The sequence below is a fragment of the Rhizobium sp. GCM10022189 genome, assembly GCF_042656325.1.
GTDB lineage: Bacteria > Pseudomonadota > Alphaproteobacteria > Rhizobiales > Rhizobiaceae > Rhizobium.
In genome coordinates, this window is the sequence record NZ_JBHSOR010000002.1 from 113,251 (window position 1) to 225,457 (window position 112,207).

Annotated in this window: 107 protein-coding genes, 3 tRNA genes, 1 pseudogene and 1 riboswitch (2 of these 112 running past the window's edge); of the genes and pseudogenes, 56 read left to right on the forward strand and 55 right to left on the reverse strand. The window is 62.6% G+C overall.

The annotated features are described in order from the left end of the window. The 5 genes from sufD to ACFPWW_RS00775 form a co-directional block, all read left to right on the forward strand. Positions 1–1,187, forward strand: the 3' portion of a protein-coding gene (sufD, locus tag ACFPWW_RS00755; RefSeq protein WP_112756424.1) for a Fe-S cluster assembly protein SufD. 88 nt of this gene lie to the left of the window's left edge; the window shows 1,187 of its 1,275 coding nt (coding positions 89–1,275); the start codon falls outside the window, past its left edge; the stop codon is at positions 1,185–1,187. Positions 1,188–1,199: 12 nt separating this feature from the next. Further along, a complete protein-coding gene (locus ACFPWW_RS00760; RefSeq protein ID WP_377309899.1) occupies positions 1,200–2,441 on the forward strand; it encodes a cysteine desulfurase in 1,242 nt (413 codons plus the stop codon). Between the two features lie 10 nt (positions 2,442–2,451). Continuing rightward, on the forward strand, positions 2,452–2,826 hold the full coding sequence (locus tag ACFPWW_RS00765) for an SUF system Fe-S cluster assembly protein (protein WP_112567668.1): 375 nt from the start codon (positions 2,452–2,454) through the stop codon (positions 2,824–2,826). Positions 2,827–2,902: 76 nt separating this feature from the next. Beyond that, the gene (sufA, locus tag ACFPWW_RS00770; RefSeq protein WP_377309902.1) at positions 2,903–3,298 is read left to right on the forward strand and encodes a Fe-S cluster assembly scaffold SufA; all 396 of its coding nucleotides are present in this window, start codon (positions 2,903–2,905) and stop codon (positions 3,296–3,298) included. A gap of 105 nt (positions 3,299–3,403) precedes the next feature. After that, positions 3,404–4,024: a LysE family translocator gene (locus tag ACFPWW_RS00775; protein WP_377309903.1), complete on the forward strand. Its 621-nt coding sequence runs from the start codon at positions 3,404–3,406 to the stop codon at positions 4,022–4,024. A gap of 13 nt (positions 4,025–4,037) precedes the next feature. Here the strand turns inward: ACFPWW_RS00775 and ACFPWW_RS00780 are convergent, their stop codons facing one another. Further along, a complete protein-coding gene (locus ACFPWW_RS00780) occupies positions 4,038–4,343 on the reverse strand; it encodes a flagellar basal body protein (RefSeq protein ID WP_377309905.1) in 306 nt (101 codons plus the stop codon). A 122-nt stretch (positions 4,344–4,465) separates the two neighbouring features. After that, positions 4,466–5,050 carry a TetR/AcrR family transcriptional regulator gene (locus ACFPWW_RS00785; protein ID WP_112756432.1) on the reverse strand — a complete coding sequence of 195 codons (585 nt, stop codon included), beginning with the start codon at positions 5,048–5,050 and terminating at the stop codon, positions 4,466–4,468. A 135-nt stretch (positions 5,051–5,185) separates the two neighbouring features. Between ACFPWW_RS00785 and ACFPWW_RS00790 the strand changes: the two genes are divergently transcribed. After that, complete coding sequence (locus ACFPWW_RS00790; RefSeq protein ID WP_112705301.1) at positions 5,186–6,154, forward strand: SDR family NAD(P)-dependent oxidoreductase; 969 nt, start codon at positions 5,186–5,188, stop codon at positions 6,152–6,154. Between the two features lie 49 nt (positions 6,155–6,203). On the opposite strand, the gene ACFPWW_RS00795 is transcribed toward ACFPWW_RS00790, so the two are convergent. The 5 genes from ACFPWW_RS00795 to gcvT all read right to left on the reverse strand — a co-directional run bounded on the left by ACFPWW_RS00795 (position 6,204) and on the right by gcvT (position 11,386). Beyond that, positions 6,204–6,279, reverse strand: a tRNA-Thr gene (locus ACFPWW_RS00795). Positions 6,280–6,567: 288 nt separating this feature from the next. Next, positions 6,568–6,813 (reverse strand): DUF982 domain-containing protein, encoded by a 246-nt coding sequence (locus ACFPWW_RS00800; protein ID WP_377310402.1) that lies wholly within the window; start codon positions 6,811–6,813, stop codon positions 6,568–6,570. A 186-nt stretch (positions 6,814–6,999) separates the two neighbouring features. Next, complete coding sequence (gene gcvP, locus ACFPWW_RS00805) at positions 7,000–9,864, reverse strand: aminomethyl-transferring glycine dehydrogenase (protein WP_377309908.1); 2,865 nt, start codon at positions 9,862–9,864, stop codon at positions 7,000–7,002. After that, entirely contained in the window at positions 9,864–10,226 is a 363-nt protein-coding gene (gene gcvH / locus ACFPWW_RS00810) for a glycine cleavage system protein GcvH (protein ID WP_112567686.1), read from the reverse strand. Before gcvH ends, gcvP begins: the two co-directional genes overlap by 1 nt. Before the next feature lie 23 nt (positions 10,227–10,249). Continuing rightward, positions 10,250–11,386, reverse strand: coding sequence for a glycine cleavage system aminomethyltransferase GcvT (gene gcvT / locus ACFPWW_RS00815; protein ID WP_377309910.1), 1,137 nt, complete (start codon positions 11,384–11,386; stop codon positions 10,250–10,252). Between the two features lie 155 nt (positions 11,387–11,541). After that, positions 11,542–11,632, reverse strand: a riboswitch (glycine riboswitch). 324 nt (positions 11,633–11,956) lie between these two features. Between gcvT and ACFPWW_RS00820 the strand changes: the two are divergent. Then, positions 11,957–12,403: pseudogene (locus ACFPWW_RS00820) on the forward strand (copper chaperone PCu(A)C); the annotation flags it as partial. A 64-nt stretch (positions 12,404–12,467) separates the two neighbouring features. Here the strand turns inward: ACFPWW_RS00820 and ACFPWW_RS00825 are convergent. Beyond that, the gene (locus ACFPWW_RS00825) at positions 12,468–12,731 is read right to left on the reverse strand and encodes a hypothetical protein (protein WP_112567692.1); all 264 of its coding nucleotides are present in this window, start codon (positions 12,729–12,731) and stop codon (positions 12,468–12,470) included. A gap of 121 nt (positions 12,732–12,852) precedes the next feature. Here ACFPWW_RS00825 and crcB point away from each other — a divergent pair, with 121 nt between their 5' ends. The 7 genes from crcB to ACFPWW_RS00860 all read left to right on the forward strand — a co-directional run bounded on the left by crcB (position 12,853) and on the right by ACFPWW_RS00860 (position 18,432). Continuing rightward, positions 12,853–13,230, forward strand: coding sequence for a fluoride efflux transporter CrcB (gene crcB, locus ACFPWW_RS00830; protein WP_377309912.1), 378 nt, complete (start codon positions 12,853–12,855; stop codon positions 13,228–13,230). Between the two features lie 97 nt (positions 13,231–13,327). Beyond that, the gene (locus ACFPWW_RS00835; protein WP_112568259.1) at positions 13,328–14,326 is read left to right on the forward strand and encodes an RluA family pseudouridine synthase; all 999 of its coding nucleotides are present in this window, start codon (positions 13,328–13,330) and stop codon (positions 14,324–14,326) included. Next, a complete protein-coding gene (locus ACFPWW_RS00840) occupies positions 14,323–14,970 on the forward strand; it encodes an HAD-IA family hydrolase (RefSeq protein WP_377309914.1) in 648 nt (215 codons plus the stop codon). The genes ACFPWW_RS00835 and ACFPWW_RS00840 overlap by 4 nt, the downstream gene beginning before the upstream one ends. A gap of 9 nt (positions 14,971–14,979) precedes the next feature. After that, complete coding sequence (locus ACFPWW_RS00845) at positions 14,980–15,765, forward strand: ATP12 family chaperone protein (protein WP_112567706.1); 786 nt, start codon at positions 14,980–14,982, stop codon at positions 15,763–15,765. A gap of 68 nt (positions 15,766–15,833) precedes the next feature. Further along, positions 15,834–16,286 (forward strand): hypothetical protein, encoded by a 453-nt coding sequence (locus tag ACFPWW_RS00850; RefSeq protein WP_112567708.1) that lies wholly within the window; start codon positions 15,834–15,836, stop codon positions 16,284–16,286. An 89-nt stretch (positions 16,287–16,375) separates the two neighbouring features. Then, positions 16,376–17,908, forward strand: a complete 1,533-nt coding sequence (locus ACFPWW_RS00855) for an acyl-CoA carboxylase subunit beta (RefSeq protein WP_112757699.1) — start codon at positions 16,376–16,378, stop codon at positions 17,906–17,908. Positions 17,909–18,036: 128 nt separating this feature from the next. Next, entirely contained in the window at positions 18,037–18,432 is a 396-nt protein-coding gene (locus ACFPWW_RS00860) for a DoxX family protein (protein ID WP_112567712.1), read from the forward strand. Between the two features lie 61 nt (positions 18,433–18,493). On the opposite strand, the gene sugE is transcribed toward ACFPWW_RS00860, so the two are convergent. The 9 genes from sugE to lipB form a co-directional block, all read right to left on the reverse strand. Further along, on the reverse strand, positions 18,494–18,808 hold the full coding sequence (gene sugE / locus ACFPWW_RS00865; RefSeq protein WP_112567714.1) for a quaternary ammonium compound efflux SMR transporter SugE: 315 nt from the start codon (positions 18,806–18,808) through the stop codon (positions 18,494–18,496). Positions 18,809–18,981: 173 nt separating this feature from the next. Continuing rightward, positions 18,982–19,425, reverse strand: coding sequence for a YaiI/YqxD family protein (locus ACFPWW_RS00870; protein WP_377309918.1), 444 nt, complete (start codon positions 19,423–19,425; stop codon positions 18,982–18,984). Positions 19,426–19,434: 9 nt separating this feature from the next. Then, entirely contained in the window at positions 19,435–19,908 is a 474-nt protein-coding gene (locus tag ACFPWW_RS00875) for a GNAT family N-acetyltransferase (RefSeq protein ID WP_377309919.1), read from the reverse strand. Between the two features lie 100 nt (positions 19,909–20,008). Then, complete coding sequence (locus ACFPWW_RS00880; protein ID WP_112756449.1) at positions 20,009–20,380, reverse strand: hypothetical protein; 372 nt, start codon at positions 20,378–20,380, stop codon at positions 20,009–20,011. 6 nt (positions 20,381–20,386) lie between these two features. Further along, positions 20,387–21,514, reverse strand: a complete 1,128-nt coding sequence (locus tag ACFPWW_RS00885; RefSeq protein WP_112756451.1) for an S-(hydroxymethyl)glutathione dehydrogenase/class III alcohol dehydrogenase — start codon at positions 21,512–21,514, stop codon at positions 20,387–20,389. A gap of 131 nt (positions 21,515–21,645) precedes the next feature. Continuing rightward, on the reverse strand, positions 21,646–23,655 hold the full coding sequence (locus ACFPWW_RS00890; RefSeq protein ID WP_112705313.1) for an acetyl-CoA carboxylase biotin carboxylase subunit: 2,010 nt from the start codon (positions 23,653–23,655) through the stop codon (positions 21,646–21,648). Between the two features lie 100 nt (positions 23,656–23,755). Then, positions 23,756–24,460 (reverse strand): hypothetical protein, encoded by a 705-nt coding sequence (locus ACFPWW_RS00895; protein ID WP_112705314.1) that lies wholly within the window; start codon positions 24,458–24,460, stop codon positions 23,756–23,758. 97 nt (positions 24,461–24,557) lie between these two features. Next, positions 24,558–25,484: a DMT family transporter gene (locus tag ACFPWW_RS00900; protein ID WP_112567729.1), complete on the reverse strand. Its 927-nt coding sequence runs from the start codon at positions 25,482–25,484 to the stop codon at positions 24,558–24,560. A gap of 63 nt (positions 25,485–25,547) precedes the next feature. Next, positions 25,548–26,273 carry a lipoyl(octanoyl) transferase LipB gene (gene lipB / locus ACFPWW_RS00905; RefSeq protein WP_377309922.1) on the reverse strand — a complete coding sequence of 242 codons (726 nt, stop codon included), beginning with the start codon at positions 26,271–26,273 and terminating at the stop codon, positions 25,548–25,550. Between the two features lie 224 nt (positions 26,274–26,497). On the opposite strand from lipB, the gene ACFPWW_RS00910 reads away from it, so the two are divergent. After that, entirely contained in the window at positions 26,498–26,827 is a 330-nt protein-coding gene (locus ACFPWW_RS00910) for a lipoprotein (protein ID WP_112567733.1), read from the forward strand. 89 nt (positions 26,828–26,916) lie between these two features. Here the strand turns inward: ACFPWW_RS00910 and ACFPWW_RS00915 are convergent, their stop codons facing one another. The 6 genes from ACFPWW_RS00915 to ACFPWW_RS00940 all read right to left on the reverse strand — a co-directional run bounded on the left by ACFPWW_RS00915 (position 26,917) and on the right by ACFPWW_RS00940 (position 30,643). Continuing rightward, positions 26,917–28,080 carry a glutathionylspermidine synthase family protein gene (locus tag ACFPWW_RS00915; RefSeq protein ID WP_377309924.1) on the reverse strand — a complete coding sequence of 388 codons (1,164 nt, stop codon included), beginning with the start codon at positions 28,078–28,080 and terminating at the stop codon, positions 26,917–26,919. 9 nt (positions 28,081–28,089) lie between these two features. Then, positions 28,090–28,662, reverse strand: a complete 573-nt coding sequence (locus ACFPWW_RS00920) for a DUF1190 domain-containing protein (protein WP_377309926.1) — start codon at positions 28,660–28,662, stop codon at positions 28,090–28,092. A 427-nt stretch (positions 28,663–29,089) separates the two neighbouring features. Continuing rightward, a tRNA-Leu gene (locus tag ACFPWW_RS00925) sits at positions 29,090–29,174 on the reverse strand. Between the two features lie 174 nt (positions 29,175–29,348). After that, positions 29,349–29,723 carry a hypothetical protein gene (locus ACFPWW_RS00930; RefSeq protein ID WP_112567739.1) on the reverse strand — a complete coding sequence of 125 codons (375 nt, stop codon included), beginning with the start codon at positions 29,721–29,723 and terminating at the stop codon, positions 29,349–29,351. Between the two features lie 220 nt (positions 29,724–29,943). Beyond that, complete coding sequence (locus ACFPWW_RS00935; protein WP_377309928.1) at positions 29,944–30,141, reverse strand: hypothetical protein; 198 nt, start codon at positions 30,139–30,141, stop codon at positions 29,944–29,946. Positions 30,142–30,151: 10 nt separating this feature from the next. Further along, positions 30,152–30,643 carry a peptide deformylase gene (locus ACFPWW_RS00940; protein ID WP_112705318.1) on the reverse strand — a complete coding sequence of 164 codons (492 nt, stop codon included), beginning with the start codon at positions 30,641–30,643 and terminating at the stop codon, positions 30,152–30,154. Between the two features lie 243 nt (positions 30,644–30,886). Between ACFPWW_RS00940 and mgtE the strand changes: the two genes are divergently transcribed. Beyond that, positions 30,887–32,302 carry a magnesium transporter gene (gene mgtE / locus ACFPWW_RS00945; RefSeq protein WP_112567743.1) on the forward strand — a complete coding sequence of 472 codons (1,416 nt, stop codon included), beginning with the start codon at positions 30,887–30,889 and terminating at the stop codon, positions 32,300–32,302. 64 nt (positions 32,303–32,366) lie between these two features. Next, entirely contained in the window at positions 32,367–32,759 is a 393-nt protein-coding gene (locus ACFPWW_RS00950; RefSeq protein ID WP_007826104.1) for a MerR family transcriptional regulator, read from the forward strand. Here ACFPWW_RS00950 and ACFPWW_RS00955 read toward each other — a convergent pair whose 3' ends face one another. Then, complete coding sequence (locus tag ACFPWW_RS00955) at positions 32,760–33,791, reverse strand: heparan-alpha-glucosaminide N-acetyltransferase (protein ID WP_377309931.1); 1,032 nt, start codon at positions 33,789–33,791, stop codon at positions 32,760–32,762. Further along, positions 33,792–34,559 (reverse strand): DUF599 domain-containing protein, encoded by a 768-nt coding sequence (locus tag ACFPWW_RS00960; RefSeq protein WP_112568261.1) that lies wholly within the window; start codon positions 34,557–34,559, stop codon positions 33,792–33,794. It abuts the gene before it with no gap. A 212-nt stretch (positions 34,560–34,771) separates the two neighbouring features. On the opposite strand from ACFPWW_RS00960, the gene ACFPWW_RS00965 reads away from it, so the two are divergent. Both ACFPWW_RS00965 and ACFPWW_RS00970 read left to right on the forward strand, forming a co-directional pair. Next, on the forward strand, positions 34,772–36,178 hold the full coding sequence (locus ACFPWW_RS00965) for an L-serine ammonia-lyase (protein ID WP_112705321.1): 1,407 nt from the start codon (positions 34,772–34,774) through the stop codon (positions 36,176–36,178). Between the two features lie 119 nt (positions 36,179–36,297). Then, the gene (locus tag ACFPWW_RS00970) at positions 36,298–36,735 is read left to right on the forward strand and encodes a DUF1489 family protein (RefSeq protein WP_112567749.1); all 438 of its coding nucleotides are present in this window, start codon (positions 36,298–36,300) and stop codon (positions 36,733–36,735) included. A 37-nt stretch (positions 36,736–36,772) separates the two neighbouring features. On the opposite strand, the gene ACFPWW_RS00975 is transcribed toward ACFPWW_RS00970, so the two are convergent. The 7 genes from ACFPWW_RS00975 to ACFPWW_RS01005 form a co-directional block, all read right to left on the reverse strand. Next, entirely contained in the window at positions 36,773–37,048 is a 276-nt protein-coding gene (locus ACFPWW_RS00975) for a hypothetical protein (protein ID WP_112567751.1), read from the reverse strand. Between the two features lie 112 nt (positions 37,049–37,160). Then, the gene (locus ACFPWW_RS00980) at positions 37,161–38,744 is read right to left on the reverse strand and encodes a serine hydrolase (RefSeq protein ID WP_377309935.1); all 1,584 of its coding nucleotides are present in this window, start codon (positions 38,742–38,744) and stop codon (positions 37,161–37,163) included. A 119-nt stretch (positions 38,745–38,863) separates the two neighbouring features. Next, the gene (locus ACFPWW_RS00985) at positions 38,864–39,610 is read right to left on the reverse strand and encodes a hypothetical protein (protein ID WP_377309937.1); all 747 of its coding nucleotides are present in this window, start codon (positions 39,608–39,610) and stop codon (positions 38,864–38,866) included. Positions 39,611–39,826: 216 nt separating this feature from the next. Next, positions 39,827–40,432: a transglutaminase-like cysteine peptidase gene (locus ACFPWW_RS00990; protein WP_377309939.1), complete on the reverse strand. Its 606-nt coding sequence runs from the start codon at positions 40,430–40,432 to the stop codon at positions 39,827–39,829. Positions 40,433–40,815: 383 nt separating this feature from the next. Continuing rightward, positions 40,816–41,775 carry a prolyl aminopeptidase gene (pip, locus tag ACFPWW_RS00995; RefSeq protein WP_377309941.1) on the reverse strand — a complete coding sequence of 320 codons (960 nt, stop codon included), beginning with the start codon at positions 41,773–41,775 and terminating at the stop codon, positions 40,816–40,818. 108 nt (positions 41,776–41,883) lie between these two features. Continuing rightward, positions 41,884–42,495, reverse strand: coding sequence for a PilZ domain-containing protein (locus ACFPWW_RS01000; RefSeq protein WP_112567761.1), 612 nt, complete (start codon positions 42,493–42,495; stop codon positions 41,884–41,886). 123 nt (positions 42,496–42,618) lie between these two features. After that, positions 42,619–43,236 carry a PAS domain-containing protein gene (locus ACFPWW_RS01005; protein WP_112567763.1) on the reverse strand — a complete coding sequence of 206 codons (618 nt, stop codon included), beginning with the start codon at positions 43,234–43,236 and terminating at the stop codon, positions 42,619–42,621. A gap of 293 nt (positions 43,237–43,529) precedes the next feature. Here ACFPWW_RS01005 and ACFPWW_RS01010 point away from each other — a divergent pair, with 293 nt between their 5' ends. Both ACFPWW_RS01010 and ACFPWW_RS01015 read left to right on the forward strand, forming a co-directional pair. Then, the gene (locus tag ACFPWW_RS01010) at positions 43,530–44,309 is read left to right on the forward strand and encodes a rhomboid family intramembrane serine protease (protein WP_112567765.1); all 780 of its coding nucleotides are present in this window, start codon (positions 43,530–43,532) and stop codon (positions 44,307–44,309) included. A 99-nt stretch (positions 44,310–44,408) separates the two neighbouring features. Next, on the forward strand, positions 44,409–44,843 hold the full coding sequence (locus tag ACFPWW_RS01015) for a CBS domain-containing protein (protein ID WP_112567767.1): 435 nt from the start codon (positions 44,409–44,411) through the stop codon (positions 44,841–44,843). A gap of 412 nt (positions 44,844–45,255) precedes the next feature. On the opposite strand, the gene ACFPWW_RS01020 is transcribed toward ACFPWW_RS01015, so the two are convergent. The 3 genes from ACFPWW_RS01020 to folE form a co-directional block, all read right to left on the reverse strand. Continuing rightward, positions 45,256–46,224, reverse strand: a complete 969-nt coding sequence (locus tag ACFPWW_RS01020; RefSeq protein WP_377309945.1) for a patatin-like phospholipase family protein — start codon at positions 46,222–46,224, stop codon at positions 45,256–45,258. Positions 46,225–46,353: 129 nt separating this feature from the next. Beyond that, on the reverse strand, positions 46,354–46,806 hold the full coding sequence (hisI, locus tag ACFPWW_RS01025; protein ID WP_112567771.1) for a phosphoribosyl-AMP cyclohydrolase: 453 nt from the start codon (positions 46,804–46,806) through the stop codon (positions 46,354–46,356). Positions 46,807–46,831: 25 nt separating this feature from the next. Continuing rightward, a complete protein-coding gene (folE, locus tag ACFPWW_RS01030; protein WP_112567773.1) occupies positions 46,832–47,446 on the reverse strand; it encodes a GTP cyclohydrolase I FolE in 615 nt (204 codons plus the stop codon). Between the two features lie 307 nt (positions 47,447–47,753). Between folE and ACFPWW_RS01035 the strand changes: the two genes are divergently transcribed. The 6 genes from ACFPWW_RS01035 to ACFPWW_RS01060 all read left to right on the forward strand — a co-directional run bounded on the left by ACFPWW_RS01035 (position 47,754) and on the right by ACFPWW_RS01060 (position 54,971). Continuing rightward, complete coding sequence (locus tag ACFPWW_RS01035) at positions 47,754–48,200, forward strand: iron-sulfur cluster assembly scaffold protein (RefSeq protein ID WP_377309946.1); 447 nt, start codon at positions 47,754–47,756, stop codon at positions 48,198–48,200. Between the two features lie 3 nt (positions 48,201–48,203). Continuing rightward, positions 48,204–48,605: a membrane protein insertion efficiency factor YidD gene (yidD, locus tag ACFPWW_RS01040; RefSeq protein ID WP_377309947.1), complete on the forward strand. Its 402-nt coding sequence runs from the start codon at positions 48,204–48,206 to the stop codon at positions 48,603–48,605. 1 nt (position 48,606) lies between these two features. Continuing rightward, positions 48,607–49,134, forward strand: coding sequence for a DUF1697 domain-containing protein (locus ACFPWW_RS01045; RefSeq protein WP_112567779.1), 528 nt, complete (start codon positions 48,607–48,609; stop codon positions 49,132–49,134). Between the two features lie 52 nt (positions 49,135–49,186). Continuing rightward, positions 49,187–51,850 (forward strand): SEL1-like repeat protein, encoded by a 2,664-nt coding sequence (locus tag ACFPWW_RS01050; protein ID WP_377309949.1) that lies wholly within the window; start codon positions 49,187–49,189, stop codon positions 51,848–51,850. Positions 51,851–52,001: 151 nt separating this feature from the next. Then, positions 52,002–54,008, forward strand: a complete 2,007-nt coding sequence (thrS, locus tag ACFPWW_RS01055) for a threonine--tRNA ligase (RefSeq protein ID WP_112757750.1) — start codon at positions 52,002–52,004, stop codon at positions 54,006–54,008. A 123-nt stretch (positions 54,009–54,131) separates the two neighbouring features. After that, on the forward strand, positions 54,132–54,971 hold the full coding sequence (locus tag ACFPWW_RS01060; protein ID WP_112567785.1) for a lysophospholipid acyltransferase family protein: 840 nt from the start codon (positions 54,132–54,134) through the stop codon (positions 54,969–54,971). A gap of 29 nt (positions 54,972–55,000) precedes the next feature. On the opposite strand, the gene ACFPWW_RS01065 is transcribed toward ACFPWW_RS01060, so the two are convergent. Beyond that, positions 55,001–56,110: a hypothetical protein gene (locus ACFPWW_RS01065; RefSeq protein ID WP_112567787.1), complete on the reverse strand. Its 1,110-nt coding sequence runs from the start codon at positions 56,108–56,110 to the stop codon at positions 55,001–55,003. Between the two features lie 113 nt (positions 56,111–56,223). Between ACFPWW_RS01065 and ACFPWW_RS01070 the strand changes: the two genes are divergently transcribed. The 3 genes from ACFPWW_RS01070 to ACFPWW_RS01080 all read left to right on the forward strand — a co-directional run bounded on the left by ACFPWW_RS01070 (position 56,224) and on the right by ACFPWW_RS01080 (position 58,655). Then, entirely contained in the window at positions 56,224–56,808 is a 585-nt protein-coding gene (locus ACFPWW_RS01070; RefSeq protein ID WP_112567789.1) for a nitroreductase family protein, read from the forward strand. After that, positions 56,808–57,410, forward strand: a complete 603-nt coding sequence (locus ACFPWW_RS01075) for a flavin reductase family protein (protein WP_112567791.1) — start codon at positions 56,808–56,810, stop codon at positions 57,408–57,410. The genes ACFPWW_RS01070 and ACFPWW_RS01075 overlap by 1 nt, the downstream gene beginning before the upstream one ends. 114 nt (positions 57,411–57,524) lie before the next feature. After that, positions 57,525–58,655: a DUF2336 domain-containing protein gene (locus tag ACFPWW_RS01080; RefSeq protein WP_113412361.1), complete on the forward strand. Its 1,131-nt coding sequence runs from the start codon at positions 57,525–57,527 to the stop codon at positions 58,653–58,655. Here ACFPWW_RS01080 and ACFPWW_RS01085 read toward each other — a convergent pair. Next, on the reverse strand, positions 58,652–59,059 hold the full coding sequence (locus tag ACFPWW_RS01085) for a hypothetical protein (protein WP_112567793.1): 408 nt from the start codon (positions 59,057–59,059) through the stop codon (positions 58,652–58,654). The two genes, ACFPWW_RS01080 and ACFPWW_RS01085, sit on opposite strands and share 4 nt — an antisense overlap. A gap of 128 nt (positions 59,060–59,187) precedes the next feature. Here ACFPWW_RS01085 and ACFPWW_RS01090 point away from each other — a divergent pair, with 128 nt between their 5' ends. Then, positions 59,188–59,646 carry a GNAT family N-acetyltransferase gene (locus ACFPWW_RS01090; RefSeq protein ID WP_112757760.1) on the forward strand — a complete coding sequence of 153 codons (459 nt, stop codon included), beginning with the start codon at positions 59,188–59,190 and terminating at the stop codon, positions 59,644–59,646. On the opposite strand, the gene ACFPWW_RS01095 is transcribed toward ACFPWW_RS01090, so the two are convergent. The 3 genes from ACFPWW_RS01095 to parE all read right to left on the reverse strand — a co-directional run bounded on the left by ACFPWW_RS01095 (position 59,647) and on the right by parE (position 64,299). Then, entirely contained in the window at positions 59,647–60,837 is a 1,191-nt protein-coding gene (locus ACFPWW_RS01095) for an AI-2E family transporter (RefSeq protein WP_112567797.1), read from the reverse strand. It abuts the gene before it with no gap. Positions 60,838–60,953: 116 nt separating this feature from the next. Then, positions 60,954–62,090, reverse strand: a complete 1,137-nt coding sequence (locus ACFPWW_RS01100) for an esterase-like activity of phytase family protein (protein WP_377309955.1) — start codon at positions 62,088–62,090, stop codon at positions 60,954–60,956. A gap of 142 nt (positions 62,091–62,232) precedes the next feature. Next, positions 62,233–64,299 carry a DNA topoisomerase IV subunit B gene (gene parE, locus ACFPWW_RS01105; RefSeq protein ID WP_377309956.1) on the reverse strand — a complete coding sequence of 689 codons (2,067 nt, stop codon included), beginning with the start codon at positions 64,297–64,299 and terminating at the stop codon, positions 62,233–62,235. Between the two features lie 204 nt (positions 64,300–64,503). Here parE and ACFPWW_RS01110 point away from each other — a divergent pair, with 204 nt between their 5' ends. The 4 genes from ACFPWW_RS01110 to ACFPWW_RS01125 all read left to right on the forward strand — a co-directional run bounded on the left by ACFPWW_RS01110 (position 64,504) and on the right by ACFPWW_RS01125 (position 68,710). After that, complete coding sequence (locus ACFPWW_RS01110) at positions 64,504–65,388, forward strand: alpha/beta hydrolase (RefSeq protein ID WP_112757766.1); 885 nt, start codon at positions 64,504–64,506, stop codon at positions 65,386–65,388. A 127-nt stretch (positions 65,389–65,515) separates the two neighbouring features. After that, complete coding sequence (gene tpiA, locus ACFPWW_RS01115; protein WP_112757768.1) at positions 65,516–66,286, forward strand: triose-phosphate isomerase; 771 nt, start codon at positions 65,516–65,518, stop codon at positions 66,284–66,286. A 108-nt stretch (positions 66,287–66,394) separates the two neighbouring features. Next, positions 66,395–66,940, forward strand: coding sequence for a preprotein translocase subunit SecG (gene secG, locus ACFPWW_RS01120; protein ID WP_112757769.1), 546 nt, complete (start codon positions 66,395–66,397; stop codon positions 66,938–66,940). Positions 66,941–67,081: 141 nt separating this feature from the next. Then, a complete protein-coding gene (locus ACFPWW_RS01125; protein WP_112705560.1) occupies positions 67,082–68,710 on the forward strand; it encodes a CTP synthase in 1,629 nt (542 codons plus the stop codon). Between the two features lie 48 nt (positions 68,711–68,758). On the opposite strand, the gene ACFPWW_RS01130 is transcribed toward ACFPWW_RS01125, so the two are convergent. Then, positions 68,759–69,847 carry a citrate synthase/methylcitrate synthase gene (locus tag ACFPWW_RS01130; protein ID WP_377309958.1) on the reverse strand — a complete coding sequence of 363 codons (1,089 nt, stop codon included), beginning with the start codon at positions 69,845–69,847 and terminating at the stop codon, positions 68,759–68,761. Positions 69,848–69,931: 84 nt separating this feature from the next. On the opposite strand from ACFPWW_RS01130, the gene ACFPWW_RS01135 reads away from it, so the two are divergent. The 4 genes from ACFPWW_RS01135 (at position 69,932) to ACFPWW_RS01150 (ending at position 75,608) form a co-directional block, all read left to right on the forward strand. Then, the gene (locus ACFPWW_RS01135) at positions 69,932–71,077 is read left to right on the forward strand and encodes a citrate/2-methylcitrate synthase (protein WP_377309959.1); all 1,146 of its coding nucleotides are present in this window, start codon (positions 69,932–69,934) and stop codon (positions 71,075–71,077) included. Positions 71,078–71,229: 152 nt separating this feature from the next. Beyond that, entirely contained in the window at positions 71,230–71,748 is a 519-nt protein-coding gene (locus ACFPWW_RS01140) for a FecR domain-containing protein (protein WP_377310406.1), read from the forward strand. A gap of 6 nt (positions 71,749–71,754) precedes the next feature. Beyond that, positions 71,755–73,611 carry a CHASE2 domain-containing protein gene (locus tag ACFPWW_RS01145; RefSeq protein WP_112757997.1) on the forward strand — a complete coding sequence of 619 codons (1,857 nt, stop codon included), beginning with the start codon at positions 71,755–71,757 and terminating at the stop codon, positions 73,609–73,611. A gap of 98 nt (positions 73,612–73,709) precedes the next feature. Then, a complete protein-coding gene (locus tag ACFPWW_RS01150; RefSeq protein ID WP_112757761.1) occupies positions 73,710–75,608 on the forward strand; it encodes a DEAD/DEAH box helicase in 1,899 nt (632 codons plus the stop codon). 127 nt (positions 75,609–75,735) lie between these two features. On the opposite strand, the gene ACFPWW_RS01155 is transcribed toward ACFPWW_RS01150, so the two are convergent. Next, positions 75,736–76,518, reverse strand: a complete 783-nt coding sequence (locus tag ACFPWW_RS01155) for an alpha/beta fold hydrolase (RefSeq protein WP_377310407.1) — start codon at positions 76,516–76,518, stop codon at positions 75,736–75,738. 164 nt (positions 76,519–76,682) lie between these two features. Between ACFPWW_RS01155 and ACFPWW_RS01160 the strand changes: the two genes are divergently transcribed. The 3 genes from ACFPWW_RS01160 to ACFPWW_RS01170 all read left to right on the forward strand — a co-directional run bounded on the left by ACFPWW_RS01160 (position 76,683) and on the right by ACFPWW_RS01170 (position 79,128). Next, positions 76,683–77,345, forward strand: a complete 663-nt coding sequence (locus ACFPWW_RS01160; RefSeq protein WP_377309961.1) for a class I SAM-dependent methyltransferase — start codon at positions 76,683–76,685, stop codon at positions 77,343–77,345. Positions 77,346–77,437: 92 nt separating this feature from the next. Then, positions 77,438–77,890: a MarR family winged helix-turn-helix transcriptional regulator gene (locus ACFPWW_RS01165; RefSeq protein ID WP_377309963.1), complete on the forward strand. Its 453-nt coding sequence runs from the start codon at positions 77,438–77,440 to the stop codon at positions 77,888–77,890. Next, positions 77,887–79,128, forward strand: coding sequence for a multidrug effflux MFS transporter (locus ACFPWW_RS01170; RefSeq protein WP_377309964.1), 1,242 nt, complete (start codon positions 77,887–77,889; stop codon positions 79,126–79,128). The genes ACFPWW_RS01165 and ACFPWW_RS01170 overlap by 4 nt, the downstream gene beginning before the upstream one ends. On the opposite strand, the gene glp is transcribed toward ACFPWW_RS01170, so the two are convergent. The 5 genes from glp to ACFPWW_RS01195 are packed head-to-tail and all read right to left on the reverse strand — an operon-like array spanning position 79,097 to position 84,560. Further along, entirely contained in the window at positions 79,097–80,320 is a 1,224-nt protein-coding gene (gene glp, locus ACFPWW_RS01175) for a gephyrin-like molybdotransferase Glp (RefSeq protein ID WP_377309965.1), read from the reverse strand. The genes ACFPWW_RS01170 and glp overlap by 32 nt on opposite strands. Continuing rightward, a complete protein-coding gene (gene moaC / locus ACFPWW_RS01180) occupies positions 80,317–80,814 on the reverse strand; it encodes a cyclic pyranopterin monophosphate synthase MoaC (RefSeq protein WP_112567825.1) in 498 nt (165 codons plus the stop codon). Before moaC ends, glp begins: the two co-directional genes overlap by 4 nt. A gap of 1 nt (position 80,815) precedes the next feature. After that, a complete protein-coding gene (gene trpC / locus ACFPWW_RS01185; RefSeq protein WP_112758005.1) occupies positions 80,816–81,628 on the reverse strand; it encodes an indole-3-glycerol phosphate synthase TrpC in 813 nt (270 codons plus the stop codon). A 9-nt stretch (positions 81,629–81,637) separates the two neighbouring features. Continuing rightward, positions 81,638–82,654, reverse strand: coding sequence for an anthranilate phosphoribosyltransferase (gene trpD / locus ACFPWW_RS01190; RefSeq protein WP_377309967.1), 1,017 nt, complete (start codon positions 82,652–82,654; stop codon positions 81,638–81,640). A 13-nt stretch (positions 82,655–82,667) separates the two neighbouring features. Continuing rightward, on the reverse strand, positions 82,668–84,560 hold the full coding sequence (locus tag ACFPWW_RS01195) for a SurA N-terminal domain-containing protein (protein ID WP_377309969.1): 1,893 nt from the start codon (positions 84,558–84,560) through the stop codon (positions 82,668–82,670). A gap of 217 nt (positions 84,561–84,777) precedes the next feature. On the opposite strand from ACFPWW_RS01195, the gene ACFPWW_RS01200 reads away from it, so the two are divergent. Next, positions 84,778–85,059 carry a hypothetical protein gene (locus tag ACFPWW_RS01200; protein WP_112568271.1) on the forward strand — a complete coding sequence of 94 codons (282 nt, stop codon included), beginning with the start codon at positions 84,778–84,780 and terminating at the stop codon, positions 85,057–85,059. 66 nt (positions 85,060–85,125) lie between these two features. Here ACFPWW_RS01200 and ACFPWW_RS01205 read toward each other — a convergent pair whose 3' ends face one another. Continuing rightward, a complete protein-coding gene (locus ACFPWW_RS01205; RefSeq protein ID WP_112567833.1) occupies positions 85,126–85,380 on the reverse strand; it encodes a GlsB/YeaQ/YmgE family stress response membrane protein in 255 nt (84 codons plus the stop codon). A 360-nt stretch (positions 85,381–85,740) separates the two neighbouring features. On the opposite strand from ACFPWW_RS01205, the gene ACFPWW_RS01210 reads away from it, so the two are divergent. After that, positions 85,741–87,426, forward strand: a complete 1,686-nt coding sequence (locus ACFPWW_RS01210) for a flagellin (RefSeq protein ID WP_377309972.1) — start codon at positions 85,741–85,743, stop codon at positions 87,424–87,426. An 82-nt stretch (positions 87,427–87,508) separates the two neighbouring features. Here ACFPWW_RS01210 and ACFPWW_RS01215 read toward each other — a convergent pair whose 3' ends face one another. The 3 genes from ACFPWW_RS01215 to ACFPWW_RS01225 all read right to left on the reverse strand — a co-directional run bounded on the left by ACFPWW_RS01215 (position 87,509) and on the right by ACFPWW_RS01225 (position 90,128). Beyond that, positions 87,509–88,621 carry an NAD(P)/FAD-dependent oxidoreductase gene (locus ACFPWW_RS01215; protein WP_377309974.1) on the reverse strand — a complete coding sequence of 371 codons (1,113 nt, stop codon included), beginning with the start codon at positions 88,619–88,621 and terminating at the stop codon, positions 87,509–87,511. A gap of 225 nt (positions 88,622–88,846) precedes the next feature. Further along, positions 88,847–88,936: transfer RNA gene (locus ACFPWW_RS01220), tRNA-Ser, on the reverse strand. Positions 88,937–89,147: 211 nt separating this feature from the next. Continuing rightward, positions 89,148–90,128, reverse strand: coding sequence for a flagellin (locus tag ACFPWW_RS01225; protein WP_112706196.1), 981 nt, complete (start codon positions 90,126–90,128; stop codon positions 89,148–89,150). A gap of 428 nt (positions 90,129–90,556) precedes the next feature. Between ACFPWW_RS01225 and ACFPWW_RS01230 the strand changes: the two genes are divergently transcribed. The 4 genes from ACFPWW_RS01230 (at position 90,557) to ACFPWW_RS01245 (ending at position 94,784) form a co-directional block, all read left to right on the forward strand. Beyond that, positions 90,557–91,687: a septal ring lytic transglycosylase RlpA family protein gene (locus ACFPWW_RS01230; protein WP_377309976.1), complete on the forward strand. Its 1,131-nt coding sequence runs from the start codon at positions 90,557–90,559 to the stop codon at positions 91,685–91,687. A gap of 82 nt (positions 91,688–91,769) precedes the next feature. Beyond that, the gene (locus ACFPWW_RS01235; RefSeq protein WP_112567845.1) at positions 91,770–92,963 is read left to right on the forward strand and encodes a D-alanyl-D-alanine carboxypeptidase family protein; all 1,194 of its coding nucleotides are present in this window, start codon (positions 91,770–91,772) and stop codon (positions 92,961–92,963) included. A gap of 125 nt (positions 92,964–93,088) precedes the next feature. Then, positions 93,089–93,766 carry a dTMP kinase gene (gene tmk, locus ACFPWW_RS01240; protein ID WP_112758013.1) on the forward strand — a complete coding sequence of 226 codons (678 nt, stop codon included), beginning with the start codon at positions 93,089–93,091 and terminating at the stop codon, positions 93,764–93,766. Continuing rightward, entirely contained in the window at positions 93,759–94,784 is a 1,026-nt protein-coding gene (locus tag ACFPWW_RS01245; RefSeq protein WP_112758015.1) for a DNA polymerase III subunit delta', read from the forward strand. Before tmk ends, ACFPWW_RS01245 begins: the two co-directional genes overlap by 8 nt. Before the next feature lie 36 nt (positions 94,785–94,820). Here ACFPWW_RS01245 and ACFPWW_RS01250 read toward each other — a convergent pair whose 3' ends face one another. Then, entirely contained in the window at positions 94,821–95,609 is a 789-nt protein-coding gene (locus ACFPWW_RS01250) for a sulfite exporter TauE/SafE family protein (protein ID WP_377309979.1), read from the reverse strand. A gap of 234 nt (positions 95,610–95,843) precedes the next feature. Between ACFPWW_RS01250 and metG the strand changes: the two genes are divergently transcribed. Genes metG through ACFPWW_RS01265 form a run of 3 tightly spaced genes read left to right on the forward strand, consistent with a single transcriptional unit; the run spans position 95,844 to position 99,001 of the window. Beyond that, positions 95,844–97,397 carry a methionine--tRNA ligase gene (gene metG, locus ACFPWW_RS01255; protein WP_112706192.1) on the forward strand — a complete coding sequence of 518 codons (1,554 nt, stop codon included), beginning with the start codon at positions 95,844–95,846 and terminating at the stop codon, positions 97,395–97,397. A gap of 4 nt (positions 97,398–97,401) precedes the next feature. Then, positions 97,402–98,184 (forward strand): TatD family hydrolase, encoded by a 783-nt coding sequence (locus ACFPWW_RS01260; RefSeq protein ID WP_112754478.1) that lies wholly within the window; start codon positions 97,402–97,404, stop codon positions 98,182–98,184. A 4-nt stretch (positions 98,185–98,188) separates the two neighbouring features. Next, complete coding sequence (locus ACFPWW_RS01265) at positions 98,189–99,001, forward strand: MBL fold metallo-hydrolase (protein WP_112706190.1); 813 nt, start codon at positions 98,189–98,191, stop codon at positions 98,999–99,001. On the opposite strand, the gene ACFPWW_RS01270 is transcribed toward ACFPWW_RS01265, so the two are convergent. Then, positions 98,998–99,609 (reverse strand): TerC family protein, encoded by a 612-nt coding sequence (locus ACFPWW_RS01270; RefSeq protein WP_112567859.1) that lies wholly within the window; start codon positions 99,607–99,609, stop codon positions 98,998–99,000. The genes ACFPWW_RS01265 and ACFPWW_RS01270 overlap by 4 nt on opposite strands. A gap of 188 nt (positions 99,610–99,797) precedes the next feature. On the opposite strand from ACFPWW_RS01270, the gene ACFPWW_RS01275 reads away from it, so the two are divergent. The 4 genes from ACFPWW_RS01275 to fdhA all read left to right on the forward strand — a co-directional run bounded on the left by ACFPWW_RS01275 (position 99,798) and on the right by fdhA (position 107,535). Continuing rightward, the gene (locus tag ACFPWW_RS01275; protein ID WP_112706189.1) at positions 99,798–100,466 is read left to right on the forward strand and encodes a DUF2161 domain-containing phosphodiesterase; all 669 of its coding nucleotides are present in this window, start codon (positions 99,798–99,800) and stop codon (positions 100,464–100,466) included. A 361-nt stretch (positions 100,467–100,827) separates the two neighbouring features. After that, positions 100,828–102,435: a winged helix-turn-helix domain-containing protein gene (locus ACFPWW_RS01280; protein WP_377309981.1), complete on the forward strand. Its 1,608-nt coding sequence runs from the start codon at positions 100,828–100,830 to the stop codon at positions 102,433–102,435. Between the two features lie 781 nt (positions 102,436–103,216). Continuing rightward, positions 103,217–106,066 carry a M16 family metallopeptidase gene (locus tag ACFPWW_RS01285; RefSeq protein ID WP_377309983.1) on the forward strand — a complete coding sequence of 950 codons (2,850 nt, stop codon included), beginning with the start codon at positions 103,217–103,219 and terminating at the stop codon, positions 106,064–106,066. A gap of 278 nt (positions 106,067–106,344) precedes the next feature. After that, positions 106,345–107,535: a formaldehyde dehydrogenase, glutathione-independent gene (fdhA, locus tag ACFPWW_RS01290; protein ID WP_113414503.1), complete on the forward strand. Its 1,191-nt coding sequence runs from the start codon at positions 106,345–106,347 to the stop codon at positions 107,533–107,535. Positions 107,536–107,595: 60 nt separating this feature from the next. Here fdhA and ACFPWW_RS01295 read toward each other — a convergent pair whose 3' ends face one another. Together ACFPWW_RS01295 and ACFPWW_RS01300 are read right to left on the reverse strand one after the other, a co-directional pair. Further along, complete coding sequence (locus tag ACFPWW_RS01295; protein ID WP_377309984.1) at positions 107,596–108,894, reverse strand: HlyD family type I secretion periplasmic adaptor subunit; 1,299 nt, start codon at positions 108,892–108,894, stop codon at positions 107,596–107,598. Beyond that, positions 108,891–110,594, reverse strand: coding sequence for a type I secretion system permease/ATPase (locus tag ACFPWW_RS01300; protein WP_377310408.1), 1,704 nt, complete (start codon positions 110,592–110,594; stop codon positions 108,891–108,893). Before ACFPWW_RS01300 ends, ACFPWW_RS01295 begins: the two co-directional genes overlap by 4 nt. A 258-nt stretch (positions 110,595–110,852) precedes the next feature. On the opposite strand from ACFPWW_RS01300, the gene ACFPWW_RS01305 reads away from it, so the two are divergent. Then, positions 110,853–112,207, forward strand: partial view of a calcium-binding protein gene (locus tag ACFPWW_RS01305; protein ID WP_377309985.1) — the 5' portion only. It continues 994 nt past the right edge of the window; only the first 1,355 of its 2,349 coding nucleotides appear in the window; it begins with the start codon at positions 110,853–110,855; its stop codon lies off the right edge, out of view.

Consider the following 112,207-nt stretch of genomic DNA (forward strand, 5'->3'; position numbering starts at 1 on the left):
ATGGCGCGGTGACTGCGCTGCGCGACCGGCTGCTCGACGACCTGAAGAAGCAGGGGCTGCCGACGCGCCGCATCGAAGCCTGGCACTATACGGACCTGAAAAACCTGCTGCGCAACGTTCCGGTCCAGGCAGGCGATGCCGGCTCGGAAGCGCTGGAGCCGCTGATCGACGGTTCGCCGGTTCTTGCGGTGATCCAGGGCAGGCCTGTTCACAAGGCAACCGCCGGCGATCTTATGGTCTCGGCCTATTCGGAAAAGCTGACCGACGGTTCGGCGATCGCGGGTCTCGACGCGCTCGGCCGCGACGATGCGGTCGGCCGCATCAACGGCAGCTTCGTCAAGGACGGCTATGCGGTCGAGGTGCCCGACGGCACCGAGCTTGAAGAGCCGCTGGAAATCCAGTTCGTCCATGCCGGCGGCGATATTCACAGCCGGCTGCCGGTTGCCTTCGGCGCCAATGTGAAGGGTGTCGTCATCGAGCGTCACCAGTCGGTGACGGACAATGCCGCGCTCGTGTCGCATGTCAGTGACATCACGGTCGGGCAGGGCACGGAACTGACCTGGATCATCCTGCAGCAGCAGGGCGGCGAGGATACGCATCTCGGCCAGATCCGTGTCGATCTCGGCGCCGATGCCAAGCTCAAGCTCTTCGTCATCAATGCCGGCGGCAAGCTGGTGCGCCAGGAACTGAACATCAAGGTGACGGGCGAGGGCGCCGATCTGACGCTGCGCGGCATCAACCTGCTCGGCGGCGAAACGCATACCGACGTGACGATGGTTCTCGGCCATAACGTGCCGCATACCGGCTCCACCGAGGTCATCCGCAACGTCGTCTTCGACCGCGCCAAGGGCGTGTTCCAGGGCATGATCCGGGTTGCGCCCGATGCCCAGAAGACCGATGCCAAGATGGCCTGCAACACGCTGCTGATGTCCGACGACGCCGAATTCTCGGTCAAGCCCGAGCTCGAAATCTTCGCCGACGACGTGCAGTGCGGCCATGGTGCGACGGTTGCCGATATCGACGACAACCATCTCTATTACCTGATGGCCCGCGGCATCCCGGAAAACAAGGCGCGCGCCATGCTGGTCAACGCCTTCGTGGCCGAGATCGTCGAGGAACTGGAAGACGAAGCCCTGGTCGAGGCGCTGGAAGGCGTCATTTCGGCCTGGCTGGAAAAGCACGCCTGATCGGACAGCGCCATGGACAAGATCGTGCCGGCAACCGCCTATGATGTCGAAGCCATCCGCAGGGATTTCCCGATCCTTGCGGAGAAGGTGCATGGCAAGCCGCTGGTCTATCTGGACAACGGCGCTTCGGCCCAGAAGCCGCAGGCGGTGATCGACGCGATCGCCCATGCCTACAGTCACGAATATGCCAATGTGCATCGCGGCCTGCACTACCTTTCCAATGCGGCGACGGAAGCCTATGAAGCGGCGCGCGAAAAGGTTCGCCGCTTCCTGAATGCGCCTTCGGTAAACGATATCGTCTTCACCAAGAACTCGACGGAGGCGATCAACACGGTCGCCTACGGCTGGGGCATGCCCAAGATCGGCGAGGGCGACGAGATCGTGCTGACGATCATGGAGCACCATTCCAATATCGTGCCCTGGCATTTCATCCGCGAGAGGCAGGGCGCCAAGCTCGTCTGGGTGCCTGTCGACGACGAGGGCGCCTTCCATATCGAGGAATTCGAGAAGAGCCTGACCGACAGGACCAAGCTCGTCGCCATCACCCATATGTCGAACGCGCTCGGCACGATCGTGCCGGTCAAGGAAGTCTGCCGTATTGCCCATGAGCGCGGGATTCCGGTGCTGATCGACGGCTCGCAGGGTGCGGTGCACCTGCCGGTCGACGTGCAGGATATCGATTGCGACTGGTATGTCATGACCGGCCACAAGCTCTACGGCCCGTCGGGCATCGGCGTGCTCTACGGCAAGAAGGACCGGCTGAAGGAGATGCGGCCGTTCCAGGGCGGCGGCGAGATGATCTTCGAGGTGAGCGAGGATATCGTCACCTACAACGATCCGCCGCACCGTTTCGAAGCCGGCACGCCGCCGATCGTGCAGGCGATCGGGCTCGGTTATGCGCTCGACTATATGGACAGGATCGGCCGCGAGAATATCGCAGCCCACGAGGCTGACCTGACGGCCTATGCGGAAGAGCGGCTGAAGTCCGTCAATTCGCTGCGCGTCTTCGGCAACGCACCCGGCAAGGGCGCCATCTTCTCCTTCGAGCTGGCAGGCATCCATGCCCATGACGTCTCGATGGTGATCGACCGCCGTGGCGTCGCCGTCCGCGCCGGCACGCATTGCGCCATGCCGCTCTTGAAACGCTTCGGCGTGACCTCCACATGCCGTGCATCCTTCGGCATGTACAATACCCGTGCGGAAGTGGATGCGCTGGCCGAGGCGCTCGACCATGCGCGCAAGTTCTTTGCTTGAGGAAGAAGCCATGAGCCTGGATGAAGAGAAGATCGACGTGCGCGAGGGCATCGTGCATTCCAGCATTCCCGAAGAGGAGCTGGCGCGGCTCAGCGATGACGTGATCGGCGCTCTCAAGACCGTCTACGACCCGGAGATTCCGGCCGACATTTTCGAGCTCGGCCTCGTCTACAAGATCGACATCGAAGACGACCGCATGGTGAAGATCGTCATGACGCTGACGGCTCCGGGTTGCCCGGTCGCGGGCGAAATGCCGGGCTGGGTGGAAAATGCCGTCGGCGCCGTCGAAGGCGTTTCGGGCGTCGAGGTGGAAATGACCTTCGATCCGCCGTGGACGCCGGACCGGATGTCCGAAGAGGCACAGGTCGCCGTCGGCTGGTATTGATCCGTTTACGGACGGAGACTACATTCTGTCATGAAGCGCCGGATCTTGACCCCGGTCGTGGAAGGAGTTCTGGCCCATGGGCTTTGCAGTGATGAGCATGACGGCAGCCGCCGCAGAGCGCGTGAAGGCGATCGTCGAAAATGGCGGGCCGGATGCCAAGGGCATTCGCGTCGGCATCAAGAAGGGCGGCTGTGCCGGGATGGAATATACCATCGACATGGTGACGGAGCCCAATGCCAAGGACGACCTGATCGAGCGCGATGGCGCCAGGGTCTGGATCGAGCCTTCGGCCGTTCTCTATCTGCTCGGCACCGAACTCGGCTTTGAAACCACGACCCTGCGTTCCGGCTTCACCTTCACCAACCCGAACCAGACGTCGGCCTGCGGCTGCGGCGAATCGGTCGAGCTGAAGCCCGCCGATCTTGCAGCACTTGCCGCGCGCGGCGATGCCGTGGTTGCGGCCCAGCATTGACGATTTTCGTTGAATTTGCCTGATGGCCGCCATAATTGGCGGCCTTTTGATTTTGACGAGCCTGTCCGACAGCAGACAAGCGACCAAGAAGAAGAAAAGCGGACAATGCTCTTCCTGTTCCTGAAAGGCGCCCTGTTGGGTGTCATCATCACCGCGCCGCTCGGGCCGATCGGAACGCTCTGCATCAACAGAAGCATCGAGAAGGGGTTCTGGTACGGTTTTTCCGGCGGGCTCGGAACCGCGCTGGGGGATGCGAGCTATGCGGTGGTCGCGGTGGCGGGGCTTGCCGTCTTCTCCGAAACGATGTCGATGGCCACAATTCCGCTGGCGCTCGGCGGCGGGCTGATGCTGCTCTGGCTCGGCTGGCGGGGACTGAAGAACAGGGGGAAAATCAAGGTGGCGAAGATCGATGCGGCCGACTTCCTGCATACGACCCTTTCGACCTTTCTGCTGACGATCTCCAATCCGGCGACGATCCTTTCTTTCGGGGCGCTGTTTGCCGGGCTCGGCCTGACGGAGGAAACGCGCCGGTTCAGCTCGACCGTCATCGTGTCGGGCGTTTTCCTGGGATCGCTCGCCTGGTGGTTTTGCCTGAGCGGTGCCGTCAGCCTTGCCAGAGACCGGCTCTCTAGCGATTTCACGGCCAAGGTCGGCCGAGCGACGAGCTACATGCTGATCGCCTTCGGCGCCATCGCGCTGGGATCGGTGGCTTATTCCGTCGTGTGACGCGTCAGCCGCATCAATCGCGTTTGATGCTCATCAGCACGTCCCAGAGATCGGCGCCGGTCTCGAAGACGGCGGCATTCGCCTTGTAGCTCTGTTCGGTCTCGACGAGGTCGGTCAGCTCGGTGGCAAAATCCACGCCCTGGTCCGTCGCGGTCACGGTTGCCTGGACGCCTGCGGGTTCGACGGACTGGAAGCTGGTGTTCAGCCGGCCATAACCCGGCGTGCTCGCATTGGCGACATTGTTGGCGATCGCGCCTGCGCGCGTCGATTGCGCCAGCATTCCCGAAAGCGCCGTATGCGTGATAGCAGAAATGCCCATCGACCGTTTCCCTGTTTGCGGACACAAGTGTTTTACCGGCAAGGGCTTAGGGAATGCTGAACGGTTTCGGTTAGCGAAAGGCGAGGGGATTTGCGCCTGATGTGCCGGAATGGCACGGGGCCTCAGCGGTTTGCGCTCATTCCCGCAATCAGGATGTCGATCAGCTGCCGCGCCGCAACCCGCCAGGCGGGGCCGCAGCTGATGCTCGCGCCGCCGGCCAGCGCCCGCAGAAGGTCGAGCGGGTCCATCGTCAGGCGGATCTCGCCGGCTGCCGTGGCGCGGTCGATCAGCAGGTTGACGGCATCGGTGATCGGCACGACGGAATCGGCATAGAGTTCGGACGTGCCGCCGACCAGCGAATCCAGCAGTTCGGACATGCCGTGTTTCGTCACGACATAATCGACGAACTGCACCAGCCACAGGCGAAGCGCTTCGACGGGGGGGTGCAGTTCGGACAAGCTTTTGGCGGCAGCGGCAAGCTGCGCCGTCTCGTTGCGATAGACGGCGGCAACCAGCGCGTCGCGCGTCGGAAAGTGGCGGTAGAGCGTGCCGATGCCGACGCCTGCGGCGCGGGCAATTTCCTCGAGGCTGGCACCGGAACCCTTGTCGGCAAACACGGTCTTTGCCGCTTCCAGCAGCAGAAGACGATTGCGTTCGGCATCCGCGCGCGGCTTTCGCGCGGTGGGTCCGTCATTTTTTCCGGCCATTTTCGAGAAGTCCCCTTGATAAGCGGAGGCACCCTCCGTATTTATCTGGAGGCATCCTCCTTTTATTCCACTAGAGGCCGGCGGGCAATGGCCCACCAGCCCGGAGCGGTGCGTCCATGATCATAGGAGATAATCATGAGTGGACCTTTTGGCGCGACATCGACCACCGACGAGGTACTCGCCGGCATCGACCTCAAAGGCAAGCGCGTTCTGGTGACGGGTGTTTCGGCCGGCCTCGGCGTCGAGACCGCGCGCGTGCTTGCAGCCCACGGAGCGCAGGTCGTGGGTGCGGCCCGCGACCTCGCGAAGGCGAGAGCGGCAACGGAGGTCGTGCGCGCCGACGCGGCCAATGGCGGCAGCCTGGAGCTTGTCGAGCTCGATCTCGCCTCTCTGGCGAGCGTGCGGGCCTGCGCCGATGCGCTTGTGGCCGACGGCCGCCCCTTCGATGTCGTCATTGCCAATGCCGGCGTGATGGCGGCCCCCTTCGGCCGTACCGCCGACGGTTTCGAAACGCAGTTCGGCACCAACCATCTCGGCCATTTCGTGCTGGTCAACCGCGTCGCGCCGCTCATCAGATCGGGCGGCCGCATCGTGATCGTCGCATCCTCGGGCCACCGCATGGCGCCCTTCAGCCTCGACGACCTGAATTTCGAGAACAGGACCTACGAACCCTGGGCGGCCTATGCCCAGTCGAAGACCGCAAACATTCTTTTCGCAGTGGAACTCGACCGGCGCCTTGGCGCGCGCGGCATTCGTGCAACGGCGCTGCATCCCGGCGGCATCCACACCGAACTCGGCCGTCATCTCGACCCCGGCATGATCGAAGGCATGCTGGCGCAGATCAACGCGGCCCTTGCCGCCGAGGGCAAGCCACCCTTCGCATGGAAGACGATCCCGCAGGGGGCGGCTACCTCCGTCTGGGCAGGTTTCGTTGCCGAGCCGGACGTGGTCGGCGGCAGATATTGCGAGAATTGCCACGTCTCCGAAGTGACGGATGCGGAGATCAGCCCGGTTTCCGAAGGCGTCCGCTCCTACGCACTCGATCCCGAGACGGCGAGGGCCTTGTGGGCCAGGAGCGAGGAGATGGTCGGCGAGCGCTTCTGAGCCGCAGACGGGTGCGCTTCGATGCCAGAGAGCAGGGGGACCGGGAAACTGGTGCCCCTGCCGAGGAATCGAACCTGGATCGGCTGCAAACTGGACAGCTGCTCTTGCGTTGAGCTACGAGGGGCGTGGCCCCTCCATGCCAGAAATGACGCCTGCAGGCGAGCGGAGGCTGGAGAGACGGTTAGCGGGTAAGGTTAACCCGCCGCAGGGGGCATATGCAGGAGAAGGGCGCCCGGTACAGGGGCAGGCAACCCTTCTCCCGGCTGGTCTTGCAGCGTCCAGCACGAACCTCTACGCAGAGAACCGAAAACGGTTCACTCGCGCCGATCAAAGTCCAGAAAAAGTCCGCCGGCTTGCTCTCGTCTTCAGGCAGGGACGGCCGCGCATCGTCCGTTTCCGCAGCGTGCCGCCGCTCAGGCCTTGATATCCAGTCCTGCTTCGATTGCGGCGGCGATGAATGCCTTGCGCGCGTCCTCGCCGGTGCGCTTGCCCTTGATGACATCGGCGCAGACCAGCAGCGCCTGGTCGAGTGCCGCACCGTCCTCCGTCGGCCAGTCCTCGATCATCGCCCAGGAGGCGGCCTGGGTCGTATCGATGCTCATATATTTGCCGGGCTCTTCGAGGGCGATGAGCACAGGCTTCGACCAGGGCGCCTGCATTCTGGCTTCGCTTTGATCCTGGGGCATGGGTGTCACCTTCCTTCGTGCATTCTATCGAAACTAGGAAAGCCCCTCCCGTGATGGAAGGGGCCTTTGTTTGCCAAGCCCTTTGCTTTGGTTCAGGGCGTTCGTCGCTGCAATCGGCTTACCGGGTCGATTGCCCGGGCTCCGCCCGATCGCTCCTCGCTATTCGGCAGCCTCGGCGTAAGCCTCGACCGGCGGGCAGGTGCAGATCAGGTTGCGGTCGCCATAGACGTTGTCGACGCGGTTGACCGGCGACCAGTACTTGTCCACGCGGAAGGCGCCGGGCGGGAAGCAGGCCTGTTCGCGCGAATAGGGGCGATCCCATTCGCCGACGAGGTCTTCGACCGTATGCGGGGCGTTCTTCAGCGGGTTGTTCAGCTTGTCCGAACGGCCTTCCTCGATGTCGCGGGCTTCCTGACGGATCGCCAGCATCGCTTCGCAGAAACGGTCGAGTTCGGCCTTGGTCTCGGACTCGGTCGGCTCGATCATCAGCGTGCCGGCAACCGGCCAGCTCATGGTCGGCGCGTGGAAGCCGCAGTCGATCAGGCGTTTGGCGACGTCATCGACGGTGACGCCGGCGCTGTCGACCAGCGGGCGCGTGTCGATGATGCATTCATGCGCCACACGGCCGGCGGCCGACTTGTAGAGCACGTCGTAGGCGCCCTTCAGGCGAGCGGCGATGTAGTTGGCGTTGAGGATCGCAACCTTGGTTGCCTGCGTCAGGCCTTCGCCGCCCATCATCAGGCAGTAGCTCCAGGAGATCGGCAGGATGGATGCCGAACCGAAGGCCGCTGCCGAAACCGCGCCCGAACGGCCGTCCGTTTCCAGGTGGCCGGGCAGGTAAGGGGCCAGATGCGACTTGACGCCGATCGGACCCATGCCGGGGCCGCCGCCGCCATGCGGAATGCAGAAGGTCTTGTGCAGGTTGAGGTGCGACACGTCCGAACCGATATCGCCAGGGCGGGCGAGGCCGACCATGGCGTTCATGTTGGCGCCGTCGAGATAGACCTGGCCGCCGTGCTTGTGCACGAGATCGCAGATTTCCTTGACGGTTTCTTCGAAGACGCCGTGCGTGGACGGATAGGTAATCATGCAGCAGGAGAGGTTTGCCGCATGCTCTTCCGCCTTGGCGCGGAAATCGTCCATGTCGATGTCGCCGTTTTCCTTCGCCTTGACCGGAACCACCTTCATGCCGACCATCTGGGCCGAGGCCGGGTTGGTGCCGTGCGCGGAAGTCGGAATGAGGCAGACGTCGCGATGACCCTGGCCGCTGGCAATATGATAATTGCGGATGGTCAGAAGGCCGGCATATTCGCCCTGCGCGCCGGAATTCGGCTGCATGGAGAAGGCGTCGTAGCCGGTGACGGCGCAGAGCTTTTCCGTCAGGTCATCGATCATTTCGCGATAGCCGAGCGCCTGGTCTGCCGGCACGAAAGGATGGATGTCGGAAAATTCCGGCCAGGTGATCGGCAGCATTTCGGCCGTGGCGTTCAGCTTCATCGTGCAGGAGCCGAGCGGGATCATGGCGCGGTCGAGCGCCAGATCGCGGTCGGAGAGCCGGCGGATGTAGCGGGTCATTTCGCTTTCGGCACGGTTCATGTGGAAGATCGGATGCGTCAGGTATTCGCTGGTGCGCAGGAGATCCTTGGGCAGGCGATAGGAGGGCTCGAAATCGGCGATCTGGAAATTGCCGCCGAAGGCGCGCCAGACGGCTTCCAGCGTTGCCGGGCGGGTGCGCTCGTCGAGCGACATGCCGATCTTCGTCTGGCCGACCTTGCGCAGGTTGACGCCTTCGGCGACGGCTGCGCGCAGGATGAGGCCCTGCATGTGGCCGACATCGACGGTGATCGTGTCGAAGAAGGTTTCGGGCTCGACCGTGTAGCCGAGCTTTTCCAGGCCCTTGGCCATCAGCACGGCCTTCTGGTGGACCTGCTGGGCGATCGCCTTGATGCCCTTGGGGCCGTGGAAGACGGCATACATGGAGGCCATGACGGCGAGCAGGACCTGCGCGGTGCAGATGTTCGACGTCGCCTTTTCGCGGCGGATATGCTGTTCGCGCGTCTGCAGCGACAGGCGATAGGCGCGGTTGCCGCGGGCATCGACGGACACGCCGACAAGACGGCCGGGCATGGAGCGCTTGATGGCATCCTTGACCGCCATATAGGCGGCATGCGGGCCGCCGTAGCCGACGGGGACGCCAAAACGCTGCGAGGAACCGATGGCGATATCCGCACCCATTTCACCCGGCGACTTCAGAAGCGTCAGCGACAGGATATCGGCGGCGACGACGGCGATCGCGCCCGTCTGGTGCAGGCGGGAGATCAGGCCGGTGAAATCGCGCACATGGCCGTGCGTGCCCGGATACTGGAAGATCGCGCCGAAGACATCGACCGGATCGAGATCGGTGAAGGGGTTGCCGACGACAACAGACCAGCCGAGCGGTTCGGCGCGGGTCTTGATCAGCTCGATCGTCTGCGGATGGCAATCGGCATCGACGAAGAAGGCCTTGGCCTTCGACTTCGAAACGCGCTCGGCCATGGCCATGCCTTCGGCAGCGGCCGTTGCTTCGTCGAGCAGCGAGGCATTGGCGACGTCGAGGCCGGTCAGGTCGCAGATCATCGTCTGGTAGTTCAGCAGCGCTTCGAGGCGGCCTTGAGAGATTTCCGGCTGGTAGGGCGTGTAGGCCGTGTACCAGGCCGGGTTTTCCAGGATGTTGCGCTGGATGACCGGCGGCGTGATCGTGCCGTAATAGCCCTGGCCGATCAGCGAGGTCAGAACCTTGTTCTTGTTGGCGGTTTCGCGCAGCTTGTCGAGCGCCTCGCGCTCCGTCATCGGCGCGCCCCAGGCGAGCGGCGCCTTCTGGCGGATGGCCGGCGGCACGGTCGCGTCGATCAGCGCATCAAGGCTCTTGTAGCCGATGACACCGAGCATATCCGACATTTCAGACGGCGAGGGGCCGATATGACGACGGTTTGCGAAGTCATAGGGCTGATAGTCGGTAAACTGGAATTCGGTAGGCGTCGTCATTACGCGGTCAGCTCCTTGTAGGCCGCCTCGTCGAGCAGGCCGTCGACATCGCCGAGGTTCTTGAGCTTGAGCTTGAAGAACCAGCCGGCCCCTTGAGGGTCGGAATTGACGAGCGAGGGATCGGCGACGATGGCCGGATTGACTTCGACGATCTCGCCATCGAGCGGGCAGTAGACTTCCGAGGCGGCCTTGACGGATTCGACGGTCGCCGCATCGTCGTTCTTGGAGAAGGTGGCGCCGACTTCCGGCAGTTCCACGAAAACGAGGTCGCCGAGCTGCTCGACAGCGTAGGTGGTGATGCCGACGGTCGCGACATCGCCTTCGAGCTTCAGCCATTCATGTTCCTGGGTAAATTTCAGCATGGAAAAATCCTCTCGCAATAGGGTCAGCGTTTGTAGGTCGGCGTGATGAAGGGAAGGGTGGCCACGGTGACGGGCAGGAACTTGCCGCGGACTTCGGCATAGATCTGCGTGCCCGGGGCGGCATAGGCGACCGGCACATAGCCCATGGCGACGGGACCTTCGACCGAAGGGCCGAAACCGCCCGAAGTGACTTCGCCGATCTCGGTCTTGCCCTCGGCATCGGCATAGAGCCTGGAATGGCCGCGCACCGGCGCCTTGCCTTCCGGCTTCAGGCCGACGCGCTTGCGGGAAACGCCGTTGTCCAGTTCACCGAGGATGCGCTCGGCACCGGGGAAACCGCCGGCGCGGGCGCCGCCGGTGCGGCGAGCCTTCTGCATGCCCCATTCGATGGCGGCTTCGACAGGCGAAGTCGTCGTGTCGATATCGTTGCCATAGAGGCAGAGGCCGGCTTCGAGGCGCAGCGAATCGCGGGCGCCGAGGCCGATCGGCTCGACATCGGGGTGCTCAAGCAACCGGTTGGTGACATCGACGGCCTTGTCGGCGGGAATGGAGATTTCGAAACCGTCCTCGCCGGAATAGCCCGAGCGCGAGACGAGACAGGAAACGTCGTGCAGGCGGCAGTGGCGCACGTCCATGAATTTCATGGCGGCGACATCGGCCCAGAGTTCGGCAAGCGCTTCGACGGCGCGCGGGCCTTGCAGGGCGATCAGGGCGCGGTCGAGAACGGTGATCTCGCAGGTATCGGAAATATGCTTCTGCAGGTGCGCGACATCCTCATCCTTGCAGGCGGCGTTGACGACGACGAAAAGATGGTTGTCGAGATGGGTAATCATCAGGTCGTCGAGGATGCCGCCGTTCTCGTCCGTGAAGAAACCGTAGCGCTGGCGTCCTTCGGCGAGGCCGAGAATATCGACGGGTACGAGGCTTTCGAGGGCGAGTGCCGCATCCTCATACTTGCCGGACTTCGCCTTGATGATGAGCTGGCCCATATGGGAGACATCGAAAAGGCCGGCGGCAGCGCGGGTCTGCAGGTGTTCCTTCAGGACGCCGGCCGGATATTGCACCGGCATGTCATAGCCTGCGAAGGGCACCATGCGGGCGCCGAGCGACAGATGCAGCGCGTGAAGCGGGGTTTTCTTGAGGGCAGCAGTATCGTCCAAAAGACGCCTCCGGGGTTTGCGCCGGAAATTCCGGGCGCGGGCTCAAAACTGAAGGCGCGGCTGCGCCTTGTCTCCTTGAGCCCCCTCTGTCCCTGTGCCTGAGATTGTTATCCCTTCGGCGGACGTTTCGAGAACGCCTCTCTCCAGAGTTCCGTCTGCCCCTTGTGGTCCTTTTGCCTGAGAGTTTCCGGGGCGGTTGCTCCTTCGGCACCGGCATCGCAGCCGGCTTCTCCCAACAAGGTTGCGGCAATTATCCGGGGGTGGCAGGCCTTGGCAAGCAAAATGTCGGTGTCGCACAAATTTTTGTCGCGGCTCCGGAAGAGCGGCCGGCGGACGCGGCAATTGGGCCTTTGCCTTCGCGGGCGAAATTGGCTATCGCGGGTCAGGGACGCGCCATTCGGCATGTCCTTCGCCAACCGCCTTTGCTCCAACGCAAACCTGCCGCGGCAGAATGCTGTAATCTCATCGGGAAAGGCTTCACGAGCAAGGAGATATTGAATGAAGATCAGGACGTTCGGTTTTGCCGCCCTTCTGTGTTCCGCTGCGTTTGCCGGATCGGCGATCGCCCAGGACCATCAGACCATGCAGGGCATGAAGATGGGCTCCATGACCATGCCTGCCGGCGGCGAGGTGGTCGGGGTCGGCGATCTCGAAATCTCCGGCGGCTTTGCCAAGGCGATGCTGCCCGGCCAACCCGTCGGCGGCGGCTTCCTGACGGTGAAGAACAAGGGCTCGATCGACGACCGCCTGGTATCGGTCACGTCGCCCAATGCCGGCGAGGTGCAGCTTCACGAGATGGCCATGACGGACAATGTCATGAAGATGCGCGAGCTGAAGGACGGTATTGCGGTTCCCGCCGGCCAGACCGTGACACTTGCGCCCGGCGGCCTGCACCTGATGTTCCAGAAGGTGAAAACGCCCTTCAAACAGGGCGACAAAGTGCCGGTCACGCTGAGCTTCGAAAAGGCCGGCAAGGTCGATCTGGTGCTGAACGTGCTGTCGGCGCAGGGAAAATAGGTCCTGAACAACAAAAGCCCGCGATCGCGTCGCGGGCTCCGCTCCTCCCGGCCATCCCTAAATCTCAGACATCCTCGTAGGACTGCAGCGCCTGCTGCAACCCGGCCTGCGGCTGACGGAAACCCTTGGTCATCAGATCGAGCGCGACTTCGGTGTTCTGGATGACGTTGGTGGTTTCTTCCGGGTTGCCGCTGCTCTGGTTGAGCTGGCGTTCGGCAATCTTGCGCGCCTCGCGTGCGGCCGTGCCCGTCGCCACGCGCTGCGGGATTCGCAGGGTTTCGAAGGCGAGGGCGGCTGTGCTCGCCGATATGGTAACAAGCTGTGTCATGCGCCTGTCATACCCGCGGGATCTTCGCGTTCAGCTTAACAAAATCACTCGCATTTTACCGATTGGTAAGAATTCCACAGATTCGATTGGAAAAAGGGCAGAATCGCAATAGACCGGAGCCATGTTCCAAGCTCTGCTCGTCGCGGTCGGCGGCGCAATCGGTTCGCTTCTGAGATATTATGTCGGCCTGGGCTCCGTGCGGCTCATGGGGCCGAGTTTCCCGTGGGGAACGCTCACCGTCAACGTCGTCGGCTGTTTCGTCATCGGCGTATTTGCCGAGATGATTGCGCGCCGCTTCGACGCGTCGACGGAACTGCGGCTCCTGCTGATCACCGGCTTTCTCGGCGGCTTCACCACCTTTTCCGCCTTCTCGCTGGATGCGATCACGCTGTTCGAGCGCGGCGAGGTCCTTGCCGGCGGCATCTATATCGCGGCGAGCGTCGGGCTCTCGATGCTGGCCGTCATCGCGGGCCTCGGGCTGATGCGCGCTCTGATCTGATTTCGATTCCGATTTCCGTTTTCTGAAAAATGCTCTAAAGGCAGCGGCAAGAGACGCGCCGCCTTTGATCGCGCCGCATATTTTCCGAAAGAACTCCATGGCAGGCATAGAACACATCAAGGTGGAGCCCGACGAAGCGGGCATGCGGCTCGACCGCTGGTTCAAGATCCACTATCCGGGCCTCGGCTTCGGCCAGCTGCAGAAGCTTCTCCGCTCCGGCCAGGTCCGTGTGGACGGCGGACGGGTGAAGACCGATGCGCGCGTGCAGCCCGGCCAGATGGTGCGCGTGCCGCCGCTCGAGGTCGACGCCAAGGTCAAGTCCGGCCCGATCGCCGGCAAGGACCTGAAACATTCCGGCGATGCCGAGCTTCTGGCGCGCATGGTGCTGCACGAGGACGACAAGGTGATCGTGCTCAACAAGCCGGCCGGCCTTGCCGTGCAGGGCGGCTCGGGTGTCGCGCGCCATATCGACAAGATGCTGGAAGCATGGACGAACCAGAAGGGCGAGAAGCCGCGCCTCGTCCACCGCCTCGACCGCGACACCTCCGGCGTGCTCGTCATTGCCCGCACGCGCGGTGCGGCGCAGAAGCTGACCGCGGCCTTTCGCGAGCGCGACACCAAGAAGACCTACTGGTCGCTGGTCAAGGGCGTGCCGCGCAAGCGCGAGGACAAGATCTCGACCTGGCTCGTCAAGGAGCCGACGATCGACGGCGACCGGATGCGCATTGCCAAACACGGCGAGGAGGGGGCCGATCATGCCGTATCCTATTACCGCATCATCGAGACGGCGGCCCAGCGCCTCGCCTGGCTGGAGATGGAACCCTATACGGGGCGCACGCACCAGCTTCGTGTCCATGCGCTGCATATCGGCCATCCGATCATCGGCGATCCCAAATATTTCGACGAGGACCCGAACTGGGATTTTCCCGGCGGAATCCAGAAGCGGCTGCATCTGCACGCCCGCCATATCGATATTCCGCACCCTTCGGGCGGGCGCCTGCGGGTGACCGCGCCTCTGCCGCCGCATATGGTGCAGAGCTGGAACCTGCTCGGTTTCGACGAGAACTCAGCCCCGATCCTGGATGACGAAGAATGAAGCTCGCGCTTTTTGATTGTGACGGCACGCTGGTCGACAGCGCCGGGCTGATCCACGAAACCATGCGCCGCACGTTCGAAAAATTCGGCAAGCCGGAGCCACGTTTCGAAGACACCAAGGCGATCATCGGCCTGTCGCTCGATATCGCCATCGCCCGCATGCAGGGCCGGCCGCATGTCAAGCAGCAGGACATCGACATGACGGCGCATTACAAATCGCTGTTTTCGGTCGTGCGCCAGGACCTCGATTACCGGGAGCCGCTCTTTCCCGGCATCCGCGAGATGATCGATGCCGCCAGCCGGCGCGAGGACCTGCTGATCGGCGCGGTGACAGGCAAATCCCGGCGCGGGCTCAAGCTGGTCATGGATACGCACGGCTTCGACTTCATCGTGGCGCGCACCGCCGACGACTGCCCTTCCAAGCCGCATCCGGCCATGGTCAGCGAATGCTGTGACGAAACCGGCATGAATGCCGCCGACACCATTGTCATCGGCGATGCCATTTACGATATGCAGATGGCAAAGGCTGCCGGCGCCAAGGCGATCGGCGTTGCCTGGGGCTATGCCAGCGTGGATGAACTGATCGCCAACGGCGCCGATGCGATCGCCTATCATCCTGACGAGATCCTGCGCCATTTTTCCTGAGGTGAGCCCATGCGCGACCTGCTGAACGACCTTTCCGAAGGCCTGAGCCATCCCGATCCGATCCGCCGCGCGCAGATCCAGATGAAGAAGCCGCTGCCGAAGCGCTTCTATCAGACCGTGTCGGTCGAGCCGGTCGAGGAGGGCTTTGCCATCACGCTTGACGGCAAGGCCGTGCGCACGCCGGCCCGGCAGGTTCTGGCGCTGCCGAACGAGGCGCTGGCGAAGCTTGTGGCCGCCGAATGGGAGGCGCAGGCCGAGGTGATCGACCCGTCGCTGATGCCGGTGACGCGCCTCGTCAACACGGCGATCGACGGCGTCGCCACCGACACGCAGGCCGTGTTCGAAGATATCCTGCGCTTTTCGTCGAGCGATCTGCTCTGCTACCGCGCCGACGGCCCGGAAAAGCTGGTCGAACGGCAGACGGAGCGCTGGGACCCGGTGCTCGACTGGGCTGCCGCCGATCTCGGCGCGCGCTTCATTCTCGTCGAAGGCGTGATGCATCACGAACAGCCGCGCGAGGCGATCGCCGCCTTCGGCTCGGCGCTGCGCCGGCATGACGGCGCGCTCGCGCTTGCCGCTCTCCACACGGTGACAACGCTCACCGGTTCGGCACTGCTGGCGCTCGCCATTGCCGAGGGCCGGATTACGCCGGAAGAGGGCTGGGCGCTTGCCCATCTCGACGAGGACTGGACCATCGAACATTGGGGAAGCGACGAGGAAGCCGAACAGCGCCGCGCCAAGCGCCATGAGGACTTTAAGGCCGCGACCGATGTTTTTTTCACGCTAAGGGCCTGAATCATATTGCCTTGACCGGCTTTATGACGAAATCTGCGACTCCGGACGGGGATTTGCAGGAATTTGGAATGACGTGGTTGAGGTCGAGGTTCTGCCTGATGGCGCTTGTGTGCGTGGCGCTGACGGCCTGTGTAAGCCTCATGCCGAAGAAGCAGGAAAAACCTATCTATGACGTGCGCAGCGCGGTCGTGCTCTCCAGCACGACCATGTCGGCGGAGCTGCTCTCCGGCATCAGCGACCGCGTCAACGCCGCCATCCGCGCGACGGTCCGCACCACCGAATTGCCGCGCGTCGTCCTGACGATCCGCATCGTTTCGGTCCAGAAGGGGCTCGGCTTCCAAAAGGACCGCAACGTCGCCAAGGTCAGCATCGATGCCGCGTCCGTGGAGGATGGATCGGTCATTGCCGTGACCTCCTTTGAAGTCACCAGCCTCACCGCCGATCCTTATCTGGCTGACGATATCCTTGCAGAAGATATAGCAGCGCGCGTACGCTCCGCCTTCGCACTCAGCGGGCGTTAGTTCCTGAGCAATACCGGACGCAAGACCGCTGCACGCATCTGCCGGGATTGCTCCAGCCATGAAGCCGCCGACAGCGGCGAGGGGAGATCATGAAGGATATTCTGGAAGAGCTCGAACGCCGCCGTGGTATTGCCCGTCTCGGCGGCGGGCAGGCACGCATCGACGCGCAGCACCAGCGCGGCAAGCTGACGGCGCGCGAACGCATCGATCTCTTCCTCGACGAAGGTTCCTTCGAGGAGTTCGATATGTTCGTCGAGCACCGCTCCACCGATTTCGGCATGGACAAGAGCCGCATTGCCGGCGACGGCGTGGTGACGGGCTGGGGCACGGTCAACGGCCGCACGGTCTTCGTCTTCGCCAAGGATTTCACCGTTTTCGGCGGCTCGCTTTCGGAGGCCCATGCCGAGAAGATCATCAAGGTGCAGGATATGGCGCTGAAGAACCGCGCGCCTGTTATCGGCATCTACGATGCGGGCGGCGCGCGCATCCAGGAAGGGGTGGCCGCCCTCGGCGGTTATGCCGAGGTCTTCCAGCGCAATGTGCTGGCATCCGGCGTCATTCCGCAAATTTCCGTCATCATGGGACCCTGCGCCGGCGGCGACGTCTATTCGCCTGCCATGACCGACTTCATCTTCATGGTGCGCGACACGTCCTACATGTTCGTCACCGGCCCCGATGTGGTCAAGACCGTCACCAACGAGACCGTGACCTCGGAGGAACTCGGCGGCGCAACGGTGCATACGACGCGCTCCTCGATTGCCGACGGCGCCTATGACAACGATGTCGATACGCTCAGCCAAGTGCGCCGGCTCATCGATTTCCTGCCGCAGTCCAACACTTCGCCGGTGCCGGAGATCGAATGTTACCAGTCGGTGACAGACGCCGACAGTTCGCTGGACACGCTGATCCCGGCCAATGCCAACAAGCCCTACGACATCAAGGAACTGATCCAGAAGGTGGCGGACGAGGGGGATTTCTTCGAGATCCAGGCAAGCTTTGCCAAGAACATCGTCTGCGGTTTCGGGCGCATCGAGGGATCGACGGTCGGATTCGTCGCCAACCAGCCGATGGTGCTGGCCGGCGTGCTCGACAGCGACGCGTCGCGGAAAGCTGCGCGTTTCGTGCGCTTCTGCGACTGCTTCAATATTCCGATCGTCACGTTCGTCGACGTGCCGGGCTTCCTGCCGGGCACGGCGCAGGAATATGGCGGGCTTATCAAGCATGGCGCCAAGCTGCTGTTTGCCTATGCCGAGGCGACGGTGCCGAAGCTGACGGTGATCACCCGCAAGGCCTTCGGCGGCGCATATGACGTGATGGCCTCGAAACACCTGCGCGGCGACCTCAACTATGCCTGGCCGACGGCGCAGATCGCGGTCATGGGCGCCAAGGGCGCCGTCGAGATCATCTTCCGCAAGGACATCGCCGATCCCGAAAAGATCGCCGCTCATACGAAAATGTACGAGGATCGCTTCCTGTCGCCCTTCGTGGCGGCCGAACGCGGCTATGTCGACGAGGTGATCATGCCGCATTCGACGCGGCGGCGGCTGGCGCGGGGTCTCAAGATGCTGAGGAACAAGGATCTCAGCAATCCCTGGAAGAAGCATGACAACATTCCGCTATGATCGAATAAGGGAGCCTCTTCAGGTGTTTACCCACTGTCGAAGTTGTGAACGCCTGTCAGCAAACCGTGTCTTCAATCCCTGTTAGGGACGCGGTAACGCTCGGCAGCACACCATTAAGGAGAGTCTTTATGTCAACTTTCGAGCGTCTGTCTGCCTACCGCCCCTATGGTCTGGCCGCTCTCAGAATCATGACCGCGCTTCTGTTCATCGAGCACGGCATGATGAAGCTTTTCGGCTTTCCGGCCGCCCAGGGCGACGGTCCGCTGTCCACGCTGTTCCTCATTGCCGGATTGCTGGAGCTTGTCGGCGGCATCCTGATATTGATCGGTTTCGCCACGCGGCCGGTCGCCTTCCTGCTGTCGGGCGAAATGGCGATCGCCTATTTCATGGCGCATATGCCGCACAGCTTCTTCCCGGCCCTCAACCAGGGCGATGCGGCAATCCTGTTCTGCTTCGTCTTCCTCTACCTGTTCTTTGCCGGCGCCGGTGCGTGGTCGGTCGATAACAGAAACGCGGCAGCCTGACAGATGAGGCTGCGGGCGGTTGAGCGCCCGCAGCCTGCTTTCCATTTCCGATATTTCCTTATCAGGCCGTCAATTTGAGGCCGGCAATGCCGGCGCCGATCAGCGCGATGCAGATCAGGCGGGAAGCCTGCGCCGCATCGCCCAGAAGCCAGATGCCGAGCAGGACGGTGCCGACGGTGCCGATACCGGTCCAGATCGCGTAGGCCGTGCCGATCGGCAGGGTTTTGACGGCAAGTCCGAGCAATATGACGCTCACCACCATGGAAATGACCGTGAGGATCGTCGGGACGGGACGGGTGAAGCCATCGGTATATTTCAGACCGATCGCCCAACCGCATTCAAAAAGGCCAGCGAGAAAAAGCAGAAACCAGGCCATCATACTCTCCTTGTCAAGAGCGAGGCCGTCCCCGCGACTTTTGCGACCGGGGCAAGCCCGAGCGCCGCAGTCGTCTGCGTCGCATGTGATATGGACGAGGGAACGGCTCACTTCAAGCTAGGAATTGGCATAGCTGCCATGCCACCCGATTTCCGCCTGGTTGCGCACTTGGCTCAGACGTTCTTCGCCCTGCGGCAAAGACGGTCGAAGGTTTCGAGGAAACGCGAGCGATCCTTGGGGCTGAAGGCAGCGTTGTAGCCCTTGCTCTCGCCGGTTTCGCGCAGGTGCGCGCCGAGATCGCGCATGGCGCTTGCCATGCCGATATTGGTTTCGTCGAAGACGCGGCCTGTCGGGCCGGTGACGAAGGAACCCTTGGCAACGCAGCGGACCGCCAGCGGCACATCGGCAGTGACGACGACATCACCTCGACCGGCATTGTCGGCGATCCAGTTGTCGGCGGCGTCGAAAGCGTTGGAGACGATGACGTTGCGGACCATCGGATCGCGGGACGGGCGCAGGCCGGAATTGGCGACGAAAGTCACTTCCAAACCGAGACGTTCGGCCACTTTCAGGATTTCGGGTTTGACCGGGCAGGCATCGGCATCGACATAGATCATGGCGAGACCTCACGCCGGCCGAGTGGCCAGCTGACGGACCATATCGATATGGGGAATGCCGTCTTCCAGATATTCCTCGGAAGTCTTGACGAAACCGAAGGATTCGTAGAACCCGCGCAGATGTGCCTGCGCGGACAAGGCAACGGGATTTTCCGGAAAGAGCTTTTCGCAGGCGGCGACCGATTCTTTCATCAAGGCATCGCCGAGCCGCTTGCCCCTGTGGGCAGGGGAGACGACGACGCGGCCGATCTTTGCCGGATGATCTCCGCCGTACGGCTTCAGAATCCGCGTCGAGCCCAGCAGTTCGCCGCCGTCCATGAGCCGCAGGTGCAGGGCGTCGATATCCTTGCCGTCCAGTTCCGGATAGGGGCAGTTCTGCTCAACGACGAACACATCGACGCGCATTCTCAGGAGATCGTAGAGCTCCCGCGCGGAGAGCTCGTCAAGCCCCTTGAGATCGACCGTATAGCTAAGTGGAACCATCAATACAAAACCGCGCTACGGATATTTTTGCCGGAATACATAAGCTCGAAGCCTTGGTTGTTTCTTGGAACGGGTGGCTGGCAGTGCTCGACAAGACAAGTCAGTGGATGCCGCCGTTCGGTAAAGGAGAACCTTCCTCCATATGCTCGTCACCACGCAGATATTGATGAAAATTTAGGCCGTAAGCAAATGGCTGGTCTCTTGGGGGCTCCTGCGGATCGGTCGAGTACAGATAGATGCGGCCAGTGGCGTTGAACCCGACGTGCCGTCCTATCTTGACGGCCATATCCGTAGCTTCGTCTCCATCCGCGGCCCAGGCGTGCATCGAAAAGAAGGCAGCCGCGCCTTCCGTGGTCTCAAAATCCGGATTGGCCTCAGCGATCTCCCCGTCGGCAATCACCGTGAAGTGACGGAAAGCCGTTTTCAGCTTTCCGTACCTCAGTTTCAACTTCCAGTTTTTCAGCAGATTCATGAGCGATCAGTAGAGCACGACGCTGCGGATGCTCTTGCCGGAATGCATGAGCTCGAAGCCTTCGTTGATCTTTTCGAGCGGCATGGTGTGGGTGATCATCGGATCGATCTGGATCTTGCCCTCCATGTACCAGTCGACGATCTTCGGCACGTCGGTGCGGCCGCGCGCACCGCCGAAGGCCGTGCCCATCCAGGTGCGGCCGGTGACGAGCTGGAAGGGACGGGTGGAGATTTCCTGGCCGGCGCCGGCAACGCCGATGATGACCGACTTGCCCCAGCCGCGGTGGCTGGCTTCCAGCGCCTGGCGCATGACCTTGGTATTGCCGGTGCAGTCGAAGGTGTAATCGGCGCCGCCGATCTGGTCGGCACCGCGCTTGGTCATGTTGACGAGATAGGGCACGATATCGGCGCCCACTTCGGATGGGTTGACAAAATGCGTCATGCCGAAGCGTTCGCCCCAGGCCTTCTTGTCGTTGTTGAGATCGACGCCGATAATCATGTCGGCGCCGGCAAGCTTCAGGCCCTGGATGACGTTGAGGCCGATGCCGCCGAGGCCGAAGACGATGGCCGTGGCGCCCATCTCCACCTTGGCGGTGTTGATGACGGCGCCGATGCCGGTCGTCACCCCGCAGCCGATATAGCAGATCTTGTCGAAGGGCGCGTCCGGATTGACCTTGGCGACGGCGATCTCGGGAAGAACCGTGTAATTGGCGAAGGTCGAGCAGCCCATATAGTGGTGGATCTTGTCCTTGCCGATCGAAAAGCGCGAGGTGCCGTCCGGCATCAGGCCCTGGCCCTGGGTCGCGCGGATCGCGGTGCAGAGATTGGTCTTGCGCGACAGGCAGGAGGGGCATTCGCGGCACTCCGGCGTATAGAGCGGAATGACGTGATCGCCCTTCTTCACCGAGGTGACGCCGGGGCCGACATCGACGACGATGCCCGCGCCCTCATGGCCGAGAATGGCCGGGAAGAGGCCCTCCGGATCGGCGCCGGAAAGGGTGAAATCGTCGGTGTGGCAGATGCCCGTCGCCTTGACCTCGACCAGCACTTCGCCGGCCTTCGGCCCTTCCAGCTGAACGGTCATGACCTCAAGCGGTTTTCCTGCCTGAACGGCAACGGCGGCGCGAACATCCATGGTCGATCTCCTCGTGATTTGCGTGGTGGATTCTTGCACGCCGCAAGAGGATGGCTCAAGCGGAAAAAGCCGTGTGCGTTTCCTGAGATCAGCTTCGCCGCCTCGGGCATTTCCTGAAAATCGGCTTCGCCTCAGGCGAATTCCATGATGACGGCATCGACCGCCAGGCTTTCGCCGGGCGCGGCCTTGATCTTGCCCACGACGAGATCGCGCTCGGCACGCAGCACGTTTTCCATCTTCATGGCTTCGACGACGGCCAGCGTTTCGCCTGCCTTGATCTCCTGGCCCTCCGAGACGGCAATGGAGACGACGAGGCCCGGCATGGGGCAGAGCAGCAGCTTGGACGTATCGGGCGGCAGCTTGACGGGCATCAGGCGGTCAAGCTCGGCATGGCGGGGCGTAAAGACCCGCGCCTTGACCGACAGGCCCTGCCAGTCGATGCGCAACCCGTTCAGGATCGGGCGGATCTGCGCCGTCACCGGTCGGCTGGCGATCCTGCCGTGCCAGACCGGATCGCCCGGTCTCCAGTCGGTGACAACGGTTTCGGTACGGCCGCCGACTTCCATTTCCATCTCGAAGGGAATGGTCACGAGGCCATCGACCAGTTTCACCGGCACGTAACTGCCGCCGAGCTTGACGACCCATTCCTCCCGCAGCGGGCCGCTTGCCTGGCGCAGGCGATCGGCGAAACCCTCGCGGCGGGCAGAATCGATCAGGCTGGCGGAGAGCGCGATGGCCGCAAGCGCCGCTTCTTCCGAAGCGTCGGGCGCCATCGGCGCGAATCCATCGGGATATTCCTCCGCTATGAAGCCGGTGGAGAGGCGCCCTTCGCGCCAGCGCGGATGTTTCATCAGCGCTGCGAGGAAGGGAACGTTGTGCTCGATGCCGTCGACCACGAAAGCGTCGAGCGCCTGGCCCATGGCTTCGACCGCCTGCAGGCGGCTCGGCGCCCAGGTGCAGAGCTTGGCGATCATCGGGTCGTAATACATGGAGATTTCGGCGCCCTCGAAGACGCCGGTATCGTTGCGGATGACCACATCGCCGGTGCGGCCTTCGGCCGGCGGGCGGTAGCGCGTCAGCCGGCCGATCGAGGGCAGGAAGTTGCGGTAGGGATCTTCCGCATAGAGGCGGCTTTCGATCGCCCAGCCGTTCAGCCTTATATCCTTCTGCGCGAAAGCCAGCTTTTCGCCGGCGGCGACGCGGATCATCTGCTCGACGAGATCGATGCCGGTCACGAGTTCCGTCACCGGATGCTCGACCTGAAGGCGGGTGTTCATTTCGAGGAAATAGAAATTGCGGTCGCGGTCGACGATGAATTCCACAGTGCCGGCGCTCTGGTAATCAACGGCCCTGGCGAGCGCCACCGACTGCGCGCCCATGGCGGCGCGGGTCTTCTCGTCGAGGAAGGGCGAGGGCGCTTCCTCGGCGACCTTCTGGTTGCGGCGCTGGATGGAGCATTCGCGCTCGCCGAGATAGACGACGTTGCCATGCGCATCGGCCAGAACCTGGATTTCGATATGGCGCGGATCGACCACGTATTTTTCGATGAAGACGCGGTCGTCGCCGAAGGAGCTTTTGGCCTCCGAGCGGGCGCGGTCGAAACCGTCGCGCACTTCCGCTTGCGTCCAGGCAATGCGCATGCCCTTGCCGCCGCCGCCGGCCGACGCCTTGATCATCACGGGATAGCCGATCTCGGCAGCGATCCTTTCGGCATGGGCGGCGTCCTCGATCACGCCGAGATAGCCGGGAACGGTCGAAACCTTGGCGGCATTGGCAAATTTCTTCGATTCGATCTTGTCGCCCATCGCCATGATGGCTTTCGGCTTGGGACCGATGAAGACGATGCCTTCCTTTTCCAGCGCTTCGCAGAAGGAGGCGCGTTCGGACAGGAAACCGTATCCGGGGTGGACGGCTTCGGCACCGGTCGCCTTGCAGGCGGCGATGATCCTGTCGGCCACGAGGTAACTTTCGGCGGCAGGCGCCGGACCGATATGAACGGCCTCGTCGGCCATTTCGACATGCAGGGCATCCCGATCCGCATCCGAATAGACCGCAACGGTGGCAATGCCCATGCGGCGCGCGGTCTTGATCACGCGGCAGGCGATCTCGCCGCGGTTGGCGATCAGGATTTTCTTGAACATCGAGACTCCACCCAGGAAATGCGTTCCGGAGTTTTACGCATAAAAAGCCGGAACGCACAATTGGGCTGAAGAATCAGAGGCAGTCTGAAGATTCGGCAGGTCAGGCAACTGCGGCGGCGACGACAGGCTCTTCATCGATGATCCGCAGCCAGCGGCTTCGCCTCGGCTGGGTATAATCCCTGAGTTCCACCGCGGCCATGATCTCGCCCCAGCGCTGATGGTTGGCGCCGGGCTGGGCCACGGCGTCGATGCGCTGCAGGACGCCGTATTCGACCGGCGAGACGCCGATGACGCCGCCTTCGCTGACGCTGCGCAGAATCCGCATGACGTAATCCACGTCCTGGCGCGTGATGCTCTTGCGGTCGGCGGCGCGGGTCAGCCTGTAGCCGCCGATATCTTCGGCGAGCGCCAGGCGCAGCTGGTCGAGCGCAAGCGCGCGCAGCTCATCGGGCACATGGGCGGAAAGTTCCATGACGTGCAGGATGAGCTCGAGTTCGAGCGCGGAATTCACCACGCCGTCGGTCGTGAACATGCGCATGATCCATGCGACGTTGATCTCGTCCAGCGAGCCCTGCGGATAGGTGTAGTCGACGATGAAGCCTGCCAGCTGCTCGATGAAGAACGTATTCCACTCGGAGCATTTTTCGGGGCAGGAATTATTGAGCGCCAGCATCACCACGACATGATCGGATGTCCGGATTCCCTCCGGAAAGGTGTGTTTGCGCAGAAGTATGATGTCTTCGGCCGTCAGCCGATGCTTCCCGGCGATGACACATGCCGGAAAAGCGAGACGAAACTCACTCATGTTTTATCTCCAGACTTCATCATGAAGCCGGAAATGGTTCTATCGGTCCCGAATTGAAGATCCCTCAAGAAGGAAAGTTAACCGCCGATTTGGCGTTTCATGCGGATTTTAATGATCGCGCCTGCAAACGCTCGCGCCAGATGATGAAAAGGCCCGATGCAACGATGATGGCGATGCCGATCCATTTGGAAACATTCGGAAAATCGCCGAAGAGGGCATAACCGAGCACGGTTGCCGAAATGATCTCGAAATACTGGAAGGGTGCCAGGAGCGAGAGCGGCGCAAGACGGAAAGCCTTAACGACCAGCATGTGCGCATAGCCCGATATCGTGCCGAGAATCAGGAGGAGCACGAGGCCGAGCCAGGAGGCGGGCAGGGAGGGCGTGAAGTCGGCATTGCCGAGGCCGTTTCCGACAAACATTGCGCCCGCCATGAAGATCGTGCCGCCAATGCCGGCCATGGTCTGCATCGTCAGCGGCGAATCGGCCTCGCCGATGGCGCGGTTGAGGAAGAGATAGAGCGAGAAGAGGAAGGCGCAGAAGACCGGCAGCAGCGCCTTCAGGCCGAAGATCTCGTAACTCGGCTGGATGACGATCATGGCGCCGCCAAAACCGACGACGATCGCCAGCCAGCGCCGCCAGCCGACCTTGTCGCCCAGGAAGAGCGCCGAGAGCGCCGTCAGCATGAAGGGCTCGACGAAATAGATGGCGAAGACATCGGCAAGCGGCATGTATTTGACGGCGACGAAGAAGAGCAGGCTGGCTGCGCCATGCAGCGCGCCGCGCAACAGGTTCATCCACGGGCGCCTGGCCGACAGCGCCTGCCTGCCGAACATGGCAAGGAGGATCGGCAGGGTGCAGACGAGCTGGAAGAAGAAGCGGTAGAACGTGACCTGTCCCGGCGACATGGCCTCGAAGGTCGCCATATATTTGGCGATCGCGTCCATCGTCGGCAGGATGGCCATGGCGCCGGCCATGATGGCCATGCCCTGGAGCGGATTCTGTGCGGAAGGAGATTCGGACATGGCGGCTGCTTCTTGCGGGTGGTGTCATCAACCACAGGAAGGCAGTCCGATCAAGGCCGGCAATCAGGGACAGTGCAGCATATCCTTGACGGTCTCGCCGAAGACCTCTTCGAAGGCGGCACGCAGGCGGATATCGGCATCGGCCATCGTCACCAGCAGGCCGAGATCGACAAGGCTGGTGACGCCATAGGCCGAGATGCCGCAGGGCACGATGCCGTTGAAATGATCGAGATCGGGATCGACGTTCAGCGACAGGCCGTGAAACGTGACCCATTTGCGCAGGCGTATGCCGAGGGCGGCAATCTTGTCTTCCGCCATGGTGCCGTCCGGCAGAAGCGGCCGCTCGGGCCGGCGGACCCAGACGCCGACACGATCCTCGCGGCGTTCGCCGCGCACGTTCATCGAACCGAGCGCGCGGATGATGACCTCTTCGAGCGCGGCCACGAAGGCGCGCACATCCTGCCGGCGCCGCTTCAGATCGAGCATGACATAGGCCACACGCTGGCCGGGGCCGTGATAGGTATATTCGCCGCCGCGGCCGGTGGCGAAAACAGGAAAACGATCGGGCTGGACGAGATCCTTGGCATCGGCGCTGGTGCCGGCCGTATAGAGCGGCGGATGTTCCAGCAGCCAGACAAGCTCGTCGCCGCCCTCGGAAATCGCCGCGACTTCGCGCTCCATCGTCTCCACCGCTTCCGGATAGGGAACGAGCCCGTCGGAGATACGCCAGCGCACGGGGCGCGAACCGGCTTTCGGGAGCATGGAGAAATCGAGATCGGTGCGTAGCATGGCAGTCCCTGGCGCTATCCGCAAAAAGGTGAGGGCGGTCGCGGGCCCTATATGGACTTCGGCGGCGCGCGATTCAATCGCTCTTTGCGGCTCAGCCTGCGTCGTGGCCGGGACGCCGGCCGCACGCATTGCGCCAGGTGCTGGGGATAAGTCGGGCCGCTTCTGGAAAGAGCTGCAATCATGTGGATATTGTCGGCGCGCAAATCATCTTATTGGGGTAATTCATGAAACGCATATTTTCCTCCGCGCTGCTCGTCGCGCTCCTGTCCGGCTGTGCGATGACGCTTCCTCTCAAGGGACAGACCGAGAGCGGCGACGAGAAATTTACGGGCAAGGCAACAGGTTATGCCGATGGCGCCGGGACACTGGAACTGACGAGTACCAAAGGCCTCAAGTGCAACGGCAACTTCGTCTACGTGACGCACCGTAACGGCGAAGGCACTTTCACCTGCAGCAACGGCCAGAGCGGCTCGTTCACCTTCGTCTCGACGGGCGTGCGCGGCACGGGTTCGGGCTCGATCGGCAGCCGCAAATTCACCTTCACGTTCGGCTGATCGCACACCGCGACGGCCTGGCGCCGATCAGGCATCAGGCGCGGCGATCCGGTCTGCCGCGCCTTTTCGACATCCTTCGATGCCGTATCTCAGTCCATGATGAAATGCGGGACGAAGCGGGAGAGGTTCTGGGTGATCGGCGACTTGTCCTCGCGGATGCAGATGCCGCAGGCTTCGCCGGCGACGACCCAGGAACCGACCACGGCATAATCGTCGCCGAATTGCGGAAGCAGGCAGGCTTCCTGCACGATATAGCCCTCCGCGCCATAATCTCCGTCCACCGCGACCGTCACTCCTCCCGATGTCAGCGTAACGTTGGCGCCCTCGCGCGACAGGAGCGGTTTTCGGACCGCGTTTTCGAGGCGCAGCGCCTGCGGGTCGTCGGCGAAATAGGCGGGCAGAAGGTTCGGGTGGTTCGGCGCCATCTCCCAGAGAACGGGCAGCAGGCCCTTGTTCGACAGCGTCATTTTCCACAGCGGTTCGTGGATCTTGGTGCCGGTGGAGAGCAGGTGCTGGCCGAAATCCTCGTGGACCATGAATTCCAGAGGGTAAAGCTTGAAGAGATCCTCCATGCGCCGATCCTCGAGATCGGTGAACCAGCTCTCGGCATCGACGCCGATCTCCTCCATATCGAGCAGCACGACTTCGAAGCCTGCCTGGAACGCCACATCGGCAAGATATTTCGTCGTCAGGTAGTCTTCCTCATTGTCGGTGACACAGCCGAAATGGAAGACGCCGCTATCGCTCGAATTCTTGAAATACCGGAAAGCGTCGATCAGCTTCTCGTGGATCGAATTGAACTGATCGGCACCGGCATCGAGCCGGCCTGATCGCTTCATGTCCTGGAGCCATTCCCATTGGACGACCGCGCTTTCGAAAAACGACGTCGGCGTGTCGGCATTGAATTCGAACAGCTTTGCCGGACTCCTGCCGTCGTAGCGCAGGTCGAAGCGGCCGTAGATATCGCGCTCGGACCATTTCCAGGAACGCCGGATTGCCTCATGGAACTCGGCCGGGATCGCCATGCGCGTCATCAGGGCGGGATCGGCGCAGATGCGGTCCACCGCCCCGTAGCAGAGCTGCAGGATCTCGTTGGTCGGGTCTTCGAGATCGTCCTCGATCTGAGCGAGCGTGAATTGATAGGCGTTGCGCTCGTCCCAATAGAGTTCGCCATACATGTGGTGGAATGTGAAATCCAGCGCTTCGAGCTTCGGGATCCAGTCCGGCCTTTCGCCTGTCGCGATACGCTTCATCTTGAGCCCTCAGGACGCGGAAGAGTGACGCGTGCCGAAACCGGAGCGGGCAAGCGTGGTCGTACGGACATCGGGACTGAAGCGGGCTCCATCGGAATAAGTCATCTTGAAGCCGCCGACCTTATTGGTGACCAACTGGCCGGCAGCGTTCACGAAGCCCGAGGCATGACTGCTTTCATAAAGTGCCGATGCCGGTACCGCCGGATAATAAACGCCATTGGCGCTCGTTTCGGGCTGGCCGATGAGATAGCCTGATTGATAGGGGCTGTAGTGCCCTCCGCCGGCAACATGTACCGAACTTGTCACCTCACAATGGCCGTTGCCGAATTCCTCCTCGCAATCCTCGCGATTCTGATAGGAAGGTGCATTTTTCAGATGTTCGGCGCGGGCAGTCTCGAAGCTGTTCTTGCAGTCGTCAGGACCGAACTTGCCGTCCTCGAGGCACTCGTCGAGCGTCCTATAGGCCGCCGTCTCGGTCTCGCCCATGGAATTGACTGCGAGATAGATCCCGAAAACAAACGTTCCAAGAATGGCGAGCTTCACGCCTCCTTTGGTATATCGGTAGCGATCTTCCGGTGTCATGCGGTCCCCAAATCGTTCGATGCCATGCGCTTGCGCAGGCAGAGCGAGAAAGCGCCAAGCGGAAATATCCGGCTTGCGTTCAAATACGTCAAAAGGCTGGATTGGTTGCGAGCGGGTCTATCCCGCACGATAACCGGTTTCGGCGGCCGATCGTCCGTCTGGCGTCTCGTCAAAAATTGCCGGTCGAAATCGTCTTCATGAAATGAACATCCCTGAAACCTTAACCGTTCCAGTTATGTTCTCAATTCCAGATAGAAGTCAAGCGATAGATTGCGCACCAGAATTGCAGTCGATGCCGCCAGGGTTTGCTCTGCTATCGAGGAGAAGGGATATCGTCGGAAAGAGCCTTGCTCTCCGGCAGCGAGATCCGAACGAGAGAACTAAACCTTTGTCCAAAAAAGAAAAAACCCGCCGAAGCGGGTTTCTTTGGTGCGGTCGAGAAGACTCGAACTTCCACGGGTTGCCCCACAGCGACCTCAACGCTGCGCGTCTACCAATTCCGCCACGACCGCATCGTGGTAGGGCCGATTTGCGTCGGCGAGGCAGCATGTAGCAAAAGCATCTGACGGACACAAGCACGATGTGACAGTTTTTTTTAAAAGCTTGTCCGGGATGTGGATTACGCCGCACGAGACATTGAAATTACAAGAGAAAAGGGCCGGAAACCGGCCCTTTTCCAGATCCTGTCAGTGCATTTCGCGGCAGGCTTCGGTGCGGCTGGCACCGCTGTCGGCGCCTTTCTGGCGCCAGCCCTTCGGGCCGACCATGCTGTGGCAATCCGGAAGCGGCTTGATGCTGGCGGTCGCCGTATTGTCGACCTTCGCAGGCTTTGCCATCGCTACCGGCGCAAAGCCGTCGCTATCGTTCGTATAGTCGCTGGAATAGGCCGGAGGCGTCACGTGCGTCGGATAATGGACCGGCTTTGCCGGTGCGACCGGGGTCTGGTAGAGGCCGTCGCTGTCGTTGGAATAGTCGTCGTTGTACTTCGTCTGCTGTGCGAAGGCCGCACTGGCGAGGCCGACGGCAAACAGGGTGGCGGCAGCGGCGAATTTGATGCGCATGGGGCTATTCTCCTCAATCTGTTGTTGAATTCAACAACGTAAAACCAACCCTCGGCAAGACCAAGTCCGCTCCCCAATTTTGGCAATTTTGTGAGAAAAGTGACAGCAGCGTTGCGGCGTTTTGTCCAAATGAAATCACATATTTGTCAATGATTTTTGACGGGCGCGTTACCTTAGCCGGCACAGTTAATCGACTGAGATGTCAGGGCTTTCACCCACATTACAATGCTGCAATCTTTAATTGATTAACTATTTGTAACTTTAGAGACGTCGAAACCGGAAAACCATCCGTTTCCGGGTTTTGAAATGTGGCGATTTCGTGTCTTTTCGCCTCAATCCTCTGAGCGATGCGGGCATCGACGCCGGTCGCCTGCAGGTGGTTGCGCATGTGATGCACACTATCGGTTCGGCCGCTCATGGCCTGGCCTTCAGCTTTTCGTCTTTTCCCACTTTCTGACCAACCGCTCACGCTTCAGCCGCGACAGGCGCTGCAGCCAGAAAATGCCGTCGAGCTGATCGACCTCGTGCTGGATGCAGACGGCGAGGAAGCCTGACGCCTCTTCCTCGTGGCGATTGCCCTGAAGATCCTGATAGCGAAAACGGATCGCCTTCGGGCGCGTGATCTCGTCGGTAGCGCCCGGCATGGAGACGCTGCCTTCCATATGGACCATCGTCTCGTCGGAAAACCACGATATTTCCGGATTGGCGTAGATGCGCACGTCACCCTTGTCGAGTTCCAGCACGGTCAGGCGCTGGAAGACGCCGATATGGGCCGCGGTGATGCCGACGCCGGGGGCTGCGCGCATGGTCTGCAGCAGGTCGTCCGCCAGTTCGGACAGGGCCGAATCGAACGAGTTCACGGGTGCGCAGACCGTTTTGAGACCGGGATGCGGATAGCGGAGAATCGGGCGGATCGGCACGGCTGGGCTTCCCTTCGACAAATGGCAGCGGAAACTATAACCGTCCACCGGCATTGTCATCAGAAAGCACGGGTTTGCGCTTTACGGCAGAAATGCTTTCGGCTAGCAGGGCGGTCAAGGATTCCGGCTTTGGCGAGGGCAGGGCGGAATTCGCTTATCCGCTTGTTGACAATGCGTTTTCAGCCAACATTTTCGAATGCGGCTCGATAGTCTTTGAAATCAGATAGAGATGCGAGGGCGGCAATGACGACGACCGATACCGAAGACCGCATTCGCAAACGTCCGACGGACGAAGACGTCGATATCTATAACGAAGACGGCAATGTGCGCAGCGATTTCCTGGCGCGGCTGGGTGCGGCCATTGCCGATCGCGACACGTTGTTTCTGCGCCAGAACGTCGCGCGCCTGCACGAATCGGAAATAGGCGACCTGCTGGAATCGATCCAGCCGGATCAGCGACTTGCGCTGGTGCACCTGCTTGGCGACGATTTCGACATGACGGCGCTGACCGAGGTGGACGAGACGATCCGCCGCGAGATCGTCGACCAGCTGCCGAACGAGCAGATTGCCGCGGCCATCGGCGAGCTGGATTCGGACGACGCCGTCTACATTCTCGAGGATCTCGACCAGGAGGACCGGGAAGAGATCCTGGCGCAGCTGCCCTTTACGGAGCGGGTGCGCCTTCGCCGCGCCCTCGATTATCCGGAAAGCTCGGCCGGGCGCCGCATGCAGACGGAATTCGTCGCCGTGCCGCCCTTCTGGACCGTGGGGCAGACGATCGACTACATGCGCGAGGAAGAGGATCTGCCTTACTCCTTCTCGCAGATTTTCGTCATCGACCCGACCTTCAAGCTGCTCGGCGCCGTCGATCTCGACCAGATCCTGCGCACCAAGCGGCAGACGAAGATCGAAGCCATCATGCGGGAAACGAACCACCCGATTCCGGCCGAGATGGACCAGGAAGAGGCGGCCCAGCTCTTCGAACAATACGACCTTCTCTCGGCGGCCGTCGTGGACGAGAACGAACGGCTCGTCGGCGTGCTCACCATCGACGACGTGGTGGACGTGATCCACGAAGAGGCGGACGAGGACATCAAGCGCCTCGGCGGCGTCGGCGACGAAGAACTGTCCGACAACGTGATCTCGACCGTGCGCTCGCGCTTCCTGTGGCTGCTCATCAATCTCGGCACGGCAATGCTGTCGGCCAGCGTCATCGGCCTGTTCGACGGCTCGATCGAGAAGATGATCGCGCTTGCCGTGCTGATGCCGATCGTCGCCTCCATGGGCGGCAATGCCGGCACGCAGACGATGACGGTGACGGTGCGCGCGCTGGCGACCCGCGATCTCGACATCTACAATGCCGGCCGCATCATCCGAAGGGAGGCGGGGGTCGGCATCCTGAACGGCATCCTCTTTGCCATTCTTCTCGGCGTGATCGCCGGCACCTGGTTCCACAACTACCAGCTTGGCGCCGTCATCGGCGCGGCGATGATCATCAACCTGATGGCGGCAGCGCTTGCCGGCATCCTTCTGCCGCTGCTGCTCGACAAGATGGGAGCGGACCCGGCCATCGCCTCGTCCGTCTTCGTCACGACGGTGACGGACTGCACCGGCTTCTTCGCCTTCCTCGGCATCGCGACATGGTGGTTCGGCATCTGAACCGTGGCCGAAATTGACTATTACGTAAAAGTCAATAATATGTCAGGTCGATGACGGGGATGAGATGCTAGTGAACAAATACTATACCATAACGGAGCTGACGCGCGAATTCGGAGTGTCGACGCGCACGCTTCGCTTCTATGAAGACGAGGGTTTGATCCATCCGGAACGGCGCGGACGCACGCGGCTTTTCCGCCCGGCCGACCGGCGGCTCATTCAGGAAATCCTGCGCGGCCGGCGCATCGGCTTCACCATTGCCGAAATCCGCGAGATCATTCAGGTCTACAAGGAGCCGCCGGGCGAGCTCGGCCAGCTCAAGCTCCTGATGAAGCGCGTCGATGAAAAACGCGAGGACCTGCGCCAGAAGCGCAAGGATATCGACGAAACGATCACCGAACTCGACAATATCGAGGAGGCCTGCCTCGGCCGCCTCGCCGAAATCGGCGTCACCACCTGATTATTGCTGGGGCTGGGGCTGCGGTTCGGACTGCGGCGCCGGCCCGGGCTCTATCTGAGCGCTGCAGAGGCTGGCAAGCGCCATGATCCGCTCGTCGTCGGCCTTGACCGCACCTGTCTGGAACGGCGCAAAGAGCTGCTGCGCCTGCAGCTGGTCGAGCGTGCACTGGCAGAAGCTGCGGCAGAGCGCTTCGCCCTGTTCGACCGTGCAGGAGGCGTTGCACTGGCGCAGATAGGTCGCAGCCGGATCGGGCTTTGGCGGCGCGATGACGAAGGTCAGGCCATAGGCGATGGCGATCAGCACCGGCTGGTGGACGAGGTAGAAGGCGAGGCTGTGGCGGCCGAGACGCGCAAGCCATGTGCCGCCCGTGCCCAGGGACGCCAGCCGCTGCGGCAGGTTCGTGCGCAAAGCGAGACGCGTGAGGCTCATGCCGAGGAAGAGGGCGGTCGCCCAGGGAAAGAGCGGCACATAATCGTTCGACCGGTCGGGCATGGCGGCAAAACCGAGCCAGGCGAAATATTTCGGATCGAGCAGATGTGAATCCAGCACGCCGGGCATGACGAACGTATCGGCGATCCAGGCGACGAACAGCGCAAGCGTGACAAGCAGCGTCACGGGCAAGGGCAGACGCAGGAAGATGATGCCGATCAGGCTCAGAACCGCGATGCAGTGCAGGATGCCGAAATAGATCCACTGGCCGGGCACGAAATAGGCCGTTGCAGCCGATATCAGCAGGGCGGCGCCCGCAATCATGGCGAAGCGCTTCCAGAAGGAAGGCCAGCGGATTTCCGGCCGGCCTGACAGCACAAGGCTGACACCGACGATGAAAAGGAAGGTGGTGGCGATTGCGCGGGCGTAGATCTTCAGCCAGCCGGTCTCGGCCGTTCCGGGCGCAAGGTAGCCCATGAATTCCAGATCCCAGCTGAAATGGTAGGTGGCCATGGCAATGAGGGCCGCGCCGCGGGCCGTATCCACAAGGCCTATCCGCGGCGGTCTTGCCTCAGCCGCCGCTTCCGTTGCCGGCACCGTCATTCACAATCCCCCGGACAGTTCGTCACCGTCGGTCGCTGACGGCTTGCTGGGCACAACAGGAGAAAGATGGAGATTTGGTGGCGGGTTCGCGTCCATGATGGCAAGGCGCGCTTCCGAAAAGAACTGCCGGCGGGCGAGGACGAAAACGACGATGGATGTCGTGCCCATGAAAACATAGGGATTGATGAACCAGCCGAGATAGCCGATCGACAGGAAAATCGCTCGCAGGCCCTCGTTGAAATGGCCGCCGGCGATGACGTTCATGCGGATGACACGCTCTGCCGCCCGCTCGGCGGCAATGATGTCCTTCTCCGAATCGTGCACCATCGGAATGCCGCCGAAGAGAATGGTGCAATAGTTGAAGAGCCGGTAGGACCAGCCGAACTTGAAGAAGGCATAGCCGAACAGGGCGGCAAGTCCGCCGACCTTCATTTCAAAGGCGGCGTGGCCGCTGTGGAAGACGAAGGGCAGGTCGGCGAAGACCGCATCCACCTTCTCGGTGGCGCCGAGCAGGGCAAAGCAGCTGCCGATCGCGAAAATGGAGGTCGAGGCGAAAAAGGCCGTGCCGTTCTGCAGGCCGGCCATGATCTGGGTGTCGATCATCTTCAAATCGCGGCGCAGGGAATTATATATCCATTCACGCCTTCGCTCCGCCATGGCATGGGTCAGGCTCGTGCGCCCGAAGAAGGTCTGGCCGTGCAGCAGCCAGGAATAGCCCATCCAGATAAGGATAAAGAAGGCAAGCGCGATATAATCCGCGGTCGTCATCATCAGCGAGTCAGTTCCCGTATAAACGCGGCCACTCTACAGATGCATTCGAATGCTGCAATGACCGGCAAGATGAGAATCGCTAGCAAGATGGGCTGCGACACACTACTGTCCCGGCCGATGTCGCACCGGTTCAAGGCGATGTCGGTCCGCCGCGCGGATGCCGAACCGGGCTCGCATAATCTGCATCGTGAATTTTGGAAGGCGCCTTCATGTTTCTGTCGGTATTCGATGTGTTCAAGATCGGTGTCGGGCCGTCGAGCTCGCATACGATGGGGCCGATGACGGCAGCCAACCGGTTCCTTGATCTCATCCTGTCCAACGAATGGCCGCGTCCTTCCGTCGGCGCGCAGGTTGCCGCCATCAAGGTCAGCCTGCACGGTTCGCTCGCCCATACCGGGATCGGCCACGGAACGGGCAGGGCGGTCATCCTCGGCCTGATGGGCGAGGCGCCCGACGCGGTCGATCCGGATCGCATGGACGCGATCATCGACGGCGTGGAAAAGAGCGGCCGGATCACGCCGGAGGGACATCCGCCCTACCAGTTCCAGCCGAAGACCGACCTGGTCTTCGACAAGAAGCAGCCGCTGCCGGGCCATGCCAACGGCATGAGCTTTTCCGCCTACGACAAGGACGGACGGCTGCTCGTCAAGCGCATCTATTATTCGGTCGGCGGCGGTTTCGTCGTCACCGATACGGAGCTGGAGCAGATGCGGGCGCGCAAGAAGGCGGCGCAGGGCAATTACAAGGTGCCCTATCCCTTCGCCACCGCCAGGCAGATGCTGGAAATGGCCGAACGGTCCGGCCTGTCGATCGCGCAGATGAAGCGCGCCAACGAGGAAAGCCAGCGCAGCCGCGAAGAACTGGATGCCGGTCTCGACCGTATCTGGGAAGCCATGCGCGCCTGTATCGAGCGCGGGCTGAAGGTCGAGGGCGTCATGCCCGGCGGCCTCAACGTGAAGCGCCGCGCCAAGCATATTCACGACAAGCTGCAGGAAGAGTGGCGCAGCAACCGTTCCAACCCGCTGCTCGCCAACGACTGGCTGAGCGTCTATGCGATGGCGGTCAACGAGGAGAACGCGGCCGGCGGGCGTGTGGTAACGGCGCCGACCAACGGCGCGGCGGGCGTCATTCCGGCGACGATCCGCTATTACGAGCATTTCCACGAGGACTGGGACCGGAAGGGCATCCACGACTATCTGCTGACGGCAGCGGCGATCGGCGGCATCATCAAGCACAATGCCTCGATATCAGGTGCGGAAGTGGGCTGTCAGGGCGAGGTCGGTTCGGCCGCCGCCATGGCAGCCGCCGGCCTCGCAGCCGTCATGGGCGGCACGCCGGCCCAGATCGAGAATGCGGCGGAAATCGCGCTCGAACATCATCTCGGCATGACCTGCGATCCTGTCGCCGGCCTTGTGCAGGTTCCCTGCATCGAGCGCAATGCGCTGGGCGCCGTGAAGGCGGTCACGGCCGCATCGCTCGCGGTCAAGGGCGACGGCCAGCATTTCGTGCCGCTCGATGCCTGTATCGAGACGATGCGCCAGACCGGCTACGACATGAGCGAGAAATACAAGGAAACCTCGACCGGCGGGCTCGCCGTCAACGTCGTCGAATGCTGATCTCGTCGACGTTTGAATTTCCTGCCGGACGCATGCCGTTGTCGCAAAACCGCTGCACACTTTTGCGCGACATGCTTTAGCCGCTTGACGCTGCCGGCCAAAAGGATTTCAACGGCAGCATGGCACTGAATCTCATCAAGCTCTGCGTCGGCTGCGACTCGATCGAAGACCTGCGCGAATGGGTGGCCGAGCGCTCGCTGCGCGCCATCGCCGCCGGAATGGAACCGCACTCGGTCCACACGACCCGCATGGTGCCGAAGCGCGTGGAAGAACTGCTCGACGGCGGTTCGCTCTATTGGGTCATCAAGGGACAGGTGCAGGCGCGACAGAAGATTCTCGACATCCAGACATTTACGGACGGAGAGGGGATCGGCCGCTGCCATCTGGTGCTTGGTCCGGAAGTCATCGAAACCGCGGTACAGCCGAAGCGGGCCTTCCAGGGCTGGCGCTACTATCCCGATGAGGACGTGCCGCGCGATATCGACAGTCTCGGCGCCGGCATTACGGAAATGCCCGCGGATCTTCGCCGCGAGCTGTCGGAACTCGGCCTGCTCTGAAAGCGTCCGTCTTGCGTCGCAGTTTCTTGAACCGCGCCTACCGCAGGCGCAGCACGACCGGCGAATGGCCGTCGGGCGACGTGATGTGCAGGTGAATATGCGCCTCCGGCTGCGAATAGCGCCAGGCGCGTGCGCCGTGGCACAGAAGCAGGTTGATGAGATCGCGGGTCTTGGCCGATTTCGCCTTCGGGCGCTGCAGGCCGATTTCAGCCAGACGCAATGCTGCCTCGTGCAACGGATGCAGGCCGGTGCGGCCCTTGTTGACCGCCCGGCGCCCTGAAGGCGCATTTGGTACATTCTCGTTGATCGACATCATCTTCCTCGTACGCAATACAAACCGAACTAGGATCGACTGCCGGCGGCGCGAGTACCGCAGCCGGCAGGCAGGGGCGCTGCCACATCAATCATAAGCAGCGCCAGATCGCTCATTGGGCGGCCGCCCAGCACTTGACGCCGGCCTTCTTCAGGGCCTTGCAGGCGTTGACCGCATCCCGCTGGTCATCGAAGCCGCCGAAGCGGGCGCGATAGACCTGATCGCCGTCATTGGCATAGGCGACAGCGAAGGGCTTGGCGGAGCTCAGCGCCTTGCCGCCCTTGGCCTTGGCGCTGGCCAGAAGGTCCATCGCCATTTCGCGGCTGGAGGAGACGCCGATCTGGACGACCCAGCCCGACGGCTGCGGCATGTCCTTGACGACGGCATCCTTGGCGGGCGCAACCTTGGTGGAGGCGGTCGTCAGCTCGTCGACGGACGTGTCCCCCTGTTCCGGCGGCATATAGGCGGGTGCGGGCGTCGGCACGGCGACGGAAGCCTGTTCCTGCTGCTGCTTGATCGCGACGGTCTTGACCTTCGTCGGAGACGGCATCGGCTGCGTCAGCAGGGGATTATCCGTTCTGGGTGCGGCGGTCTCGGCATAGGCGACTTCCGTGCCTGCCGCCTGATAGCGGCTGTCCGGCAGCGGACCCTTGTGCGGCAGGCCAAGATCGGCGGCGGCGGCCGCGACGGGCGGCTGGGTGGCGGCGATCGTCTTCTTTTCAGCCACCTTGGCGGCCTTGGCAGGAGAGACCGGAGCAGGCGTCTCGATCATCTCGGGCATGGGCTTCGCCTGGGCGACGAGCGCGCCTCCGCTGGCGGAGGCCTTCGGCAGGTAGGTGGCAAGCAGCCTGCGCATCTGCGCGTCGCGGGCGGGCGTGGACGCGCCGCCGAGAACCACGCCGACGATCGACTTGCCGTCGACCTGCAGGGAGCTGACCAGATTGAAACCGGCAGCGCGGGTATAACCGGTCTTGATGCCGTCGACGCCGCGCACGGAGCCGACCAGGCGGTTATGGCTGCGGATCACGCGATTGCCGAACTTGAAGGCGCGCGTATTGAAGTAGCCGTAATATTGCGGGAAATGCTGGCGAAGGGCGATGCCGAGACGCGCCTGATCGCGGGCCGTCGTCATCTGCGCGGTATTCGGCAGGCCGTTGGCGTTGCGATAGGTCGTGCGCGTCATGCCGAGCGCATGGGCCTTGGCCGTCATCATCTGGGCGAAACGCTCCTCAGAACCGCCGAGCATTTCGCCGAGCGCGGTTGCGGCATCGTTGGCGGACAGCGTCACGAGGCCGAGGATGCCCTGTTCGACCGTTATCGTGCTGCCGGCGCGCACACCAAGCTTGGTCGGCGCCTGGGCCGCGGCATGAGCGGAGAAGGGGACGGGCGTATCGAGGCGGATACGGCCCTGCTCAAGCGCTTCGAAGGTCAGGTAAAGGGTCATCATCTTCGTCAGCGACGCCGGATATTGCAGGCGGTCGGCATTCTCGCTGTAGAGAACATTTCCCGTCCGCGCATCGACGACGATACCGGCATATTTCGGATTTGCAGCTTCCGCTTCGGCGTTGACCGAGTCGACCGCGACAACCGCGACGGCCATCGAAAAGATCATCAGCACCTTTGCGAGGAAACCGGCAGACCGCGGCGATGGTACGGAGGAAATTGACCTTGACACTATTCCACTCTTCGCTTGCATTTCGGATATTCGGCCCGCCACGCACCCCCTACTGCGCAACCGGCTGTCTTGGAAAACTACCGGTTCAGCGTTACCAATCCGTTTATGATGAATCGTTTCTTCAGACATTTGCGGGGATTTTAGCGGAGTGTTGCAGACCGGCTCAGGAGCCGGGTTTCCACAAAGGTCCTGATCGCGGCATCAATATGGTCCCAGTCGGCCAAATGACGGCTTGAGAACCGGTAAAGCACGCTGAGGTCCTTGCCGACCTTGATATCGCGCTGGCAGTCACCGCTGGTCGCCATGTCGGCAGAGCCGGGCAGGATGCAGCGCACCACATAGGCGGCACCGTTTTCGCGCGGCGCGGTCAGCAGCACTTCGCCGTTGTAGCCGGCATCGGCGCGCAGGCGATGCAGCGTCAGGCCGTGCGCGAAGGGTTCGGCGGCACCCTCGATCAGATGCGAATAGATCGGCTCCAGCCGGCCCGACATGTCCCGCGACATCGTGCCCTGCGTGATCTGCAGGAAAATCAGGCCGGACGACTGGGCGATATCGTCGAAACGCTCGCGCGTTTCCTTGCTGTAGCCCTGCATCTGCGGCCAGGCGAGATAGAGATCCACGCGTTCGGCCGGCCCGTCATGGCGTTCGCTGGGGAAGCGAATCGTATTGGCGGGCAGGGCGATTGTGTCGCGACCGATGGTGAGCGTGATTGCGGCCTCGCTTTCCGTATTGCCGGCAAGCGAGATGTGCCGGCCGAACCAGCGGCCGGCAATGCTGATCGCCACCGTCGCCAGCGCCAGAACCGCAATCGTCGCGGTGACACGGATGAGGAACCGGGTCGAAAGAAGGGGCTGTTCGGCAGGATGGCCCACGGCGGAATGGCTCATCGTCGTCCTCGGATATCGGGCCGCCGTAAGAAAACACGAGTCGTCGGTGCCGGTGATGAATCTCGCGGAGATGATGGGATAGCGGGAGTTAACGGCCCGTTAACTCAACCGGAAGGATCTGCCACAAAAGAAGCGAGCCGCTCCCGGGACAGCGGGAACGGCTCTGGGCGCCGGTCGGGACGGGGATGCGGGGACTGACCGGGGCCGGTAAGCCAGTTACTTCACGCTACCGACAGCCACGGCGCGGCCGTCCTGCAGCTTCGTCCAGCGGGCCGGATCGTCGGCGGACTGGCGCTTCAGGTAGGTATATTCGGTATCCGACCACAGCAGCACCTTGTTGCGCATGTTGTCGAGAATGAAGTCGCCGTGGTCGGTGCGCACGGTCAGCACCGCATGGCCTTCGCCGTTCGGCTGCAGGACCACGGTGATCAGCGTATCGGATGGCGAGAAGCCGGTATCGATCAGCATCTTGCGCTTCAGCAGGGCGAAGTCCTCGCAGTCGCCGACGGTGCGCGGATAGGCCCAGCGCTCCTCGACGCCGTAGATCTCCTTGTCCGTCATCGGCTGGATGGTGGAATTGACGGTGTAGTTGACCTTGAGGATCTCCTTCCAGCGATCCTCGGTCAGGATCGCCGGGCCGGCATCGCCGCCGGCATAGGCGCATTCGCCCGGATTGGCCTGGCAGAACTCATAGTGCCCGATCGGCGGGCTCGCATTGCCTGCGAGCGTCATGCTGGCGGATGACGCCTGACCTGCGCCCGCCATTGCCATTGTCATGCCAAGGGCCAGAAGGCCGCCTTTCAGAAGAGTTCCAATTGCCATTATCGTCTCCCCGTTATGGGAAGGACAATGACACGGACGTTTTTACCTCACGCAAAATTACGCAATAAAATTAATGGCTTAATCTATTCAAATACGCGTCGAACTTGATTCAAATCCATATCGAATACACATCAAATTAGACGCGCATTCGTCTCGAATTCGATTAAAATTGAAGGATTGAGAAAAAGGCTTTCGGGCCGCAAAAGGCCGGAAAACGGGCAGGCCGTTAACGATATCGGATAAGCCGGGTAAATTTCTCCGGCGGCCGGCAGCCGGGGCGTCGGGCAGCAAGGCTTGGGTCGAGGCGCGGAAACAGGCGGAATTGCCGTCCGGAAAGCCGATTCCGCCTCATGTCCCGATTTTCCGCCTCAAAAATAATTTCGTCAGAGATCGCGGAATCTGTCGGTCGCGGCGACGATCGCGGCGGCAATATCGGCATTGGCCGTGGAATGGGCCGCCTTCGGCAGTACGATGAGCTCGCAGCCCGGCCATGCGCGGGCAAGTTCCCAGGCGGTGACAAGCGGCGCTTCGATATCGAAACGCCCGTGGATCAGAATACCGGGGATGCCGGCGAGGCGACCGGCATTCTTGAGCAGGACGCCGTCTTCCAGCCAGGCACCCGCGCGAAAATAGTGGGTGATGATGCGGGCGCGCGTCAGACGGTAGCGCGGATCGGACCAGCGCCGGGGAAGGCCGGCGGGATCGGCAAGGAGGATTGTCGCCGCCTCCCATTCATGCCAGTCGCGCGCCGCGTCCAGCCGCACCTGTTCGTCGGGATCGTTGAGCAGCCGGTGATAGGCGCTCACCCGGTCGACGTCGCGAAGGTCCGGCGGCAGCGCTTCGCCGAAGCGGTGCCATTCCTCGGGAAAGAGCGGCGCCATGCCCCGATAGAGCCAGTCGATCTCGCTGCGGCGTGTCGTGGTGACACCTGCGATGACGATGCCGCCGACATGATCGGGATGGGATTGCGCATAGGCAAGCGCCAGCGTGGAGCCCCAGGAATTTCCGAAGACGATCCATTTTTCCACGCCGAAGAGGCTGCGAAGCCTCTCTATGTCGTCGATGAGATGGGCGGTCGTGTTGCGGGAGAGGTCGGTCGCGGCATCGGCGGCGTCAGGCAGGCTGCGCCCGCAATTGCGCTGATCGAAGAGGATGATGCGATAGGCGGAAGGATCGAAATAGCGCCGCGCCGTTGTCGAACAGCCGGACCCCGGCCCGCCATGCAGCACCAGCGCGGGCTTGCCCGCCGGATTGCCGCAGGCTTCCCAATAGATGAGGTTGCCGTAGCCGGTATCGAGCAGGCCGTGTTCATAGGGTTCGATTTCGGGAAACAGGACCGACATCAATGCGCAACTCCTTGAGGCGCGCTGTATCCTTCAGATCCGTGACGGGCCGATGACGGAACCGGACGATACGAAAATCGCCCCTCGCTTCCGCGGGCGTGGAACTGCTCAGAGAAATTCGCGCAGCGTCTCGCGTGACTGGACCGACAGGAACTCGATCGCGACACCTTCCGTGAAGTGGCGAACGACGCGGCCGCGCATGTTGCCGAGGCGAACGGGCGTGCCGAGCGGCGGGCGCACCTCGACATCGACGGCGGCACCCGAGAGCGAAAGGTCCATGATGCGGCAGATGTAGCGCGTGCCGTCTTCCAGGGAGAGTTCGGTCCTGGTTTCGCGCGGGGTCAGACGATCGTGACGGCGGTCTTCGGGCAGGCCGAGTTCATGCTTGTTGGCAAGCCAGGTGAGCTGGGCGGCGAGCTTCTCGCGCTTGCGCTCGGTCGCGTTGATCGACATGGTGAAGCCGCGCATGTCGACCGTCTGCACATGGCCTTCGACACGGCCGAGATGGTCGATATAGGCGACGACGCGTTCGTTGGCACGCGGGCGGCCGGGGCAGGTGACATACATGTCGCCGGGCGACATATCGATCACCATGCACTCGAATTCCTCATAATTCGCAAGCATCAGCCGGCCCTGCATATTGATGGGCACACGCTGGAACACCCCCTGTTCGGGGCGAGGCGCAGGCCGTTGCGTCTGAGCGGGCTGGAACGAGTGCATCAAAGGGCTTCTTCATGAAATCGTCGAGCCCAATCCTTATCCACAATCCCTTAACAGAAGGTTGTGGAAAGCCACCCCGGCATAGCCCTAAAGTACTAGGGGCCGCGTCCCGGAACGGGACAGTCAGCGGGCAGCTGCCCCATGCAGGAAATGCGACATGGCGCGCAGCATTGACCGGCCGAATGTCGCCTGTTTTTCGGGGACGATTTCGACGGGGCGGTGCGGCTGAAGCGGGGCCGTGCGGCCGAACCTGTCGTGCAGCAGCCGGCTTCGGTCCAGGGCCAGAAGCTCCAGCGGAACGATCTCCAGCCAGCTTGCGGCAAGGGCAGGCGCGATGGCGCCGAGCAGCCGGTCGCAGCCGCCTTCCGGCGAACGCAGCGGCATCATGACGATCTCGAAGGCAGCATGGTGGCCGGCGGTACTGTAGCCCGTCGCGTTGAAAAGTGTGGGGATGGCATGCGCCATGACGCCCTCCGCCGTCCTTTCGATATCCTCATGCTGGCCGTTGGCCCAGAGGGCGGAAAAACGCTCGCCGCGCAGGTCGCGGCCGAAGAGATCGCAGATCTTCGTGCCGGCGAGGCGAAAACGGATGTGCCGGTCCGCGCCGGCCTCCAGAATGAAGAGGCTCGACAGGAGGTGAGGGATCGCGCCGGGCACGATCTGCGACTTCAGCGGGGCGTCCAGCCCGCCACGCAGGGCGTTCCAGTAGTCGAATATGTCGATCGTGATCTGAAGGCGCATGGCAGTGTCTCATTTCGGTTCATCGGCGGGCGATTTTCGCCCCTTCACCTTCTGCCTTGCGGATTTCATGCCAAATCCGGCGAGTTAAGGTTAAGAATGGGTTTCGCTTGAGCGCCGGACGCCGCCGTGAGACCGTTTCCCCACGACTTCTGACAATGAAGTTCTGCACGCGACTGCCAGGGTGGGGGTCATCCTCGGGGAGCATCCAGGCAAGCCGTCCGGCCGGTTCCGGACGGCTTTTTTTTTGATGCCGGCTCCTGTATGGCTGGGGCCTCCAACGAGGCGATGAGAGCATGAACCAAGAGACGTCCGGGCCTGACCAGGCTTTCCAGCCTTCGCAGCCCGAACCGCCGGCCCGGCCGCCGCGCCAGCCGGTCTTCAATCTTCCGCCGGCGCTGTTTGCCACGCTCCTGCTGCTGATCCTGATCTACGTTGGGCAGTCGCTGCTGCCGGGCGACGGGCTTGACTGGTTCCTGTTCAATTTCGGCTTCATTCCGCTGCGTTATGCCGTTTCGCTCGCAGAGCAGGGGCCGCAGCTCTACTGGACGCCCGTCACCTATTCGCTTCTGCACGGCAGCATCGAGCATATCGTCTTCAACGGGCTGTGGCTGATGGCTTTCGGCGCGCCGGTCGTGCGCCGCATCGGCGCGTTCCGCTTCGTCGTCTTCTGGGTCCTTTCAGCAGTCGCCTCGGCGGCGCTGCATGCCGCGCTGAACTGGGGCAGCGAAGGGCTGCTCATCGGCGCATCGGGTGTGGTTTCCGGCCTGATGGGGGCGGCCTGCCGGTTTGCCTTCCCTTCCGGGCGGGCAGGGCCGCGCCCGGCGCATCTCAATCCGCGCCTGTCGGTGCCGCAGGCGATGCGGAGCCGCACCGTAATCATCTTCATGCTGTTCTGGCTGATCGGCAATGCACTGATTGCCGTCGGCGTGCCGCTCGTCGGCGACGGCAGCCAGGAGATTGCCTGGGACGCGCATATAGGCGGTTTCGTCTTCGGCTTCTTCCTTTTTGCGTTCTTTGACCGCAAACCGCCCGAAGAACCCGCACCGTACCCTGACGACGAGTTGCAATCCTGACTCAAGCAGTGCACCATTGACCAATTCGCGACGGGAGGAGAGACCGCCGCGGAGCCTGTGTTCCCGACAAGTGTTTCACTTTCGCCATGGGAGGTACAAATGGCCAGTTCCGTCAAAGCAATACTCGATCTGAAGGGTCGTGACGTCGTCACCACCGGGCCGAATACCACGGTTGCGGAGGCGGCTCAGATTCTCAGCAAGAAGAAGATCGGCGCGATCGTCGTCGTCGGCATGGAAAACAAGATTTCCGGCATGTTCACCGAGCGCGACCTCGTGCATGTCATCGCAAAGTCCGGCAAGGACGGGCTCGACCAGGCGCTGTCTTCCGTCATGACCTCGAAGGTGTTCCGCTGCAACGAACAGACCTCGGTCAACCAGCTCATGGAGCTGATGACAAGCAAGCGCTTCCGCCACGTCCCGGTCGAGGCCAACGGCAAGCTCGCCGGCATCATTTCGATCGGTGACGTCGTGAAGTCGCGCATCGCCGAGGTCGAGCGCGAGGCCGAAGAGATCAAGGCCTATATTGCAAGCTGAACGATCCTTTGTTCGATGTAATTCCAGCAAGGCCGCTGAACATCTTTGCTGGAATTGCTTCTTTGTCTGAACGCAATTCCGCACGCAAAACCGCACGCACTTTTGCTGGAATTGCTCTTTTGTCTGAACGCAATTCCGGACGCAAAACCGCTGCGCACTTTTGCTGGAATTGCTCTTTTGTCTGAACGCAATTCCGGACGCAAAACCGCTGCGCACTTTTGCTGGAATTGCTCTTTTGTCTGAACGCAATTCCGGACGCAAAACCGCTGCGCACTTTTGCCGGAATTGCTCTTTTGTCTGAACGCAATTCCGGACGCAGAACCGCTGCGCACTTTTGCTGGAATTGCTCTTTTGTCTGAACGCAATTCCGGACGCAGAACCGCTGCGCACTTTTGCTGGAATTGCTTATGCCTCAGGGGTGCCTGGCGTAGAGTTCCTGCATGCGCTGCAGTTCGGGCAGCCTTGCCCGGGCTTCCTCATAGCCACGCTCGATGGCTTCGCCCGCACGGTGGAACTCCGACAGGCCGATATCCGACAGGCGCGGCTGCAGCGAAATGTCAGGCGGGTCGCCGGCAAGGCGGGCACGCGCGATACGATCCTGGATGATGTTGAAAGCCTGCACCATCACGCCGGTCATGCCCATGCGTGCGGAATAGGGCGCATCCTTCTGCTGCTGCACTTCGGCGGGCGAGAGGCTGGCATTGTGGCGGACGACGGCGGAGCGGCCGTAGAGATCGTAGTTGAGATTGACGGCGACGACGAGCGGCTGCTCGTAGCTGCGGCAGACGGACACCGGCACCGGATTGACGAGGGCACCATCGACAAGCGTGCGATTGTTGCTGCGCACCGGCTCGAAGATACCGGGAAGGGCGTAGGAGGCGCGGATCGCCGTAATCAGCGAGCCGTTGGCGATCCAGACTTCGTGGCCGGTATTGACCTCCGCAGCCACGGCAACGAAGGGTCGGTCGAGATCTTCGATCGTCAGTCCCTCCAGATGTTCCTGCATGCGCTTGGTCAGCCGCATGCCGCCGAACAGGCCGGAACCGCCGATCGTCAGGTCGAGGAGGCTTGCAATGCGGCGCATGGTGAGCGAGCGGGCGAAGTTTTCCAGTTCGTCCAGCTTGCCGGCGAGGTAGCAGCCGCCGACGAGCGCGCCGATCGAAGTGCCGGCGATCATGCCGATTTCGATGCTCGCCTCATCGAGCGCACGCAACACGCCGATATGCGCCCAGCCGCGGGCAGCGCCGCCGCCGAGCGCCAGAGCAAGCTTTGCTTTCTTTTCGGGAACGGGGAGCGGGGGAGAAACCGGCGCATCGTCACGCATCGTCGAGCTCGAACCGCCCCCGTCGGAGCTTTGACGATTCATACTCCAGCCCAACATGGCGTTCCTTCCTCCCGGCAGAACACTTTGGCCCCCTTACTGGGTTCCTATTAACCGCCCCGAACCCTTTCCAAATTGTATATAGAGGCGACCGGCGTCGCAATAAGGGGCGGGCGGCCGGGATGAAGCCTATTTTCCGTAGACGTCGTTGGGATCGAAATGCAGGTCGTCGTCGACGATGGTCAGCATGGGCTTTCCGTCCTCAAGCGTGACGGTGCGGTAGAAGCAGGAGCGTCGGCCGGTGTGACAGGTTGCGTCATGGCCGGCGACCTCGACCTTCAGCCAGATGGCGTCCTGGTCGCAATCGGTGCGGATCTCCTTGACGGTCTGCAGGTTGCCCGAGGTTTCGCCCTTCTTCCAGATCTTGCCGCGCGAGCGGCTGAAATAGTGGGCGATGCCGGTCTGGATGGTGAGCGCCAGGGCCTGCGCATTCATATGGGCGACCATCAGCAGCTCACCGTCACCGGCATCGGTGACGATGGCGGTAATCAGGCCGCGATCGTCGAAGCGCGGCGTAAAATCGCCGGCATCCTCCAGCTCGGACTTGTCGTCAGACGGCTGGTTGAAAATCAGTTCACGCATCGCGGCCCTCCTGAGGGAGCCGGTGTCAGCGGCCCCTTACCATTGTCATGAATCGGACCTGATCGGCCGGTTCAGTCTTGAACGTTCCTGTAAAGGTTGTCGTCAATGTGGTCGAGCCCTGCTTCTGAACGCCGCGCATGGCCATGCACATATGTTCGGCCTCGATCATGACGGCCACACCGCGCGGGCGCAGCGTTTCATCGATCGCGGTGGCGATCTGCGAGGTCATCGTTTCCTGGGTCTGCAGGCGGCGACCGTAGATTTCGACGACACGGGCGATCTTGGAAAGGCCGAGCACGCGTCCGTCCGGCATATAGGCGACATGCGCCTTGCCGATGATCGGCACCATATGATGTTCGCAGTGGGAGAAGAAGGGAATGTCCTTCACCAGCACCATGTCGTCATAGCCGGCAACCTCTTCGAAGGTACGGCCGAGCACGTCTTCCGGGCTCATCTCGTAGCCGGCGAAGAGCTCGCGATAGGACTTGGCGACACGGGCAGGCGTATCCAGCAGGCCTTCGCGCGAAGGATCGTCGCCGGCCCAGCGCAGCAGGACGCGAACGGCGTCCTCTGCCTCCTGCTGGGAGGGGCGATCGGATTCACGGACGGTATGCGGAAAATTCTTGACGATGGCGTCCATATTCAATGGTCTCCTGGCCCGCAACGCGGACCGTATTCGGACTAGCCACTGGTACCCCAAGCGGGAATTCTTGCACCTTTGGCAGGCTCCGGGGCTTTCCAGGCTCGCTTTCTCGAACCCTTCCGGCACGGTTTCCCAATCAAACTTATCCGAGGCCATTGCATTTCAATGACCCTCGAACGACATACATATAGGAAGACGACCCCGGTATGTAAGTATGCTGTCGTTTGACTGTGTGTTTTTTGTTTACATGACAATCACATAGGAATTAGCGTCGCTTTTAGGCGTTTTTGGAGCCAAATCCGTCATGGACGACATCTATAACAGCAAAATCCTCGAATTTGCCGGCAATATTCCGCTGACCGGCACGCTTGACGATGCGGATGCGAGCGTGCAGGCGCATTCCAGGCTCTGCGGATCGAAGGTGCGCATCTGGCTGAAAATGGACGGCGACAGGATCACCGCCTTTTCGCATGACGTGAAGGCCTGCGCGCTCGGGCAGGCATCCTCCTCGATCATGGCCCGCCACGTCGTCGGCGCGACAGCGGGCGAGGTGCGCAAGGCGCGCGAGGACATGCTTGCCATGCTGAAGGCGGACGGCGAGGGGCCGGATGGACGGTTTGCCGACATGCGCTATCTTCTTCCCGTGCGTGATTACAAGGCGCGCCACGCCTCCACCATGCTGACCTTCGACGCCGTTGTCGACGCCATCAGCCAGGTCGAGGCCAGGCGCGCGGAGGCTATCGAGGCGTAAGCCATGTGTGAATTCTGCCTGTTGCGCGAAGAGGAGGACGAGGGCGGTGCCGCCGCGCCCGAACCTCGCCCTGCGCGGCCGCAGAAATTCTCCCGCAACTATGCCGGCCCGTTCCGCAAGACGCCGGACCGGCTTTTCGGGATGGGGCTGATCCGCCTCTATCAGCTGACGCTTTCGGGCTTCGTCGGCTATTCGTGCCGGCACATCCCGACCTGTTCCGAATACGGCTACGAGGCCGTCGCCCGCCACGGGCTCTGGGCCGGAGGCTGGATGACGCTCTTCCGCGTAGGCCGCTGCGGCCCGGGCGGCACGAGCGGGCTCGACCCGGTGCCGGAACATCTTGCAATGCGTTACCGCTGGTTCACGCCCTGGCGTTATTTCGCGCTCGGGCGAAAGGAGGCATAAGGTGTGTACCTTCATCGCACTTCTGCACAGCATCGTGCTGAGTTCCGAGCGACGCGTGATCATGGAGGATCTGCGCGCGCTTGCCGAAGAACTCGGATATCGCGAACCGCGCACGCTGGTCTCCACCGGCAACCTCGTTTTCGAGGCGGACAATATGCGACCGCACGAGGTCGAAGAGCAGCTGGAAGAGGCTTTCGAAGAAAAGTTCGGCAAGCATGTCGACATCATCGTGCGCAGCGACTGCACCTGGATGGCGCTTTGCAGCGCCAATCCCTTCAAGGACGGCAAAGGCGATCAGGTGATCGTGCGCGTCAGCCGGCTGCCGATCGATCCGGAAAAGGTCGAAGCATTAAAACCGCTGCTTGCCGACGGGCAGCGGATGGAACTGATCGGCTGCGATCTCTGGATCGATTTCCACGGCAAGCCGAGCCAATCCAAACTGCTGTCTGCGCTCAGCACCAAGCGCATGGGTGTCGGGACGCTGCGCAACTGGAACACCGTGCGCGGCCTTTTCGAAATGGTGCTTTAGGTGCAGGAAGAACACGCCTTCGTTGCTCTTCATCGGCGGCGGAAAATTACACTTGCAGTTGAATAAGTTGGGGATATCACTGAGTTCCCCGCACGATTTTTCAGATGCTGTACTCATGAAGTTCTCTCGGTATTTCGCCACCGCGTCGTTTTTTCTTGCCCTTGCCACTGTCAATTTTCCGGCAACTGCTGCAAGCGCAGCCCAAACCGCATCGGAAACAAAGTGCCGCTACCTCGCGCGCGATGGCGTGTTCGTTGACAATCTCGCTTATTGGCGGGATGCGCTTTCCGCCTGCGAAACCTATCTGCAGGCGGATCCAGGCTCTGTCGACGCCCGTTATTTCGTGCTCGCAAGCCAGTTCAACCTCCAGCAATATGAGCCAGCGCTTAGCGGCTTTGAGGCATTGGCCGCCCAGGGGCATGCCGCTTCGATGGACTACCTGGCGACGGCATATGCTTACGGTTTCGGGCGCGGACGCGACTTCAAGATAGCCTTGTCCTGGCTGGAAAAGGCAAGAGAAGCAGGCGATCCGCGCTCGGCCGAATATCTCGGAGAGATGTACAAGCTCGGGTGGGGTGTCGCACAGGATTTCGATGCTGCCCGGACCTATTTCGAACTTGCAGACCGGCTGGGCTACATTCCCGCCAAGAGATCCCTTGCGTGGATGTATCTGGATGGGACCGGCATTCCTGTCGATGCCAATAGAGGTTTTGGGCTGCTTTCAGTTGCGGCGGAGCTGGGCGACGAAGGCGCGGCCATAGATGTCGCGTATCTTCACATGGAAGGCATTGGAACAGAAAGGAACCCGGTCCGTGCCGTTGCCTTGCTGGACGACATGGCGCGCAGAGGTTCCACCGATGCGATGCGGGCTCTTGCGCGACACTACCTGCGTGTGGGCGACAAGGCTCAGAAAAAGACGGCTGTCGATCTCCTTGAGAAAGCAGTGGACCTTGGCGACGGCGATGCCATGAAGGCGTTGGCAGATGTCTATGTCGCGGGCAAGGAAAGGACGCGCGACTTCGCAAAGGCCGAGGGCCTGCTGGATCAAGCAATTGCGCAAGGAAGCGTGCTTGGCTACCGAGGCAAGGCTTTGCTTTTCTCCAAGATGCCTGATCCGCGTTATGGCCAAGCCCTCTACTGGATGAAGGAAGCCGCCTCCCGTGGGGATGCTTATGCCATGTCAGAGGTCGGCGTCTTCTATGAGCGAGGTAAAGGTGTGCCGGTTGACGCGGGCGAAGCGCGCATCTGGTATGAGAAATCTGCCAAACTCGGAAGTCCTGACGGCGCCGGTCGTTTCGGCGAGTCACTCTATTTTGGAGTGGGCGGCCCTCGCGACGTCGAAAACGGCCTGAAATGGCTCCAGAAGGCAGCAGCGGCTGGCAGCACATACGCCATGCGGGAGCTTGCCTATGGTTATGAAAAGGGCGAGGGCCTTCCGAAGGACGCGGAAAAGGCTTTCGAGTGGTTCCAGAAGGCGGCCGATGCCGGGGATTCCAAGGCTTTTCTCGAAGTTGCCGACCGCCTCTATCAAGGTTCCGGCACCAGCGCCGATGCCCATAAATCTTTCGCCTGGTATCTCAAGGCGGCCGAAGGCGGTTCGGCCACGGCTCAGTATTCCGTCGCGCTCCTATACGCAAGGGGCGAGGGGACAGTCCAGGATTCGAGAGAAGCGGTGCGCTGGTTCAAAGCTGCTGCGGAGAACGGATATACACAGGCTTTCGCCGAGCTTGGTGCAATGTATGCCAATGATGCCAGCTTGCCGCGCGACGATGGGAAATCGACCGACTATCTCGAGAAGGGTGCGGCTGCCGGCGACACTTCGGCGATGATCCTGCTCGGAATCAAGTATGAGGATGGCGACGGAGTCACCCGCGACTATGCCAAGGCGATCGAATGGTACGAAGCCGCGGCCAACAAGAAATCCGCCGACGCGATGTACAGGCTCGGAATGCTCTATCGCTCAGCGGACGGCAACCAGAAAGATTATGGCAAGGCCCTGGAATGGCTGACGAAAGCCGGAGCCTACGGCAATGCGAAGGCACAATATTCCCTGGGCGATATGTACGAATATGGGCAGGGCGTGCCCATTGACCGCTCCAAGGCGCTCAGCTGGTTCATGATGGCGGCCTTCAAGCAATATCCCGAGGCAATGAATGCCGTCGGCTATTATTATCAGAATGGCATCGGCACGGAAGAAGACCAGACCATCGCTCGCGACTGGTATCAGAAGGCGGCCGATGCCGGATCTGCGGCCGGCGCGCTCAATCTCGCGTGGTACTATGAAAACGGCAAGGATCAGGATCAGGCAATCGCTTTCAAATATTACAAGAAATCCGCCGAGCTCAATTCGGCCGCAGGAATGTTCGCGCTCGGGCGTTTCTACGATGACGGCCGGGGAACTTCGGTCGACCGACAGGAAGCCATAAAATGGTATCTGCGGGCGACGGATGCGGGCTTCGCAAGAGCTGCCTATCGGCTGGCCTATGCCTATGACGCAACCTTCAGCTCGGATAATGCGGCCGAGAACATCCTTCTCGCAATCCGCCAGGGCGATGGACAGATTACCGACGAACTGAAGGTGTTTTCGCCCTTCACGCGCACGGCGTTGAAAAGAAGTCTTTCAAGACGCGGCCTTTACGATGGGCCGCTGGACGATGAGATCGATCTGCCCCTGAAATCGGCGCTCGCGAACTACACCAGGACCTACGGCGGATAGGAGCCGCATCCTCCTTCGCTAGCCGATCGCCTCGCTTTTTCTTTACTCAGACACCAAATGTCAGTATCAGGCGGCAGCGCTTTCCGAATGGAATGACGCTTCCGTTTCAACCACCCGCATTCGTTGGCGGGACTGGACAAGGAGAATTTCAGTGTCCCAATCCGTTTCCCTGACATTTCCCGATGGTTCCGTGCGCAGCTTCCCGGCTGGCGCGACCGGCAAGGATGTCGCCGAATCCATTTCCAAGTCGCTTGCCAAGAGCGCCGTCGCCATTGCCATCGACGGCACCGTGCGCGACCTTTCCGATGCCGTGACCGACGGCAAGATCGAGATCATCACGCGCAAGGACGGCCGTGCGCTGGAACTGATCCGCCATGATGCCGCGCATGTGATGGCGGAAGCCGTGCAGGAATTGTGGCCCGGCACGCAGGTGACGATCGGCCCCGTCATCGAGAACGGCTTCTATTACGATTTCGCCAAGAACGAGCCCTTCACGCCCGACGATCTGCCGAAGATCGAAAAGAAGATGAAGGAGATCATTGCCCGCAACGCGCCCTTCACCAAGGAAATCTGGTCGCGCGAGAAGGCCAAGGAAGTCTTTGCCGCCAAGGGCGAGCAGTACAAGGTCGAGCTCGTCGATGCCATTCCCGAAGGGCAGGACCTGAAGATCTATCATCAGGGCGACTGGTTCGACCTCTGCCGCGGCCCGCATATGGCCTCCACCGGCCAGATCGGCACCGCCTTCAAGCTGATGAAGGTTGCCGGCGCCTATTGGCGCGGCGACAGCAACAACGCCATGCTCTCGCGCATCTACGGCACGGCATGGGCCGACCAGGCCGATCTCGACAACTACCTGCACATGCTGGCGGAAGCCGAGAAGCGCGATCACCGCAAGCTCGGCCGCGAAATGGACCTGTTCCATTTCCAGGAAGAAGGCCCGGGCGTCGTCTTCTGGCACGGCAAGGGCTGGCGCATCTTCCAGTCGCTCGTCGCCTACATGCGCCGCCGTCTTGCCGTCGACTATCAGGAAGTCAACGCGCCGCAGGTGCTCGACACCGCGCTCTGGGAAACCTCGGGTCACTGGGGCTGGTACCAGGAAAACATGTTCGCCGTGAAATCGGCCCATGCCATGACGCATCCGGAAGACAAGGAAGCGGATAACCGCGTCTTCGCGCTGAAGCCGATGAACTGCCCCGGCCACGTGCAGATTTTCAAACATGGCCTGAAATCCTATCGCGAACTGCCGATCCGTCTCGCCGAATTCGGTCTCGTCCATCGCTACGAGCCCTCGGGCGCGCTGCACGGGCTGATGCGCGTGCGCGGCTTCACGCAGGACGACGCGCACATCTTCTGCACCGACGAGCAGATGGCGGCCGAATGCCTGAAGATCAACGACCTGATCCTGTCGGTCTATGAAGACTTCGGCTTCAAGGAAATCGTCGTGAAGCTTTCCACCCGGCCGGAAAAGCGCGTCGGCACCGATGCGCTGTGGGATCGTGCGGAAGCCGTCATGACCGACGTCTTGAAGACGATCGAGGCACAGTCCGAGGGCCGCATCAAGACCGGCATCCTGCCGGGCGAGGGCGCTTTCTACGGGCCGAAATTCGAATATACGCTGAAGGACGCCATCGGCCGCGAATGGCAGTGCGGCACGACGCAGGTGGACTTCAACCTGCCGGAACGCTTCGGCGCCTTCTACATCGACAGCAATTCGGAAAAGACGCAGCCGGTGATGATCCATCGCGCCATCTGCGGCTCGATGGAACGCTTCCTCGGCATCCTGATCGAGAACTTCGCCGGCCATCTGCCGCTGTGGGTCTCGCCGTTGCAGGTCGTCGTCGCGACGATCACCTCGGAAGCCGACGGCTACGGCCAGGAAGTGGCCGACGCGCTGCGCGAGGCCGGACTGCATGTGGAGACCGACTTCCGTAACGAGAAGATCAATTACAAGATCCGCGAACATTCCGTTACGAAAGTTCCCGTCATCATCGTCTGCGGCAAGAAGGAAGCGGAAGAGCGCACGGTCAATATCCGCCGCCTCGGCAGCCAGGAACAGGTGTCGCTGTCGCTCGATTCGGCGATCGAAAGCCTTGCCCTGGAGGCAACGCCGCCCGATATCCGCCGTAAGCTTGAGGCAAAGAAGGCGAAAGCAGCCTGAAATCGGCCTTTGGACAATGACAGCGCCCGGCATTGACGTGCCCGGCGCTGTCAGAAATCTGACATGCAACAGTAATATAGCCGCCACAAAACAGGGGACGGGTTCATCCCGGCAGGCATTCGAGTGCGCTTCAAAGAGCTTTCCTACGCGAACGAACGGGACCCGCGCCTGAAGCGCTGGCTCATCCGCTCCATCGAGGGTCTTTCCGGCCGTGACCGCTATGTGCGGCTCTACGACATCTGGCGCAGCGATATCGTCGGCAAGAGCGACCGGGTCTTCGGCAAGATGCTCGACCTGATCGATGTCGAGGTCGATGTGAAGGGCAACTGGCCGCTCGAGCCCGTGCCGGACGAACCGATCGTCATTGTCGCCAACCATCCTTTCGGAATCGGCGACGGCATTGCCGTGCTGGCGCTTGCCGAACAGCTCGGCCGGCCGTTCCGGGTGCTCATTCACAACGATCTCCTGAAGGTGCCCGAGATGGCCCCCTATTCGCTGCCGATCTCCTTCGAGGAGACGAAGGAAGCGATGGCGATGAACATGAAGAGCCGGCACGAGGCGGTGCGCCTGCTGAAGGAAGGCACGACGATCGTGGTTTTCCCGGCCGGCGGCGTGGCCACTGCCAAGAAGGGATTCGGCCGCGCCGAGGACCTGCCGTGGAAGATGTTTCCGGCCAAGCTTATCCAGGCGGCGCGCGCCAGCGTGCTGCCGATCTATTTCGAGGGCCAGAACGGCCGGCTCTTCCATCTCGCCAGCCGCGTTTCGATGACGCTGCGCCTGTCGCTGCTGATCCGCGAATTCCGCCGCCTTTCAGGCAGCACGATCACCGCGCATGTGGGCAAGGTATTGTCCTGGGAGGAATTGAGCAGCGGCAGCGACCGCAAGGATCTGCTCGCCCGTCTCTTCGACGCCGTCTTCTCGATGGCGCCGAAGAAGAAGGCCTTCCTCAAGCGCGCAAGCTGAGAAAAAATCCCTGACGGTCGAAGCTGGCGTCAGTCCAGGCTGGCGCCATCCCCGCCGTTCTGCAGATCTTCATAGGACGGCAGAGGCGGCTGCGGCGGTATCTCGCCGCCCGGCTGGGGCACGCCCTTGGGCGCTGCCGCGCTCTGTCCCGGCGGCACGGCCGTGGCAGCGGGGGCGATCGGCTGCTGGGCCTGCTGATCCTTCATCAGCACTTCGACATCGGTATTGACGCCGGCAACGACGGTAAAGTCGCGCTGGTAGATCTTGTCCTTGTTGCGGGCAACCGCCGTATATTCGCCTTCCGACAGGACCATGGTCGGGAAGGCGCTGACACTTTCGCCGACGCTGTCGCCGGCGGCCGTCAGGATCGACCAGGCGGTATCGGCAATCGCTTCGCCGCCGGTTTCGGAGACCAGCTTGAAATTGATCTGCGCCGCCCGGTGCTGGATCGTCGCTTCGGTGAGCTTGCCGGCCTCCACCTGAATGTCGGCGCGGATGGTGGCGTTGACGTTGCCGTATTCGGAAACGACGTGATAGGTGCCGGCATTGAGGCGCACGACCGTGTTTGGCGGCACATCGGCCATGACAAGGCCGCGCTCGCCGTCGTCGCGCACTTCGGCGGAATAGATCGAGAAGCTCAGCTCATCCGGCCGGATGCGGACATCGGAGCCGGAGACGGCATTGAGCAGAAGGCCGCCGGCGTCGAGCACCATCACCTGTTTGTCGACCTCGCCTTCATCCGGCACCGTCAGCTTCTTGGTGACGCCGGCGCGACCGAAGGAAACGTTGACGAAATAGTCTCCGGCTGCGAGCTGGAATTCCGCCGTGCCGCCGCGGGAGCTTGCGATCAGCGGCAGCTTGCCGTCGGCTCCGGCGACCGGGCTGAATACATACCAGGAAAGCCCGTCCTCGACGGGCGCACCGTCAGCCGTCAATTTGGCTTCCAGCGAGACGTCACGCAGATGCACGCCTTCCCGCGCCGCCCCCGGCGCGATGAACGCGTTGAGCTTCGGCATTTTCGGGGTCGATTCGAGCTGCTTGAAATCCTTGAAAGCGTCCTGGGCGGCAGCGCCGAACGACGTCAGCATGACAAGGGCAATAGCAAGGCCGATCCGTGCAAAAGGCAAAATGCCAGACATCCTTTTCGTGAACCGATTGACTTCTGAAATCGCAGAGTCCACTTCAAGACCAATGCCATGGCAAATTCAAGACCTCCGGCCTCCCTCTGCATACAAATGAGAGTTTCTCCCGCATGAAATCCGACATCAAACTGATCGATTACCTCGCCGTGCGCCGCTCCATCCCAGCGTTCCAGATGTGCGAACCGGGGCCGGAAAAGGCCGAGATCGAGGAAATCCTGCGTCTCGCATCGCGCGTTCCCGACCATGGCAAGCTCGCCCCCTGGCGCTTCATCGTCTATCGCGGCGAAGAACGCGTGCGGCTCGGCGAGGAGCTGCTGAAACTCGCGCTCGACGCCAAGCCCGACCTCTCCGAGGAGATGATCCAGGTCGAGCGCACCCGCTTTACCCGCGCGCCCGTCGTCGTCGGCATCGTCAGCAAGGCCGGCCCGCATTTCAAGATCCCGGAATGGGAGCAGATCATGTCGGCGGGCGCCTTGTGCCTCAACGTCATCCTGGCCGCCAATGCGCATGGCTATGTCGCCAACTGGCTGACGGAGTGGTTCGCCTTCGACGAGCGCGCCTATCCGCTGCTCGGCGTCCAGCCGGGCGAAAAGGTCGCCGGCTTCATCCATATCGGCTCCACGACCTTCCCGCCCGTCGAGCGTCCGCGCCCCGAACTGACCGAGACCGTCACCTGGGTCGGCGGCGAAGACTGATGTTCTATACGACGGATACGAACCGGCACGGGCTGGCGCACGACCCTTTCAAGGCAATCGTCGCGCCGCGCCCGATCGGCTGGATCGGTAGCAAGGGCAGGGACGGGTCGCTCAATCTCGCGCCCTATTCCTTCTTCAACGCGGTTGCCGACAAGCCGAAGCTGGTGATGTTTTCCTCAAGCGGGCACAAGCACAGCCAGCGGAACGCGCGGGAAACCGGCGTCTTCACCTGCAATTTCGTCAGCCGCCACCTGGCGGAAAGGATGAACCTTTCGTCGGCCGCGCTGCCGTATGGCGCAAGCGAATTCGACTATGCCGGGCTGACGCCGAAGCAGGCGGAGCTCATCGATGCGCCCTGTGTCGCGGAGGCTTTCGCCGTGCTGGAATGCAGGGTGACGGAGATCATCGAGCCGAAGACGCTTTCGGGCGAAGCCACGGAGAATGTCTTCGTCTTCGGCCAGGTCGTCGGCATCCATATCGATGAGGCCGTCGTCAGGGATGGCCGGTTCGATGCGGCCCTGGCGCGGCCGGTCGCGCGCATGGGCTATATGGATTATTGCGAGGGCAGCGATGTCTTCGAAATGTTCCGGCCGAAAGCCTGACGACTGCCGCGCAAGTCCTAACAAACATGGTGAACCAATCTTAAACTTTTTCCGGCTATCGTCCCTGTATTGAATGAGGCGCGAAGGAATCGCGTTCAGTGCTGGGGCGTGGTCGTGATCATTGAGGCATTTCTTCGTTGGGCCGAGACGGCCAAGGCCGCTGACCGGGCTGCCGCCGCGAGTGCTCTGGGACGTGTCTATCTCCGGTCGGAAATGTCGGAGGAGCGGCGCGAGGCGGCCGAGAAGGCGATGACCTATCTGCTCGACGATCCGTCGCCGCGTGTGCGCCTTGCGCTTGCCGAAGCGATCGCCTGGGCGCCGCATGCGCCGCGCAGCATCATTCTTTCGCTTGCCGAGGACCAGCCGGAGATCGCCTGCCACGCGGTCACCTGCTCGCCGGTCCTGACCGATGCCGATCTCGTCGATCTTGCCGCGCGCGGCACTGCCACGACGCGAATGCTGATTGCGGCGCGCGCCCATGTGACGCGCCCGGTTTCGGCAGCCCTTGCAGAAGTCGGCGACGAGGATGAAGTCCTCTGCCTGCTGGAAAACGACGGTGCCGCGATCTCCGCGCAATCGCTGAAACGGATTGCCGAGCGGCTGGGCGATATCAGCGATATCAGGAACCTGCTGCTCGACCGCACCGACCTGCCGGCCGATGCCCGCCAGCTCCTGACGCAGCATGTCAGCAATGCGCTGGTCGGCCTGCCGCTGGCGCAGGCGGCGATCGGCCTGCAGCGGCTGCAGCGCATCAGCCGCGAAGCGACGGAAGCGGCGATCGTTTCCATCGCCGGCGATATCGCACCGGTCGAAGTGCCCGATCTCGTCGAGCATCTTCGCCTGAACGAACGGCTGACGCCGTCCTTCCTCATGCATGCGCTCTGCTGCGGCAAGGTGGAATTCTTCGCCTCCGCCATCGTCAACCTGTCAGGATGCAGCGACCGCCGCGTGCGGGCAATCCTGGCCACCGGGCGTATGCATGCCGTGCGTGCGCTCTATGAATCCGCCGGCCTGCCGCGCGATATCAGCATCATCTTTGTGGAGGCGACGCTTCTGTGGCGTGAAGCTTCGCGCAAGTCGTCGGCCTCGCTGCTCGGCAGCATCTGCGGGCGCCTGCTGCAGACGTTCCACAACAGGGCAGGCCAGCACGACGCGGTCGGCGAACTTCTCGACATGGTGGAGAAGCTGCATGTGGCCGAGCAGCGCCGCTCGGCGCGCGTCTATGCCTCGCTTGCGGCTGCCTAATCGGCAATACGAGCAGCAGCCCAGGAATAGCTTGCGGAGACGAAGTGCAACGGTTTCGCCAGTGTGCTTCTCACGTCCTGGCCGGAAGGCAGGCTGGCGCGAACGCGCCCGGCGATCGTATCCACGACGCCGCCAAGACCATCCCGCTGCTCGGATATTTCAGGTGCTGCCGGAGCGGCCGGCGCCGGCTTGGCCGGTTCGGCGGCGGCAAGCGATTTTGGCGCCTCGCAGACGGCAATGACGGTCGGATAGCTGGCATTGGCATAGGTCTTCAGCCTTTGCTCGGCCTCGGCATCGCAGGCGACCACGGTTTCCCAGCGTTTGTCGACCGTGGCGACGTAGCTGCACTGGCTGACGGAATCGTCGCAACCAAGGATCGTCATGGCGATGAGGACGGCTTGCATATTTTGCCTCCGTGGCTATTGAACGTGTCATCACCTTCGAAAACACAATTCCAACGGAATGAAGGCAGCGAGATTAACTCCCTGTCATGTACGGGGAAATTGCGCGTGTCGTGGAAACAGGAGAGCAAATGTCCGTCACCATCGCCCTCGAGCCGCCGCGCCAGGATGGCGTGATCCGCCTTCTCGACCTTTCGGACGCCTATGCGCAGTCGCTCTATCCGCCGGAGAGCAATCACCTCGTCGATATTTCGACGCTGGAAAAGCCGGCCGTCAGCTTTCTCGTGGCGCGCAACGGCGGCGAGATCGTCGGCTGCTGCGCGCTGGTGGAGGCAGGCGACGGGACGGCCGAGATCAAGCGCATGTTCGTCGATCCGCAGGCGCGGGGCCTGAAGGTCGCAAGCAGGCTGATGGACCGGCTGGAGGAAATCGGCAGGGAGAAGGGCCTTGAGGCAATCCGCCTGGAGACCGGCATCTACCAGCCCGAGGCAATCGGTCTCTACAGGAAATACGGATATGTCGAGATCGAGCCTTTCGGCTCCTACCAGCCGGATCCGCTGAGCCTCTTCATGGAAAAGCGGCTGGCCTGATCAGCCCTCGGCCGCGCGCTGCACAGGCGGCGCCTGCTCGTCGAGAATGACCTGCGGTCCCGGTCCCGCGTCGGCGGTGCGGACTTCGTGTATCCATTCGCGCCAGATCGCCACCAGCAGCGCCATCAGCACCGGGCCGATGAAAAGGCCGAGGAAGCCCATCGTCTTCACGCCGCCGACGAGGCCGAAGAAGGTCGGCAGGAAAGGCAGCTTGATCGGTCCGCCGACGAGCTTCGGGCGCAGCGTCTTGTCGACGATGAAAAGCTCGACCGTCCCCCAGACGAAGAGGCCGATACCGGCGACATGTGAGCCGCTGGCCAGCAGATAGACGGATACGAGCGTGAAGGAGAGCGGCGCGCCGCCGGGGATCAGCGCCATGACGCCGGTCAGCACGCCGAGGGTGACAGGCGAGGGCACCCCGGCGATCCAGTAGGCGGCGCCGAGTACGATGCCTTCGCCGATCGCAATCAGCGTCATGCCCATGACGGTGGAACTGATCGTGGCCGGCACGACGCGGGAAATGCGCTCCCAGCGGTTCGGCAGGATGCGCTCCCCGAGCATGTCGATCTGCTTGGAGAAGGAGAAGCCGTCGCGATAGACGAAGAAAAGCGCGATCAGCATGAAGAGCAGCGTCAGCAGCAGGTGGAAGGCGCCGCCGCCGGCGGCCAGGACCGCACGATAGATATTGCCGATATTGGCACCGCTGACAGCCTGGATGAGTTCACCCATGGCGCCCGGCGTGCCGATATATTTCGTCCAGGCCTCGTCGAGATAGGTGCCGACCACGGGCAGGGCGATGATCCATTGCGGTGTTTCCGCGCCGAAGCGGTTGGCGTGAATCGCCCAGGCGACCCAGGTGCGCACTTCGCCCGACGTATAGGCAACCGCAAGACCGATCGGAATGATGAGGAAGGTGAGGATGAGGACGATCGCGATGGTCGCGGCAACGGTCGTATTGCCGCCCACACGCGCGAGCAGCTTGCGATAAAGCGGCCAGCTTGCAAAGCCGATGACGAGTGCTGCAAGCACCGGCACGACGAAACCGTAGAAGAAATAAACGCCGGCTGCGGCAACGAGCACGAGCAGCCAGCGGGCAGCCGAGATCGAAGGTATCAGCGGCGTCCGCGTCGTCGCCGACGGCCCCAGCCATCGCGGTTCGGTATTGGTTTTCTGACGATCAAACACACCCACGCGCGCCTCTTCTTCTTGTTGTCCTAGTTTATGGGCTATGAACCGGGCGGTTTCAAGGTCCGCCCGGCTAAAGCGTATACAAAGCGTGGTTGTTCAGGCGCTCTTTCGCCGCGATATTATTGCGGACGGCGATTGATCTTGAAGGCGTAGAACTGCGTCTTCTGGCCGGTCGAGAAATTATTGTCCGAGCCGAGGATCAGAACGTCCGTGCCGTCCTTCGCCTTGCCGAACGCCATGGCCTCGATATTGTCGGGCGTCAGGCCGATGGCACGCAGATCCAGCACCTGGCTCTTGCGGGCGGGAACGACGCGCTGCTCGTTCCTGGCAAGCGATGCGATGCCGGAAACGTCGGTCGCGCCGTCGAGATCCATCATGAAGAGCTTGACGTTGTTGCCGAAGCCCTGCGCATAGCTGCGTTCGACGGCGAGCAGGCGGTGATCGTCAAGGGCGATCATTTCCGACATGCCGTTGTCGTTGCCGCCGTCGGGTTTGGTCGCCGCCTGCGGGATCGGCGAAACCGGGTAGACATATTGAGCCTTCGGCTCGCCGGTTGCGCCGTCGTAGCGGATGATGCGCGAGAGGCTGCCGGTCGTCAGGTTCGGGTTCGGGCCGTCCTGATAGAGGGCGGCCTCGACGCCGACGAAAACGTCACCGGACGGAGACACGGCCAGATCCTCGAAAGCGAGGTTGTCACGAATGCCGCCGGACTTGTCGGCGGTCGGCGCAAAACCGTCCGGCAGCTTGAACTCGCGCACGAAAGCACCGTCGGGAGAGGTGACGCGAACGAAGGGGGCGATCAGCGCCTTGGCGTCGCCTTCGCTGCCCCAGTAGATGCCGTCCTTGTCGAAGCGGATGGATTCGGGATCGACGGTGCGGATGGCGAAGGGCTGGCCGTTCCTGTCCTGAAACGTGGTGTGCTTGACGATGGCGACGCCCTTGAGGCCGGCGGCGCTCACGTCGATATCGAGATCGTAGAAGCGGGCCGGCGCCTTTTCGGAACGGTCGTCGCTGATGGCGATATAATGGCCGGTGGCGGCATCGAAATCGAGGCCGGAAATGCCGCCGAACTCGACGCCGTTTTCCATATGGCCGGTCGGGATGACAAATTCACCGAGATAGGAGAGGGAGATGGCTGCCGCGCAATCGCCGAAGGGGCAGGCCGTCTCGACGGTCGCGCCAATATCGGTGGCGTAAACGGAGGCGGTGCTGGACAGGAGAACGAAAGCGGCAGTCGCGAGAAAACGCTTGGTCATGGCAAAATCCGGCAAAGGGTTGAAACAAAAGGGCCGGCGCTGCAGTGACCTCTTGCGAGGGCAGAGCGCCGGCCGTTCTATTGCGCCGGTATTTTGACGGACTCGTTACGGTTCTTCGTCAGTTCGATGAATTCGCTACGGCTTAAATATCAAGATCCTCGGCGAAGGCGGCGCGCTCCTGGATGAAGCGGAAGCGGGCCTCGGCCTTGGTTCCCATCAGATCGTCGACGGCGTTGCGCGTGCCCTCGAAATCCACGTCGTCGATCAGCACCCTGAGAAGCGTGCGCTTGGACGGGTCCATGGTGGTTTCCTTGAGCTGCGCGGGCAGCATTTCGCCGAGACCCTTGAAGCGGCTGATCTCGATCTTGGCCTTGCCCTTGAACTCCGTCTCCATCAGCTCGGCGCGATGCTCGTCGTCGCGGGCATAGGCGGACTTCGCCCCCTGCGTGATCTTGTAGAGCGGCGGCACGGCAAGGAAGAGGTGGCCGCCCCGGATCAACTCCGGCATCTCCTGATAGAAGAAGGTGATGAGCAGCGACGCGATATGCGCGCCGTCGACGTCGGCATCGGTCATGACGATGATGCGTTCGTAGCGAAGATCCTCTTCGCGGTATTTGGAGCGCGTGCCGCAGCCGAGCGCCTGGATGAGATCGGATATCTGCTGGTTGGCGGACAGTTTCTCGCGGCCGGCGCTGGCGACGTTGAGGATCTTGCCGCGCAGCGGCAGGATCGCCTGATTGGCGCGGTTGCGCGCCTGCTTGGCGGAGCCGCCTGCCGAGTCACCCTCGACCAGGAAGAGTTCCGCGCCTTCGGCGGTGTTCTGCGAGCAGTCGGCGAGCTTGCCGGGCAGGCGCAGCTTGCGCACCGCGGTCTTGCGGTTGACTTCCTTTTCCTTGCGGCGACGCAGGCGCTCCTCGGCGCGCTCGATCACCCAGTCGAGCAGCTTTTCGGCTTCGGCCGGATTGTCGGCGAGATAATGGTCGAAGGGGTCGCGCAGCGCGTTTTCGACAAGGCGCTGGGCTTCGACGGTTGCCAGGCGATCCTTGGTCTGGCCGACGAATTCCGGCTCACGGATGAAGACGGAGAGCATGCCGACGGCGGAGATCATCACGTCGTCGGTGGTGATCTGGGCGGCGCGCTTGTTCTGCGTCAGTTCGGCATAGCTCTTCAGGCCCTTGGTCAGCGCGATGCGCAGACCGGCCTCATGCGTGCCGCCTTCGGGCGTCGGGATGGTGTTGCAATAGGAATGGACCTGCGGATCGCCGCCATACCAGGTGATCGCCCATTCCAGCGCACCGTGGCCGGCGGCCTTTTCGCTCTTGCCGGCGAAGATTTCGCGGGTGACGGTGAATTCCTTGCCCATCGTCGCCTGCAGGTAATCCTTCAGGCCGCCGGGGAAATGGAAGACAGCCTTGTCGGGCACCTCGGACCCTTCGGGCAGGACGCCGGGATCGCAGCTCCAGCGGATTTCCACGCCGCCGAAGAGATAGGCCTTGGAGCGGGCCATGCGGAAAACGCGCGCCGCGTCGAACTTCGCATGATCGCCGAAGATCTGCGGGTCGGGATGGAAGCGAACCTTGGTGCCGCGGCGGTTGTGCACGTCACCCAGTTCCTCAAGCCCGCCCTGCGGCAGGCCGCGCGAGAAGCGCTGGCGATAAAGCTTGCGGTTTCGCGCCACCTCGACTTCGAGATGATCGGACAGCGCGTTGACGACGGAGACGCCGACACCGTGCAGACCGCCCGATGTCTCGTAGGCCTTGCCGTCGAACTTGCCGCCGGCGTGCAGCTTGGTCATGATGACTTCGAGCGTCGACTTGCCGGGAACCTGCGGATGGTTTTCGACCGGGATGCCGCGTCCGTTATCGGTGACGGTGAGGTAGCCCTCGATATCGAGATGCACGTCGATGAAATCGGCATGGCCGGCCACCGCCTCGTCCATCGAGTTGTCGATGACTTCGGCGAAAAGGTGGTGCAGCGCCTTTTCGTCCGTGCCGCCGATATACATGCCCGGACGCATGCGTACCGGTTCCAGCCCTTCCAGAACACGGATCGAGGACGCGCCGTAATCGTCGCCGTTCGACGCCGCCGGGGCAGGGCGGGCGGCTGCCGGAGCGGGCGCGGGCTTGGCAGCCGGCGCAGCGGGCTTTGCAGCCTCCTCCTGCTTTTGCGTCAGAGGCATTCCGGAAAAGAGGTCGTTGCTGTCTTCCATGGAACCGTTCAGATCTTATTCTCGTAAAGGGCCGCCGCTGGCCCGCGCTAGTCACAGTCCGTATCGCGTTTGCGAATCAGGGGAATTCTGACAGAAAGCGCCCCGATACGCGACGCGCCCCGGATTTGCGGAGCTTTTCAAGATGTGATTTGCGTTGCCGGGCGCCGAATGGCAAGTCGCGGCAGCTCTCTGGGAACCGTCTCAATGCCGATGTCCACAAGTCATTGCACCATAATCACTGCAATTGCGGCCTTTTTCCTGTCCGCAGCCGCGACGACCGCCGCGGCCGATGCCTTGCCGCCCTACAAGGACGAGCTGTTTTCGAAACAGACCGTGCTGCAGACGGGCGATGGCGGCGCTTTCGAAGCGATCGATTACGACGAGATGCGCGACATCAACGGACGCGACCAGATCCCGGAAAAACGCGCCCAGCAGAAATATGTCTCGCTTGGCGTCAGGAAGATGCAGGCCGACGAAACGCTGTCGCTCGACGGCATCAAGCTGGATGTCACCAGGGTGGGACCGGCCGAGAATGCTGCCTTCACGGTGATCTTCATCCACGGCCGCGACGGCGACCGGCGGCTCGGCGCCAACGACTATTCCTTCGGCGGCAATTTCAACCGGCTGAAGAACCTCACGGCCGGCAATGGCGGGGTCTATTATTCGCCGACGGTCAGGACCTTCGATGCCAGCGGGGTCGCTGCGATCGCCGGGCTGATCCGCTATGCGAGCGCACAGTCTCCCGGCCGTCCGGTCATCCTGAGCTGCGCCTCGATGGGCAGCCAGATCTGCTGGGGTCTTTCGCGTGATGCCGATAGCGTCAAGCGGCTGAAGGGCATGCTGATCATGAGCGGCGTTTCAGACCCCGACTTCGTGAAGAGCCCGTTCTACAAGGCGAAGCTGCCGCTCTGGTTTGCCCATGGCAGCCGCGACCCCGTTTATGCGGCCGCCGACCAGCAGGCGCTGTTCGAGAAACTCAACAAGGCGAAATACCCGACACATTTCACGCTCTTCCAGAACGGCAATCACGGCACGCCGATCCGCATGATCGACTGGCGAAAGGTGCTGAACTGGATTCTGGCGGCCTGAACGGACGGATTTCACGCCGCGCGGCGCTTTCAAACGATCATATTCCCCCGACGACGCGCGCGGCGCTTTCCTTTGTTGCAGGCTTTTGCTAAGGCCGCCCGAACAGGCGGATTTTGGGAGGAGCAGCATGACACCTGACGTACGCCCGCTCGTGGCGGGGAACTGGAAGATGAACGGCACGCGCGATTCATTGGACCAGATCAAGGCGATTGCCCAGGGCGTCATGGTCCCGCTGTCGGAAAAGGTCGAAGCCCTGATCTGCCCGCCGGCCACGCTGCTTTACGTGGCAACGGCGCTTGCGACCGACAGCCCGCTTGCGATCGGCGCGCAGGATTGCCACCAGGCGCAGAGCGGCGCCCATACCGGCGACATTTCGGCCGAGATGATTGCCGACTGCTACGGCACTTATGTGATCGTCGGCCATTCGGAACGGCGCATCGACCATGCCGAAACCGACCATATGGTGCGGGCCAAGGCGCAGGCCGCCCATCAGGCCGATCTCACCGCCATCGTCTGCATCGGCGAGACCGGCGACGAGCGCGACGCCTACCAGACGCTCGATATCCTGAAACGCCAGCTTTCCGGTTCGCTGCCGGATGAGGCGACGGCCGAAAATACCGTCATTGCCTACGAGCCGGTCTGGGCGATCGGCACCGGGCTGACGCCGACGGCAAAGGATGTGGAAATCGTCCATGCCTTCATCCGCGACGAACTCGTGCTGCGTTTCGGCGACGAGGGCAAGGGGATGCGCATTCTCTATGGCGGTTCGGTCAAGCCCGCAAATGCGCGTGAACTGCTTGCCGTCGACAATGTGGACGGCGCGCTCATCGGCGGGGCGAGCTTGAAAGCCAGCGACTTCCTCGCCATCTACGGCACATACGAAACGCTGCTTGCCTGAAGCGATTGCATATTCCTGGCCGAAGGGCTTGGAATAGCAGATGACCTCATGTAAAGAGCCGCCAGATTTTTACTTTATGTCCGTCCTCAGACGGGCAGGACTGGACCCATGCAGACAGTATTGATTGTCATCCATCTCATGATCGTGCTCGCGCTCGTCGGCGTCGTGCTCATCCAGCGCTCCGAAGGCGGCGGCCTCGGCATCGGCGGCGGATCGGGCTTCATGTCGGCCCGCGGCACGGCCAATGCGCTGACGCGCACGACGGCGATCCTGGCGACGCTGTTCTTCCTCACCTCGCTCGGCCTCGGCATCCTGACCCGTTACGAAAGCCGCCCGACCGATATTCTCGACCGCATTCCGGCAACGAGCGGGCAGGGCAACGGCATTCTCGATTCGCTTGGCGGCGGCAGCACGCCCGCTCCGGCCCAGCCGACCGACAATAGCGGCATTCCGAACAGCGGCGCCGCCGCGCCGGCGACGCCAGCGCCTGCAGCGCAGGCACCGGCCGCTCAGGCTCCCGCAACTCAGGCACCGGCTGCAAACGCTCCTGCGGCGACTGCTCCGGCCGCTCCGACGACAGCGGCTCCGGCCCAGCCGGAAGCTCCGGCCGCGACCGCGCCGGCGCAGCCTTCCGGCGTCCCCACGGGACAATAAGCCGGTCCAGAAAATGAACCGCCGGCAGGCCCTCGGGTCTGCCGGTTTTCTTTTGTCCGGATTTCATCTCGGCGCCAAAAATTCTGGAAAAGAATTTTTGGGCTGGTGGAATCGTTTTTGAAAAGGTATCCGGTGACTCCCATGGCGCGATACGTATTCATCACTGGCGGCGTGGTTTCTTCCCTCGGAAAAGGAATTGCGGCCGCAGCTCTCGGAGCGTTGTTGCAGGCCCGTGGTTATCGGGTGCGGCTTCGCAAGCTCGACCCCTATCTGAACGTGGATCCGGGCACTATGAGCCCGACCCAGCACGGCGAAGTCTTCGTCACCGACGACGGCGCGGAAACCGACCTCGATCTCGGCCACTACGAGCGCTTCACCGGCCGCTCGGCGACCAAGACCGACAACATCACCACCGGCCGCATCTACAAGAACATCATCGACAAGGAACGCCGCGGCGACTATCTCGGCGCGACCGTGCAGGTCATTCCGCACGTCACCAACGAGATCAAGGACTTCGTCACCGAAGGCAATGACGACTACGATTTCGTCATCTGCGAGATCGGCGGCACGGTCGGCGATATCGAGGCGATGCCCTTCATGGAAGCGATCCGCCAGCTCGGCAACGACCTGCCGCGCGGCACCGCGATCTACGTCCACCTGACGCTGATGCCGTATATTCCGGCAGCGGGCGAATTGAAGACCAAGCCGACGCAGCATTCCGTCAAGGAGCTGCAGGCGCTCGGCATTCACCCCGACATTCTGCTGGTGCGCGCCGACCGGGAAATCCCGGAGGCCGAACGCCGCAAGCTGTCGCTGTTCTGCAACGTGCGCCCGTCCGCCGTCATCCAGGCGCTCGACGTTGCCAATATCTACGACGTGCCGATGGCCTATCACAAGGAAGGCCTCGACGACGAAGTGCTGGCCGCCTTCGGCATCGAGCCGGCGCCCAAGCCGCGCCTCGACCAGTGGGAAGAGGTCTGCAACCGTATCCGCACGCCGGAAGGCGAGGTGACGATCGCGATCGTCGGCAAATATACCGGCCTCAAGGATGCCTATAAGTCGCTGATCGAAGCGCTGCATCACGGCGGCATCGCCAACCGCGTCAAGGTCAAGCTCGAATGGATCGAGTCGGAAGTCTTCGAAAAGGAAGATCCGGCGCCTTACCTCGAAAAGGTCCACGGCATTCTGGTCCCCGGCGGCTTCGGCGAGCGCGGCTCGGAAGGCAAGATCCATGCGGCGCGTTTTGCCCGCGAGCGCAAGGTGCCGTATTTCGGCATCTGTTTCGGCATGCAGATGGCCGTCATCGAGGCGGCGCGCAATCTCGCCGACGTTCCCAACGCTTCTTCCACCGAATTCGGCCCGACGCCGGAGCCGGTCGTCGGCCTGATGACCGAATGGGTCAAGGGCAACGAGCTGCAGAAGCGCACGGCATCGGGCGATCTTGGCGGCACGATGCGCCTTGGCGCCTACAAGGCGGCGCTGAAGAAGGGCACGAAGATTTCGGAGATCTACGGCTCGACCGATATTTCCGAGCGTCACCGCCACCGCTACGAAGTCAATATCGACTACAAGGACCGGCTGGAGGATTGCGGCCTGGTCTTCTCCGGCATGTCGCCTGACGGCGTGCTGCCGGAGACGGTCGAATATCCTGACCATCCGTGGTTCATCGGCGTTCAGTACCATCCGGAACTGAAATCCCGCCCGCTCGACCCGCATCCGCTCTTTGCAAGCTTCATCGAAGCGGCGACGGAACAGAGCCGGCTGGTCTGAAATATCGGCCGCTTCCTCCGGGGTGAGGGAGCGGCCTTTCTCTTTCCGTCACGCCGCTTCCGGCAGCGGCCCGACATAGACGGAGCGCGGGCGGATGAGGCGGCCTTCCAAAGCCTGTTCGCGGGCATGCGCAATCCAGCCGACGGTGCGGCCAATGGCGAAGACGCCGGTGAAGGCTTCGCGCGGAAAGCCGAGGCTTTCCAGCAGCAGCGCGGTATAGAATTCCACGTTCACATCCAGCGGCCGGTCGGGCTTGCGTTCCTTGAGAATGGCGAGCGCTGCCTGCTCCACGGCTTCGGCCAGCGCGATCCTGGCGGCATCGACCTGGCCGGCAGTGACGAGCGGCTTCAGCGCGTTTTTCAGGGCGTCGGCACGCGGATCGCGCACGCGGTAGATACGATGGCCGAAACCCATCAGCCGTTCGCCGCGATCGAGCGCGGACCGCAGCCAGGGACCGGCATTGGCCCCGCTACCGATACCGTCGAGCATGTCGAGCACCGGTCCCGGGGCGCCGCCGTGCAGCGGCCCCTTGAGGGCGCTGATCGCCGCCAGAACCGAGGATGTAAGGCCGGCGCGGGTGGAGGCGATGACGCGCGAGGCGAAGGTCGAGGCGTTGAGGCCATGATCCGATATGGTCACGAGATAGGTGTCGAGGGCTGCGGCCTGCTCGGCGCTCGCTACCGCGCCCGAGAGCATGCGCAGGATATCGGCCGACTGCGGCAGGCCGGCATCGGGCCTGACCGGCTTTTGGCCGCGCTGCAGGCGCAGCACCGCGGGCAGGAAGACGGCAGGGGCTGCGAGCAGGCGAAGTGCGGTATCGATATCCTCGCCATCGGGCAGGCGGGCGAGGAGCGCGCGCACGGCATCGACCGGCGGCAGCGCCAGCAGGCGCGAATCGGCAGCCTCCACCTGGACGAAGACCTCCGTTCGCGCTTCGCCGAGCCGGCGGCGCAATTCGCCCGCGTCGAGATGCGGCTCGATCAGGCCGTCCAGCAGCAGGGCGGCGACATCCTCATAGGTGCTGCGCCCGGCCAGATGATCCAGCGATACGCCGCGGATGATCAGCCGGCCGGCTTCGCCGTCGACATCCGAGAGCTGGGTTTCAGCGGCAATGACATCTTCCAAACCGTTTTTCATGGGTCTTTCTCCTTTACCGGATCAAAGATCTGTCCTAGTTTGATTGACGTCAATCTTGATGCAATCGATCAACATGAGGCAGCCATGACCTGGTTGACGGCAGAGGAAGCACTGGCCGAACTCGGCACCAAGCCGCAGACGCTCTATGCCAATGTCAGCCGCGGCCGCATCCGCGCCAAGGCCGACCCGGCCGATCCGCGCCGCAGCCTCTACCAGGAAAGCGACGTCAAACGGCTTGCCGAGCGCCATGCCGGCCGGCGCAAGAGCGAGACGGTCGCCGCCGAAGCGATCCGCTGGGGCGATCCGGTGCTGGCCTCGTCGATCTCGACCATCGTGGCCGGACGATTGCTCTATCGGGGGCAGGACGCAGCGGCGCTCTCCGCTCATGCGACGCTGGAAGAGACGGCGCGCCTGCTGTGGGACGCGCAGAATTTTTCCTGCCCACCGAACGCTTCGCCAGAGCCGGCTTCGCCTTCCATCCAGGCAGCGCTTCTGGCGCTGGCCGGGCGGGCGGGCACCGACCTGCCGTCGCTCGGGCGTGCGCGCTCAGCCCTGCAGGCGGAGGCATGCAATGTGCTTTCAGCCGTTGCGGACGTGTTGGCACCAGGGTCTGCGGACCATCCCCTGCACCATCGCCTGGCCATGTGCTGGGGCAGGCCCGATGCCGCCGATTGCCTGCGGATCGCGCTTGTCATGCTCGCCGATCACGAACTCAACGCTTCCGCCTTCGCGGTGCGGGTCACGGTTTCGACGGGTGCGTCGCTGTCTGCCGCCGTTCTATCGGGCCTTGCGACGCTGACCGGGCCGTTGCATGGCTCGGCCTGGCGCAGCGTCGATGCCCTTGCCGAGGCCGCCGCAACCATTGGCGCCGAACAGGCGATCCGCCGCCTGCTGCTGCGGGGAAGCAGGCCGGCCGCTTTCGGGCACCAGCTTTATCCTGACGGCGACGTAAGGGCCAAGGTGCTGCTCTCGACCTTCGACGTGCCGGCCGTCTTCCTCGACGTGCAGCGGGCCGGAGAAGAGATGGTGGGCGAGAAGGTCAATGTCGATTTCGCGCTTGCGGCCATGACCGCGGCCTTCGGTCTGCCCGAGGAGGCGCCGATCATCATCTTCGCTCTGGCACGCACGGCGGGCTGGCTCGCCCATGCGATGGAGCAGATCGAGAGCGGTCATCTGATCCGCCCGCGCGCCCGTTATGTCGGTCCGTCACCGGCCGGCCCCGAACGCTGAAGCTCTCCGGGTGGCTTGCGCAACTTCCAGTTTTTGCATAGGGATCGTGATTGCAAAACCGCTGCACACTTTTGCGCGACATGCTTTAGTATGGGCCATCCGGCGCATTCAGAAATGCACCTGACGGTCACGAGGGGCGGATCATGAAAGCCATGCCAGCATTCTCCCGCAGCCTGTTTTCGGCTGTGCTGATCATCGGCCTGCTGCCTGAAGGCGCAGCCAATGCCCAGTCTGCCGGATGTGCGATCTCGCGAGCGACGAACGGCAACCAGGTTTTCCGTTGCTCGGGCGGCGTCAGCATCACCGCCGAACGCGGGGCATCCTTCAGGCTGACCGACCGCAATCGCGACGGCAGCCCGGATTCATTGTCCCTGCGCAGCAAGGCCGTGCTCGTCGATGTCGACAGCGCCCAGCATCGCGGTGGCTTCCAGGTGGTGACGCCACAGGCGATCGCCGCCGTGCGGGGCACGCAATGGGCCGTCGACGTCAAAAGCGGCACGACCTCCGTACTCGTCACCCGCGGGCGCGTCGGCGTGCGTCGTCCGGCTGGCGCCGCAGTGGTGCTGGGTCCAGGCGAGGGCGTCGATGTCGAGCAGGGGACGGACCCGCTGACGGTGCGCACCTGGCCCGGCGAACGCGCCGCCGCACTTCTTGCACGCCTCGGCCAGTAAGACACCATGAACCATCGCTTCCAGACCGTGACCGCATTGCTGCTCGCCGGTCTGTGGGGCGCGATGCTCGGCTATTTTCATCTTCGGCCGGGCTTCGACCCGCTGGAGCGAATGGAAGCGACGCTGGCCGACCTGCGCAGCACGATCGCCGGGGTTCGCACGCCGCCCGACATCGTTTCCATCATCGCGATCGATGACCGCACGGCGGCGGCGCACGGCTACCCGCTGAGCCGCGCCACGCTCGCCAACCTCGTGACATCCATCGGCACGCTGCAGCCGAAGGCGCTGGCGCTGGACATTCTGCTTGTCGATCCCGGGCCGGAGGAGGGGGATGCCGCGCTCGCCGCAGCCTTGAAGGCGACACCGAGCATCATTGCCGGCGCGGCAACCTTTCCGCAAAGTCTCCAACCGGTGACGGCGAACGCGGAAGATCCGCTGGCGGCGGTTCCGGAGGCGCAGCAGCTTCTGTTGCCGCAGCCGCGCTTTGAGGACGCGGCAGCCCTCGGCATCGTCAATGTCGCAACGGACCAGAGCGGCGTGCCGCGCTTCATTCCGCTGTTTTCGCGCGCACCCGGCCGGCTGGATGCGGCCTTTCCCCTGCGGACGGCCTCGATTGCGCTTGGCGCCGAACCTTTGATCGAGACGGACGACATCCGCCTCGGCGCTCACCGCATTCCGACCGATACCGGCCAGCGCCTGCCGCTCACCTTCTACGGACCGGCAGGCAGCATCCGCACGTTCAGCGCCGCCGATGCGCTCGACGGCAAGCTGCCGGCAGATGCTGTTACCGGCAAGGTGGTTGTGATCGGTGCGACGGTCACGGGCGGCGGCGACGTCTTCCCGACGCCGTTCGATCCCATTCTGCCGGGTGTCGAGGTCATGTCGACGGCGATTACCCACCTGATCGCCGGCGACGGCATGGTGCGCGACCACAAGGTGCGGCAGGCGGATGCCGGCATCGCCGTTATCCTGCCCATGCTGCTGGTGGCGCTGATCGCGTGGCGGAGAAGCGCGCTCGGTTTCGTCATCATCGGCCTGACGGTCATTGTCTGGGCGATGCTCAACCTCGCGGCCTTTGCGAACGGCTATTGGCTGAGCGCGGCCCTGCCGATTGCGGCGGGCCTGCCGCCGGCGCTGATTTTCGGCGCTGCCGAACTCTGGCGCGACCGCAGCCGCGCGCGGCACTTCGCCGACCAGTCGGCGCGGCTGCAGCGCATCGAGGCGCCGGGTCTCGGCGAATGGCTGGCGCGCGATCCGGCCTTCCTTGCCGAACCTGTGCGGCAGAACGCCTCCGTGGTCTTCATCGACCTCTCGGGCTTCACCGGCCTCAGCGAGGCCGTCGGGCCGGCTGCCGTGCGGGAGATCCTCAGCAGCTTCTTCGAACTGATCGACGAGGAGACGCGCCAGCACGGCGGGGCGATCACGAGCTTCATGGGCGACGGCGCCATGATGCTGTTCGGGCTGCCGGCACCGGCAGCCGACGATGCGGCCCGGGCTGCGGCCTGCGCCGTACGGCTGGCCGAGCGCACCCGCCTCTTCCTTGCCGGTCATCCGGAGCTTCGCCGCAGGAAGATCGGCTTCAAGCTCGGCGCCCATTGCGGCACGATCGTCGCCTCGCGTCTCGGCAGCGGCGACCGGCAGCAGATCACCGCGACGGGCGATACCGTGAATGTCGCACAGCGCCTCATGGAAGTCGCCGCCAGCCGGGGTGCCGAGCTTGCGCTCAGCGCCAGCCTGCTCGATGCCGCCGGTCCCGACGCCATTCCATTGCGGACGGGCCGGCTGACCGGGCCGTTCGAGACGAAACTTCGCGGCCGCTCCGGCGGCATCGCCATCTACACATGGCGTGGCGAGACACTTTGACAATCGCAGCCGGAGCGAGTAGGAACGGCCCAACTCTTCGGCCGGACGAGTCCGGCTACGGCGCTTGACGCGCCTGACAGCTCCGAAAGATCGAACAAATGACTGAATATAACGGCGTCGTTCCGGCGATCGCCAAGGCGTTGCAGAAGCGCGGCTATACCGAGCTCACTCCTGTCCAGAAGGCGATGCTCGACCCGGCGCTTGCCGCCTCCGACGCTCTCGTTTCCGCACAGACCGGCTCGGGCAAGACCGTCGCCTTCGGGCTGGCGCTTGCGCCGACCCTGCTCGATGGCGTCGAGCGCTTTGCGCCGGCAGCCGCCCCGCTTGCCCTGGTGATCGCACCGACGCGCGAACTGGCGCTGCAGGTCAAGCGCGAGCTGGAATGGCTCTATGAAATGGCCGGCGCCGTCATCGTCAGCTGCGTCGGCGGCATGGATATCCGCAGCGAGCGCCGGGCGCTGGAACGTGGCGCCCATATCGTCGTCGGCACGCCGGGACGCCTGTGCGACCATATCCGCCGCAATGCGCTCGACATGGCCGATCTCAAGGCTGTCGTGCTCGACGAGGCGGACGAGATGCTTGATCTCGGTTTCCGCGAAGACCTGGAATTCATCCTGGAATCGGCACCCGACGAGCGCCGCACGCTGATGTTCTCCGCGACGGTGCCCGCAGCTATCGCCAAGCTCGCCAAAAGCTATCAGCGCGACGCGGTGCGCATTTCCACGCAGGCGGAAGAAAAGCAGCATGTCGATATCGAATATCGCGCGCTCGTCGTCTCGCCGAGCGACCGCGAAAACGCGATCATCAACGTGCTGCGCTACTACGAAGCGCGCAATGCGATCGTCTTCTGTTCGACGCGCGCGGCCGTCAACCACCTGACGGCGCGGTTCCACAACCGCAACTTCAATGTCGTGGCCCTGTCGGGCGAGCTGACGCAGAACGAGCGCAGCCATGCGCTGCAGGCCATGCGCGACGGGCGTGCGCGCGTCTGCATCGCGACCGACGTGGCGGCGCGCGGTATCGACCTGCCGGGCCTCGATCTCGTCGTCCATGCCGACCTGCCGACCAACCCGGAAACGCTGCTGCACCGCAGCGGCCGCACGGGCCGCGCAGGCCGCAAGGGCGTCAGCGCGCTCATCGTGCCGCTCAACGTGCGGCGCAAGGCCGAACGCCTACTCGACAATGCCGGCATCGCCGCCAGCTGGGCACGGCCGCCTTCCGCCGAGGAGGTGATGGCGCGGGACGACGAGCGGCTGCTTGCCGATCCGATCTTTGCCGACAGGCCGCAGGACGAAGAACAGGATCTGGTGCAGAAACTCATCGCCAGCCACGGCGCCGAGACGCTGGCCGCCGCCTTCGTGCGCCTCTACCGCGCCAACCAGTCGGCGCCGGAAGACCTGATCGAGGTTTCCGTCCAGGACGACCGCGCCCGCAAGCGCCGCGACAATGGCGAGGCACGCGAATTCGCACCGGCGCAGAAGGGACCGCGCGACGATTTCGGCCCGAGCGTCTGGTTCTCGGTTTCCGTCGGCCGCAAACAGAATGCCGAACCGCGCTGGCTGATCCCGATGCTGTGCCGCAACGGCAATCTCACCAAGCGCGAGATCGGCGCGATCAAGATGCAGCCGGACGAAACCTTCGTGGAAATCGCGGCCGACAGCGCCGACGGTTTTCTCGGTGCGCTCGGCCCCAACAAGACGATGGAGCGCGGCATCCGCGTGGTCAGGCTGAACGGCACGCCGGATTTCAGCAAGCCTGCCTACGCGAAGAAATCCTTCGAAGAGCGCGGCGACGATCGCTTCCGGGGCGACAAGCCGAAGGGCAAGTTCAACAAGGACAGGCCGGCCGGCGCGGAGCGCCAGGACGACAGGCCCTGGACCAAGAAGCCCGGCAAGCCGAAATTCGAGGGCGGCAAATTCGAGGGCGGCAAGGGCAAGTTCGATGGCCCCAGGTTTGATGGCGGCAAGGGCAAGTTCGCCAAGAAGAAAGACCGCTGAGGCGGTCGCCGGCCGCACCGGTAAGGCGATGCGACCGGCTGAAGCGCGTCACGATCCTTCAGATTCGCGTGCCGCGCTTTAGCTCTTTGTTTTCACGTGTCGCGGCCGCAGAACCGCAGCGCAGATCTCAGCTGCGCTCGCCTCGACCGGCGGCTGCGAGGATGAGATTGGCGACGGCGCGCGGCTGGGAAATCAGCGAAACGTGGCTGGCGTCGAGTTCCACCGTCGTTGCGTTCATGCGTTTTGCCATGAAGCGTTCGAGATCGGGATTGATGGTGCGGTCGTTCTTCGAAACGGCATACCATGACGGCTTTGAGCGCCAGGCGGCAACGGTCGTCCTGGCATTGAACAGCGTGTCGGAAATGCGGCCCTGCACGGCATAGAGCGCCTTGGCGCGGGCGACCGGCAGATCGCCGGCAAAATCCCTGACGAAAGCCTCCTCATTCAACTGGGCGTAACCGCCATTGTGGACGAGACCGGCGCTGGCCGGCGGCGTCGGGTACTGCTTGGCGAGTGCCGTATAATCCTCGCCGGCATCGGGCGCACGCGCGGCGATATAGACGAGCGCCGTGACTTTCGGATCGATACCGGCTTCGGTGACGATCATGCCGGAATAGGAATGGCCGGCAAGCACGGTCGGCCCGTCCATGAGGGCGAGGATGCGCCTTGTGGCTTCGACATCGTCGGCAAAGGAGGTGAGGGGGTTCTGTACCGCCATGACATCGAGCCCGGCCGCCTGCAGGCGGGGGATGACATCCAGCCAGCAGGATGCGTCGGCATAGGCGCCATGGACGAGAACCACGTTCTTTGCCCTGGTTACGCCGGCGGCCCGGCCGGCGGCCGGAAACATGCTGAGCGCGGCCCCTGCAACGAGAGCGGCCGAGAATGAACGTCTGGTGATCGGTTGCATCATGGAGTCCTCCTGCTTCGGGAAATGGGAACGATGCCCTTCGGCGTCGCGGGCGAAAGTTACGCCGGCAGGCGGGCTTCCATAACTATACAAAGGTCCAGCGAGGTATTATGCGTCACGCATGGCCGGATCGGTCTGCAGCAACGAGAAGCAACCGACGGCAGATGAGACCGGCTCCCGCAGATGACCATCCCGACCTGACGGCCTTCATCCGGGCGAACCTGCCGCTTGCGGAAATACCGTCGATACCAGGTATCCGGCTGCACACAGCCACACCGAAGAGCGGCCTCTATCGCCTTGCAATGGCTGACGGCTCCGATCTGATGCCGCCTTACTGGGCCTATCCCTGGGCAGGTGGCACGGTGCTCGCACGCTACCTTCTGGACCAGCCGCAGGAGGTCGCCGGCAAACGTGTCGTCGATCTCGGAACAGGCTCCGGCCTTGTCGCCATCATGGCGATGAAATGCGCAGCAGCGCATGTGCTCGCCGTCGATATCGATGCGAAAGCGATCGCTGCAGCACGGCTGAATGCCGCAGCCAATGGGGTCTCCATCGACGTCCGGCTCGGCGACATTGTCGACGGCGCGCCGCCCGCAGCCGACGTGATTCTGGCCGGTGACGTGTTCTACGACGAGGCGCTGGCGGAGCGGGTCCTGCCTTTTCTCCGGCGCTGCCGCACGGCCGGTCTCGATGTGCTCATCGGCGATCCGGGCAGGGCGCCTCTGCCGACCGGCTCCCTGCTGCCGATCGCAGACTATGCCGTTCCCGATTTCGGCGGCGCCAGGGGCAGCCCGACCGCCACCAGCGCGGTGTTCCGATTGAGGTGAAACGCCGCAGATGGCCTCGGTCGGGCCATCCGCCTTCGGTCTTGCCTCAAAATAGATGATATGTCATCTATTGCTATCCCATCGATATTCCCATGACCGACGATACGATCACAACCTCATTCGGGAGCCTCGTCTCCCAGACCGCGCGCTACTGGCGCCGGGTCGCAAACCAGCGCCTGCAGCCTTTCGGGCTGACGGAGGCGACATGGCTGCCGCTGCTGCGCATCGCCCGATCGCCGACCCCGATGCACCAGAAGGAGCTGGCGGCCTCGCTCTCGCTCGACAATTCCTCGGTCGTGCGGCTGCTCGACAATCTGGAAAAGGCGGGGCTGGTCGAGCGGCGGGAAGGCGAGGACAGGCGCGCGAAAGAAATCCTGCTGACGCAGGAGGGCAGCAGGACCGTGGAGGCGGTCGAACGCGTGGCGCAGGGCATCCGCGAGGAAGCGCTTGCCCTTCTCCCGCGCGAAGACATCGAAACCACATGGCGCGTGCTCAGCCACATCAGCGACGTGCTTGCCCGACAGCTCGAGGAGCCAGAACAGTGAATTCGCATCCCGGCCCGATGATTGAAGCCCGGCCGCCTGGCGCAAAGCTTCACATACCGATCTGGCTGCTCGGGCTCATCACCTTCAGCGGCACGCTCGCCATGCATATTTTCGTGCCGGCCCTGCCTGCGGCGGCAGCCGATCTCGGCGCTTCGATCGGCGAGATGCAGCTGACCGTCAGCCTCTATATCTTCGGCCTTGCGGTGGGCCAGCTCGTCTACGGCCCGCTATCGGACCGCTACGGCCGCCGGCCGGTGCTGATGAGCGGGCTCGTGCTCTATACGATGGCAGGCGTTGCGGCGCTGGTCTCGCCCGGCGTGCAAGCGCTGATCGCGGCAAGGCTCTTTCAGGCTTTCGGCGGCTGCGCCGGCCTGGTCATTGCGCGGGCCATCGTGCGCGACACGTCAAGCCCCGACGAAACGGCCAAGCGGCTTGCGATCATGAACCTCATGGTCACGGTCGGGCCGGGCCTTGCACCGATCGCCGGCGGGGCGCTTGCGGCCACGCTCGGATGGCGTTCGATCTTCGTGGCGCTCTGCATGCTCGGCATCGTCAACCTGCTGCTGACATGGCGCAAGGTGCCGGAGACCGGCACGCGCAACGCCGAGGCTTCGGTGACGTCGCTCAGCCGCGATTATCTCGGCCTGCTCGCCTCGCGCTCCTTTGTCGGTTACGCCATCGGCGGCGGCTGTGCGACGACGTCCATGTATGCGTTTACGGCATCCGCGCCCTTCATCGTCATCAACGAACTCGGCCGCCCCGCAACCGAAGTCGGTCTCTGTCTGGCGCTGCTGATCTTCGGCTACTGGATCGGAAGCATGATCGCCACGCGGCTGATCGGCCGGTTTGCGATGAAGCGGCTGATGGTGATTTCCAATCTCGTCAGCATCGGCGCCGCGCTGGTCTTTTTCGGCTTGGCGGCAACGGACCATTTGACGCTGCTGCCGATGATGAGCTCGATCATGGTCTATACGATCGGCGCCGGCGTTGCCTCGCCAAACGCACTGACGCTGGCCGTCAGCGTCAATCCGAAGGTCACGGGTTCGGCTTCCGGTCTTTACGGATCGACGCAGATGGCAGTTGGAGCCGTCTGCAGCGCGCTCTCGGGCATCGGCGGCGATCCGGGCCTTGCGGCAGCGACCGTCATTCTCGGCGCGAGCGTGCTCGCGCAGATCTGCTTCTGGATTGCCGTCACGTCAGGAAAGGTCAGGCGAGCAGATCTGGCCGCAGAAGCATGACCGGGCAGGCGGCCCCCGCCGGCAGTTCCGGCGCATGCGGCGGACGGACGATGAGGCAGTCCGAATAGGCGAACGTTTTCATCATCGACGAATCCTGCTTGTCGAAGGGTTCGGCCAGCCAGCCGCCGGTTGTCGATTTCGAAAGCCTGGCGCGCACGTAATCCTGCCTGTGGTCGTTGGCGCGCAATGCGACGCCGGCTTCCGCCATGACCTCGCGCCGGACCGGCGGCAGCGAGGCAAGCTTGCGGATCAGCGGCTCAAGGAAGAGCAGCGAGCAGACGAGGCTGGAGACCGGATTGCCGGGCAGGCCGAGCACATGTGTCTTGCCGAAGCTGCCGACCATCAGCGGTTTGCCGGGGCGCATGGCGATGCGCCAGAAATCGAGCTGCATGCCTGCCTCGATCAGCGTCGCCTGCACCAGATCATGGTCGCCGACCGAGGCGCCGCCCAGCGTGACGATCACATCGACGCTCGCGCTGCGCGCCCTGTCGATTGCCGCCGATATCTGCGCCTTGTCATCGGCCACGATGCCGAGATCGAGCACATCGGCGCCGGCCCTGCGGGCAAGGGCCGCAACGCCGAACGTATTGGAGGCGATGATCTGCGACGGGCCGGGCGTGCTTCCCGGCGCCAGCAGTTCGTCGCCTGTCGCGAGGATGGCAATCCGCGGGCGGGCCAGCACCTCGACCTCGGGCCGGTTCATGCCGGCAGCCACCGTCAGCCGCGAGAAATCGAGCACGGTACCGGCCGGCAGCACGACTTCGCCCTCGGTGAAATCCTGGCCGCGCGGGCGCACATGCTGGCTCTGCCGCACCGGGAAATTCGTCCTGATGCCGCCTTCGATCTTTTCCGCGTCTTCCTGCAGCAGGACGCTGTCGGCGCCTGACGGAACGGGCGCGCCGGTGAAGATACGCACAGCCTCGCCCTGGCCGACGCTTCCGGCAAAACCGTGGCCGGCAGACGAGGTGCCGATGATCTTGAGCACGGCGCCCGGCTCCGGCGCGTCTTCACGGCGCAGGGCATAGCCGTCCATGGCCGATGCGTTGAAGGGCGGCTGCGTGAGGCCGGCCGTCAGATCGGCGGCCAGGACGCGGCCTTCGGCGGCTGCCAGCGGCAGCCTTTCCGACATGGTAACGGGCCTTGCGCTGGAGAGCAGCCGGCTCAGAGCCTCGGCGACCGGTAGAAGGTTCATCTTGCCTCCGGATGGCGGAAATCGCCCGACTTGCCGCCGGATTTTTCGAGCAGGCGGACGCCGCCGATCTCCATTGCCTTGTCGGCGGCCTTGGCCATGTCGTAGATCGTCAGGCACGCGACGGAGACGGCGGTCAGCGCTTCCATTTCCACACCGGTCTTGCCGGTGAGCTTGGCGGTCGCGGTGACGCGCAGGCCGGGCAGGGCGGCGTCTTCCCCGATCTCCACCGTGACCTTCGTCAGCATCAGCGGATGGCAGAGCGGAATGAGATCGGCGGTGCGCTTGGCGGCCATGATGCCGGCAAGGCGGGCGGTGCCGATGACATCGCCCTTTTTCGCATTGCCTTCACGGATCAGTGCCAGCGTTTCCGGCGCCATCTTCACATGGCCCTCGGCGGTGGCGATGCGCACGGTCTCGGCCTTGTCGGAGACATCGACCATATGCGCCTCGCCGGCGGCATCGATATGGGTAAGGCCGGGCTTTTCGCCGCTCATGTCATTCGGCCGCAATGGCGGCTTCGCCAAAGAGCAGCGCGCGGGTGGCGGCCGCCACGTCGTCCTTGCGCATCAGGCTTTCGCCGACGAGGAAGGTGTTGATGCCGGCGGCCTGCAGGCGCTTGCAATCCCCGTTGGTGAAGATGCCGCTTTCGCCGACCAGCAGCCTGTCTGCCGGAACCATGGCCGCCAGCGTCTCGCTGACCGTCAGGCTGACCTCGAAAGTGCGCAGGTTGCGGTTGTTGATGCCGACGAGCGGCGAGGAAAGCTTGAGTGCCCGCTCCATTTCCGGCGCGTCGTGAACTTCGACCAGCACGTCCATGCCGAGCGAGAAAGCTTCGTCCTGCAGACGTTCGGCATCGTCGTCGCTCAGCGAGGCCATGATGAGCAGGATGCAGTCGGCGCCCCAGGCACGGGCCTCGTGGACCTGATAGGTCTCGAACATGAAATCCTTGCGCAGAGCGGGCAGGGCGCAGGCGGCACGCGCTGCCGTCAGGAATTCCGGCGCCCCCTGGAAGCTCGGCGTATCGGTCAGCACCGAAAGGCAGGCCGCGCCACCGGCCTCGTATGCCCTGGCGAGAACAGGCGGATCGAAATCCGGGCGGATCAGGCCCTTGGAGGGGCTTGCCTTCTTGATCTCGGCGATGAGGCCGATCTCGCCGGCGTCGCGCTTGGCGACGAGCGCCTTGCGGAAGCCGCGCGGCGCCGACTGGCCGGCCTGCATGGCCTTCAGATCCGCAAGCGGGGTCCTTGCCTTGGCGGCAGCGATTTCCTCACGCTTGTAGGCTTCGATCTTCTTCAGGATATCGGTCATGAGACGATCCTAGTCGATATCGTTGGAAACGGCGACGAGTTTGTCGAGTGCGGCGGCTGTCGCGCCGCTGTCCAGCGATTGCGTTGCGAGCTTCATGCCGTCACGGATCGTCTCGGCCTTGCCGGCAATGACGAGCGAGGCGGCGGCATTTGCGAGCGCGATATCGCGGTAAGCGTTCCTGGCGCCGGCAAGCACTTCGCGGAGCGCGGCCGCGTTGACGGCGCCGTCGCCGCCCTTGATGTCGGCGAGCACGCAGGGGGCGACGCCGAAATCGGCCGGGGACAGTTCGAAAGTGCGGATCTGGCCGTTCTCGAGCGCTGCGACGCTGGTCTTGCCGGTCGTGGTGATCTCGTCGAGACCGTCGCCATGCACGACCCACACGCTTTCGGAGCCGAGATCGCGCATGACCTCGGCAAGTGGCACGACCCATTGGGGGGCGAAGACGCCGAGAAGCTGGCGCTTGACGCCGGCCGGATTGGAGAGCGGGCCAAGCAGGTTGAAGATCGTGCGCGTGCCGAGCTCGACACGCGTCGCGCCGACATGGCGCATGGCCGAATGATGCTGCTGCGCGAACATGAAGCCGACGCCGGCCTCGGCAATGCAGCGCGAGATCATGTCCGGGGTGACTTCGAGGTTGACGCCAAGTGCGGCAAGGCTGTCGGCGGCGCCGGATTTCGAACTCAGCGCCCGGTTGCCGTGCTTGGCGACCGGAACACCCGTGCCGGCGACGATCAGCGCCGCCAGCGTCGAGATGTTGTAGGTGCCGCTGGCATCGCCGCCGGTGCCGACGATATCGATCGCGTCGGCGGGCGCCACAACCCGCAGCATCTTGGAGCGCATCGTGGTAACGGCGCCGACGATCTCGTCGACCGTCTCGCCGCGGACGCGCAGGGCCATCAGGAAGCCGCCGATCTGCGAAGGCGTTGCCTGGCCGGACATCAGGATATCGAAGGCCTGGCGGGCCTCGTCACGGGTCAGGGGCTCGCGGCTTGCTGCCTTGGCCAGAAGCGGCTTCAGATCGGTCATGCGTCGCTTCCCCCTAGCGGACGGTCGCCTGTTCGGCGAGGTTCTGGTTCACCGTTACGCCATACTGGCTCTGCAACAGGTTGACCATCTGATCCAGAATGTCATCACCGGCCTGATTTGCAATGGTGGCGATCTGCTGGTCGCGGTTGTTCAAGGCATCGGTCGTCGGCTCGGCGTTGACCTCTGTCACCTTGAGCAGGATCTGCGTGCTCGGATCGGCGCCGACAGCCGCCGCGACGGTGTCGAGGGGGCCGGAGAAGGCGGCGTTGATACCGGTGCGACCGAGAACGGGATCGTCGGTCGAGCGGGTAAAGCCGCTCTTGGTTTCGACGGCGATGCCAAGCGGCGCGGCGATATCGGCAAGCGAGGTGCCCTTCTGCGCCTCGGCCTTCAGCTCGTCCGCCTTCTTGGCAAGCTCGGCCTTCTGCTGCTCGGCCGTCCAGTCCTGAACCGCCTTGTCACGCACTTCGGCAAGCGGACGTTCACGCTCCGGCATGACGTCGCGCACGTCGAACCAGACATAACCGTCATTGCCGACGGCGATGGCCGTGGCATCGGCGCCGACATCGGTTTTGAAGGCCTCCGGCAGAAGCTGCTGCTGGGCCGGGATATCCTTGACCGGGTTGCCGTCCTTGTCGGCGCCCGTCATGTCGACGGCGTCGATGACGACGGCCTTCAGCTTGAGCTGGCTGGCGATTTCTTCAAGGGAGGTGCCGCCGGCGCGCATGTCCTCGATCCGGTCATGCACGTTGATGACTTCCTGCGAGGCATTGGCGAGCGAAAGCTGCTTGCGGAGCTCTTCCTTCACCTCGTCGAAGCTCTTGGTCGTTTCCGGCTTGATGTTGGTCACGCGCAGGATGACCGGGCCGAAGGTACCGTCGACGACAGCCGTGGTGCCCCCGTCCGTCTTCACGGCGAAGGCGGCGTCGGCCACGGCCTGGTCCGGAACCTTGTCCTTGGTGAATTCGCCGAGCAGCACGTCGCCTGCGGTCTTGCCCTGGTCGGTGACGAGCTGGTCGAAGCTCGTGCCCGTCTTCAGCGCGGTTTCAGCCGCATTGGCGAGATCCTTGCTGGCGAAGGTGAGCTGTTCCAGCGTGCGGCTTTCCGGCGTCGTATAGGCCGCCTTGGCCTTGTCGAAAGCTTCCTTGATCTGGTCGTCGGTGACGGTCGCCGGATCGGCAATATCGTCGGGCTGAAGCTTGAGATAGGCGATCTTGCGGTATTCCGGCGCGCGATAGCGCTGCTTGGCGTCTTCGAACCACTTGGAGAGCACATCGTCGGCCGGCGCCTTGATCGGCTCGATATTGGCGTTGGTCAGCAGCAGGTAATCGACGCTGCGGCTCTCGTTGCCGTAGAGTTTCAGGGCGTTGACGAGCGTCGCCGGCGCCTGGAAGCCGTTGGCGACGGCTTCGATGATCTGGCTGCGCACGGCCTGCTTGCTGCGATCCTTGATATAGTCGTCTTCCCGGATGCCGGCATTGCGCAGGCGCGAGGTGAAGAGCGAGCGGTCGAACTGGCCGTTGAGGGCCTTGAAGGCCGGATCGTCACCGATCAGCTGGGCAAGGCGGTCTTCCGAAAGACCGAGCCCCATATCGTCGGCAAGCTGGTCCAGCGAGGCGCCGGCCAGAAGCTGGGCGAGCACCTGCCGTTCAACGCCCCAGGCACGGGCCTGTTCCGGCGTCAGGCGCGTGCCGAACTGCTGGCCGATCTGAGCAACCTGGCGCTGGTAGGCGAGGCGGAATTCATTGACGTCCACATGCTGGTCGCCGACGGTGACGACCGTCGTGCTGCTGCCGCCGCTTATCAGCTCGCGCGACACGCCCCAGATGCCGAAGGAGGCGACGAGCAGGAGCAGGAGCAGCTTGGCAACCCAGGTCTGAGCGGCTCTTCTCAGAAGATGGAACATGGAAACGCAAACCTCGCATTATCATTGGCCCGGAAGGGCAGACATTCGTCGTTCCATAAAACAAAGCTGCGCGGAAATGAAGGCTTGTCGCACGAAAAGCTTGCAGGGTCCGCACACGCCTTCGCGAGGCCTGCGCGGGAGACAAAAGATGCCGGATTGCGGAACCTTTCCAGCCTTCATGTCGTTGAAGCGGCATTCCATCAAACAGGAGCAGACCATGGCCGAACTGAAAACCGCTTCCGCCGAATCCACCGCTGCGCGCGTCAAGGCGGAAGTTGCCGCCGAAGATCTGTCCGCGCAGGTTGCTGCGCTGCGCGAGGACCTGGCCCGCCTTTCGGAGAGCGTGATCGCGCTCGGGCAGGGCGCCAGGACCGCAGTGGCCGACGAAGCCTCCGTCATGACCGAGCGCGTGCGCGACAAAGTGCGTGAAGAGCCATTGACGGCGATCGCCATTACGGCGGGTGTCGCCTATCTCTTCGGCCTTCTCAGCCGCCGGTAGACGAAAAAAGCCGGACGCGTGGCGCCCGGCCTTTCAGTCTTTGCCGACAATCTTTTCCGTGTCAGGTCAGCGGCGGACGAGGCGTCCGAGCGCGATCAGGATACATGCCCCGACAAAACCCGTGATCAGGTATCCGAGCCAGCCGGTCAACGGCTGGATATTGAGGATAGCGAGAATCCAGTTGGCGACGATCGCGCCTATGATGCCAAGTATTATGTTCATGAACACGCCCATATTGCTGTGCATGAACTTCTCCGCCAGCCATCCGGCGAAACCGCCGATAATGATGGCTGCAATCCAACCTACACCTTCGTTTTCCATGGCAAGCTCCCTCCTGGGAAAAACGAGGGATTAAACGCGCGCAACCGAAAAAAGTTCCGCCAGGGCAGCGACTTAGCGATGTCGGGGGAGAGGCAGGATGACGGGTGCGGCAAAGGCGCGAGCGGCGATCCGCAATATCAGGCGACAAACCCTTTCGCGGCGGCACGGAAAGAGTGTCTTTCGATGAAAATGCGCGGGCGCAAGAAAGACCAATAAAAGTACAGGCAACGGTAAAAACAATCCGAGATTTCGCGCCTCCCTTTACGCAGGATTAACCTAACCTGACGTCAATTCATGGCTAACAAAGTCTCAAGAAGATCGATTCATCGACCTTGCTGTTTCTCGTATTTCAGGCCGCATATGTCTTCTATCAACACCAATTACTCCAGCATTGCGGCGTTACAAACCCTCCGGTCCGTGACGGCGGATCTCTACTCGACGCAGAACAGAGTTTCGAGCGGCCTGCGCATCGCGAAGGCGTCCGACAATGCGGCCTATTGGTCTGTCGCAACCACGATGCGCATGGACAATAGAAGCCTTTCGGCAGTGTCCGAGGCGCTGGGTCTCGGCGAGGCGCTGGTCGATACGAGTTCGTCGGCTCTCGCCTCGATCGTCGACATTATCGGCGACATGAAAGCCAAACTGATTGCGGCAACCGAAAAGAGCGCTGACAGGACGAAGATCCAGGAGGAGCTCGATGCGCTGAGCGGCAGGCTTGTGGCCACGGCCGGGTCAGCCTCCTTCTCCGGCGAGAACTGGCTGAACACCGATATTTCCGGCCTCGATGCGATGAGCAGATATGACAAGAGCATCGTTTCCGCCCTCCTTCGCGGGGCCGACGGCAGCGTCGGCGTCGGGACGACCGATGTCGACCTGACGCAGCTGACGCTTTTCAACTCGACCGGGGGAGGGCTGCTGCAGGCCGACGAGAAATCGCTTGGCCTTATCGGCGGATTGAGAAATGCCGACTTTGTCGGAAACGGCCAGAGGGGCTTCAGCCTCTTCTGGTTCTTCGGCCCGAATTTCCTGCCCGACCCAAGCACCGCCGCCTTCACGGCGACGGACAGCATGACCTTCGATCTCACGGTCGACGGTGCGGAGACACGCAGGGTCACGATCGACAAGAACACGATCGACTCCACGCTGGGCACGAGCAACGGCATGATCAACACCGCCGACGATCTTGCCGCGGTCATCCGCGCGGCCATGTCCAACATGAGCTGGTCGCCGGGCAGCGTCGTTGCCTCCGCGGGGGAACTCATCTTCACCAGCGGCGAAATTCCGGGCGCCAGCCAATCGAGCATGGTCGTTTCGAACGTGAATTCGACGGTTGCCGGCGGCTATAATTTCGGGCTCGGCGCTCCGCCGGCCCAACGGCAGGACGGTACGGTCGCGAGCTATCCGTTCACATTTGCCGGTCCCTTCTTCGTTCATCGCGACGTCAAGTTTTCCTTCAGCGTGCAGACCAACAACGGGCCTGTGAAAAACGTGACCATCGACAGAAACCTCGTCGATAGCGTCCTCGGCACCAGTGACGGGAAGATCAATACCGCCGGCGACTATGCGCGCGTGCTGAGCGCCGTGCTTGCCGGAAGCGGCGTGCAGGTTGCCGCGGCAGGCGCCGACATCGTCCTTCAGGCGGATCCGGCGCTCTATCCCGACAAGGGGGCAACCCGATCGGCTATTCATCTATTCGCCGTCAGCGACAATATCGGCTTTGCCCCCAATTTCGACATTACCGGCATCGATATCACAAACCCCGCCAACGACCTGCAGAACTACATCGGCGGCATCGACATGATGGATCAGAAGGTCATCCGGGCCGCGAGCTATCTGGGCGATATCGGCAAGCGCCTCAACATGCAGGACGATTTCGTCGATACCCTGCAGGATTCCGTCGCAAGCGGCATCGGGCGGCTTGTCGATGCCGACATGGAAGAGGAATCCTCGCGGCTGACGGCCCTGCAGACCCAGCAGCAGCTCGCCCAGCAATCGCTGTGGATCGCCAATGGCGCGCCGCAGAACGTGCTCACGCTGTTCCAGTAGGACGGCCCGGCCTCATCCGAGCCGAAGTCACACATCCCGTTCAATCGTCGCCAATCCGGCAGGTCTGGAAGAACGCGCTGTCTTATGCGGCAAGCTGCGCCACCTTCTGCGCTATGGCGAGCGAGGCGGTGAGGCCAGGGCTTTCTATTCCGTAGAGCGCCAGATAGGCGGGATGACCCGTCTGTTGCGGCCCCTGGATCACGAAATCACCGCCGCCGCCGGCGTCCGGCCCGGCGATTTTCGGACGGATGCCTGCATAGGCAGGCTGCAGCGCGCCGTCCGCCAGATTGGGCCAGTAGCGGCGGATTGCGGAATAGAATTTGTCGGCGCGGATCGGATCGACGTCATAATCGATCGCCTCCACCCATTCCACGTCGGGACCGAAACGCGCCTGGCCCGCAAGATCGAGTGTCAGGTGCACGCCGAGGCCGCCGGGTTCGGGAACCGGGTAGATCAGCTGCGTCGCGGGCGCGCGGCCCGTCAGCGCGAAATAGCATCCCTTGGCATAGTGACGGGGCGGGATCGTGCCCGCATTCAGGCCCAGCAGGCTCCCGGACAGCGCCCATGCGTTCAGACCGGCGGCATTTACCACAAGCCGCGCTTCGATTATGGCCGGATCGCGGCCGCCGACGGAGAGGCGAATCCTGTCCGCAACCAATTCGCCTTCGACAACGGGAGAATTGCAGACGACGGCTCCGCCATTGGCCTCGATATCGGCCGTGTAAGCCTGCATCAGGCCGTGACTGTCGATGAGACCCGTCGAAGGAGAGACGAGCGCTGCAAAGCCTCGGATCTGGGGCTCCCTGCGGGTCAGTTCCGCCGCATCGATGAGATAGCAGTCTTCCACGCCATTTGCGCGAGCCTGCCGGGAAAGCTTTTCGAGGTAGCCAAGCTCGGCCTCGCTTGCGGCAACGACAAGCTTGCCGCAATTCCTGTGCGGGACGTTTCGCAGCCGGCAATAGTCGTAGAGCCTGTGCTTTCCGGCCACGCACAGCTCTGCCTTCAAACTGCCGGTGGCATAGTAGAGCCCGGCATGGATGACCTCGCTGTTGCGGGCCGACGTGACGCTGCCGGTCGTCGGCTCCGCTTCGAGAAGAACCACCTCGCGGCCGCCCATGGCAAGTTCGCGCGCCACCGCAAGCCCCACGACCCCACCGCCCACGACGACGCAGTCGAGGTCCAGTACCTCCGCCATGCAAGTCCCCTCTCGTCGTCCGGCTGCGGGGAGGGGCCTCTCCGGTCGAATTTCAGCCCGCCCCGACAACGCAATCCGGCTCTCGGTATCGTCGGCCGAGCCTAGCTCAAATCCGAGCGGTAACGAAACAGGATTCGGCGAGAACAGCCTGAACTGATTCCATCGGATTAGCCGATGCAGATCCGGTCCGCCAACGGTGAGAACACGCATTTTTTCAGGAGTTTATGGCGGAAGAGGTGGGATTCGAACCCACGGTACGGTTTCCCGCACGCCGGTTTTCAAGACCGGTTCCTTAAACCACTCGGACACTCTTCCATCGATTGATCTGGCTGGTCATTGCCGGAAGGAGTCCGTTCTTGACGAAGACTGCCTGCCTCGACCAACAAATCGCGGTTCGGCAGGCTTTATAGCGGTTCGCCCTCCAGCGTCAACGTGCTCCGACGTGTCGAACGGCAATTGAGCGGATAAACTGCCCCGATCGCCCGGCGTTGCGGCTGGCGCCGGCCTCGGCTGCCGCTTGAGATCTTCAGCCCTGGAAGAGGTTGAGGATGTTGCGCGGTGCGCTGTTGGCGATCGACAGCGACTGCACGGCGAGCTGCTGCCGGGTCTGGGCGGCGCTGAGGCGGGAGGATTCCTCTTCCATATTGGCGTCGACCAGCCGGCCGATGCCGCTGTCTATGGATTCGCTCAGATCCCTGGCGAAGGATGCCTGCATGTCGATGCGCTTGCTGAGCGAACCGAGCGTCGCGCCGACGGCAATCATCTGTTTCGTCATGCTTTCCACGGTCTTCAGCATATCCTCCAGCTCCGCCGTCGTCGTGGAATTGTCGAGGGTGATCTCGACGGAGGAGGCCGGTACGGTCGCTCCCTTCAGCAGGATATAGTTCTTGGCCGCACCGGCCTGGAATGCGAAGGCCCCGCTGGAGAGAATTCCGTATTCGCCGGAACCGCCGTTATCGACGAAATACTGGACGTTCGTATCCGTGAGCGGCGGCGGCGTATTGATGGGATAGGTCATCATCGCCAGCTGCACGCCGCCATTGCCGTCGCGCACGAAAGAGCTGACGATCTGCTTGTCCTTGGAGTCGTCGCCCGTATCCCAGACCAGCCAGCTTTCGCCGTTGAAGGATGCGGATTCGATCGTCGATCTCAGCTGCTGCTTGAGCTGGGTGAGTTCCTCGTCGATCTTGGTCTTGTCGACGCCCTTTTCATGGGCCGCGACGATCTTCGACTTGATCTCGGACATGACGTTGATGGAGGAGGAAACCGCGGTATAGGCGGTATCGACTACCGCGCTGCTCATGCCGAGCGCATCCTGAACGGCTGATATCGCCTTGTTGTCGGAGCGCATCGTCGTTGCGACGGACCAGTAGGCGGCGTTGTCCGCTGCCTTCTCGACACGCAAACCGGTCGAGACATGCCGCTCGGTCGTCTGCAGGCTTGCGTTGACGGACCTGAGGCTCTGCAGAGCGGCGATTGCGGATGTATTCGTATTGATCGATGTCATGCGGCGCCTTGATCGGAAACTGAGGCTTCTCATCCTCTGGAATCGACGCGTCATGCATCTTGACAGAACGCAATCATTTCCGCGGCATCCTTAACGGGACGTTACCTGCCTTACGCAACTATTTATAAAGACAGGAGGAAATGCCCCGTTGCGGGACAGTATGGCGGCGGCGCGCCGAACAGGCTGTCGCTAAAGAAAGCGTCGGGGTCGCGCAGTAAAACCGCCGCCATCTCGTTCCCGCACAGGTTAAAATCAACCAAACATTAACCATAAGCGTTAGAATTCGACCTATCGCCGCGAAATCGTTCGCAAATTCGCCACGATATCCACAAGATTAAAGTCTCGTTAGGCAGGCAGGGCATAAGGCAACTCCAACTCATTTAAAAACGAGTTCCTTAACCATATTAGTCTTTGACGGCGTGGGGCATATGAAACTGAATTACGGGGCGGCGTCTTTCGCAACGGCGGCACGGTGGCTGGCGGTATCGGCCATGTGCGCAACTGTGGCGGCCTGCGGCACGACACAGGCGGTTCCCAAGAAGAAATCCCACGGCAAGGAATATTTCTCCGAAAGCGAATATGGCGTCAAAGCCAGCCCGCGCGTTGCCACCGGCAACAATATCCCCAAGGGCGGCGGCCGCTACATGGTGGGCGATCCCTATGTGGTGAAGGGCAAGATGTATTACCCCAAGGAAGACTATTCCTATAACAAGGTGGGTATCGCTTCCTGGTATGGCTCTGCCTTTCACGGCCGCCTGACGGCGAATGGCGAAGTCTACGACCAGATGCACCTTTCAGCCGCGCATCCGACCTTTCCGCTGCCGAGCTATGCGCGCGTGACCAATATCGAAAACGGCTCGTCCATCATCGTGCGCGTCAACGATCGCGGGCCTTATCACGAAGGCCGCATCATCGACCTGTCCAACAAGACTGCCTCGATGCTCGACCTCCAGCACAGCGGCACCGGCAAGGTGCGCGTGCAATATGTCGGCAAGGCGCCGCTCGACGGCCACGACATGCCCTATCTGATGGCCTCCTATATTCCGAAGGGCAGCCGCATTCCGGGCATTTATCCGGGCGAGGGCCAGATTGCGACCGGCGTCATGGTCGCCTCCAACAGCAAGAAGATCACCGGCGACCAGCTCCAGAGCCTCGGCGACTATGCCGATCCGTCGCCCGCCAACGTGCCGGTGCCATTCTCCTCGACCGCCTATGCGGGCAATACGCCGAGCGCGAAGTATAATGCGGCTCCGGCTCTCGCGCCCGTGCCGATGCAGGCGCCGGCCGGCGGTCATTTCCTGACCCCGCCGCCGGCCTACAATGCCGCGCCGGCCATGGAACAGATGGTCGTTCTGCCTGACATCGGCCCCGTTCCCTACGAGCGGCCGAACGGCTGGTCGAAGGGCGCCTCGCTTGCCATGAACTATCAGGAAGAGGCGGTCACGGTGAAGGTTCCGCTCGCCTTCGACGCCGTGATGGTGCGCAATGACGGGCTGACGCAGGAATCCATCCTGGCCGCTTTCAAACGTCAGAACGGCGGCAGTGCGAAGGCGCGATAAATCGCACAATAAAGTGTAATTGCATCGGCTTCCGGCTCGCTTTACCCTCCTGAATCAATCCGCACGATCAATGGGAATTGCGATGTTGAAGCCGCTGCTTCGCCTCCTTGCATGCCTGCTCCTGCCCGCTTCCGCAGCCCTTGCCGCAGAAGGCACCGAGGCCGGTTTCGTCACCAAGGCCGCACAGGCCTACATGATCGAAGCCTCGACCGGAACGGTGCTTCTCGCCAAGAACGAGAACCAGGTTTTTGCGCCTGCCTCGCTTGCCAAGCTGATGACGATGGATCTCGTTTTCGATGCCGTCAGCAAGGGGCAGATTTCGCTCGATACCGAATATCCCGTCTCCGAATATGCCTGGCGCACAGGCGGCGCGCCTTCGCGTGCGGCCACGATGTTTGCGGCACTGAAATCGAGGGTTCGCGTCGAGGACCTGATCAAGGGCGTGGCGATCCAGGGCGCCAATGACGGCTGCATCATCCTTGCCGAGGGCATGGCCGGCAGCGAAGACCAGTTCGCGGCCTCGATGACGCGGCGCGCTCGCGATCTCGGCATGGACAAAGCGGTCTTCGGCAATTCCACCGGCCTTCCCGACGGCAAGAGCAAGGTGACGGCCAGGGAACTGGTGACGCTCGCTGCCGATCTGCAGACATCCTATCCCTCTCTCTATTCCTATTTCGCCCAGCCGGATTTTGAGTGGAACAAGATCTTCCAGCGTAACCGCAATCCGCTGCTCGGCATGGATCTCGGCGCGGACGGCCTGGCGACCGGCTTTACGGAAGGGGAGGGCTATTCGATCGTCGCCTCGGTGCAGCGCGACGGACGGCGGCTCTTCGTGGCGCTTGCAGGCATTGCCTCCGACAAGGAGCGCACGGAAGAGGCCAAGCGCGTGCTGGAATGGGGGCTGACGGCCTTCGAGAGCCGGCAGGTCTTTGCCGACAAGGAAGTCATCGGCGCGGCAAGCGTCTATGGCGGCACGGCGCGCACCGTCGATCTCGTCGCCAAGGCGCCGGTCAGCGTCTATGTTCCGATCAACAATCCGGACCGGCTGGCCGCCCGGATCGTCTATCACTGGCCGCTGACGGCGCCCGTGAAGGCCGGCACGGAAGTCGGCACGCTGCGCATCGTATCCGGCAACAGGATGCTGCGCGAAGTGCCGCTCTACACGGTGCAATCGGTGGAAGTCGGCTCGCTCAGCAGCCGCGCGGTCGATGCGCTGCTCGAGCTTGGCGAATCGCTGTTCTTCTCGTGGCTCTGGGATACGTCCGAGCAGAGCTGAGCCGAACATTGTTGCCGCAATTTGCCGGGGAAGGTGAATATGTCGCCGCGGCAAAAGGTTTCGTTCCGCACTATCTTCGGATAGATAGAGGATGAGCGCGGCGCTCAGAATGCGGGAAAGTGTCATTGTCGTCCGGTACAGGATTGTTCGTTACGTTTGAAGGCGGAGAGGGTGCGGGCAAGTCCACGCAGATCCGCCGCCTCGCCGAGGCCCTTCGAGCCGAAGGCCATGACGTGCTGCTGACCCGGGAGCCGGGCGGCTCACCGGGCGCCGAGGCGGTGCGCCACGTGCTGCTTTCGGGTGCCGCGGAAGCCTTCGGGACCCGCATGGAGGCGATCCTCTTTGCCGCCGCCCGCAACGACCATGTGGAAGAGGTCATCCGGCCGGCGCTTTCCAGGGGCAAGATCGTGCTCTGCGACCGGTTCATGGATTCCTCGCGCGTCTATCAGGGCGTTACCGGCAATCTGGAGCCGGAATTCATCGAGACGCTGCAGCGCATCGCCATCAACGGCGTGGTGCCCGATTGCACGCTGATCCTCGACATTCCCGCCAAGCTCGGGCTGGAACGCGTTATCAAGCGGAATACCGGCGGCCCCGACCGTTTCGAGAAGGAAACGCTCGAAACGCACGAGAAGCGGCGCGAGGCCTATCTCGACATCGCTGCGCGCGAGCCGGAGCGCTGCCATGTCGTCAATGCCGCGCAGCCGGAAGAGGCGATTGCCGACGACATTCTCGCCATCGTCAGGCAATTGCTGGAACCGGCCGCCGCAGAGCGGATGCCGGAAGCGGCCCATCATGAGTGAGGAAAGGCCCGGACTGCTCGACGGCGCCATCTGGCCGGCCGAGAACACGAAGCTCTTCGGCCATGACGAGGCCGAGGATTTTCTGGCGCAGTTCTACCGCTCCGGCAAGGGCCATCATGCGATCCTGATCGAAGGCCCGGAGGGCATCGGCAAGGCGACGCTCGCCTTCCGCTTCGCCAATCATATCCTGTCGCATCCCGATCCCGCCAGCGCGCCGGAGCGCATTGCCGATCCGGACCCGGCCTCTGCCGTCAGCCGGCAGATCACCTCGGGCGCCTCGCACAATCTCCTGCATCTTGCCCGCCCGGTCGACGAGAAGACCGGAAAGGTCAAGTCGGCGATTACCATCGACGAGGTGCGCCGCGCCGGCAAATTCTTCTCGCAGACGTCCGGCACCGGCAACTGGCGTATCGTCGTCATCGACCCCGCCGACGACATGAACCGCAATGCCGCCAACGCCATCCTGAAGATCCTCGAGGAGCCGCCGAAACGGGCGATGTTCCTCGTCCTCTCGCATGCGCCGGGAAAGCTGCTGCCGACGATCCGTTCGCGCTGCCTGCCGCTGAAACTTTCGCCGCTTGACGATAACGCGCTGGTCGCAGCCCTTTCGCATCTCGGCATCCAGGGGGAGGGGCAGGCCCTGCTTTCGGCCGCCAAGGGCAGCGTCGGCGAGGCGCTGAAGCTGTTGAACTATGGCGGCGGCGAGATCATCCAGGCCTATAACGACGTCCTGTCGTCCGAGGGGCCGGCGGCGCGCAAGGCCATGCACAGGCTTGCGGATGCGCTTTCGGGCAAGGAAGCCGATACGATCTTCGATTTCTTCGTCAGCCATGTCGGCGACGACATCATGAACCGCGCGCGCCTCGCGGCCGGCGAGGGGCAGATCGCGGCGGCCGAGCGCCTGGCGCGGCTCTATTCCGAAATCACCGGGAAGCTGACCGTCGCCGACGCCTATAATCTCGATCGCAAGCAGACGATCATGGAAGTGCTCTCCGACATCAAGCAGCCGCGCGCCTGAAGCGTGCTCGACATGCTGGTCGCCTGGGTTGCCCGGTCAGCCGGCCAGCAGCTTCCAGGCGACGATGGTCAGCGTGACCGCCAGCACGATGCGGATCGTGCGCTCGTGCAGTTTCGGCGCAAGCAGGCTGCCAAGCACGATTCCGGGAATGGAGCCGACCAGCAGGGCCAAAAGCATTGCCCAGTCGATCTCGCCGATGAACCAGTATCCCATGCCGCCGACAAGGGTGAGCGGTACGGCGTGGACGATATCGGAACCGACGATCTCGCGCACGTCGAGCCGCGGATAAAGCACGAGCAGGATCGTGACGCCCATGGCGCCTGCACCGACCGATGTCAGGGTCACGAGCACGCCGAGAACGATGCCGAGAACGACGGTGAAGAAGGCGATGGTCGCCGGCTTCGGCGGCATGCGCTCGCCGATCACCCGGCGGGCGAATGCAAGGATCTGGCTGCGGAAAACGAGCATGATCGCGGTCATGACCAGCAGCCAGCCGAGTGCCGTCGTGATGGAGCTGGTGACACCGATGCTCTTGCGATCGACACCGGCCATAAGCCAGAGCATGAGGAGGGCGGCCGGGACGCTGCCGGCGGCAAGGCTGCCGACGATCCTCCAGTTGACACGCCCATGCATGCCGTGAACCGCGGTGCCCGCCGTCTTGGTGATCGCCGCATAGAGAAGATCGGTTCCGACGGCGGTTGCCGGATGCACGCCGAAGAGAAGCACGAGCAGGGGCGTCATCAGCGAGCCGCCGCCGACACCGGTAATGCCGACCAGCGCTCCCACCATGAGACCGGACAGGGAATAAAGAGGCTCGAACGTCAAATATGCGCCTCCGACGGCGCGCGGCCCTGACGACTGCAGATCAAGAAAAATGGCACTTCGCTTCTGTCCCGCCCTGTTGCGGCACAAGGGGTAGATTGCGTCAGAACGCGAGTCAAGTTCACGACTGAGTGTCCGCGAAATCGTCGGCGGCTGCCAAACTTGATGTTTCGCTTACCCGAGACATGCGCTAAGAGCGGCTGACGATTTTTATAGAGTAAGCCGGAATTGGCCGCCATGACAGACAAGACCCCCTTCTACATCACGACTGCGATCTCCTATCCCAACGGCAAGCCGCATATCGGCCATGCCTACGAACTGATCGCGACCGACGCCATGGCGCGCTACCAGCGTCTCGACGGCAAGGATGTCTTCTTCCTGACGGGGACGGACGAACACGGCCAGAAGATGCAGCAGACGGCGCGCGCCGAAGGCATCACGCCGCAGGCGCTTGCCGACCGCAATTCCGGCGAGTTCCAGGCGATGGCAGCGCTGCTCAACGCTTCGAACGACGACTTCATCCGCACCACGCAGGCGCGTCACCACGAGACCTCGAAGAACATCTGGAACCTGATGGCCGACAATGGCGACATCTACAAGGATTCCTATGCCGGCTGGTATTCGGTGCGCGACGAGGCCTATTACCAGGAAAACGAAACGGAGCTGCGCGCCGACGGCGTGCGCTACGGCCCGCAAGGCACGCCTGTCGAATGGGTGGAAGAGGCAAGCTACTTCTTCAAGCTCTCCGAATACCAGGACCGGCTGCTGAAGCACTACGAAGAAAACCCCGATTTCATCGGCCCGGCCGAGCGCCGCAACGAGGTGATCTCCTTCGTCAAGTCCGGCCTGAAAGACCTGTCGATTTCGCGCACGACTTTCGACTGGGGCATCAAGGTGCCGAACGATCCCTCGCATGTCATGTATGTCTGGGTCGATGCGCTGACCAACTACATCACCGCCACCGGCTATATCGAAGACCGCAACGGACCGCGGGCGAAATACTGGCCGGCCGACGTGCATATCATCGGCAAGGACATCATCCGCTTTCACGCCGTCTACTGGCCGGCCTTCCTGATGTCGGCGAAGCTGCCGCTGCCCAAGCGCGTCTTTGCCCACGGCTTCCTGCTCAACAAGGGCGAGAAGATGTCGAAGTCGCTCGGCAACGTCGTCGATCCGGTCAATCTCGTGAACCATTTCGGCCTCGACCAGGTGCGCTACTTCTTCCTGCGCGAAGTCTCCTTCGGCCAGGACGGCAGCTATAGCGAGGAGGCGATCGGCACACGCATCAATTCCGATCTCGCCAACGGCATCGGCAACCTTGCCAGCCGCTCGCTGTCGATGATCGTCAAGAATTGCGACGGCAAGATCCCGGAATGCGGGCCGCTGACCGATGAGGACAAGGCAATGCTGGCGCAGGCAGACGCGCTGCATGCCTCGACGCGCGAAGACATGGGCAAGCAGCTCATCCACCGCGCGCTCGCCTCCATCATCGCCGTCGTCTCGGAGACCGACCGCTATTTCGCCGGCCAGGAGCCCTGGGCATTGAAGAAGACCGATCCGGCGCGCATGGGCACGGTGCTCTATGTGACCGCCGAAGTCGTGCGCCAGATCGCCATCCTGCTGCAGCCGTTCATGCCGGAATCGGCGGGCAAGCTGCTCGACCTCGTGGCCGCGCCCGCGGACAAGCGCGACTTCGCAGCGCTCGGCGAAGCAGGCCGCCTGGTGCCCGGAACTGCGCTCGAAGCGCCGACGCCGGTCTTCCCGCGTTACGTTGCCCCGGTGGAGGCTTAAGGCCGTGCTGGTCGATACGCATTGCCATCTGGATTTTGCCGATTTCGAGGCGGAGCGCGACGAGATCGTGGCGCGCGCCCATGCGGCCGGCGTCGCACAGATGGTGACGATCTCTACCCGGGTGCGCAAGCTCGACGGGCTGCTTGCCATCACCGAAAAATATCCTTCCGTCTTCTGCTCGGTCGGCACGCACCCGAACAATGCGGCCGACGAACTGGATATCCAGACGGAAGACCTTGTGCGGCTTGCCAATGAACATCGGAAGGTGGTCGCGATCGGCGAGGCGGGTCTCGACTATTTCTACGATACGCAGAAGCCCGAGGACCAGCAGACCGGCTTTCGCCGCCATATCGCCGCGGCGCGGGAAACGCAGCTTCCGCTCGTCATCCACAGCCGCAGCGCCGATGCCGACATGGCTGCGATCCTGACCGAGGAGACGGGGAAGGGGGCCTTCCCCTTCATCCTGCACTGTTTCTCGGCCGGTCCGGAACTGGCAAGGACCGGCGTCGAGCTTGGCGGCTACATCTCCTTTTCGGGCATCCTGACCTTTCCGAAATCGGAAGAGCTGCGCGAGATCGCCAAGACCATCCCGCACGACCGGCTGCTCGTCGAAACGGATGCGCCCTATCTCGCGCCCAAGCGCTGGCGCGGCAAGCGCAACGAGCCATCCTATGTGGTGAACACGGCCGAGGTTCTTGCCGAGACGACCGGCCTTGCTTACGAGGAGCTCGCGCGGATCACCACCGACAACGCTTTCCGCCTGTTTTCCAAAATGCCGAGGATCTAGCGGCGTGATACGGCGGCAGCGGTTCACCATTCTCGGCTGTTCGTCGTCGCCCGGCGTGCCGCGCATTACCGGTGACTGGGGTGCCTGCAATCCGGACAATCCGAAGAACAGGAGAACACGCTCAGCCTTCATGGTGCAGCAGTTTTCGGCGGATGGCGCGGCAACGACCGTCGTCATCGATACGGGTCCGGATTTTCGCGAGCAGATGATCAGGGCAGGGGTCGATCATGTGGATGCGGTCCTCTACACCCATCCGCATGCCGACCATATTCACGGCATCGACGACCTGCGCGGCTATTTCCACAATACCCGCCGGCGCGTGCCGATCTTTGCCGACCAGTTCACCATGAGCCGGCTGCGGGAGGCCTTCGGCTATTGCCTGGAGACGCCGCCGGGCAGCAACTATCCGCCGATTGCGCTGCCGATCGTGATAGAGGACCTGGAAAAGCCCGTCGAAATCCACGGGCCGGGCGGAACGATCACCTTCATGCCGCATCTGCAGCAGCACGGCGACATTCATTCGCTCGGCTTTCGTATCGGAAATGTGGCCTATTGCAGCGATGTCAGCGATTTTCCGCCGCAGACGGTGGAAAAGCTGCGGGATCTCGACATGCTCATCATCGACGCCCTGCAATATGCCTACCATCCCAGCCACCTTTCACTGGAACAGTCGCTGGACTGGATCGAGCGGCTCAAGCCCAGGCGGGCGATCCTGACGCACATGCATACGCCGCTCGACTATGACGTGGTCATGGCGCAAACGCCGGACCATGTGGTGCCGGCGTTCGACCAGATGAGCTTTGAGGTCGAAGTCTAGGCGGCGATATAGTGCGTGACCTCGAGGTATCCGCGGTAGATCATTTCCAGGGAAACGTAGAGGATGATCAGCAGGCCGACATAGGCGATCCAGCGATGCTTGTTGAGCAACCGGGCGATGAGGTTCGCAGCGATGCCCATCAGCGCGATGGAGAGGCCGAGGCCGAGGACCAGCACGCTCGGATGTTCGCGGGCTGCGCCGGCAACGGCCAGCACGTTGTCGAGCGACATGGAAACGTCGGCGATGACGATCTGAGTCGCGGCCTGAAAGAAGGTCTTCCTCGGCGCTGACGCGCCGGCTTCGCTCGCATGCTCTTCGCCATGGCCGGCGCGCAGCTCACGCCACATCTTCCAGCAGACCCAGAGAAGCAACAGGCCGCCGGCGAGCAGCAATCCGACGATTGCCAGCAGATAGACAGCGACGGAAGCAAACAGGATGCGGAGCACCGTAGCCGCGAGAATACCGACAAGGATTGCCTTGCGGCGCTGTGTGGCTTCCAGGCCGGCGGCAGCAAGGCCGATGACGACGGCATTGTCGCCGGCGAGAACGAGGTCGATAGCAATGACCTGCAGCAGAGCCGTCAAACCGGCTGCTGTGAAAATGTCCATATTGAATTACCCCCAAATACGCTTGGAGCGTGCTAGCGTCTTGAGGGTTTTCCGTCAACCTGAGAAGGGATGCATTGACGGCCATCCACGGCCATGCCGTGTATCCGGCTGATGCGATCGATACGGTGTCGCGTATCGGCGGATCGATGTAGATTATGGAACGATTCTTTTCTTCGATCCGCAGGCCCATGGAAACGTCGCTCTATCTGCCCGTCAAAGGCTTTCTCGAAAAGGCAGGTTATGTCGTCAAGGGCGAAGTCGGCGGCTGCGATCTCGTGGGCTTGAGCGACGACGATCCGCCCGTGGTCGTGGTCTGCGAACTGAAGATGAGCTTCAATCTCGAACTCATCCTGCAGGCCGTCGATCGCGCGGCCGTTTCCGACGAAGTCTGGATTGCGGCGCGGATTTCGGCCAAGGGCAAGGGCCGCGAGGCCGACAAGCGCTACCGCGACCTCTGCCGCAGGCTCGGTATCGGCATGCTGGGAATCTCGGATGCCGGCGACGTCAGCGTCATCGTCGGCTCCGTATCGCCGATGCCGCGGACAAATCCGAAGCGGCGTTCGCGGCTCATGCGCGAGCACCAGAAACGCCGCGGCGATCCGGCGCTCGGCGGCAGCACGCGAACGCCGCTCATGACGGCATATCGCCAGCAGGCACTCGGCTGCGCGGCAGCTCTGGCATCAGGACCGCTGCGCACACGCGACATCAGGACCGGCGTGCCGGAGGCAGCCAAGATCCTGCGATCCAATGTCTACGGCTGGTTCGAGCGGCTCGACAGAGGCATCTATGGGCTGACGGATGCCGGGCGGGAAGCGCTGCAACGCTGGCCGCAGCCGGAAATGCAGGCGGCCGAGTAGAGCCATCCGGTATAGGTTTTAGTTCCATAATCTATCTTATGCGATCTTCGTATGTAGCCGCAAAGTTAGAATGTCCTGTTTCTGCAAAGTTGGAATGTCACTCTCCTGACGTTTTGATGACGTGGGAGACAAGCGGATGGGACTGATTGCGATGAGCGAGCGCGATCTGCAGCGCACCCTCGCCGATTGACGGGATGGCATCCCGGCTCCACGTCGTCGAAAGCTGTGAGCGCCGATCGCTTCTGTCAAACGACGTATATTGTTTTACGCATACTGATCTTATAAGCACGCGCAGTCGGGTTTGGGCGTCGGTCGCTTAGCGTCTCATTGGCTGCGGCGCCCGTCAGGCGTTGGAATTGAGATGATTGCATTTGCGGATTCAGCCAAGGCAAAAAACCTCCATTTTGGAGATGTGATCATAGACGAGGCGTGCATGTTCGTGCATCGCAACGGGCAGACACTGCAATTCACCAGAAACGAACGCGCCCTTCTTCTGGCCTTCACCGGCAATCCGCGGCGCCTCATGACCCGCAGCCGCCTGCTGGATGAGATCGCTCAACCGGGCTCCGATCCATCCGACCGCAATATCGATTTTCTGGTCAACAGGCTGCGCTTGAAGCTCGGCGACAACGCGAAGTCACCCAGTTTCATTGCAACGCAATATGGCGAGGGCTATGTCTGGATCGCGACTCCGTCCCGGACCGATCCGATCGATGCCTTCCTCATCATCGGTCCGACCTTCGAGCTCCAGAGCCACCCGCTGCGTCAGCAGAGCCTGTCCCTGATGGGCAAGCTTCAGGAGATGATTGCCGCCGGTATCGGCGCCGGCCACAAGGTCGTTGTCCTCGAGCGGCATCTTCTCGCGGCCTATGACAAGTTGCGCTATTTTCTGCAGGTGAGTTTTCACGCTGATGCCGGACGCATCAACTGCGCGGCCACTTTGCGGGAAATGCCGTCGAAGCGCATCGTCAAAGCGTTTCGCCTGCATCTCGATTCTGCCGACGACGGGTCCTTTGCAAACGAGGCGTCGCGCGTCTCCGAAGGCGTTGTCAGCGTGCTGCAACAGGCCCTCAAAGAGGCTTCGGACGGGCTTGGCGTCCCCACGGATGAACCACCTGAAGTTCGGCACCGAAGCGCTTCCACGCTGTTGTCCGTCTCAAATCCGAAATGGCTGGCAAGCGGCGAACAGCTTGCCAAAGGCCGCGAGCAGGATCCTCTCGATGCGGACGCCGCGATCCAGTGGGGTTTGCACCTCTTTGCACGCCTTGTGCTTACCAGTCCGTTCGAAGGCATAGACCTTGCGGAACGCGATCGCACAGAAGGCGAGATCGAAACCACCGTGCTGGAGTGCCTGCCAGAAATAGAGGACAAACCCCTGCTGATGCTGGGAGCCGCCAAGCTCCTCTATTTCATCAACCGCGGCCATCTTGAACTCGCCGAGGAAATCGTCGAGCGCGCCCTCACCCGGATCCAGGATTTCACTGCCGCCCTGCCCATTCTCGGGCAGCTCCGGTTTGCGCGCGGTCATTTCGACGAAGCTGTCGGTTTCTTCAATCAGGGCATCCGGGCGGCCGAACCGGGCTCGGAATTCCACCGCCATATGAGGGTCCTGAAATATATCGCGCTGCTCGCCGCGGGCCAGAACGCGCCTTCGGCAGCCCAGGCCACCGATATGAGCAACCTCGGTACGGATTGCCCGCCGGAGATCGCCCTGATGATCGGCTGGCTGGCCGTTCAGCCGGACCAGGCTTTACCGAACGTATCAGCGCGTGCTGCCGCTGAACTCGGCTCCCATCGCGCGACAAGGGCGATAGAGTATCTCTACTTTACGTCCACGCGCCATGTCAGATCGGAGGAAGGGCGTGCAAACATCATGCGCAACATGATTGCGCATCTGTCGCGACTGTACGGCCAGAAGGTCGTGCCTGACTTCGTGCTTAGCAGCATAGGCTCCCTCGCGTCAGCCTGAACATCGCTGCCAATGGTGCACGCGGCCAGGCCACCAGAGAACGCTCTGGCGGCAGGCGCTGCCGCTCGGCCTGCTCAAACCAATCACGAGACCGGTTTTTTCAATTCTCAAATATTGGGCAAACAATTGCCTGATAGCCACGACCGCTGTTGCCGATCTGAAGATCCAATCCCTCCAGAAGGCGGAGACAGAGGGCAATAACTGGCTGAAACCATCACGAGCGCGACGCGTCAAAGAAAACCGCGCGCAGATTTTTTGCTGAGGGACCCTATTCACATGCCAATTCAAGTCGGCCGTATCAAATACCTACTCTTGCTTCCGGCAGCGCTGTCAATCGCAGCGAGCCTCCTCCAGGGGTGCACACTCATCAGTGACGGGAGAGAATTGGCGAAAGAACAGCAGGAAAACCAGGAGCTCCTTGATAATCTTTCCAAATTTTCACCAAGCGAAGCAAATGGGAGCTCGAGCGCGGTCCGCCCGTCCAATTCAACCGCTCCGTCGGCCCCGAGCGGCCCGCCCAGCACCGGCGTCGGCGGAATTCCCCTGTAGCTTCCGCGCCCCTGCCTGGATGTCCTTGAACCGACCAGGTGCCGCCCCGCATATTTCGCGGGGCGGAACTACGGGCGAAATACAAGCGGACCCTTCCTTGAATTGCCCAATCTGCAGGCAAGCGCGCCTTTCAACTCTTATCCGTGACGGAAAATAGACGTTGATGCGAGTCGCGACCTGCCTGATAGTCCGGCCGATGTCACACACCTCCCAATGGCCGCGCCAGGACAAAATGCCCCTCAAATATATGAACTTCCCTATCCTTTCGAAACTCCTGGCGGCAGCGCTTGCCGCGCTCTTCGCATCGGGTCCGCCGGCCTTTGCGGAAAATCCGTCCGTACCCTGGCCCCAGACGCAAAGCGACCTGCAGGCGGAACCCGGCATCCGTTTCGGTACGCTCGAAAACGGCATGCGGTTTGCGATCATGCGCAATGCCACGCCGCCGGGACAGGCGGCCATCCGCTTTCGGATCGGCGCCGGCTCGCTCGACGAGCGGGACGATCAGCAGGGACTTGCGCATTTCCTCGAACATATGGCCTTCAAGGGCTCGACGCATGTCGCCGGCGACGAGATGATCCGCATCCTGCAGCGCAAGGGCCTGGCCTTTGGGCCAGATACCAATGCCAACACTTCTTACGACGAGACCGTCTATGCGCTCGACCTGCCCGAAGTCGATGCGGACACGCTCGCGACCGGACTGATGCTGATGCGCGAAACGGCGAGCGAACTGACGCTCGATGCCGGCGCTTTCGATCGAGAGCGCGGCGTCATCCTGTCGGAAGAACGACTGCGCGACACGCCGCAATATCGCGCCGCAATCGGCGTCACGAACTCCCTGCTCGCCGGCCAGCGCGTGAGCGAGCGGGCTCCCATCGGCAAGGTCGACATCATCAGCAACGCACCTGTCGATCTGCTGCGCGACTACTACCGGGCCAACTACCGGCCCGAGCGCGCAACGCTGATCGTCGTGGGCGATGTCGATCCCGACACGATCGAAACCCAGATCCGGCAACGCTTTGGCGACTGGAAGGCCACCACCCCTGCCCCGCCTGAACCCGATCTCGGCACGCTCCGGCCGAAAAGCGAAAGTGCCGAGATCATTACGGTCCCCGGCGGCACCACGAATGTAAAGATCGCCTGGACGCGCCCCTACGACGCCTCTCCCGACACGTTCGCCAAGCGCCGCCAGCAGCTGATCGAAGATCTTGGACTTCTGGTTCTCAAGCGTCGGCTGGGCGCCATGTCCAACAGGGCCAATGCGCCTTTCCTCAGCGCCACCGTCGGATCGCAGGATCTTTTCGATTCTGCCCATCTGGTCGTCGTCATGGCAAATTCCGAGGCGGACAAGTGGCAGGCGGCCCTTGCGGCCATCGACCAGGAGCAGCGCCGCTTCCAGCAGTTCGGAGCCGACCAGACAGAGGTCGATCGCGAAATCACGGAATATCGCTCGCTGCTCGAGGCCGCTGCCGCGGGTGCTCAGACGCGCACCAGCACCGATATCGCTTCGCTGCTGGCCAACAGCGTCGATGACAACCAGGTCTTCACCTCACCTGCCGAAGACCTGTCGATGTTCGAAAACATCGTGAATGGGCTGACGGCGGCCGAGGTCAACCAGACGCTGGCTCGTCTCTTTTCCGGCAACGGCCCACAACTCGTGCTGCAGACCGCACAGGCGCCAAAGGGTGGCGCAAATGACCTGCGGCAGGTCTATGACGCCTCCCGTGCCGTTCCCGTCACGGCGCCCTCCTCCGCGGCAGCCGTCGTCTGGCCCTATACGCATTTCGGCGAGCCCGGCGCTGTCGTCGAACGCAAGGCCGTGGAGGATCTCGGCCTGACGATGGTGCGCTTTGCCAACGGCGTGCGGCTCACCATCAAGCCGACCAAGCTGCGCGCAAACGAGGTGCTGGTGCGCGAGGATATCGGTCACGGCCGGCTGGGCCTGCCGAACGACCATCCCCTGGCGATCTGGGCATCGCCGGCTGTCGTCCTGTCAGGCACCAGGGCCATGGACTATCCGGATCTGCAGAAGGCGCTGGCCGCCAAGATCGCCGGCATCGACTTTTCCGTGGGCGACAGCTCCTTTCAATTCACCGGCCAGACACAGACGGGGGATCTTGCGACCCAATTGCAGATCATGGCCGCCTACACTTCCGATCCCACCTATCGACCGGAGGTTTTCAAGCGCGTCCAGCAAGCGTATTTGAACAATCTCGATCAGTATGATGCGACGCCGGGGGCCGTCATCAGCCGCGATTTCGCCGGCCTCGTGCATTCCGGCGATCCACGCTGGACCTTCCCTGACCGCGCACAATTGTCCGCCACAAGGCTTGAAGATTTCGAAGCACTGTTCCGGCCCCACGTCTCCACCGGTCCGATCGATATCACCATCGTCGGCGATATAGGGATTGACGATGCGATCCGCCTGACGGCCGAAACCTTCGGCGCTTTGCCGGCCCGACCGGACACGGCGCCAGGCGGTATGGCAAACGACGTGCATTTTCCCGTCCCTGCCGAAAAGCCGGTCCTGCGGACCCATAACGGCCGGTCCGACAATGCCGCAGCGATCGTGGCCGTTCCCGTCGGGGATATGCTTTCAGACATGCAGCGGGGCTTTGTCGCGAATGTTGCCGGCCAGATCTTCGAAAACAGGCTGATCGAACAGTTCCGCATCGCGGAAGGCGCAACCTACAGTCCGCAGGCCGCAATGGACCTGTCATGGGACATTCCCGGCTATGGCTACGCCTATCTCTATGTCGAGACGACACCGGGCAAGGTCGAAAATTTCTATGCGCTCGTGGACAGGATCGCCGCCGATCTCAGGTCAAACGATGTGTCGCCGGACGAACTGGTGCGCGCCCGCGCGCCGATTGTCGAGACGCTGAGGCACCAGCAGCAAGGCAACGAATATTGGGTACAGTATCTGAACGGCGCTCAGACGGACCCTCGCCGCCTGGATCGAATACGCAACAATCTCAGCGGCTACGAGAAAGTCACCGCCGAGGATATTCGCCGGTTCGCCACGACTTATTTCCAGCCGGACAAGTTCTGGAAATTCGAAGTATTGCCGGCGGCGGTAAGATAGGCCCTCACTGCAGCTGAAGCGGAAGCCGTGCCGGCGCCAACGCGGCGCCCCGGCAAAACGCACCCCGCCTGCCGGGGAAAAGCCGCCTGCCCCGCGTCCGCCGGGCGAGTGGCCGGATCGCATCATGCGTCCGGCGCCTGGCCCGGTTTTGCTGGTTTCCGCCGGCAAAGCGTCGCTTTCGGGACGGCGCATCGATCTTTCTGGTCTACTCTGTGACAGGCAACCGCAGCGGGAGGAGCTGCTCGTGCGTTGCCCTGACTTCAACGGAGGAGACGGAAATGAGCAAGAACCGTGGCGTCGTCTATTTGCGGCCCGGAAAAGTGGAAGTCCGCGACATTGACGATCCGAAACTCGAAGCGCCGGATGGCCGCCGCATCGAACATGGCGTTATCCTGAAGGTCATCTCCACCAATATCTGCGGCTCGGATCAGCACATGGTGCGGGGCCGCACGACAGCCATGCCCGGCCTTGTGCTCGGACATGAAATCACCGGTGAAATCATCGAAAAAGGCATCGATGTCGAAATGCTCGACGTCGGAGATATCGTGTCCGTGCCCTTCAATGTGGCCTGCGGGCGCTGCCGCTGCTGCAAATCGCAGGACACCGGCGTCTGCCTGACGGTCAACCCGTCACGCGCCGGCGGCGCCTACGGCTATGTCGACATGGGCGGGTGGATCGGCGGCCAGGCGCGTTACGTCATGGTCCCCTACGCCGATTTCAACCTCCTGAAATTTCCGGACCGCGACAAGGCGATGGCCAAGATCCGCGACCTCACCATGCTGTCCGATATCCTTCCGACCGGCTTCCACGGCGCGGTGCGCGCCGGCGTCGGCGTCGGTTCGACGGTCTATGTCGCGGGCGCCGGTCCGGTCGGGCTCGCAGCGGCCGCCTCCGCGCGCATCCTCGGTGCGGCCGTCGTCATGATCGGCGACTTCAACAAGGACCGCCTCGCCCATGCGAGCCGGGTCGGCTTCGAAGCCATCGATCTCTCAAAGAGCGACCGGCTCGGAGACATGATCGCGCAGGTGGTCGGTACCAATGAAGTGGACAGCGCCATCGATGCCGTCGGCTTCGAAGCGCGAGGACATTCCGGCGGCGAGCAGCCGGCGATCGTGCTGAACCAGATGATGGAAATTACCCGCGCCGCCGGCTCCATCGGCATTCCCGGCCTCTATGTCACGGAAGATCCGGGCGCGGTGGACGATGCCGCAAAACACGGCAGCCTGTCGCTGCGTTTCGGTCTCGGCTGGGCCAAGGCTCAATCCTTCCACACCGGCCAGACGCCGGTGCTCAAATATAACCGGCAGCTGATGCAGGCGATCCTGCACGATCGCCTGCCGATCGCCGACATCGTCAACGCGAAGGTGATTTCGCTGGAAGACGCCGCACAGGGCTATGAAAGCTTCGACCAGGGTGCGGCGACGAAATTCGTTCTCGACCCGCATGGCGCAATCGCCAGGGCGGCATGAGCGACAGGATGCGCCGGGGCGAAGCCGTCCCGGCACTCCCTGCCCTTCGGGGCCGGCCAGCTACTGCTCGCGGAACGTATGGCTGATCTGGTCCATCAGCGGCTTCGTCATGTAGGAGATGACGGAGCGGTCCGCGACCTTGATGAAGACCTCGGCCGGCATGCCGGGATAGAGCGCCATGTCGGTGAGCTTCTCCAGGCTTGCCGGTTCCGGCTTGATGCGCACAGAATAATAGTCCAGGCCGCTGCGCTGCTCGGTCACGACATCGGGCGAAATCGATACGACATCGCCCTGCACTTCCGGCGTGGTGCGCTGGTCGAAGGCGCTGAAGCGGATATCGACCTTCTGGCCGAGCGTAAGCTGGTCGATATCGCGCGTGGCGATCTTGGCTTCGATGGTCAGGTCGCGCTGATCCGGCGCCAGCAGCATCAAAACCTCGCCGGGATTGACGACGCCGCCGACAGTGTGGACGGTGAGCTGATAGATGCGCCCGCTCATCGGGGCGCGCAGCTCCAGCCGGTTCAGCTGATCGACGGCTGCGATGCGGCGCTCCTGCAGCTCCGAAATCTTGGCCTCGACATCGGTCAGATCCTTGGAATTCTCCGTCCTTCGATCCTCGTCGAGCTGCAGGATCTGCAGGTTGATCTCGGCGATCTTGCCTTCGGCCTGCGCACGGGCCGAAAGGCGCTCGCCGCGGTTTCCGTCGAGCTCGACACGCTGGCGCTTGAGGCTGTTGACCCGCTGCATGGTGACGATCTGCTGGTCATAGAGCTTGCTTGCGGCATCATATTCCTGATCGACGAGCCGGATCGCCTCATCGATCGATGCGAGTTGCAGCGTATCGCCCTGTATCTCCTCGGCTAGCTGCGCCTTGCGCTCTTCCAGCTGCCTGCGCATGCCGAGCAGCGACGACTGGCGAGCGTTGAAGAGCTGGAGCTCGCCGTCGACGAGGTTCCTGTTGGCGGCGATATCGATGCCATCCGCAGCAAGGTCGTCGGTGGAAAATTCCGTCGCGCCGACGCGTTCGGCCTGCAGGCGCGCGCGCCGCACATGAAGCTGGGCAAGATTGCTGTCGATGATGGCGAGATTGGCCTTTACCGAGGCGCTGTCGAGACGCAGGAGGACGTCACCGGCCTGCACATGCGCCCCTTCCCGCGCCATCAGTTCCGAGACGATGCCTCCCGTCAGATGCTGGATCTTCTTCACGTTCTGGTCGATGATCACAGTCCCCTGCCCGACGACGGCATTGGACAGCGCGGTCGAAGCGGCCCAGCCTCCCATGCCGCCGACAAGGGCGACGGACAGGACCCAGACGGACAGGATATGGCGGTTCAGCGAGCGTTGCGACTGCATCGTCATCTGCCCTGCTCCGTTTCGTCGCCAACCACCTTCAATGCCGCATGTCTTGGCTGTTCGGTCAGATTGTCGGTGCGGACGACCTTGGCAAGTACCAGATCCTTCGGGCCGAAAGCCAGCGCCTGCCCGTCGCGCATCGCCAGGACGAGATCGACGCTCGAAAGCGTGCTTGGACGATGGGCGACGACGATGACGATGCCGGCCCGCTGGCGAATGCCCGCTATCGCACCCGCCAATGCCATCTCGCCGTCGATATCCAGGTTGGAATTCGGCTCGTCGAGCACGACGAGGAAGGGATCGCGGTAGAGCGCGCGGGCAAGCGCGATGCGCTGACGCTGGCCGGCGGAAAGCATGGAACCATCAGGCCCTATTTCGGTCTCATAGCCTTTGGGGAGCCGCAGGATGAGATCGTGAACGCCGGCATTGCGCGCTGCCGCGATAATTTCCTCTGCCTTCGCATCCCTGCGAAAACGCGCAATGTTCTGCGCGACGGTGCCGGCAAAGAGTTCCACATCCTGCGGCAGGTAGCCGATATGGCGCCCGAGCGCGGCGTCATCCCACTGGCCGAGCGCTGCGCCGTCGATGCGCACCGAACCGCGATGCACGGGCCAGAGGCCCACGATGGCGCGCACCAGCGAGGATTTTCCCGAAGCGCTCGGGCCGATGATGCCGAGCGCGCTGCCTGCCGCCAGCGTGAAACTGACCCCCTGGACGATGAGTTCCTGCCTGCCGGGTGGGCCACTTGAGACCGCCTCGACGGAAAGCTCATGGGAGGGTGCCGGCAACGCCAGCGGCGAAACCGTTTCGGGCAACAGGGCCAGCATCTGGCGCAGCCGGCTCCAGGATTGCTGGGCCGCGACGAAACCCTTCCAATTGGCGATCGCCTGCTCGACCGGTGCCAGCGCCCGCGATGTCAGGATGGAAGCGGCAATGATGATGCCGCCCGAAGCCATGTTTTCGATAACCAGCACGGCACCGGCGGCAAGCACGCCCGATTGCAGCGCCATGCGGAAGATCTTCGAGACGATCGCGTAGCCGTTGACCGTATCGGCATTGCTGCCTTGCACCTCGCGATAGGCATCGTTGCGTGCCGACCAGCTGTCGGCGAGTTCGTCAGCCATGCCCATGGCCTGGACCACTTCCGCATTGCGCTGCGCCGCACTTGCGAGCGCGTTTCTTTCGGTCGCGAGTTCATGGACCCTCCTGGTTGAAGCCTGCGAACTTCTGTTCGTCAGATAGGTCAGCACCATCAGGATCAGCGCGCCGCAAATGGCAATGATGCCGATGATGGGATGGAACAGGAAGCAGATGCCGACATAAAGCGGCACCCAGGGCAGATCGAAAAAGGCTGATGGGCCGGAGCTGGAAAGAAAGCTGCGAACCTGATCGAAATCGCGCAGCAGGGAGAGGCCATCGCCCGCCGCCCTGCCCTTGAGCGTCGCCTTGAACACACGGCGGCTCATCACCTCGTCGAAGACACCGGATATGCGCACCAGGATGCGCCCGCGCACAAGATCGAAAGCGCCCTGGAAGGCATAAAGCAGCAATGCCAGAAGAGCGAGCGCAATCAACGACGGGATGCTGCGGCTCGGTATGATGCGGTCGTAGACCTGCAGCATGAAGAAGGAACTGGTCAGATAAAGCAAATTGACCAGGGCACTTGCAACGGCGACGGCAATCAAACCTCCGCGGCTGCGTCGCATCGCCTCTGCGGCGAGGTCTTTCCCGCCCTGACGAGCCGGCGAGATGCCAAGTCCGTTCAATATCGAATCTCCGTGGAACATCCTGGCTGATTGTACAGGGCAATTCAGCCGCCGCTTCGCAAACATATTGCGAGCAATACAATATGATTAACAAACCATAACTTTGGCGGATTCCACTGTATAGAGTCAAATTGCTTTTGAAGAGAATCACTATACCATCAAAGCAGCAAATTCTACTTCCGGGCGAGGAGCGCAATAATGGTCCAAGCTGTTAGAATTAATGATGTTATCGACTCCTTCGGAATTGATACGCACATCGATTACACGGATGGAAAATACGCCAATATCGCAGAGGTTGTTGAAGCCCTGGACTATCTCGGCCTCGACACGGTTCGCGATCATGCCCCTACCCCCGCTTCCGACCCCTATGGCCAGGGCCATCTCGGGGATGCGGCGGATGCCGGCGTAAAATTCGTCTTCGTCTCGGGGCGTGACGATACTCCTGCCACCGTCGTCCAGAGGCTGCACGCCTTCGTGGAGGCGCATCCCGGTTCGATCGTCGGCATCGAAGGCCCGAACGAAGTCAACAACTGGCCCGTCTCCTACAAGGGACTGTCGGGAGAGGCCGCCGCACTCGCCTACCAGAAGGACCTGTTCAACGCGGTAAATGCCGATCCGCTTTTGAAGGACATTCCGGTTCTCGGCTTTACCGGTTACACGGTTGCCTCTTCCAACGACTACACGACGATCCACACCTATGCGAAGGAGGGCGACCAGCCCTTCACCTGGCTCCAGCGCGAATCCGGCGACCAGATGAGCGCCGACCCCGGCAAGCCGCTGACCATCACCGAAATCGGCTACCACACGTCGCTGACCGCCGATACAAATGGCGGTTGGGAAGGCGTCGATGAGACGACGCAGGCGAAGCTGCTTCTCAACACGCTGATGGACGGCGCCTTTCTCGGATCGAAAGGGACGTTCATCTATCAGCTTCTCGATGCCTATTCCGATCCGGGAGGCGCCGACCAGGAAAAGCATTTCGGGCTGTTTCGCCTGGATTATTCCCCCAAGCCGGCTGCAACGGCGATCCACAATCTGACGGAAATCCTTGGGGATGACGGGGCAACGCAGGCGACCTTCAATCCGGGAACGCTCAACTATTCGATCAGCGGGCTGCCATCGACGGCGCGAAGCTACCTGACGGAGAAATCCGACGGCAGCTACCAGATCATCATCTGGAACGAACCGGATATCTGGAACCAGACGACCGACAAGGCGATCCAGGCGGCAACGACCAGCGTCAACGTCAATCTGGGTGGCGCTTTCGGGACGGTGCAGGTCTACGATCCGCTGACGGGCAGCTCGCCCGTCAAGAGCTTCAGCAACGTCTCCTCGCTGAACGTGGATGTCGTCGACCATCCGATCATCATCAACATCGCAGCGGGCGCAGGTGCGCCGCAGGAACCCGGCCACATTTATGGCGGTACCGGCGACGATATATTCACCGTCACCTCGCCGACCGACATCGTCGACGAAAGCCGCGGCGGCGGGACCGATACCGTCATGTCGTCGATCAGTTTCAGCCTCGGGGATCCTGCGCATGTGATCGGCGC

Bases quoted from the DNA above. Each gene is read 5' to 3' on its own strand.
- lipB (WP_377309922.1), bottom strand. From the start codon at position 26,273: ATGCTACGCACCGATCTCGATTTCTCCATGCTCCCGAAAGCCGGTTCG.
- ACFPWW_RS01200 (WP_112568271.1), top strand. From the start codon at position 84,778: ATGGCCGAACTGAAAACCGCTTCCGCCGAATCCACCGCTGCGCGCGTC.
- ACFPWW_RS00840 (WP_377309914.1), top strand. From the start codon at position 14,323: ATGAAGCTCGCGCTTTTTGATTGTGACGGCACGCTGGTCGACAGCGCC.
- crcB (WP_377309912.1), top strand. From the start codon at position 12,853: ATGTTCCAAGCTCTGCTCGTCGCGGTCGGCGGCGCAATCGGTTCGCTT.
- ACFPWW_RS01065 (WP_112567787.1), bottom strand. From the start codon at position 56,110: ATGTCTGGCATTTTGCCTTTTGCACGGATCGGCCTTGCTATTGCCCTT.
- ACFPWW_RS00885 (WP_112756451.1), bottom strand. From the start codon at position 21,514: ATGGATGTTCGCGCCGCCGTTGCCGTTCAGGCAGGAAAACCGCTTGAG.
- ACFPWW_RS00850 (WP_112567708.1), top strand. From the start codon at position 15,834: ATGACGTGGTTGAGGTCGAGGTTCTGCCTGATGGCGCTTGTGTGCGTG.
- trpC (WP_112758005.1), bottom strand. From the start codon at position 81,628: ATGACCGATATCCTGAAGAAGATCGAAGCCTACAAGCGTGAGGAAATC.
- metG (WP_112706192.1), top strand. From the start codon at position 95,844: ATGACAGACAAGACCCCCTTCTACATCACGACTGCGATCTCCTATCCC.
- ACFPWW_RS01295 (WP_377309984.1), bottom strand. From the start codon at position 108,894: ATGACGATGCAGTCGCAACGCTCGCTGAACCGCCATATCCTGTCCGTC.
- ACFPWW_RS00845 (WP_112567706.1), top strand. From the start codon at position 14,980: ATGCGCGACCTGCTGAACGACCTTTCCGAAGGCCTGAGCCATCCCGAT.
- ACFPWW_RS01075 (WP_112567791.1), top strand. From the start codon at position 56,808: ATGTTCTATACGACGGATACGAACCGGCACGGGCTGGCGCACGACCCT.
- secG (WP_112757769.1), top strand. From the start codon at position 66,395: ATGCAGACAGTATTGATTGTCATCCATCTCATGATCGTGCTCGCGCTC.
- ACFPWW_RS01245 (WP_112758015.1), top strand. From the start codon at position 93,759: ATGAGTGAGGAAAGGCCCGGACTGCTCGACGGCGCCATCTGGCCGGCC.
- yidD (WP_377309947.1), top strand. From the start codon at position 48,204: ATGTGTGAATTCTGCCTGTTGCGCGAAGAGGAGGACGAGGGCGGTGCC.
- ACFPWW_RS01300 (WP_377310408.1), bottom strand. From the start codon at position 110,594: ATGCGACGCAGCCGCGGAGGTTTGATTGCCGTCGCCGTTGCAAGTGCC.
- ACFPWW_RS01140 (WP_377310406.1), top strand. From the start codon at position 71,230: ATGCCAGCATTCTCCCGCAGCCTGTTTTCGGCTGTGCTGATCATCGGC.
- ACFPWW_RS00975 (WP_112567751.1), bottom strand. From the start codon at position 37,048: ATGTCGATCAACGAGAATGTACCAAATGCGCCTTCAGGGCGCCGGGCG.
- ACFPWW_RS01165 (WP_377309963.1), top strand. From the start codon at position 77,438: ATGACCGACGATACGATCACAACCTCATTCGGGAGCCTCGTCTCCCAG.
- ACFPWW_RS01000 (WP_112567761.1), bottom strand. From the start codon at position 42,495: ATGCACTCGTTCCAGCCCGCTCAGACGCAACGGCCTGCGCCTCGCCCC.
- pip (WP_377309941.1), bottom strand. From the start codon at position 41,775: ATGTCGGTCCTGTTTCCCGAAATCGAACCCTATGAACACGGCCTGCTC.
- trpD (WP_377309967.1), bottom strand. From the start codon at position 82,654: ATGACCGATCTGAAGCCGCTTCTGGCCAAGGCAGCAAGCCGCGAGCCC.
- ACFPWW_RS00920 (WP_377309926.1), bottom strand. From the start codon at position 28,662: ATGACACCGGAAGATCGCTACCGATATACCAAAGGAGGCGTGAAGCTC.
- ACFPWW_RS00980 (WP_377309935.1), bottom strand. From the start codon at position 38,744: ATGCAAGCGAAGAGTGGAATAGTGTCAAGGTCAATTTCCTCCGTACCA.
- ACFPWW_RS00775 (WP_377309903.1), top strand. From the start codon at position 3,404: ATGCTCTTCCTGTTCCTGAAAGGCGCCCTGTTGGGTGTCATCATCACC.
- ACFPWW_RS00895 (WP_112705314.1), bottom strand. From the start codon at position 24,460: ATGAGTGAGTTTCGTCTCGCTTTTCCGGCATGTGTCATCGCCGGGAAG.
- ACFPWW_RS01150 (WP_112757761.1), top strand. From the start codon at position 73,710: ATGACTGAATATAACGGCGTCGTTCCGGCGATCGCCAAGGCGTTGCAG.
- ACFPWW_RS00890 (WP_112705313.1), bottom strand. From the start codon at position 23,655: ATGTTCAAGAAAATCCTGATCGCCAACCGCGGCGAGATCGCCTGCCGC.
- ACFPWW_RS01090 (WP_112757760.1), top strand. From the start codon at position 59,188: ATGTCCGTCACCATCGCCCTCGAGCCGCCGCGCCAGGATGGCGTGATC.
- hisI (WP_112567771.1), bottom strand. From the start codon at position 46,806: ATGCGTGAACTGATTTTCAACCAGCCGTCTGACGACAAGTCCGAGCTG.
- ACFPWW_RS00970 (WP_112567749.1), top strand. From the start codon at position 36,298: ATGGCACTGAATCTCATCAAGCTCTGCGTCGGCTGCGACTCGATCGAA.
- ACFPWW_RS01035 (WP_377309946.1), top strand. From the start codon at position 47,754: ATGGACGACATCTATAACAGCAAAATCCTCGAATTTGCCGGCAATATT.
- ACFPWW_RS01145 (WP_112757997.1), top strand. From the start codon at position 71,755: ATGAACCATCGCTTCCAGACCGTGACCGCATTGCTGCTCGCCGGTCTG.
- ACFPWW_RS01135 (WP_377309959.1), top strand. From the start codon at position 69,932: ATGACCTGGTTGACGGCAGAGGAAGCACTGGCCGAACTCGGCACCAAG.
- ACFPWW_RS00800 (WP_377310402.1), bottom strand. From the start codon at position 6,813: ATGCAGGCGCCCTGGTCGAAGCCTGTGCTCATCGCCCTCGAAGAGCCC.
- ACFPWW_RS01195 (WP_377309969.1), bottom strand. From the start codon at position 84,560: ATGTTCCATCTTCTGAGAAGAGCCGCTCAGACCTGGGTTGCCAAGCTG.
- ACFPWW_RS01085 (WP_112567793.1), bottom strand. From the start codon at position 59,059: ATGCAAGCCGTCCTCATCGCCATGACGATCCTTGGTTGCGACGATTCC.
- ACFPWW_RS00985 (WP_377309937.1), bottom strand. From the start codon at position 39,610: ATGAGCCATTCCGCCGTGGGCCATCCTGCCGAACAGCCCCTTCTTTCG.
- ACFPWW_RS01285 (WP_377309983.1), top strand. From the start codon at position 103,217: ATGCCCCTCAAATATATGAACTTCCCTATCCTTTCGAAACTCCTGGCG.
- gcvP (WP_377309908.1), bottom strand. From the start codon at position 9,864: ATGACGACGCCTACCGAATTCCAGTTTACCGACTATCAGCCCTATGAC.
- ACFPWW_RS00900 (WP_112567729.1), bottom strand. From the start codon at position 25,484: ATGTCCGAATCTCCTTCCGCACAGAATCCGCTCCAGGGCATGGCCATC.
- ACFPWW_RS01230 (WP_377309976.1), top strand. From the start codon at position 90,557: ATGAAACTGAATTACGGGGCGGCGTCTTTCGCAACGGCGGCACGGTGG.
- ACFPWW_RS01005 (WP_112567763.1), bottom strand. From the start codon at position 43,236: ATGCGCCTTCAGATCACGATCGACATATTCGACTACTGGAACGCCCTG.
- ACFPWW_RS00935 (WP_377309928.1), bottom strand. From the start codon at position 30,141: ATGAGCGGCCGAACCGATAGTGTGCATCACATGCGCAACCACCTGCAG.
- tpiA (WP_112757768.1), top strand. From the start codon at position 65,516: ATGACACCTGACGTACGCCCGCTCGTGGCGGGGAACTGGAAGATGAAC.
- ACFPWW_RS00855 (WP_112757699.1), top strand. From the start codon at position 16,376: ATGAAGGATATTCTGGAAGAGCTCGAACGCCGCCGTGGTATTGCCCGT.
- ACFPWW_RS01015 (WP_112567767.1), top strand. From the start codon at position 44,409: ATGGCCAGTTCCGTCAAAGCAATACTCGATCTGAAGGGTCGTGACGTC.
- ACFPWW_RS01125 (WP_112705560.1), top strand. From the start codon at position 67,082: ATGGCGCGATACGTATTCATCACTGGCGGCGTGGTTTCTTCCCTCGGA.
- ACFPWW_RS00785 (WP_112756432.1), bottom strand. From the start codon at position 5,050: ATGGCCGGAAAAAATGACGGACCCACCGCGCGAAAGCCGCGCGCGGAT.
- ACFPWW_RS00965 (WP_112705321.1), top strand. From the start codon at position 34,772: ATGTTTCTGTCGGTATTCGATGTGTTCAAGATCGGTGTCGGGCCGTCG.
- ACFPWW_RS00880 (WP_112756449.1), bottom strand. From the start codon at position 20,380: ATGAATCTGCTGAAAAACTGGAAGTTGAAACTGAGGTACGGAAAGCTG.
- ACFPWW_RS00955 (WP_377309931.1), bottom strand. From the start codon at position 33,791: ATGACGGTGCCGGCAACGGAAGCGGCGGCTGAGGCAAGACCGCCGCGG.
- moaC (WP_112567825.1), bottom strand. From the start codon at position 80,814: ATGAGCGGCGAAAAGCCCGGCCTTACCCATATCGATGCCGCCGGCGAG.
- sugE (WP_112567714.1), bottom strand. From the start codon at position 18,808: ATGGCCTGGTTTCTGCTTTTTCTCGCTGGCCTTTTTGAATGCGGTTGG.
- parE (WP_377309956.1), bottom strand. From the start codon at position 64,299: ATGGAAGACAGCAACGACCTCTTTTCCGGAATGCCTCTGACGCAAAAG.
- ACFPWW_RS00825 (WP_112567692.1), bottom strand. From the start codon at position 12,731: ATGACACAGCTTGTTACCATATCGGCGAGCACAGCCGCCCTCGCCTTC.
- ACFPWW_RS01210 (WP_377309972.1), top strand. From the start codon at position 85,741: ATGTCTTCTATCAACACCAATTACTCCAGCATTGCGGCGTTACAAACC.
- ACFPWW_RS01155 (WP_377310407.1), bottom strand. From the start codon at position 76,518: ATGCAACCGATCACCAGACGTTCATTCTCGGCCGCTCTCGTTGCAGGG.
- ACFPWW_RS00870 (WP_377309918.1), bottom strand. From the start codon at position 19,425: ATGATCTATGTCGATGCCGATGCCTGCCCGGTCAAACCCGAAATCCTG.
- sufA (WP_377309902.1), top strand. From the start codon at position 2,903: ATGGGCTTTGCAGTGATGAGCATGACGGCAGCCGCCGCAGAGCGCGTG.
- ACFPWW_RS00860 (WP_112567712.1), top strand. From the start codon at position 18,037: ATGTCAACTTTCGAGCGTCTGTCTGCCTACCGCCCCTATGGTCTGGCC.
- ACFPWW_RS01275 (WP_112706189.1), top strand. From the start codon at position 99,798: ATGGAAACGTCGCTCTATCTGCCCGTCAAAGGCTTTCTCGAAAAGGCA.
- folE (WP_112567773.1), bottom strand. From the start codon at position 47,446: ATGGACGCCATCGTCAAGAATTTTCCGCATACCGTCCGTGAATCCGAT.
- ACFPWW_RS01225 (WP_112706196.1), bottom strand. From the start codon at position 90,128: ATGACATCGATCAATACGAATACATCCGCAATCGCCGCTCTGCAGAGC.
- ACFPWW_RS01215 (WP_377309974.1), bottom strand. From the start codon at position 88,621: ATGGCGGAGGTACTGGACCTCGACTGCGTCGTCGTGGGCGGTGGGGTC.
- ACFPWW_RS01270 (WP_112567859.1), bottom strand. From the start codon at position 99,609: ATGGACATTTTCACAGCAGCCGGTTTGACGGCTCTGCTGCAGGTCATT.
- ACFPWW_RS01010 (WP_112567765.1), top strand. From the start codon at position 43,530: ATGAACCAAGAGACGTCCGGGCCTGACCAGGCTTTCCAGCCTTCGCAG.
- ACFPWW_RS00780 (WP_377309905.1), bottom strand. From the start codon at position 4,343: ATGGGCATTTCTGCTATCACGCATACGGCGCTTTCGGGAATGCTGGCG.
- ACFPWW_RS00875 (WP_377309919.1), bottom strand. From the start codon at position 19,908: ATGGTTCCACTTAGCTATACGGTCGATCTCAAGGGGCTTGACGAGCTC.
- ACFPWW_RS00950 (WP_007826104.1), top strand. From the start codon at position 32,367: ATGCTAGTGAACAAATACTATACCATAACGGAGCTGACGCGCGAATTC.
- ACFPWW_RS00760 (WP_377309899.1), top strand. From the start codon at position 1,200: ATGGACAAGATCGTGCCGGCAACCGCCTATGATGTCGAAGCCATCCGC.
- mgtE (WP_112567743.1), top strand. From the start codon at position 30,887: ATGACGACGACCGATACCGAAGACCGCATTCGCAAACGTCCGACGGAC.
- fdhA (WP_113414503.1), top strand. From the start codon at position 106,345: ATGAGCAAGAACCGTGGCGTCGTCTATTTGCGGCCCGGAAAAGTGGAA.
- ACFPWW_RS01110 (WP_112757766.1), top strand. From the start codon at position 64,504: ATGCCGATGTCCACAAGTCATTGCACCATAATCACTGCAATTGCGGCC.
- ACFPWW_RS00915 (WP_377309924.1), bottom strand. From the start codon at position 28,080: ATGAAGCGTATCGCGACAGGCGAAAGGCCGGACTGGATCCCGAAGCTC.
- ACFPWW_RS01160 (WP_377309961.1), top strand. From the start codon at position 76,683: ATGAGACCGGCTCCCGCAGATGACCATCCCGACCTGACGGCCTTCATC.
- ACFPWW_RS01280 (WP_377309981.1), top strand. From the start codon at position 100,828: ATGATTGCATTTGCGGATTCAGCCAAGGCAAAAAACCTCCATTTTGGA.
- glp (WP_377309965.1), bottom strand. From the start codon at position 80,320: ATGAACCTTCTACCGGTCGCCGAGGCTCTGAGCCGGCTGCTCTCCAGC.
- ACFPWW_RS00765 (WP_112567668.1), top strand. From the start codon at position 2,452: ATGAGCCTGGATGAAGAGAAGATCGACGTGCGCGAGGGCATCGTGCAT.
- ACFPWW_RS01205 (WP_112567833.1), bottom strand. From the start codon at position 85,380: ATGGAAAACGAAGGTGTAGGTTGGATTGCAGCCATCATTATCGGCGGT.
- ACFPWW_RS00835 (WP_112568259.1), top strand. From the start codon at position 13,328: ATGGCAGGCATAGAACACATCAAGGTGGAGCCCGACGAAGCGGGCATG.
- ACFPWW_RS01235 (WP_112567845.1), top strand. From the start codon at position 91,770: ATGTTGAAGCCGCTGCTTCGCCTCCTTGCATGCCTGCTCCTGCCCGCT.
- ACFPWW_RS01020 (WP_377309945.1), bottom strand. From the start codon at position 46,224: ATGTTGGGCTGGAGTATGAATCGTCAAAGCTCCGACGGGGGCGGTTCG.
- ACFPWW_RS00910 (WP_112567733.1), top strand. From the start codon at position 26,498: ATGAAACGCATATTTTCCTCCGCGCTGCTCGTCGCGCTCCTGTCCGGC.
- gcvH (WP_112567686.1), bottom strand. From the start codon at position 10,226: ATGCTGAAATTTACCCAGGAACATGAATGGCTGAAGCTCGAAGGCGAT.
- ACFPWW_RS01130 (WP_377309958.1), bottom strand. From the start codon at position 69,847: ATGAAAAACGGTTTGGAAGATGTCATTGCCGCTGAAACCCAGCTCTCG.
- ACFPWW_RS00790 (WP_112705301.1), top strand. From the start codon at position 5,186: ATGAGTGGACCTTTTGGCGCGACATCGACCACCGACGAGGTACTCGCC.
- ACFPWW_RS00990 (WP_377309939.1), bottom strand. From the start codon at position 40,432: ATGGCAATTGGAACTCTTCTGAAAGGCGGCCTTCTGGCCCTTGGCATG.
- ACFPWW_RS00960 (WP_112568261.1), bottom strand. From the start codon at position 34,559: ATGACGACCGCGGATTATATCGCGCTTGCCTTCTTTATCCTTATCTGG.
- ACFPWW_RS01070 (WP_112567789.1), top strand. From the start codon at position 56,224: ATGAAATCCGACATCAAACTGATCGATTACCTCGCCGTGCGCCGCTCC.
- ACFPWW_RS00930 (WP_112567739.1), bottom strand. From the start codon at position 29,723: ATGCGCATCAAATTCGCCGCTGCCGCCACCCTGTTTGCCGTCGGCCTC.
- ACFPWW_RS01100 (WP_377309955.1), bottom strand. From the start codon at position 62,090: ATGACCAAGCGTTTTCTCGCGACTGCCGCTTTCGTTCTCCTGTCCAGC.